This is a genomic window from Ostreiculturibacter nitratireducens, assembly GCF_032670585.1.
GTDB classification, from domain to species: domain Bacteria; phylum Pseudomonadota; class Alphaproteobacteria; order Rhodobacterales; family Rhodobacteraceae; genus Ostreiculturibacter; species Ostreiculturibacter nitratireducens.
Genome location: NZ_JAVQHL010000001.1, coordinates 1,070,297 through 1,181,128 on the forward strand (window position 1 = coordinate 1,070,297; position 110,832 = coordinate 1,181,128).

A 110,832-nucleotide genomic window follows, 5' to 3' on the forward strand; every position below is an offset into this window, starting at 1 on the left:
GTCTTCGAGGAGGCGCGCCAGCTCGGCTATCTCGAGGCCGACCCGAGCCTCGACGTGGACGGGATCGACGCGGGGCACAAGCTGTCGCTTCTCGCCTCCATCGCCTTCGGCACGAAGGTCAGCTTCGACGCGGTGGAGCTTGAGGGCATCGGCCACGTCTCGATCGAGGATATCCGGCGCGCGGCGGACATGGGCTACCGGATCAAGCTTCTGGGCGTCGCGCAGATGACGGGCCGGGGGCTCGAACAGCGCATGTCGCCCTGCCTCGTCCCGGCGGAAAGCCCGCTGGGCCAGTTGCAGGGCGGAACGAACATGGTCGTCCTGGAAGGCGACAGCGTGGGTCAGATCGTCATGCGCGGCCCCGGCGCGGGCCAGGGACCGACGGCGAGCGCCGTCATGTCGGACGTGATCGAGATCGCGCGCGGATCGCGGATCGCGACCTTCGGGCAGCCGGCCCTTTCTCTGGTCGACGCGATCCCGGCGAAGGCCGCGGCGCCGGCGCCCTACTATCTGCGGATGGAGCTTCTGGACAAACCCGGCGCTCTCGCCAAGGTGGCGGCGGTCCTGGGCGATGCCGGCATCTCGATCGACCGGATGCGCCAGTATGGGCACGCCGACATCTCGGCCCCGGTCCTGATCGTCACGCACAAGACCACGCGCGACGCGATCGACCTGGCGATCCGCGGCTTCGCCGCGACGGGCGTCGTCGAGGGCCAGACAGTGGCGATCCGAATCGAGGAAGTCTGACCGGCAGGCCTAAACCCAGGCTGGCGCGCCGCTTGCCATGCGGCCGGTTTCCGCGCACCTGGCGGCAGCGAGCTTCGCATCGGCTGTCGGGACCATCCGGCCGACTGATCCGCGCCTGTTAGCGCCGACGGGGTTGCCCCGGGCGAGGTGTCTTGGATAGATGCGAAGAACAGAGACCCCAAGGACAGCAGGACCGCACATGACGCACCAGACGCCCGAATTTCACGACCGCATGCTGTCCCTCGGGCTCGCGCGCGTCAGCGAAGCCGCCGCGCACGCTTCCGCCCGCCTGATCGGGCGCGGCGACGAGAAGGCCGCCGACCAGGCCGCCGTCAACGCCATGCGCGATCAGCTCAACATGCTGGAAATCCGCGGCGTCGTGGTCATCGGCGAAGGCGAGCGCGACGAGGCGCCGATGCTCTTCATCGGCGAGGAGGTCGGCACCGGCGAAGGTCCGGAAGTGGACATCGCGCTCGACCCGCTTGAAGGCACCACGCTGACCGCGAAGGACATGCCGAACGCGCTGACCGTGATCGCGATGGCGCCGCGCGGCACGCTCCTGCACGCGCCTGACGTCTACATGGACAAGCTGGCGATCGGCCCGGGCTATCCGAAGGACGTCGTGAGCCTCGACATGTCGCCCTCCGAACGCGTGAAGGCCCTGGCCCGCGCGCGGGACTGCAAGGACAGCGACATCACCGTCTGTATCCTCGAGCGCCCGCGCCACGAGGAGATGATCGAGGACGTGCGCAGCACCGGCGCGGCGATCCGCCTGATCACCGACGGCGACGTGGCTGGCGTGATCCACTGCGCCGAGGCCCACCTGACGGGCATCGACATGTACATGGGCGCAGGCGGCGCGCCGGAGGGCGTGCTCGCGGCCTCCGCCCTCAAGTGCATGGGCGGGCAGATGTGGGGCAGGCTGCTTTTCCGCAACGACGACGAACGCGGCCGCGCAGCGAAGGCCGGGATCACCGACCTGAACCGGGTCTATTCGCGCGACGAGATGGTGACCCGCGACGTGATCTTCGCCGCGACGGGGGTCACGAACGGTTCGATCCTTGACGGCGTCAAGCGCGAGCCCGGCTTCGTCACCACCGAAACCATCCTGATGCGGTCGAAGACCGGCTCCGTGCGCCGGATGATCTACCGCTCTCCGGCGAAGTGAGCGGGCCGGCCGCCTTTCCCGACCCCGCCTTCCTTGGCGTCGAAGCGTCGCTCACCGGGCGGCGCTGGACCGGGCCCTCGGCCGAGGCCGACCGCCTGGCCGAGGCGATGGTGCAGGAAACCCGCCTGCCCCTGCCTCTCGCCCGGATACTCGTCTCGCGCGGCGTCGCCCCGGAAGAGGCCGCGCGTTTCCTCGACCCCCAGCTTCGCGACCTCCTGCCCGACCCACGGAGGCTGAAGGACATGGATACCGCTGCGACGCGGTTCCTGAAGGCCGTGAAGGACCGTGAGCGGATCGCGGTCTTCGCGGACTACGACGTGGACGGCGGCGCCTCGGCCGCCCTTCTTCTCACCTGGCTCCGGGCCATGGGCCGGGACGCGACGCTCTACATCCCCGACCGGATCGACGAGGGTTACGGCCCGAACGTCCCGGCGATGGAAGGCCTCGCGCGGGACCATTCGCTCATCGTGTGCGTGGACTGCGGCACGCTTTCCCACGAACCGATCGCGGCGGCGAACGGTGCCGATGTCGTGGTACTCGATCATCACCTTGGCGGCGAGACTCTGCCCCCTGCCATCGCCGTCGTGAACCCGAACCGCCAGGACGAAGGCGGAGAGCTTGGCCATCTCTGCGCGGCCTCCGTGGTTTTCCTGATGCTCGTGGAGGCGAACCGGCTCCTGCGCGAGGACAACGTCAAGGGGCCGGACCTCATGGCGATGCTCGACCTCGTGGCGCTTGCGACGGTGGCCGACGTCGCGCCGCTGACGGGCGTCAACCGGGCGCTCGTCCGGCAGGGCCTCAGGATCATGGCGCGACGCGAACGCCCCGGGCTTGTCGCGCTGGCGGATGTCGCGCGGATGGACCAGGCGCCCAACACCTATCACCTCGGCTTTCTTCTTGGCCCTCGCGTCAACGCGGGCGGACGGATCGGCGCGGCGGACCTGGGCGCGCGGCTTCTGGCGACGGCCGACCCGCACGAGGCGCAGGCGCTGGCCGAAAGGCTCGACCAGCTGAATACCGAGCGGCGCGATATCGAGAACCGGGTGCGTGACGCGGCCCTGGCGCAGGCGGAGGAACGCGGGCTCGATGCGCCGCTCGTCTGGGCGGCGGGCGAAGGCTGGCACCCCGGAGTCGTCGGCATCGTGGCGGCCCGGCTGAAGGAGGCGACGAACCGCCCCGCCGTGGTGATCGGGATCGACGGGAACGAGGGCAAGGGCTCAGGCCGCTCCGTCGCCGGAATCGACCTCGGCGCCGCCGTGCACAGGGTGGCGTCCGAGGGGCTGTTGCTGAAAGGTGGCGGCCACCGGATGGCGGCGGGGCTCACCGTCGCCAGAGACCGCCTCGACTCGGCGATGGAGCGCCTCTCGGATCTCCTCGCGCGCCAGGGAGCAGGAGCAACCGGCCCGCGCGACCTGCGGCTCGACGGGCTGCTGATGCCCGGCGCGGCAACGCCGGAACTGATCGAAGAGATCGAGAAGGCCGGACCCTTCGGCCAGGGCGCACCCGCCCCCCGTTTCGCCTTCCCGACGATGGGAATCACACATGCCCGCCGGGTGGGCGAGTCGCACCTGCGTCTGACCTTTTCGGACGGCATGGCGGCGGGAATCGATGCGATCTCCTTTGGCGCCTTCGACGGCCCGATCGGCCCCGCGCTCGAGGCGCATGGAGGGAATCGTTTCCACCTCGCCGGACGGCTCGAAATCAACCGCTGGGGCGGCCGCTCTCGCGTTCAACTCAGGCTCGAAGACGCCGCGCGCGCGTGATTTCAAGCCGTCACGCGCCTTGAAGGAAGGCTTCCGACGCGTCGCGAAAAAAAGGTGAAAAAATCCTCTTGCGCACCACGCGCGGCTGGCCTAAACACCGCCCCACGCCAAGCGCGGCCCGTTCGTCTATCGGTTAGGACGTCAGGTTTTCAACCTGAAAAGAGGGGTTCGACTCCCCTACGGGCTGCCACTTCATCCAGCCAGAACAGCCCCTTCCGTGACGGTTTTGCGCCGGTCTTTCGCGCGCGCGGCGTTCACTTAATCTCTGTCAAAGCGCATCACTTATGGCGTGGCATGCTGGTGTCTCGGCAATGGGAGATGCGGCATGACCAGAAAGATCCTCGTGGCCTATGACGGGTCCGACAATTCACGGCGGGCGCTGGAGCTTGCTTCCGAACTCTCCGCGAAGCTGGAGATGGATCTGACCATCCTGCACGTGATGATGCACGGGAAGTCGGCAGAGGAAATCCTGCGTCTGGCAGAAGCAGAGCACATCGTCCGGGAACCGGCAGGCGACGCTGCGGAGAAACTGCGCATGACGGCCTTGAACATGCGGGAACATCTGGGACGAGATCCGGCGGACGCGGAACGCGTTCGTGCCGTCTCGGCGATCGGAGATCAGCTCGTCGCGGAGGCGCAGACGATGAGCGATGAACTCGGCGCCCGGAACGTCCGCACGATGGTCCGCTCCGGCGATTACGCGGAAGAAATACTGGAGGCGGCCAAGGAAACCGGCGCGGACATGGTCGTCGTCGGCAGCCGCGGCCTCGGGCTCATCAAAGGGGCGCTTCTGGGCAGCGTGTCGATGCGGGTCGCCGAACGTGCCTACCGCACCGTCGTCACTGTAAGGTAGCACACAACGGCCCTTCCCCGGTTTCCGGCCGTCGGTTCCGAGGAAGGCGCCGGTGTCCGGGGTCAGTCGAGCGCGAAGCTGATCTTCGCGTTGACGCGATACTTGACGATCTTGTCCCCATCGACCGTCGCGTTCATTTCCTTGATGTAGATCGACTTGATGTTGCGCACCGTCTTCGATGCATTGGCGACAGCCACTCGGGCCGCGTCCTCGAAGCTTTGGTCGGATTCGGCGAGAACCTCGATGACTTTCAGCATTGACATTGCTTCCCGTCCTTTCTGCATGTTCTTGCGTGCATGGCGTGAGGCTCTGCCTCCGCCACCGCATGCTTTTAGGCGAGTGCCGGCACGAGAGCATTAACAGGGGTCAAGGCGACCCGGCCCGCCGGCCTGCGCCCTTTTCCCCTCGCCCCTGCCGCGGCCGCAGGAAGGGAGCGAGCTTCAGGAAGATCTGGCCAATGGCAAGTGGCAGGAGGCTCATCCCGGCGGCCAGCGCGAGCCCCGCATTCCCCGGCGCGGGAAGCCGCAGGAGGTCCGCGAGTGCCGGCAGCCACAGCGCCAGCGCGACGAGCCCAAGGGACAGGGACAACGCAGCCCAGATGAACGGATTGCGCGTGACTTCGTTGCGCAGAAGCCCGGAATCCGGCGCACGGACGTTGAAGACGTTCCAGAGCTGCGCGAGCGCGAGGGTGAGGAAGGCCACCGTTACCGAGGCGCCCGCGTCGAGCCCAAGCCGGAAGCGCGCCAGTCCGAAGGCCGTCAGCGTCGCGAAGGTGATCACCCCGCCGAGAACCCCGATCTGGGTCCAGCGGGCCCCGTCCAGGATCGGTTCCGCGGGATCCCTGGGCGGCTGGCGCATCACGTTGTCATCCCCCGCCCCGAGGCCCAGCGCAAAGGCGGGGAAGACGTCCGTCACGAGGTTGAGGAAAAGTATCTGAAGCGGAAGCAGCGGCGTCGGCAGTCCCGCTCCGACCGCGAGTCCGACGACCAGCACCTCGCTGACGTTGCAGGACATCAGGTAGACGACGAATTTGCGGATGTTCCCGAAGATGACACGACCCTGCTGCATGGCCGCGATGATCGTCTCGAACGCGTCGTCCTTCAGCACCATGTCGGCCGCCTCGCGCGCGACCTCCGTTCCGCGTTGACCCATGGCGATGCCGATATCCGCCTTCTTGAGCGCGGGCGCGTCGTTCACCCCGTCACCGGTCATTGCCACGACCTGCCCGCTTTCCTGGTAGAGCGCGACGAGGGTCAGCTTCATCTCCGGCGCGACGCGGGCGAATACGTCGGCGGCGAGCAGCCTTTCGCGCCTCTCTCCATCCGCATTCCCGGCATCGAAATCGACAAGGTCGTACCCCTCGATCACGGCAAGAGGACCGTCGCCGAGGCCCGCGTCGCGCGCGATCTTGGCCGCCGTGTCGGCGTGGTCGCCCGTCAGCATCACGACGCGCACGCCCGCCCTGCGGCTCGCCCGGATCGCCGAGGGAACGTCCGCGCGCAGGGGATCGATCAGACAAACAAGCCCGACGAGCATGAGGGCTTCGTAGGGGGCCTCCTCCGCGGATTCTCGGTGCTTCATGGCGAGGGCGAGGAGCCGGAGCCCGTCCCGAGCCGCCGCGTCGCTGCGGCTGGCCCAGTCCGCGCGCTCGGCGACGTCAAGGTCGCGCGGGCCATCCTCAGCCAACACCCGATTGCAGCACGGGATCACCGATTCAGGCGCGCCCTTCACCGCGTAGAGATGGACGTCGCCGTCGGCATGAACGGTCGCCATCATCTTCCTGTCGGGATCGAAGGCATGCTCCTTCACCTCCGCGCGGGCCTCCAGCAGCGAGGGACGGCCAAGCCCCGCCCTTCGCGCGGCGACCAGCAGCGCAACCTCCATCGGGTCGCCGCTTCGCGTCGCCTCCGACCCGTCGCCCAGTTCCGCGTTGTTGCAGAGCGCTCCGACGCGAAGCGCCCACCGAAGCCTCTCGTCCTCGGCCCCGATCGCTTTCCGTGAGGTGAAATCCACGTCGCAGGCATCGAGGATATACCGCACCGCCGTCATTCGGTTCTCGGTCAGCGTGCCGGTCTTGTCGGTCAGGATCACGGTCGTCGCGCCCAGCGTCTCGACCGAAGACAGCTTCGTGATGATCGCGTTCCGAGCCGCCATCAGCCACATTCCACGCGCGAGACTGAGCGTTGCGACGACGGGCAGCCCCTCCGGCACCGCAGCGACGGCGAGCGCCACGCCGGTCTGGATCATGCCAGTGAGTTCGTACCCCCTCAGCACGCCGGCGAGGACCGTGAGCGCCGCGATACCGAGCGTAAGCCAGACCAGCCACTGACCAAGCCGGTCGAGCCGCTTTTCGAGAGGGGTCGCCTCTGCCTCGGCGCTTTGGGCAAGATCGCTGATGCGCCCGATCTCCGTGCGCATGCCTGTTGCGACGACGATCCCCTCGCCCGCGCCCTGGGTGATCGCCGTTCCCTTGAAGGCCATGTTGCCACGGTCCCCGACCAGCGCGTCGGGGGCGATCGGGGCGATGCCTTTCGCGACGGGTACCGATTCACCTGTCAGGACGGATTCATCGCATTGCAGGTTGGAGGCTTCGGCAAGGCGAAGATCCGCCGTGACGACGTCCCCGGCTTCAAGGACCACGAGGTCACCGGGAACCAGATCGCGCGCATTGACCTCGCGCACCTCGCCGCCGCGCCTGACCCGTGTGCGGACCTCTGCGACCCGCAGAAGCGCCTCCATCGACCGCGCGGCACGCAGTTCGGTAACGAAGCCGATCGTGCCATTGATGACGAGGACAACGACGATCGCCAGAGAATCCGCGATGTCGCCCAGGAAGAATGACACGCCCGACGCGACCGCGAGCAGCCATACGATTATGCTCTTGAACTGGTGGGCAAGGATCGCCAGGGCGCTTTTTGGTTTGTGCCGGCGCATTCGATTGGGGCCGTGGACCCGCCTGCGCCGCAAGACCTCCTCCGCGTCAAGGCCGCGCTTCGGCACTGTCCCGAGCGCCGCAGCCACCTCCTCGACCGGGAGCGCGAAGGGCGTCTCGGGAAGCGTTGGGGGCATCGTCCTTTCCTTCGGTACTCGGCCTTGGCGCGTCAGATTGCGGATCCGGCTTTTTGGGCGCAGGTCACGGAACCTGCACGCGAACCATCTCGCCAGCAGGGTCGAACGGCGCAATGACGCAGGTCAAGCGGCAGGCTCGGGCGCCTCCCGAAGTGAAAGGCCACCGCTGCGGCGGTGGCCCCTTCATCAGCGTTTTCGCGAACAGGTTGTCAGACCGGCGTGGCGTGCTTCGCCTTGCCCGAAAGACCGGCCTTCCTGGCCGTCTCTTCCACCGCCTCCTTGCCGGCCTCGAGTTCGCTCGCAGTCAGGTAGCCCGCGCAGCGCGAACACATGGTGACCCATTCCTGGACGTCCTCGGCGAGGCGTTCAAGCGAATGCGTCTGCCACTCCGCCAGAGCCGTCATGGCATGTGCCGGGTCGGATGCGCTGACCGAAGTCATGCGCTTTGCCGCTTCGAGCGCGGTCTGCGTCGCCTCGTGCCGACGCTCGAACCAGTGATGGGCGTACTGTTCGGCTTCGTTCAGGATATTCTCCTGGGCGTCCCAGAACTGGCGGACCTGCGGCCCGATCATGGGATTGGCGGCGAGGAACTCCTGGGCCTGCCGGACCATTTCCGCGACGGGGTTCGTATCGGATTCCGGTTTGGCCATCTGGCACCTCCGTATTGCTGCTGCAGAGAAATTCGCGGTGAACCATCGGTCAGCGCCGCTCAGGCCGCATTGACACAGGTCAATCCGGGCGTACCGCCGCCTGGGCCAGGAAATCGGCGCCATCCGAATGCCGACAGGAATTCGCCTCAACCGTCTGAAAACAAGGCGCTTCCGGAGAAGACCGCTGCCCACACGCGCATGACACAGGCATATCGGGCAAGACATGTTGATTTGAATCAACGCCCCCAATCCCCATCTTGCTACATGAATTCTCTTTCCGGCCGGGAATCACCCCGGGATTGTCACGGGCGCCGTTGCGCCCTTGGGCGTGTCGATCCGGCCATGCAGTGCACGGGGGGTGCTCTGATGGATTCCGTCGATCTTGCCGCCACCCGGCTTTCAGAAGTCCGGTCCAAGGGAACCCGCGCGTTGGACGCCGAGGCGTTTCGCTCCAACCTTGAAAAGAATTCGCGCTGCTACAGCGCCGGCCACCAGTTGGCATTCGAAGGCGACAACGGCGCTCCCGTCCTCTGGGTTCTCAAGGGATGGCTCGCGTTGTCGAAGTCGCTCTCTGACGGCCAGACCCAGATCATCGACTTCATCCTGCCCCGCGATATCGCGTTGCCGGGCGCGGCCGACGGGCTCACCGCCGCTTTCCAGGTCGAGGCTCTGACCGACGTGGAGGTCGCGAGCCTTTCCCAGCATGAATGGGACCGGATCAAGCAGGCCTGCCCGGACGTGCAGGGCCTCGCGGTCAACCTTGCCGCCGCCGCGCAGGCACGAATGTCGGAACGGATGCTGCGGCTCGGGAAAGGCAGCGCGCCGATGCGGATCGCCTATGCACTCCTGGAACTCAGCGTGCGCCTCAAGTCCATCGGCGAGATGGAAGGCGATTTCATCCACCTGCCGCTGACCCAGCAGCAGCTTGGCGATTTCACGGGACTTTCCTCCGTCCATGTCTGCCGGACGCTGCGCCGCCTCGTGCGCAACGGCGTCATAACGACGGTGGATCACCGCGACATCCGGATCCGGGACATCGCCGCCCTGTCCGAGATGGCAGGGATCGACGTGGGCCGGCTCGCGCACGAGATCTCGCCCGTAGCCGCGTGAACCGAGGGGCCGGTCAGCGGTCCTCCACCACTTCGCCCAGCGCTTCCCCAGCGAGGATTTCCGAGGCATCCTCGGCGATGTCACCCATCGACACGATTCCCACGAGCCGTCCGCTTCTGTCGAGGACCGGCATCCGGCGCACCTGGTGGTCGCCCATCAGGCCCGCGACTTCTTCGATCGTCTGATCCTCGAAGCAGTGCAGGACGCCGGGGGACATGACCTCCGCCGCCGCAACGCTCTCGGCCGATTTCGATTCCGAAACCATTCGCACGGTGATGTCCCGGTCCGAGACCATGCCGACGAGCCGGCCGGCCTCGACCACGGGGAGGATGCCGATGCCACAGTCGCGCATCTTCCGCGCGGCGACACGCACAGACATGCTCGCCTGCACGGTTACGACGGGTCTTGTCATGATATCGCGCACCCGCATCCTGAACTCGTCGCGGCCTGCCTTGCCTCGCGCGGCGCCTGCGCGCACGGGGCAGGACTTCTTCGGCTCCTTTTCGCTCAAGGGCGCGTGCAGGCGCATTAACCTTTGATAAGCGCACCCTCCCCTTGTCTCGGCTCTTTCCCGCCGAGATTCGCCCCCTCGGCAGGCACGGCAGCGCCGGCGGTCCAACGGCGGAGATGCGCGCGAGGCCGTTTCAAGTTACATTTACATTCGGATGGCATGGCTCAAGCGAGCCGATCCAGCCAGACGCGACAAGCTGCATGGCCCACGGTTCAGGGGCCGCATTCGGCCCCTTTGAAGACAGCAGGCGCGTCCGACCCAGGGGGAATATCGCGATGAGCAGACTTGAACGCTTCCTTGCGCAGCCCGTGCCAGGAAGCAGACTGCCGCGGCCGCATCATGGCCTCCGGGCAAAGCTCGGCCCCATGCCGGGCGCCTCGCTGCGCGCGATGGACGCATACGGCCTTTCCGACCGGGAGATCGCGCATTACTACGGCCTGACGCCCTCGACGGTCCGACGGCTGCGCCGCGCACTGATGGCTCATTGCGTCGCGCGACCGGCCTGACCTGCAGCCGCGACGAGACAGGCGAGCGCGGCAGAGGCGCGGCGTTCGCGGGGAGAATCGGCGCGGCTCGTCAGCGCGATCGGCACCCGCGCGCCCATAACCACGCCCGCAGCCTCGGCGCCGGCGAGGTAGTCCAGATCCTTCACCAGGATGTTGCCTGACACCAGATCCGGCACGATCAGGACATCCGCGACGCCTGCCACGGGGGACTGGATTCCCTTGATCTTCGCCGCCTGCTCGGACACCGCGTTGTCCAGCGCGAAAGGCCCGTCGACCTCGGCCCCGGTGATGATCCCGCGTTCCGCCATCTTGCAGATCGCAGCGGCCATCACGGTCGAGGGGATGCGCTCCGTCACGTCCTCCACTGCGGAAAGGAGCGCCACCTTCGGGACATCCGTGCCCAGCACATGCGCCAGGTCGATCGCGTTCTGGACGATGTCGCGCAACTCGTCGAGATCGGGCCGGATGTTGATTGCCGCGTCCGAAACCAGAAGAAGGCGCGCGTAGCTCGGCACATCGAGGACGAAGACATGACTGATGCGGCGCTGCCCGCGCAGGTCATGCCGCGCGATGACGGGCTCCAGAAGCGTGCTCGTGTGCAGGGAACCCTTCATCAGCACTCGGACCTCGCCCTCGGCGGCGAGGCGCGCCGCAGTCTCCGCCGCGATCTCGGGCGTGGGCGCAGGCACGATCCGCGCAGCGGACAGGTCGAGACCCGCCGCCTCCGCGACCTCCCTGATCCTGTCCTCCGGCCCGATCAGCACCGGCGCGATCAGTCCCGCAGCCGCGCTTTCCATCGCGCCGCGCAGCGAAGGTTTGTCGATCGGGTAGACGACGCCGGTCTCCACCGCGCCGAGGCTCAGCGCCATCTCCTCCAGCCGGTCGAAACGGTCTGGGGGCTCGGCCGCGCCGAAACCGGCAGGCTTGCCGAACCGGCGCGAGATCTCGCGCTCGGGCGCTATCACCTCGAGACGTCCCTTGCAGAGCACGCCCCCTGCTTCCTCCCCTTCTTCCTTGCGGCAGATGCAATCGATCGAAACCCGGCGCGCCGCCTCGTCCAGCGCGAGCACGGAGAACTCGACGTCGACCTTGTCGCCAATCACGGGCGCGCCCAGGAAATCGAGCGCCATCGAGCCTATGCGCGCGCCGAAACCGGGAAACTCCGTCGCGACCAGCGTCGTTATCAGGCTGACGCAGAACCCACCCTCGGCCATCGCAGCGCGGAATTCCGGGCTGGCCGCCATCTCGCCATCGACGCGGTCATGGTTCGTGTCGGCCGCGAATCCGACGAAGGTGCGGATATCACCCGGTGCGATGCGGCGTCTCAGCTTCGCGCGGTCGCCTACCCTGATCCGGTCGAATGGCCGGTTTTCTACTCTCATCACGAAAGTCACCCTCGTTCAGCGCTGAAAGACATATGTGCCGGGCGCATCGGCCTGCGCGGCATAGGGCCCGCGCGTCAGACCGAGACGCGGCGGCGCGTCCTCGCCAGAGGACTGCGCCGTCAGCCAGTCCGTGAGTTCCGGCCACCAGGACCCCTCGTGCCTTTCGGCCTCCGCCCGCCAGGCGTCCGGCGAACGGAAGCGCGCTCCACGCGTCGTCGTGCGGATCTGGTATTCGCGGCCGTCATGTCCCGGCTCGCTTATGATCCCGGCATTGTGACCGCCATTGGTGAGAACGAAGGTAATGTCCGTATCGGCAAGAAGGTGCAACTGGTAGACGGAATGCCAGGGTGCGACGTGGTCGCTGGTCGTCGAGACGCAGAAGACCGGCACCGATATGTCACTCAGCGCGACCGGCGCGGAGCCAACCTTGTAGTGGCCCTCCGCGAGTTCGTTGTTGAGGTAGATGTGGCGCAGGTATTCGCTGTGCATCCTGTAGGGCATCCGCGTCGCATCTGCGTTCCACGCCATCAGGTCGAACATCTCCTGCCGCCGGCCCAACAGGTATTCGTGGATATATTGCGACCAGATCAGGTCCTTCGAACGCAAGAGCTGGAACGCCCCGGCCATCTGCTTCGTGTCGAGATAGCCCTGGTCCCACATCATGTCCTCGAGGAATGACACCTCGCTTTCGCTGACGAAAAGCTGCAATTCGCCCGGACGCTCGAAATCGGTCTGCGTCGCCAAAAGCGTCAGCGTCTTCAGCCGGTCGTCGCCGTCCCGCGCCATCTGCGCAGCCTTGATGGTCAACAGCGTTCCGCCAAGGCAATAACCGACGCCGTGGACCTTTCTGTCCGGCACGATCGCCGTCACCGCATCGAGCGCGTCCTCGACCGCCTGAAGGTAGTCGTCCATGCCCAGATCCCGGTCCTCGGCCGTGGGGTTCCGCCAGGAGATCATGAAGACCGTGAAGCCCTGCCCGACCAGGTATTTCACCAGCGAGTTATGGGGGGACAGGTCGAGGATGTAGTATTTCATGATCCAGGCGGGCGTGATCAGGATCGGCTCCGCCTTCACCTTGTCGGTCTTCGGCGCGTACTGGATGAGTTCGATCAGGCGTGAACGGAAGACGACCTTGCCCTCGGCCACGGCCACATCCCGGCCTGGAACGTAGTCCTCGGCGCCGACGGGCAGCTTGCCCGAGATCGCGCGTTCCCAGTCCTCGACGAAGTTCTGGAAGCCGCGCACGAGGTTCCGACCGCCCTGCTCCGCCGTCAGCCGTGCGACTTCCGGGTTGGTCCAGGGGAAATTCGCCGGCGAGAGCATGTCGAGGATCTGGCGTGTGACGAAGGACACGACCCGCTCTTCCTGCTTCGACAGACCGTCGATGTCGTTCGTGGCGTTGTACCACCACTGCTGGGTCAGGAGGAAACTCTGGTAGATCATGTTGTAGGGCCAGTTGCGCCAGCCCGCGTCGTCGAAGCGGTGGTCGTGGGGCAACGGCTCGATGCAGGGCGCGCTGTCCGGCTCGCGCATCGTTTGCGCCGAGTGGATCATGAGACGCGCGATCTTGCGGGCCGCCTTTTCGACAAGCTGCGCCTGCTTGCCGGGCGAACCCATGAGATGCAGCCACCAGCTGTAATAGGTCGAGGCGAGGCCGAAGGGCGATATCCCAAGGGTGAAGCGCGCCAGATGCGCCTTCGTGGCGCGGTCCAGGCTTTCGGTGCTGTAGCTGTCGGGCGGTTCGATTGGCGAAGGATGGCCGAACTCGGGCGACTCGGGCCGCATCCCGGAACGTTCCTCGCGCTCCCGCCCGTTCTTCGCTCCGCGCGATCCTCCGGCCTTGGCGTCAGGCCGACCTCCGGTCGGGGCCGGATCGGCCGCGGGAGCCTCCTGGCCGGCACCGCCTTTCCCCTTGAGCTTCCTCGCCGTTGCCGCCGTGTCGTCCATGGTCATCCTCGTCTGTCTGGCGCGCGGAAAGGACCTTCGCACCAAGGCACCGGAAGCGCCTGACACGGCGCCGATCCGGGCTTTCCTGCGGGACCATAGGCCACCTCCGAGACCCTGGTCTTTGCCCTGAGTCAACCCGGAGCCGATTGGGCGACGGCCGACCGCCTCATGAAGACGGACCGCCAGGCCCCGCATTTTTCCGACATTTTCATGCGCCGGGCGTTGATCTACAAGAGGTCTGGGACGGCCCCGTCCCAAGCGGAGTGACTGGATGAAAACCTCGATCGCTACCGTCTCCATCTCCGGCGGCTTCCGCGAGAAGCTCGACGCCATCGCCGCAGCGGGTTTCGACGGGATCGAGATATTCGAACTCGACTTCCTCGCCTTCGAGGGCAGCCCCCGCGACGTTGGCAACATGGTGCGCGACCACGGTCTCGAGATCACGCTGTTCCAGCCCTTCCGCGATTTCGAGGGCCTCCCCGAACCCCTCCGCAGCCGCGCCTTCGCACGGGCAGAGCGCAAGTTCGAGTTGATGAACGAACTCGGCACCGACCTGATCCTCGTCTGCTCCTCCGTCCACCCCGAGGCGATGGGCGGCATCGACCGGATGGCCGCGGATTTCCGTGACCTCGGCGAACTCGCGGCCCGCTATGGGGTCCGCGTGGGCTTCGAAGCGCTGGCCTGGGGCCGGCATGTCAACGATCACCGCGACGCGTGGGAGGTGGTCCGCCGCGCCGATCATCCGAATGTGGGCCTGATCCTCGACAGCTTCCATTCGCTGGCGCGCAAAGTCGATTCCGAAAGCATCCGCCGCATTCCCGGCGACAAGATCTTCTTCGTGCAACTCGCCGACGCCCCGGCGATCGAGATGGACCTCCTCTACTGGTCGCGCCACTTCCGAAACATGCCGGGCGAAGGCGACCTCGACGTGACCGGCTTCATGCGCGCCGTGACCGCCACCGGGTACGGCGGCCCGCTCAGCCTCGAGATCTTCAACGACCAGTTCCGCGCGGGCCTCCCCCGGCTCGTCGCCAAGGACGGCCACCGCTCCCTCATCAACTTGATGGACCGCGTCCGCAGGGCTGAACCCGCGCTCTCCGTCGACCTGCCCGGGTTTCCCGGCCCCTCGGGCGTGGACAACGTGGAGTTCATCGAATTCGCCACGAGCCGGGAAGAGGCGCCCTCGCTCGAGACGATGCTCGAAGCCACGGGTTTCGTGCGGGCCGGGCGGCATGTGTCGAAATCCGTGGTGCTCTGGCGTCAGGGCGGTGTCAACGTGCTGGTGAACACCGAAACCAGCGGCTTCGCCCATGCCGCATACGTGACGCACGGCACGACAGTGTCTGAAATCGGCCTGACAGTTCCCGACGCCGGGGCGAGCTTCGCCCGCGCGCGCGCGCTCGGTGCCGAACGCTATGAACAGCCCATCCCCCAAGGCGAACTCCCGATACCGTCGATCCGCGGCGTGGGGGGCAGCATGCTCCGCTTCCTGGACCGCGGGCCGGAACTCGGCGGGATCTGGGATGTCGATTTCCGCGTCTCGGACAAGGAGCCGCGAGGCGCCGGGCTGGTGCGGATCGACCACCTCGGCCAGACGATGGCCTATGACGAGATGCTGAGCTGGGCGCTCTTCTACACCTCGATCTTCGAAGCGCGGAAGGCGCCCGTCGTGGACGTCGTGGACCCCGACGGGCTCGTCCGCTCCCAGGCGGTGGAAACGGGGGCCCTCCGCGTGACGCTGAACGGGTCGGCAGGGCGGAGGACGCTCGCCGGACGCTTCATCGAGGAAAGCTTCGGCTCGGCAGTCCAGCACATCGCGTTCACGACCGACGATATCTTCGCCACCGCGGCCACCCTGGCGGAGAAGGGCTTTCCCGTCCTCCAGATCGGCGCCAACTACTACGCCGATGTCGAGGCGCGCTTCGGCCTCGACCCGAACCTGAACGCGCGGCTCAGAGCGGCGAACATCATGTACGACGAGGACGCCGGCGGCCGCTTCTTCCATCTCTATTCGGCGTCACGCCCCGACGGCATGTTCTTCGAGATCGTGGAACGGCAGGGCAACTACGCCGGCTACGGCGCGCCAAACGCCCCGTTCCGCATCGCCGCCCAGAAACGCGCGGCACGCCCGGCTTCGATCCCGCGCATCTAGCCCCCGACTGGACACCCGCTGCGGGCTCGTGTCTGCTGTTCCCGGACGGCATCGGACGGAGGCGGGAATGGCGCGGGCGCTTCAGGACATCATCGACCAGGGGCGCGGTGTGGCGCCTGCCGACCTCGTCCTGCGCGGCGGCCGGGTCTTCGACCTCGTCAGCGGGGAATTCTTCGACGGCGACGTCGCGATCTGCGGCGACACGATCGTCGGCACGGGCGCGGCTTACGAGGGGCGCGAGGTGATCGAGGTGACCGGGCTCACGCTCGTTCCCGGCTTCATCGACACGCATCTGCACATCGAAAGCTCGCTCGTCACACCCTTCGAGTTCGACCGCTGCGTCTGCCCGCGCGGCATCACCACAGCGATCTGCGATCCGCACGAGATCGCCAACGTCGCGGGCCTCGAAGGCATCCACTACTTCCTTGACGCATCCGCCCGCACCGTCATGGACATCCGCGTCCAGCTGTCCTCCTGCGTTCCTTCGACCGAGATGGAGACCGCGGGCGCCCGGCTCGAAGCGGCCGACCTCGCCGCGCTGAGAGACCACCCGAGGGTGATCGGGCTGGCGGAATTCATGAATTACCCGGGCGTCCTCTTCAAGGACCCCGGCTGCCTCGCAAAACTCGGCGCCTTCCGCGGACGCCACATCGACGGCCACGCGCCGCTTCTGTCGGGGCGCGACCTCAACGCCTATGTCGCTGCGGGCATCCGAACCGAGCACGAGGCGACCTCCGCCGCCGAGGCATTGGAGAAACTCCGCAAGGGCATGCGCGTCCTTATCCGCGAGGGGTCGGTATCGAAGGATCTCCACGCCCTTGCCCCGATCATCACCGAACGGAACTCCCCCTATATCGCGTTCTGCACCGACGACCGGAACCCGCTCGACATCGCAGAACACGGCCATCTCGACTACATGATCCGCACCGCGATCGCGCTCGGCGCCGCGCCGCTCGCGGTCTACCGCGCAGCATCGCTGTCCGCGGCGGAGGCCTTCGGGCTCAAGGACCGCGGGCTCATCGCGCCCGGCAAGCGCGCGGACATCGTCGCTCTGGACAGCCTCGAAACCTGCCATGCGCAGCTTGTCCTGGCCGGCGGACGGCGCGTCGACGCGAGAGCCTTCGCCTCGCGCGAAACGATACCGCCGGTTGCGCGCAGATCGGTCCGGGCACCGAAGGTTTCGGCCGAAGCGTTCCGTGCTCCCGGAAACCGGGCGGAGACACCGGTTATCGGCATCCTGCCCGGCAAGATCATCACCGAACACCTGACGGAAGAGATCGCGCCCATGGACGGCGACAAGCGCCCGGACGTGGAGCGTGACCTGATCCGCATCGCCGTCGTCGAACGGCACGGCAAGAATGGCAACATCGCGACGGGCTTCGTGAAGGGCTTTGGGCTGAAGCGGGGCGCGATCGGCTCGACCGTCTGCCACGACCACCACAACATCGCCGTCGTGGGGGCCGACTACTCCGACATGGCGCTGGCCGCGAACCGGCTGGGCGAAATCGAAGGCGGTTTCGTCGTGGCCGAAGGGGGCCGCATCCTGGCCGAACTCGCCCTGCCCGTCGCGGGACTGATGAGCCCTGAGCCTTTCGAGAAGGTCGAAACCGACCTCGTCGCACTGCGCGCGGCGGCAAGGAGCCTGGGCGTCACGCTCGAGGAGCCGTTCCTCCAGCTCGCGTTCCTCGCGCTGCCCGTGATCCCGCACCTGAAGATCACCGATCGCGGCATGGTCGACGTGGATCGCTTCGAACTCATCGGCTAGGGAAAGCCACCTCCACGGCTGGCAGATTGGGCCTGCGCAGCGCCCGTGCCCCGGCGCAACTGACCCAACTTGACGCTACGACTGGATCACCCGGGGGCGCGCCTGTCTTCCGGAACCTCCATCCCAGGCGTGAAGACCGTGCAGCATGCCCTTCCCCGACGCTTCGACGCGTAGAGTGCGAGGTCCGCGTCCAAGAGCATCTGGTCCGGGTCCGGTGCGGCGTAGAGCGACGAGACCGTCACGCCGACACTGGCTGAGATCCGGCAGAACTGATCTTCGAACTGTATGGGCTCCTCCATGCGGTCGATGGCCCGGCGCGACAACGCCTGCACGCCGTCCGGATCGGTCGTCGAGCGCAGGATCAGCACGAATTCGTCGCCGCCAACGCGCGCCACGACATCCGACTTCCGCGTCTCCTCGCGCAGGATCTGCGAAACCCGCATGAGGACCTCGTCTCCGGCGGCGTGGCCAAGGCTGTCATTAACTGCCTTGAAGAAATCGAGGTCGATGTGGACGAGCGCGAACGGAGCTCCGCCATTGCCCGCACCCGCCGCAGCGCGGGCCAGCGCGGCATCCAGTTCCCGTCGGTTGGCGAGACCCGTCAGGGGATCGGTCCGTGCCTTCTCCTCCGCCGCGGTCCGCGCATGCGCAAGGCGAAGGTTCATTCCGTGAAGCTCCTCCATCACTGCGCTTTTCGCTTCCTGAAGATAGAGAAGTTCCACCGCGAGGTCGGTCGCGGCGAAATCGGCATCCGTCAGCTCGTGCTGGGACACGGCGGCGGCAAGGCCGATCCCGAGGGAGAGGTTGACGATCACGCCCTGCCCCGTCGCAAGCGGCACGGCAAGGCCGCGAAATGCCGTATCGGGCGCATCCCGAAGCCGCAGATGCAGCCGCCGCCCGGCAAGCATCTCCAGCTCGGTCACCGAAGCCACAGGGCGCGGGCGCGTGATCTCGAACACGTCGAGAAAGCCGCAACCGAGGAGCGGACGGCCCTCGCAGAGCTTCAGGAGGGTCGGCCCGGCTTCACGCACGTGACCGGTCACCGAGACCCAAAGGAACATCGGCATCAGTCGACCAAGCGCGGCAGGCGGAACAAGCGCCAGCGTTTCCGACTTCGATCCGTCCATCAGAGCGGCCCCGCTACCCGCGGCCGTGCAAGATCGAACCGCCGCCCCTCGGAGAAACTCGCCTCGAGCAGCTCGATCTCGACCGTCTCTCCGTCATCGTCCTCGCCCGCATGATCGATCAGCGCCAGCGCGCCATAATCGTCAGCGAGCGCCCGCAGGACGCCGGCGAAGACGTGGCCCATGCCGGGAAACCCGGGCCGGCAGAGCAACGTCAAGCGGCCATGGCCATGTGCTCGCACGTCGAGGGTCGGCAGGCCAAGATCCGGTACGGCCAGCATCGCCCGCCCCGGCAGCTCTTCCAGCGTATCAAGGAAATCGGTGTAGCTCACGCCGCCGAACCGAAGGAGACGGCGCAGGGGTTCAAGTCCGACGAGATAGATCCCCACGTCCTCCAGCAGCGCGTCGCGCGGCTTGCCAAGCCTTGCGGAGGCCGCTGCCAGGACAGCCTCGGTCACCTCGTCGGGATAGGTCAGCAAGGCCTCGAACCCCTCGGGCTCGACCCCCGCCGCCTGGGCCACGCCCATCCAGACCTCTTCACCATAGGCATCGCGCAGGAAGCATTGCACCGCGCGGTTCATTAGACCGTGCATTCAGATCACCCCAAGATTCCCGGGGGAAGTTAGCGCCAGCACCCTTAAGAAACGGCGAATGCGTTCATGGCAGCATCAGATATTCCGTGCTGCCGAAGGACAGGGCGTTGACCTGCGCCGGGCCGATCACGAAATCGCCGCTGTAAAGACGGTCGAAGAACTCCTCCGCCCCCAGCGCCGGGACGCCATTCGCCCGGTTCTCGCGAACGAACCGGACCGCATTCGCTTGCCGGACCGCCATTTCCGCCGTCCCTACCGAACGCCCCGCCGTGCGGAAGAACAGCATCGCCTCTTCCCCCGGTTGGCCAGGCAGAAAATCGGCGACGACCAGCACGCAGCCCGCACGGCCCTGCGCGTCCGTGCGTTGGCAGCCTGCGATCCACTCACGGAGTTGGTAGGGCTGGATCCCGTCAAACGTGCCTTCGGGCGGTTGGGCGCCCTCGGGCCGGACCGTCAGAAGCGACTGGAAGACCTCCAGCGTGATCCCCGGCTCTGTCACCGCGGGTTTGTCCCAGCGCCCCGTGGAGCCGGCGACCGCGGCCAGCTTCGCCTCCAGCGCGGCCTGTTCGGGATGGTCCTGAACCTCGCCAAGACGTTGGAGCGCCGCAGCCCCCGCCGAACCCCAGTCCCAGCGCATTTCCCAGGCGGGAAGCTCCTCGACCGTGCTCTCGCCGGCCTCGAAGCGCGCAAGCTGCGTCCGGGCGGATATCCCTTCGGCATCAACAGCGGGCGTGAGCCAGAGCGCGGCGAGGACCACGAGAGCCCCCGCCATCAGGACGTTCGCGCCCCGGATCCTCCCCGCCCATTCCGCGCCGGACAGGACTGCGCCCGCGTAAAGCAGCCCATAACCCGCGCTCACGACCACGCCCGCGGCGGCCCCGATCCGCGAGGGCGTCCAGCCGTAATCCGCGACCCGCACCCAGACCGCATAGGCGGCCAGGGCGGCCAGAACCGGAAGCGTCAACGCGAGAGCCCGAACCACCGTGCGCATGAAGGCGCCGCCCGCCATCTCGTCATCGCTCGCATCGACCCCGATGGAGATGAGCCCCACCGCCGCCAGGGCGATAGCCATGAGCGTCCCGGCCGCGGAGTAGTTTCCGAAAAGGTCCGAAAGCCCGCGGAATGGAATGGAGACGAGGAAGACAAGAACGACGATCAGGACGGCCGGCAGAAGCAGCCGCAGGAGCCGAAGCACGAGATAGGGCGAGACGTAGTCCTCAAGTTCGTCGACCACGGCCATGCCAAGGCCAACCGCCGCGCCAGATACTGCCCAGGCGACCGCCGGAATTTCGATCAGCCTTTCGATGATATCGAGCCCGACAAGACTCAGGAGCGTGTCCGACAGGTAGATGACGGCCCAGACGACGGCGGTGAATATCCAGACCGCCGCATAGCGCACGACGAGGTTCCAGGTGATGATGAAGAGCCGCGCATAGTCGCGCCAGTTACCCTCCTCCCGCGCCATGAGGAAGGGCACCGGCAGGGCGAGAAGGACGAAGCCTGCAAGCAGCGGATGTCCCGAGCCGAGAAAGTCGGAGACGGACGGGAAGCGCAGGCTCGACCAGGTCATCAGCACCGCCGGCGGCAGCGCGGCGGCAAGCGACAGGATGGCTGCCCGCGCGGCCCGCATGTGCATCGCCATCGCAAGCGCGGCCGCGAAGAAACCGCCCGCCAGCACCGTCAGGAACAGGACGAGGCGTGGTGCCCCGCTGTCCCAGTAGACGTCCAGAAGCAACCAGCCGCAGAGCCCGCCCAATGCGCCGAAGGCCGCGAGCCTCAGCCGGTCGATCTCCTGCCGCCGCGTGGTGTCGTTGCCGCCCATGCCTTGCCTCCCCTGCTCGCGCCGATCCTAGCGGGAGGTGCGGCACGGGACCAGATCAGAAGTCCTTGCGAAGAGGGCTCATTTCAGCGGCATGAATCCCCGTCGGGCAAGCGAGCCCTACACCCACTTGCCCGCCGCGATCCCAGGGCAGCGCCGTCAGAAATCCGTGGGCGCGCCCCCTTCGGCCTTCCGGCGCGCGACGAAGTCCTTCAGTTCCTCGTGGATGGCTTCGTCCATTGGAGGCGCCTCGAACTCGTCGAGGATCGCCTTGAAGACCCTGTGCGCCCGTTCCGGCGTGCGGACCGCGCCGTCCAGCTGCCAGGCCTCGAAGTTCCGCCAGTCCGAGACGATCGGTGAATAGAAGGCTGTCGTGTAACGCTCCTGCGTGTGCTGGCAGCCGAAATAATGGCCCTCGGAGCCGACCTCCGCGATCGTCTCGACCGCGATGTCCTCGGGCGTCGTGGCCCAGGTCGCAGGCTCCATGTAGCGCTGGATCATCTGGATCACTTCGCAGTCCATCACGAACTTCTCGGGGCTCGCGATCAGCCCGCCCTCAAGCCAGCCCGCCGCGTGATAGACCATGTGCGTGCCGGATTGCACCGCAGCCCAGAGCGAGTTCGATGTCTCCCACATCGCCTGCCCGTCCGGAACGTTCGCGGCGCAGACGCCGGAAGAGCGCAGGGGAAGCCCGTAGCGCCGCGCTAGCTGCCCGGTCATCTGGGTGGCGCGCATGTATTCGGGCGTTCCGAAGGCCGGCGCGCCCGACTTCATGTCGACGTTCGATGTGAAGGTGCCGATCATGCAGGGCGCACCCGGCGCCGCGTATTGCAGAAGCGCGACCGCCGACAGGGCCTCGGCCAGCGACAGCGCAACCGCGCCCGAAAGCGTCACCGGCGCCATGGCGCCGGCGAGCGTGAAGGGCGTGATGATCACGACCTGCCCCGCCCGGGCGCAGCGGAGCGCGCCGTCGATCATCGGGAAGTCGTGCTTCAGCGGCGAGACCGAGTTGATGTTGGTGTACATGTGCGGCCGCGCGCGGAACTGCTCGTGCGTCATGCCGCCAGCGATCCGCACCATTTCCAGCGCGTCTTCGACCCGCTCCTTGCCCAGCGAATAGGCGTGGATGACCTTGTCGGTCAGGACGAGCTTTTCGTAGATGCAGTCGAGGTGACGCACGGAAGGATGCACGTCGATCGGCTCGACCGGGTAGCCGCCGGCGAAATGGATGCAGTTGAAGTACTGCGTCAGCTTGATGAAGCGGCGGAAACCTTCCATGAAGCCTGAAACCTTGCCGGTCTCGAGGTCCCAGTAGTTCGGAGGCGAGGAAACGTTGCCGAAGAGGATCGAGCGGCCTCCGATCGGCAGGGCGCGCGCAGGGTTCCGGGGCGTGATCGTGAAGCTGGAGGGGCAGCGCCCGACCATCTCCATCACGAAATCCTCATCCATCCGGACGGTGTCGCCGTCGACGATGCAGCCCGCTTCGCGCAGGATGCCGACCGCCTCGTCGTTGAGGAAGCGGATGCCGATCTCCTTCAGGATGCGCATGGCGCCCTTGTGGATCGCCTCGACACCCTCCGGGGTCAGCGGCTCGGTCGGCTTGTCGAAGTTCTGCGGGATGCGCCAGGGCATCTGGTCGATGACATGCCCGCCGCCACGCTTTTCCTTGCCCGCGCGCCCGCCCGCCCGCTTGCGCCTTGCGTCATCCGCCATGATGTGCATGCCTCCTGATGTCCTGCCGTCAGGAAAGGGCAGAACAGGCGCGAATGTGCGTAGATTTGCGACAAAGGTTGTCGCATTCCCTCAAGAAGAAGGCGGATTCCGGGGCTCAGGCAGCGTCCAGCGGCGCCGGTGCCATCGTGTCGAGCCAATGCGGCAAGTGGCCGATATTGGGCAGGACCACTTCGGCGAGCGGCGCGAGATCCGCTTCGGAGGCGATGCCGGTCAGCACGGCGACCGTGCGCATTCCCGCCGCGCGGCCCGCGACGAGGTCATGCCGGCTGTCACCCACCATGACGACGTGCGCCGGCGGGATGGCGTGCTGCGCTGCGAAGGCAAGAAGCTGGCCCGGCGCCGGTTTGGCGCCGTGTCCTGAATCCGAACCGGCGATGAAGTCAAAGAGCGCCTCCACCCCGGCCGCCTTGAGCTGCGCCCGCGCCGGGGCCTCGGCGTCATTCGTGGCGACGCCAAGCCGCAGACCCTCCGCCTTGAGCCCGTTGAGGAACGGGGCAAGCGGCACGGAAGGCGCCATCGGCGCCGTCGCGGCGAGAGCGTTCATGCGCGACACAAGGGCCACGGGATTCGCGCCCGGCAGGTGTGGCAGCAGGACTTCTGCGATCTCGACGGGCGTGCCCGCGATCACCGGGCTATCGGGCTCGAACCTCGCCTCGACGAAGTCGTAGCCGATGACACGGCCCAGCCTTTCGGCCTGCGCCTGCGCACCGGCGGCAAGGTCAAGGAGCAAGGACTTCGCCCAGACGCTCCAAGTCGCCTGAAAATCGAACAATGTGCCGTCCTTGTCGAACAGCACGCCTTGGATTGCTGGCATGTATGGATCCTCCGCCCGGGGAATGTCGCCGATCCGGACATGCAATGCAACGAATCCTTTGCATGCCGGCGGCGCACCGCGCATTGGTTGACACTCCGGCAAGCTTGGTTGACGCTGCCAAATATGGACGCGCCCGGCCCGTATCGACTTCACAGTTCGCTCCTGTATCAGCTCACGCTCACTTCGCGCCTGCAAGAGCGGCGGCTGGACGAGGGTCTGAGGGCGCTTGGCCTCACGCGGATCAGCTGGTGCGCCCTTCTCGCGGTCGGGAACGAGGCGCTCACGCAGCCCTCGGCCATAGCCGAATTCATCGGGATCGACCGCACGGCGATGTCACGCACGCTGCGCCAGATGGAAGCGCAGGGACTGATAGAGCGGCGCGCGGGCGCCGGACGGGACCGCCGGCAGACCGAGGTCGCGCTGACGGAAACGGGGCAGGAACGACTTCTTCGCGCGACCCCCGTGGCCGAGGAAAACGCCCGTCACTTCCTGTCCAAGCTGCCCGAGGGCGGAGCGGAGCAACTGCGCAGCCTGATGGCCTGCCTGCGCGAAGGCGAACCGAGAAATCTCCTGAATTTCTGAGGCCAGGGCCGGACCGACCGCTTCAAGTCCAGTGCCATTCCCCACCGCCCGGAAGGGCGGCACGCGCGCGGCGCGGGTCCTCATAGCCGTATCCGGACGCATCACAGAACCCCACTATCCAGGCATCGTCCATGAGCAGGAAGTCCAGGACGGAGCCCAGGAAGGCCGGGTCGGACGCGCTTTTGGACAAGCTTTCATGCCGCGCGCCCGTCGCACCGAGGAAGACCGGGAAGAGCTCCTCGTTTCCGGCAAGCCAGGCAAGCGCCTTGAGCGCGAGCGTCTCTGCGGTTTCCAGCCCTGGATTCATGGTTGTCCTGCCCCTTTTTTGTTTCCGGATCGTCGCCGGAAACAAATTCTTAACCTTTGCGGCAAAACATGAACGTGGCGGAAATAATAGTAAAGCTTACGGAGCTGGCCTGTGTCGGGGAAGATCCTCATCGTAGACGATGTGGCGACGAACCGCATCGTGCTGAAGGTCAAGCTGGCGGCCGCGTGCTACGACACCGTGCACACGGCAGGCGGCGCCAACGCGCTGCGCCTCGCAAGGGAGCTGCAGCCGGACATCATTCTCCTGGAAGCCCAGCTTCGGGATCTGGACGGAGTCGAAATCTGCCGGCACCTCAAAGCCGATCCGGCGACATGCTCCATTCCGGTCGTGGTCGTCACCACCGCGGAGAATGCAGCCGCGCGGATGCCAGCTCTTCGCGCCGGTGCGGAGGATTTCCTGACGAAGCCACTGGATGAGGCCGTGCTCCTCGCGCGCCTCAGAAGCCTTCTCCGCGCCCGCGAGGCGGAGAATGAACTGCGGCTGCGTGATCTCGCCTGCCGCGATCTGGGTTTCGCGGAGACCTGCGCGCCATTCGAGCGAAAAGGCTGCGTCACCCTCGTCGCCGAGCCCCCGGAAACCGCGGCCCGCTGGAAAAGCGAACTCGCGCCGCATCTGACCGAGAAACTGGTGATCGCGCGCCCGGAGGAAACCCTGGGTGAGAACCTCTGCGGCTCCTGTCCGGATGTTTTCGTCGTCGCCGCAGACCTCCGTCCGGCCGGCGCGGGTCTCAGGCTCATGTCGGAACTGCGTTCGCGCCAGGCGACCCTGCACGCTGCGATCTGCATGGTCGTCGCCCCGGACGCAAGGGATACCGCCGCCGTGGCGCTTGACCTTGGCGCCAGCGACATCATCCCCGAAGGCGCCACGGTCGAGGAGATGGCCCTGCGCATCCGCAGACAAATCCAGCGCAAACGGACGCAGGATTCCCTTCGCGCCAGCGTCGCGAACGGTCTAAGGCTCGCCGTCACGGATCCGCTTACAGGGCTCTACAACCGGCGCTTCGCGCTTCCGCAACTCGCCGCCATTGCCGAGCGGGCCGACGTGACGGGCCAGACCTTCGCGGTCATGATCCTCGACATCGATCGTTTCAAGATCGTGAACGACACGTGGGGCCACGCCGCAGGCGATTCCGTACTCGTGGAGGTCGCGGCGCGCCTCAGGACGAATCTCCGGTCCGCGGATCTCATCGCCCGCATCGGTGGCGAGGAGTTTCTCATCGCGCTGCCCGACTGCACGCTCGAAAGCGCCCGCGCCACTGCCGAACGGATCCGCCGCGCGGTCGAGGAACAGCCCGTCCGGCTGCCGCACCTGGGGAGCGAGATCCCGGTGACGCTGTCAATCGGCCTCGCCCTCGGCGGAGGGAGCCGACGCGAGCCGCTGGCGATCGAGGAAGTCGTCGGAGAGGCGGACCGGGCACTTCTCGGCTCCAAGGCCGACGGCAGGAACCAGGTGAAGATCGGCCGTTCGGCCGCCTGAAAACCCCGGCTCAATCCCGAGGCGGCCGCCCACCGTGCGGCATGCGGCCGAGCGAGGACTCCAGGCGGTTGGCGAACCCGAGCCTCTCGGCGGCGCTCATCTCGCCGATCCGGTTGAGAAGAAGCCGGGTGCCCAGGTCCAGGCGTGCCGCGATGCGCCCCGTCAGCCGCGAAGTGACCGCGTCAACCGCTCCCGGATCGAAGGGCTCGGCCCGAAGTGCCTCGACGAGCCGCATCGTGTCTTCGCGCCAGGCGCGGCGTTCGTCCCGAAGTGCCGGGACCTCGGCAAGGAAGGCGCGTCGCAAGGCGGCACGATCCTCGGGGCTCAGTGCCTCCGACATCGGCCCGAACCCGAGCTCCCTTAGCTCGACCTGGTCGGGCCGCCGCGCCCTGTCGATCCCCGCCCCGGCGAACACGCCGATGAAAAGAAGGTTCAGCGCGAGAGAACCGATGAGAGCCACGCGCGTCCAACGCCCGGTTCCCCCCTTCGGCCTGCCGGTCTGGGTTTCGTCCACCATTCTCAGCCCTCCAGCCCGATGCCCAGCGCCGCGAAATCCGCCTCGCCCGGGATAAGGTCAACGGTCGCGGCGCTTTCCGCAGCGCCCCACAGTCCCGCGGCCGTCGAGCCCAGGGCGCCCATGCCGGTGAAACCGATCCAGACCCCGGCGAGCGTCGCCGCGGCGAGCCCGCCGACCGCTCCCCATCCGCCAAGCGCCGTGATCGCCGAGGCGAACAGCCCGGGCCGGCGCGAATTACGCCGTATCGTGGCCGCCCGCTGCGCGGTATCTGCTGCCTGCACCGCTTCCGCGTCCGCGAGGATACGCGCCATGAGGGCGGGCGAGGGTTCCGGCGCCTCGCGCCGCGCAGCCGCGAAGATATCCTCAAGCATCCGCTCTTCGTTTGCGTTCGTCTTAGTCATCGCCGTACCCCAGTTCCTCCCGCCGCCCGGCCAGTGCCGCCGCCAACGCTCGCTTGCCCCGTGCCGTCAGGCTTTCCACCGCCTCGACGCCCAGCCCCATGATCTCCGCGATCTCGGGGTTCGAAAGCCCTTCGAGATGGCGCAACACCACCGCCTGCCTCTGCCGATCCGGCAGCGCCATGAGCGCGGTCTCAAGCGCCGCTGCCCTGTCCGCCGCGATCAGTTCCTGGACGACGCCGGGCCTTTCGTCCTCGGGATCGCCCGCCGCGTCGAGCCCGACGCCACGACGCCGCCTCAGCCGGTCCGTTGCGAGGTTCGACGCCACCCGGTAGAGCCAGGTGGAAACCTTCGCCTCCCCGGCCCGCCAGCTTCCGGCCGCCTGCCAGAGCCGCAGCATCGCCTCCTGCGCGACGTCCTCGGCTTCCGCCTCGTCGCCCAGCATCCTCCGGGCGAGCCGGAACGCGAGGGGTGCAAGGCGCTCCGTCAGGACGCGCGCGGCTTCGCCGTCGCCCTGCGCATAGAGGACGAGGAGCGCCTCGTCCGTGGCGCCGGAAAGCATATCGGGGACCTTGTACATCCGCGAGAGCCCTAGCGCGAAACTCCGCGCCCCGCCAAGCCCCCGCGCCCGAGGCAACCCCGGGCGCGGGCATCGCTCAGTTGCCGCGGCGCCAGAAACCGCCGCGCCCGTCGTCGTCACCGCCGAAGCGATACCCTTCGCCGCGATGATGCCCGCCGCCCCGGCGATCCATCATCCCCCCCTGCATCCGATCACGGAACTGCGTCCGCGCGGCATCGAACTCCTCCTGGCTCACCGCCCCGTCATTGTCGGTATCGAGCCGGTCGAAAATCGCCATCGGTTGCGGCGGCACGACGAGCTCCGCCGCGCTCAGCGCGCCGTCGCCGTCAAGGTCCTGAGCCTCGATCCGGCGCTGCGCTGCCGCCTCGATCCGCTCCTGAACGCCGGCCATCATGTGGGCCGTCATCTCCTCGGCCGAGATGAGCCCGTTGCCGTCCGCATCCAGCCCCTCGATCCGGGACTGGCGGTAGGCCTTGATCTCTTCCTCAGTCACCTTGCCGTCGCCATCGGCGTCGAGCGCCGCGAAGTCGATCGCGCCACCGCCCCAGCCAGACATTCCCCCGAAGGACCCCTCACCGCGGCCTTCAAAGCCATAGCCCATCATTCCTTCGCCGCGCATCTCGCCGGCCCATTCGGGCATGCCTTGCCCCTGCCCTTCACCGCGCATCGGGCCTTTACCCATGCCTTGCGCACCGGCCACGATGGGCAGCGCGACGACGGCGGCACCGAGGACCGCGGCCAGACCAATTCCGAGTTTCTTGCGGGTCATGCGTGATCTCCATTCCTCTTCTTGGCGGCGCCTGTCGCCGCCTTGCATGACTTCTAACGCGCGGCCCCGCGGTTTCCGTCGCAGCCCGGACGAAGTTTGCGACATCTTTACGCAACAACTCCCTCAACGCTTCCATTGAAGGGCATTCCGCGCGATAAGGTCCGCCTGGAAAGGAACCGACACATGCGCGACACGAACCCTGACAGCCTCGACACGACTGAAGATCGTCCGATGGGCCGGGCGATGTTGAACGGCTGGCGACGCCGCTGCCCCTGCTGTGGCTCGGGTCCGATGCTTTCGGGCTATCTCACCGTGCGATCCAACTGCGCCGTCTGCGGCGAGGATCTGTCGCACCAGCGTGCCGATGACGGACCAGCCTACCTGACGATCCTCATCGTGGGCCACATCCTCGCGCCCTCGCTTCTCGCCGTCTACACTGCGTTCGAGCCCGATCCCCTGGTCCTCGCCTCCGTCTTCGGCGTGGCGACCGTGGCGCTTTCGCTGTTCCTGCTGCCCCGTCTCAAGGGCGTGATGGTGGCGATCCAATGGGCCAAGCGGATGCATGGCTTCGGCATCGAAAGCGCCTGACGCATGACCGGGGCCGAGGCCCAGCCGATCCGTGATGCCGCGACGGTAATCCTCTACCGGGACGGCGGGAACGGCCCCTCGGTTCTCATGGGCCAGCGCGGCGCGGGCGCGGCGTTCATGCCGATGAAGTTCGTCTTCCCCGGTGGCGCGGTCGATGCGGCCGACGCCGAGGTTCCGCTGATAAGTTCCCTTGATCCGGTTTCCGCCGCCCGGCTTGACGAGAACGCGCCACCCGGCATCGCGCACGCGCTGGCGGCTGCAGCCATCCGCGAACTCTGGGAAGAAGCCGGCCTGCCGCTCGGCGCCCCCTCGTCCTGGCCGGCGCCGCCGCCCGACTGGGAAGGCTTCGCCGCGACCGGCCTAGCGCCAGACGCGGGCGCGCTTCGCTACATCTTCCGCGCGATCACGCCTCCCGGCCGTCCGCGCCGCTTCGATGCGCGCTTCTTTCTTGCGCCCATCACGGCTGTCCCCGCCGACCCGGACGATTTCTCCCATGCCTCGGACGAACTTTCCTACCTCCGGTGGGTGCCGATCGCCGAGGCGCGGATGCTGAACCTCCCCTTCATCACCGAGGTCGTGCTGGCAGAGGCCGCGGCCTTCCTCCGCTCGGGGCGGGAGCATCCGGAAAGCGTGCCGTTCTTCGACAACTCGGGCGAAACGTCCCGCTTCCGCCGGATCGCCTGAGCCGTCAACCCAGCGCCAGCACGATCATCAGAAGGCTCGTCACCACCAGCGCGATCCCCGCGGCCTCTCGCAGATGCAGCCTTTCGCGGAAGACGAGCGCCGAGGCGACGAGCGTGAAGACGATCTCCACCTGCCCCACCGCCCTTACGAGCGCCGCGTTCTGAAGCGAGAAGGCCGTGAACCAGCCCAGGGACCCCAGCATGCCCGTCAGCCCAACCAGCGCCGTCTTGCGCCAGGTCCGCACGACGCGCCCCGCCTCGCCCGGCTGTCGGAGCCTAAGCCAGACCGCCATCATCACCGTCTGCGAGGCGGTGACGCAGGCGAGCGTCAGCACCGCGCGCAGAAAAAAGCCGAGCGGCATGAGTTCCAGCGTCGCCCCCCGGTAGCCGATCGCCGAAATCCCGAAGAACCCGCCCGCCAGCAACCCCAGCGCCGTCGCCTTTGGATCGAAGCGCAGCCCGCCCTCCGAAGCGCGCGACAGCAAAAGGACACCCGCGAACCCGACGCCGATCGCCGACCAGCCCCAGAGGCTCACCGCCTCGCCGAGGATCAGCGCTGAAAAGGCCGCGACCTGCACCGTCTCGGTCTTGGTGAAGGCTATGCCGACGGCAAAGTTCCGAAGCGAGAAGAGCGCGACCGTCGCCAGCGTCGCCACGATCTGTCCAACACCCCCGACCAGCGCAAAGGTCCAGAACCGTGCAGTGAGCGGCGGGAATGCCTCTCCGGAGACCGCGAGCGCCAGACTTGCCACGAGCGCCGCGAGCGGTGCGGCAAAGATGAAGCGCGCGAAGGTGGCGCCGCCGGTCGACAGACCCGCGCCCTTCAACTGCTTCTGCAGCATGAAGCGGACGGTCTGCATCGCCGCAGCCGCGAGCGTGACGAGAATCCAGAGGCTCATGCGCCCCTTCTCTCACGCCTTCGTAACCGGCGGAAGCTCAGTCCTGCCGCATCAACGGATGCGGCACCGGGTCCTTCGCGCGGAACAGGTGCTTGCGAAACACCTCCGAGTAGGAACCGTAGCGATAGCCTTCGTTCCGCGCGAGCACCTGCTCGCGCCGCTCCGCGTAGAGCGCGGGCAGGCGGTACCAGGCGACCCTGGGGTGGGCATGATGCACGGCATGGAAATTGTTGTTGAGGAACAGGAAGGCCAGAGGCCCGCGGTCCTCGATCACGACAGAGCGGCCGCGCGCCTTCTCGTGCGCCCGGTGCTCGAGGAAGGTGCGGATCTTCAGCATCCCGTAGGCGGCATAGGCCGCGAGGACATAGGCCCAGACCGGCATTGCGCCGAACGCCAAGAGCCAGGCCAGAACCATCGCGACGCCGATCGCATGCAGCACCCAGGCATCGCGCACCTTCCGGTCTCCGCCCCGGATCGCGCACCAGTCGCTCCGCACGAAGGCCACGGTGGAAATCGCCGGACCAAGTAGCATGCGCCCGGCCAGCGTGTTGTTCATGCGCAGAAGCCGCCGCATCGGACGCGACAGCCGCTCCCAGATCGCCGGGTCGAGGTAGTTGGATTCCGGGTCGTCGTAGGGATCGGTCAGGAACTCGTCACGATGATGCGCAAGATGCGTGTCGCGAAACCGCACATAGGGCACGACGAGCGTGAAGCCCGGGAACACCAGCGCCTCGTTCAGCGCGCGCGATCTGAACGGGTGACCGTGCAGAATCTCGTGCTGGAGCGAGGAGAAAAGCGCGATGGACAGGGTCGCGAGCACGAAGGCGAATGGCGCAAAGGCAGACCAGAGCGGCCCTACCGAAAGTGTCCAGACCATGTAGCAGGCGGCAATCAGCCCGAGCGTCGGCCATTCGATCCCGCCACGCCCGGCATTCGTGCTGCTCATCTTCGCTTTGCCCTTCCGGATTTTTCCTTTGAATTCCGTCTATTCCGGCAGGGGGCCGAGGCGAATTCTGGATTTGATTAACAAAATTCTACGAATGTGATAATTATCAACAAATGCCACACCGAGTCGACAAACGCGCACGCGCCGCCCAGTTCCGCGACCGCCTGTCCCAGGCGATGGCCGACAAGGGCATGACCCAGAGCGCGCTCTCCCGCGCCATCGCGGTGGACCGGTCCACCATCTCGCAGCTGCTTTCGGGCCAAGGCGCGCGGCTTCCGAACGCGCAGGTCGTGGCAGAATGCGCCTCGGCTCTCGACGTCTCCGCCGACTGGCTTCTCGGCCTGACCGAGCGGCCCGAACGCCTCGCTCAACTCCTCGCCGCATCGCTCACGATGACGGAGGCCCCGCGCGCCCTGATCGACGAGACGATCTTCGCCTGGCACCGAGAGGCCGCGGGCTACAAGATCCGTCACGTCCCGGCGACACTCCCGGACATGCTGAAGACCCACGCCGTGCTGCGCTGGGAATATGAACCGCACCTCGGCCGGACCGTCGACCAGGCGATCGGCGCTTCGGAGGACCGCCTCGCCTGGATGCGCAGCTCGGGCTCCGACTACGAGATCGCGATGCCGATCCACGAGATCGAGGCTTTCGCCCGCGCCGAGGGGTATTACCGCGGGATCGATGCTGCTATCCGCCGCCAGCAGCTCGACTGGCTCCTCACGGTCCACGACCAGCTTTACCCGAGCCTGCGTATCTTCCTTTTCGACGCCCGCCGCGTCTTTTCCGCGCCGATCACGATCTTCGGGCCCCTGCTCGCGGTGCTCTACCTCGGCCGGAACTACCTTGCCTTCCGCGACGTCGAGCGTGTCCGGAGTTTCACCCAGCATTTCGACTGGCTTGTGCGCGAAGCCGAGATCGCAACGCGCGACGTGCCGGAACTTCTTCGCTCGCTCCGGGATGGGATCGGCTGACACCACTTCGATTCAGCAAAGCGACGGAAACAGGCTCAGTATCCGTTCACGTAACAAACGCCCTGGAGGTTCCCGTGCTGCGCCTCGCCGTTGCCCTACTCGCCCTGCTCTGCGCGCCCGCCCTTGCCGAGACGCAGAAGGTGGAGCTTGGCGGGCGCAGCTACCTGGTCGACCTGCCGGCCCAGACCGAGGGCGCTCCGATGATCCTCGTCCTGCATGGCGGCGGCGGGAACCCGGCGCAGATCGCGCGCAACTCGGGCTTCAGCCGCCCGGCCAACGCTCAGGGCTACGCCGCGATCTACCCCGCGGGCTCCGGTTACACGCGGCTTCTCACCTGGAACGGGGGCTATTGCTGCGGCTACGCGGCCCGTGCAGGCATCGACGACATCGCCTTCCTAGACCGGGTGATCGCCGACGCGGCCCGACGCTTCGGGCTCGATCCCACCCATGTCTACATCACCGGAATGTCGAACGGGGCGCTCCTGGCCGAGGCTTACGCGGCCGCGCGCCCACGCGCCGTCCGCGCCGCCGCTGGCGTATCGGGCACGCTCGACCTCGCGTCGTTTCCGGTCCGCGGCTCCGTCCCCCTTCTTCACATCCACGGCACCGCCGACACGCACGTCCCCTTCGGCGGAGGACGCGGCAGCGAAAGCCTGACGGATACAAACTTCACCGCCGTGAACGACGTGATCGCCGCCTTTCGCCGCGCGAATGGGCCGGGACTTGTCGAGACCACGCGCGTGATCGACCCGGCCGAAGACGGGCTGCGCACGGTCGAAACGACGTGGTCGAAGGGAGGCCGCCCGCACGTGCGCCTCCTCGCAGTCGAAGGGGGCGGCCATGTCTGGCCAGGCGGACGGCGCGCCGCCCGCCAAGGCGGCGGCACGCGCGACATCGCGGCAAACGAAGAGATCCTGCGCTTCTTTTCCGAACACCGGTGACGGGAGACCCCCGTCTATCGGCGCTGCCCGACAGACCGTCCGGCGCCCTCGGGCAGCGCCAGCTTCGCATGAGCCGCGCCGATCTCGGCCATCCTGCGCGCCACTTCCGGGCCCGGAGCGCTGGCCCGCCGGGTCTCGAGGCTGACGTGGATCATGATGTGTTCGCCCGTGGCCTTCAGGTCATCCCCGACGCGCATTTCGTGGAAGAGGTGCATCTTCTTGCCCTCGCCTGAAAGAAGCTGCGTCCGGATCTCCAGCCGCTCGCCAGCATGGACCTCGCCCAGGTGCCGGATATGCGTCTCGGCGGTGAAATAGCTGCCGCCAGCCGCAATGTAGTCCGCGTCGCAGCCGACGATCTCCATGAACCGGTCACTGGCGTCGCAGAACGCCTGCAGATACCGCGCCTCGTTCATGTGGCCATTGTAGTCGGTCCAGTCGAGCGGGACCGCGCGGGCGACAGTCAGGATCGGGCCGGAGATGTCGGGTCGCTCCTCGCCGCGCAGCCTCTGGTCCTGCTCGCGCAGCAGCGCGCCAGCCCCCCATCCCGCGCTCTGCGCGCCGCCGTTGCCCTTGAGGGACCGCATGATGCCCACGAGGTTCGCATCCCGGATGCGTTCCAGTTCGCGGATCGAAAAGCGCCCCGACTGCGCGTCGGACTGATCGGCCACGGCGTCAATGAGCTCGTCGGTCAGCTCCGGCACATCCATGAGCTTCGTCCAAGGCCATTCCAGGCAGGGTCCGAACTGCGCGATGAAGTGGCGCATCCCAGCCTCGCCACCCGCGATGCGGTAAGTCTCGAACAGACCCATCTGCGCCCAACGCAGGCCGAATCCGTAGCGGATCGCGTTGTCGATCTCCTCCGTCGTGGCGATCCCGTCATTGATGAGCCACAGCGCCTCGCGCCAGACTGCTTCGAGGAACCGATCAGCGATATGCGCGTCGATCTCGGCCTTGATGTGTAGGGGATACATGCCGATCCCGGTCAGGACCTCCTTCGCGCGCTCCACCACCTCTGCCGGGTTCGCCGGCGAGGGCACGAGTTCCGCGAGCGGCAGGAGATAGACCGGGTTGAAGGGATGCGTGACGACGATCATTCCCGGCGCCGCCGCGCCTTCCTGAAGCTCCGACGGCTTGAAACCAGAGGTCGAGGAACCGATGACCGCGCCCGGCGCCGCCGCCTGGATGTCACGATAGACGCGGTGCTTGATGTCGAGCCGCTCCGGAACGCTTTCGGTCACCCACTCCGCGCCCGAAACCGCATCCGCGAGCGAGGAATGGAACGAAAGCTTACCTTCGGACGGCAGCACCACTTCGTGAAGCCCGGGCAGCGAGCGGCGCGCGTTGGCCAGAACCTCGCCGATCTTGCGCTCCGCTTCCGGGTCCGGGTCGAAGACCCTGACATCCCAGCCCATCAGAAGGAACCGTGCCGCCCATCCGCCGCCGATCACGCCACCGCCAACTATCGCCGCCGTTCTGGTCATCATTCGTCCTCTTCAAGGGCAGCGGGTGAAGCGGATGGGTTCGCCACCGCCGAACCAGCGCCAAAGCGTGCTCTCGTCTTCCAGCATGAGAACGGTTCCGTCCTCGTATTCCTCGCCCTCCGCCGCGCAGGAGAGATCGAGCGCCCACCAGTTCCACCCCTCGCGCCCGGTGCGGGAGGTGATCTTGCAGAAATTCTCGAGTCCGTGAATTTCGGTCCCGGTGATTTCGATCGGCGCGGGGTCGTGGCTGCCAATCTGGTCGGCGTAGCGGCACCAGTCGGGCGCGGCGGTCCAAATACCCTCGAAGGGCAGAGGCTGGTCCGCCGCCCCGGGCGCAGCGGAGAAGGCGGCCACCAAGGCAACCGCAGACGCGCGGGCGGCAGCACCAAAGGTCGCTTGCATCATAGTCCGGCCAGCCCCGTCAGATCATATCCGTTGAAGTCCATCGCCTCGCGCGCAGCGGCCAGCAGGTCCGCACGCGGCGTCGGCGAGCGCGCCACGATCCGCCCTACATCGCCCGACGGCGAGCCGAGAGCCGCCACGCGGTAGTCGCCATCGATCCATAGGATCCAGACCTCCCGCCGACCGAAGGATCCCTCCATCGTGAAGCGGCCCGGGCCTGTCAGGCGCGCGTCGGCCACGAAGGCCCGCGACCCGTTCGGCCCGCAGGAGGTGCCCGTAACCCGGAACCGGCCGGGAGCGACCGGCGCCCACGTCTCGGCCAGCGGGCCGCAGCCGGATTCCGCGCCGTAGGCCTCGACCACATGCCAGACATCGACGAAGCGCGAGGGGTCGAAAAGGGCGGAGGACGCGATCATGGTTCCCGCGTCCCGGTTGCCGGCGACCGGAGCGGCGCATCCGGCCAGCAGGGCCAGCGCGAGGATCGTCATTCGAGGCATTCGGTCACCAACCCGCCGAGTTCGTTCAGAACGTCCTTGCACCCGTAGATCGGCGTGATCGGCGCGCAGGTCCGCGACCGCGCGAGGCATCCCCCGATGCAGTCGCTCGCCTTGCTGCAACGTTTCCCTGCATCGCGCGGGGTCGTGTAGCACATCATCATGGCGGTATCGCCCCAGGACGAATAATTGCCGCCCTTCCTTTCGCAGGCGATCTGCGCCTGCGACTTGACCACGACTGGCACAGGCTCTTCCTCGGGCGCGGCTTCGGCGTCCTCGGCCCCTGCTTCGGCCGCATCCTCCGTCGCATCGGCAGTGGGCTCGGCCTCCGCCGGCTCGTCAGCTGAATGCTCGGCAGCAGCCTGATCCTCCACCTCTTCAGGCTCCCCCAGCCGCGTCGGCCTCGGCGGCGGCGCATTGTCCGGCGCCGCTTCCCAGCCTTCCGGCGAGCCGATTTCGGCAGGCGCCTGCACCCCCTCCTGCGCAACGCAGGCAGCCAGCGCGAGGGTCAGAATGAGTGCGAGAGTCGCCCGGAGTCTCATGCCACGACCGGGGCCCGCTTGACGAGGCCGAGCTTGGCACGAACCTCCTCGGGGCCGATCACGCGCGCCCCCAGGTTCTCGATGATCGAAGCCGCCCTTTCGACGAGTTGCGCGTTCGTCGCGAGTTGCCCCTTGCCGAGCCAGAGATTGTCCTCGAGCCCCACGCGCACGTTTCCGCCCGCGAGAACCGCCGCAGCGACGAAGGGCATCTGGTGCCGCCCCAGGGCAAAGGCCGAGAAGTGCCAGTTTTTCGGCACGTTGTTCACCATAGCCATGAAGGTGTTCAGGTCGTCGGGCCCCCCCCACGGCACGCCCATGCACAGCTGGACGAGCGCGGGTTCCTTCAGCACGCCGATCCGCACGAGCTCCTTCGCGTACCACAGGTGCCCGGTGTCGAACGCCTCGATCTCGGGCTTCACGCCAAGGGCCTCCATCATGGTCCCCATCGCGTGCAGCATGCCGGGCGTGTTCACCATGACGTAGTCGGCTTCCGCGAAGTTCATCGTGCCGCAGTCGAGGGTGCAGATCTCCGGCAGGCACTGGCGGACATGTTCCATCCGCTCCGAAGCCCCCGCCATGTCGGTGCCCCCGACCGATGGCAGCGGCTGTTCCGGCCCGCCGAGCACGAGGTCGCCCCCCATCCCTGCGGTGAGGTTCAGCACCACGTCGACGTCGGCGTCGCGAATCCGGTCCGTCACCTCTCGGTAATATTCGAGCTTCCTCGACGGTTTCCCGGTATCGGGCTCCCGGACGTGGCAATGCACGATCGCCGCGCCCGCCTTCGCCGCGGCGATCGCGCTTTCGGCGATTTCCCTGGGGCTGCGCGGCACATGCGGGGAACGGTCCTGCGTGCCCCCCGATCCGGTCACGGCACAGGTGATGAAAACCTCGCGGTTCATTTCCAACGGCATCTGCTCCCTCCCCTCAGGCGCGGCCCCAACAGATGCGATTCATCCGGCCAGAGCAAGGCCCGGTGGCGACACGCACTGCGCGAATGCGGCACATTGTGCAACCGACCGGAGAACATCAGTACGGCATCGGGTGCGCACGGTGCGCCGCCGAAATCTCGGCGATCACCTCGTCGCTCAATTCGACGTCTTCCGCGCCCAGCGCATTCTCCAGCTGTTCCGTTGTCGTGGCGCCGAAGATCGGAACGACCGGGAAAGGCCGCGTCAGCGTCCAGGCGATCGCCATCTGCGCCGGGTCGAGGCCGTGCCGCGACGCGATTCCGAGATAGGCAGACACCGCCTCCCACACGCGTGGCGTCACCCGCCCGCCCAGTTCCGGCACGATCGACCGGCGCGAGCCTTCGGGGATCACGTCACCCGCGTATTTCCCCGTGAGGAGCCCCGCCGCGAGCGGCGAGAACGCGAGAAGCGTGACATCCTCGTTGTATCCAAGTTCGGCAAGGTCGCCATCGTAGATCCGGCAGAGGAGCGAATATTCGTTCTGGATCGACATTGGACGCGGCCCATGACCGGCCTCGGCGAGCCTCAGCCACCCCGCCATACCCCAGGCGCTTTCGTTCGACAGGCCGAAATGCCCGATCTTCCCCTCGGCCTTCAGCGCCGCGAGCGTCTCGAGCGCCTCGACCATGTGCGCCTCCGTCACCGCGCGGTCCTGGTTCCTCGGGTCGTAGTTCCAGATCTTCCGGAAGTGATAGCTCCCGCGGTTCGGCCAGTGGAACTGGTAGAGGTCGATATGATCGGTCTTGAGCCGCCTCAGCGACGCCTCGACCGCGCGCCGGATGGAATCCGCGCTGATCAGTTCGCCGTTCCGCGCCCTGCCGCCTTCGCCCGCGATCTTTGTCGCGACCACCCATTCGCCGCGTCGTCCGGTCTTCTCGAACCAGTTCCCGATGATCTCTTCGGTCCGGCCGATCGTTTCGACCGACACGGGGTTCACCGGATACATCTCGGCCGTGTCCATGAAGTTCACGCCGCGATCCCGCGCCATCTCGATCTGGACATGCGCGTCCGCCTCCGGCGTCTGTGTGCCCCAGGTCATCGTGCCGAGGCAGAGGCGGGAAACTTCCGGGCCGTCGCGGCCAAGCGTGACTGTCTTCATCTTGCCCTCTCGAATGATTGGCCCCGAACCCTAGCGGGATCGGGGCCGAGGGCAAGTGTGCAGGCTGGCCTCAGGGCCGGACGTAGGCATAGCCTTGCTGCTGCAGCTCGATCAGCCGCACGACGCCGGAGGGCACGACAGTCGCCTCGCTCATCAGCGCGATGTCGTGGCCGGCCTTCTTCTGCATCCCCTCGAGCGTGTTGGCGCAGGCGGCGAACGAGATATCCTCGAGTTCGAGCGCCATAGCCTTCACGCGGTCCTCGACGGGGCTCTGTCCCGGAATGAGCATGTTCAGCCCCGGCCCGTAGGCCACCATCTCGATCACCACCTTGTCGCCCTGCGCTGTGTAGTAGTTGCTGACGTTCTGCGCGTTGTTCAGCGCCATGTTCAATACCGCGGGATCGTTTTGGTTGACATGGATGGCCACGTGATGGGTCTGGCCTTCGGCAAAGGCCGCCGTCGCGCTCAACGCCAGGGCCGCGCAGGTTGCTGCAAGCTTCTTCATAGGTTTCCTCCCTTGATCTTGTTGTCCGGAACTCCCTTTCCGGAGCTTTGAATGGTATTCGAATTTCTCGATCTGTCTTCCCCTTTTTTCCCTCGCTGGTTGCGCCTCACGGGGGAGCTATTGAGAACAAAGGCGGAACATTATATTCTTTAGACGTGACGACTCATGCCCTGCCCCCGACGATCTCGCGAAATCGCGCGCGGCCGCGCGCGCCGTTGCCCTTCCTCGCTGACGGGGCCGCGGATGGCGGGGCGGGCCTTGGGCTTGCGCGGGGACGGGTGCATGAATTCTGTGGCCCCGCACGGCGGACGCTCGCGCTTCTCGCCGCGCGGGGGGCGGAGGGGCCGGTCCTGTGGATCGCGGCCGCATGGCAACCGGAGCGGCTCAACCCCGATGGGATCCGTCCGCTGATCGAACCGGGCCGGCTTATCTTTGCCTCGCCGCGTCGGGCCGAGGATCTGCTGTGGTGTCTTGAAGAGGCGCTGCGGGCGGGCGCGGTGCCCATCGTCGTGGGCGACCTGCCGGAGCCCCCCGGCCTGACCCCGGTGCGCCGGTTGCAACTCGCCGCCGAACAGGGTGCCGCCGAAGGGCGGGTCGCGCCTCTCGGCCTGATCCTGACCCCTGGCGAAGGTGGCGCACAGGGCGCCGAAAGCCGCTGGCACCTCGCCCCCCGGCATGGCCCCGGCCAGGCTGGAGTGCCGGGTGCGGGCGCGGAGGCGGACGCCTCGCGCTGGCGGCTAGAACGCCGCCGCGCCCGCACGGATCCCCCGGCCGCCTGGGCCCTTACGGCCCGCACCGGCAAGGACGGGCGGGAGGAGATCCGGACCTCCCGCGTGGCCCCGGCGGCCACCCCGAGCCAACACTGACGCCCCACGCCGACGCGGCGTCACGAAACGATCGCGCCAAGTCACCGTCGGTTTTAGGCTGGTAAAGCGGCAGCGTGCGCGACATGGTGCTGCCGAACAAATCTCGACCGGCACCGAATGCGCCTCATCATCTCCCTCGCCGCACTCTTCCTGTCGGTCGTCCTGCTGCAGCTCGGCGCCGGCGGCCTGGCGCCCATGGACGCGCTTTCGGGCGTGCAACTCGGCTTTTCGAAGTCCGAGATCGGGACACTCGGCTCGGCGCATTTCCTCGGCTTCTTCATCGGCTGCTGGTGGGCGCCCAGACTGATGGGCGATGTCGGCCATTCCCGCGCCTTCGCGGCCTTCTGCGCCGCTGGCACGATCGGCATCCTCGCGCACATGATGGTCGTCTCCCCCCTGGCCTGGGCGGGGTTGCGGCTGCTCGCGGGGCTCTGTGTCGCGGGCTGCTACACGGTCATCGAGGCATGGCTCCAGGACAAGGTCACGAACGAAACGCGCGGCCGCACGATGGGGATCTATCGCGTGGTCGACGTCTTCGGCAGTCTGGGCGCGCAGCTTGTCATCGGTGTGCTCGATCCGGCGACCTACTTTTCCTACAACCTCCTCGCGCTCCTCTGCTGCGCCGCCCTGCTGCCGGTGATCATGACGAAGACCGAGCAGCCGCAAACGCCCGCCGCCCCGAGGCTCCGCCCCTGGCTCACGTTCGAACTTTCGCCCCTCGCCGGGTTCGGCGTCATCGTCGCCGGCGTCTCAGGCGCAGCGTTCCGCATGGTCGGCCCCCTTTACGGGATCGAGGTCGGCCTTTCCGCCGACGCCATCGCGCTTTTCCTGGCGGCATTCGTCCTTGGCGGGGCGATCGCCCAGTTCCCTATGGGCTGGCTCGCCGACAAGTATGAACGCCGGCAAGTGCTTGTTGGCCTTTCGATCGCGGCGACCTTCTCCTGCGCGATAACCATCGCGGCATCGGACGCCGGCACCACCGCCGTCTACCTCGCCGCCGCCTTCTTCGGCTTTGCCACGCTGCCGATCTACTCGGTCGCCGCCGCCCATGCGCACGACTTCGCCACCTCCGCGGAGCGCGTGGAGCTGTCGGCTTCGCTCATGTTCCTCTATGCGCTCGGTGCCATCGCCTCACCGGTAATCGCCTCTGCGCTGGTCGAGGTCTTCGGCGCCTCCGCCATGTTCGTCTTCATCTCCCTCGCCCATCTCGGGCTCCTGGCCTTCAGTCTCGTCCGGATGCGCGCCCGCCCCGCGCCCGAGGAACGCACGCCCTACGTCTACACGCCGCGCACCAGCTTCCTCGTCGGCCGCCTCTTCTCCCGGATGCGCGACCGCCAATAGCCGCGGCAATGCCTCTGGCCCTCGGCGCCCAAGGGCTGTAAATCGGCGCCCGAGACAGGCGAAAAGGCACGGCGCATGGCACGGATTCTGATCACCTCGGCGATCCCCTACATCAACGGGATCAAGCACCTCGGGAACCTCGTGGGTTCCCAGCTTCCGGCCGACCTCTATGCCCGCTTCATGCGCGCCCGCGGCAACGAGGTGATGTTCATCTGCGCCACCGACGAACACGGCACCCCGGCCGAGCTCGCCGCCGCCAAGACCGGCGAACCGGTCGAGGTCTACTGCGCGCGCATGCATGGCGTGCAGGCCGAGCTCGCCAAGGGCTTCCGCCTGTCGTTCGACCATTTCGGCCGCTCCTCCTCGGCTCGGAACCACAAGCTCACCCAGCACTTCGCCGGCAAGCTCGCCGAGAACGGTTTCATCGCCGAAGTGACGGAAAAGCAGTTCTACTCCGTCGCCGACGGCCGCTTCCTTCCTGACCGCTACATCGAGGGCACCTGCCCGAACTGCGGATACGAAAAGGCGCGCGGCGACCAGTGCGAACACTGCACGAAGCAGCTCGACCCCACCGACCTGATCGAACCCCGCTCCGCGATCTCGGGTTCCACCGATCTCGAGTTGCGCGAGACGAAGCACCTTTACCTGCGCCAGTCGGCGCTGAAGGGCGAACTCGAGGCCTGGATCGATTCCAAGACCGACTGGCCGATCCTGACCACCTCCATCGCCAAGAAATGGCTTCACGAGGGCGAGGGCCTTCAGGATCGCGGGATCACCCGCGACCTGAAATGGGGCGTGCCGGTCAGGAAGGGCGAAGAAGACTGGCCCGGAATGGAGGGCAAGGTCTTCTACGTCTGGTTCGATGCGCCGATCGAATACATCGCCGCGACCGCAGAATGGGCGGATGCACACGGACATTCGGATTCTGAATGGGAACGCTGGTGGCGGACCGACAAGGGCGCCGAAGATGTTCGATATGTGCAATTCATGGGCAAGGACAACGTGCCGTTCCACACGCTTTCCTTCCCCGCTACGATCATGGGATCGCGCGAGCCGTGGAAGCTTGTCGACTACATCAAGTCGTTCAACTACCTCAACTACGATGGCGGCCAGTTCTCCACTTCGCAGGGGCGCGGCGTCTTCATGGACCAAGCGCTGTCGATCCTGCCGTCGGATTACTGGCGCTGGTGGCTCCTTTCCCACGCGCCGGAAAATTCGGACAGCGAGTTCACCTGGGAGAATTTCCAGGCCGCGGTGAACAAGGACCTCGCCGACGTGCTGGGGAACTTCGTCTCCCGCGTGACGAAGTTCTGCCGCTCCAAGTTCGGCGAGATGGTGCCCGAGGGCGACCAGCTCGGCGAGCGCGAGGCGTTGCTCATGGAAGAGCTGCGGACGCGCATCCGCGCCTATGAAGACCACATGGCCGCGATGGAGATCCGCAAGGCGGCGGGCGAACTCCGCGCGATCTGGGTGGCGGGCAACGAATACCTGCAAGCAGCGGCACCCTGGACCGTCGTGAAGGAGAACCCGGCGGCCGCGGCGGCCATCGTCCGGCTTTCGCTGAACCTCATCCGCCTCTACGCGGTCCTGTCCGAGCCCTTCATCCCGGACGCGTCGGCGGCAATGCTCGCCGCCCTCGGCACCGAGGAGCGCAGCTGGCCCGAGGAAATCCAGGTGGCGCTCAACGTCCTGCCGCCAGGCCATGCCTTCACCACGCCGGACGTCCTCTTCCGCAAGATCGCGGACGAGGAGCGGGAGGAGTGGCAGAAGAAATTCGCAGGCGTACGGACTTGATCTGACGCATCACGACGACGCGAAGACACAGGCACTGACATCGAAACAAGGCTTGGCCCGCCCCGGGATTTCCGGGGGCGGTGCTGGCCCATGTTTCCTGTTGATACAGGTCAATGTGTCTTTTTCGAACGGAGATATCTTTCTCTATATCGGCGTCAGTTGGGGATTGCGGCGCCAAGGGATAGTCGACGAATTCCGCAAGCACCAAAGACGCCGGTACGCCTCGGGTCCGGCGCGGTGTCGCATCCGAGTGGCATTCAGCGGGAGGTCGCAATGCCGCAAATCTCTCACATGTTCTTCAAGGCCTCGGCAATCTTCCTTGTCATCGGTGTCCTGATCGGACTGCAGATGTCGATCACGAACGAGCACGATGCCGCCGGCGCGCATGCTCATCTCAGCCTGTTGGGCTGGGTGTCCTGCGCACTTTTCGGCGGTTACTACGCGTTCAACCCGGAAAAGGCCGCGACGAGAATTGCCGTTCTGCATTTCTGGACCATCGTCGTCGCCACGGCGCTGATGACCGGCGCGCTTTACCTGCTGCTTCTGGGTAACGGCGCGATGGTTCCGCTGGTCGCAGCGGGCTCGTTCCTGTTCTTCGCAGGAAGCCTTCTGTTCCTGTGGATAGTGTTCACGCGCGTGAACGAGACCTTGCCGCGCGCAGACAGGCCAATGGCCGGCTAGTTATTGCCGCCTGGTCGGTCACACAAAACGAAACGGGCGGGGTTTGAACCCCGCCCGCCAACTCAATTTCGCTCTGAAATTCAGGCGAGTTCAAGGTTCGACGCGGATTCGCGGCCGTCGCGGCCGGCCTCGATGTCGAAGTTGACCTTCTGACCGTCCTTGAGTTCGCGGATCCCGGCGCGCTCGACGGCCGAGATGTGGACGAACACGTCTTTCTTGCCACCCTCGGGCGCAATGAAGCCGTAGCCCTTGGTGGTGTTGAACCATTTCACGGTGCCGGTGGCCATCGTGATGTCTCCTTCATGTCATGCCGCCCGCGGAAGTGCGGCGGCCCGGCGCAGTCAGTGCAAGATCGAGGGACTGCGGCCAGTTACGGAGACAGTGGTCGATAGAGATAACGTCGCTGCGTCCCATATGCGCTCAGAAAGGCAAAAAATCAAGGAGATTGCGCCTCAAACCATTGGTACCCGCGGCCGGACTCGAACCGGCACGGCCGAAGCCTAGGGATTTTAAGTCCCCTGTGTCTACCATTCCACCACGCGGGCAAGCGGCGCGATCCTAACCTATGCGCCGGCGGCGTAAAGGCTAGTCGGACAAGGAACTAGAGCCCGGTTTCCTTGACGGCCTCCATCGCCACGTAGGTCGAGGTCGATGCGACGTGGGGCATCGTGGAAATCCGCTCGGCCATGACACGGCGGTAGTCGGCGATGTCCCGTGTGCGGACCTTGAGAAGATAGTCGAACCCACCGGCGATCATGTGACACTCCTCCACCTCCGGCGCGGCCCGGGCAGCGCGGTTGAAGGCCTGGAGTGCGGACTCCCGCGTGTCCGAAAGCCTCACCTCGACGAAAGCGACGTGGGCAAGGCCCATACGGATCGGCGAAAGGACCGCGCGGTAGCCCTGGATCACGCCCGCATTTTCCAGCCGCTTCACGCGCGCCTGAACCGGCGTCTTCGTCAGGCCCACACGTTGGGCGAGGTCCGTCATGGATATGCGGCCGTTTTCCGACAGGGCGGCAAGAATCGCGGTGTCGATCCGGTCGAGCTCCGGTAGATCATTTGACATGATATTTGACCTCTATTTGGTCGTTTCGTCTATCCATTAGCATCCTTTGGCCGGAACGTCTTCCCTTTGAACGATATCATGGGTCGTTCTCATGGAGACCCAAATGCAGATGCCTTCCCAAGACCCCTGGATGACGATCGAAGCCGGCAGCCTTGCCCCCGAAGGCCCGCTTCTGCGCCGCCTCATCGACGCGGCCGCTCTGGACGAGATCGCAAGGATCCGGATCGCGAAGCGCGGCGCGGCGCTGGTCAAACGCATCCGGGCAGACCAGCGGCCGGGCCTGATGGAGGTATTCCTAGCGGAATACGGGCTGTCCACCGAGGAAGGGATCGCGCTGATGTGTCTCGCGGAGGCCCTCCTGCGGGTTCCCGACGCAGACACGATGGACGCGCTGATCGAGGACAAGATCGCGCCGTCCGACTGGTCGCGCCACCTGGGCCAGTCGACCTCGCCGCTCGTGAACGCCTCGACATGGGCGCTGATGCTGACGGGCAAGGTGCTCGAGGACCGGGAGCCGGGCGTCGTGGGCCATCTGCGCTCCGCGGTGAAGCGGCTCGGCGAACCGGTCATCCGCGCCGCCGTCGGACGCGCGATGAAGGAAATGGGGCGCCAGTTCGTTCTTGGCGAGACGATCGGCTCGGCAATGGAGCGCGCCTCGCGTCAGGAGGCCGTAGGATACAGCTATTCCTACGACATGCTGGGCGAGGCCGCCCGCACCATGGGCGACGCGCGGCGCTATGCCAAGGCCTACGCGACCGCCATCGCCGAGATCGCGTCGGCCTGCAAGTCAGATGACATCCGGGCCAATCCGGGCATCTCCGTGAAGCTCTCCGCGCTCCACCCCCGGTACGAGGTCGCGCAGGAAGCCCGCGTGATGGAGGAACTCGTTCCCGTCGTCCGCGACCTTGCCCGCAAGGCCAAGGCAGCGCGGATGGGGCTCAACATCGACGCGGAGGAGGCTGACCGGCTCGCCTTGTCGCTCAAGGTGATCGAAGCGGTCCTCGCCGATGAGGAACTGGCCGGCTGGGACGGCTTCGGCATCGTCGTTCAGGCCTATGGCCGCCGCGCGGGCGCGGTGATCGACTGGCTCTACGGGCTCGCGAGCCGCCTTGACCGGAAGATCATGGTGCGCCTCGTGAAGGGCGCCTACTGGGATGCCGAGGTGAAGCGGGCCCAGGTCATGGGGCTCGAGGATTTCCCGGTCTTCACCCGCAAGGAAGCGACGGACGTCAGCTACATAGCCAACGCGCGGAAGCTTCTCGGGATGACCGACCGGATCTATCCGCAATTCGCCACTCACAACGCCCACACCGTCGCAGCCATCCTCGACATGGCCGGGAACCGGCCCTTCGAATTCCAGCGCCTGCACGGGATGGGTGAGCGCCTGCACGACATGATCCTGAAGGAAGAAGGCACGCGCTGCCGGATCTACGCACCCGTCGGCGCGCATCGCGACCTTCTCGCCTACCTCGTCCGCCGGCTTCTCGAGAATGGGGCGAACTCGTCTTTCGTGCACCAGATCGTGGACGAGGATGTGGCCCCCGAGGTGGTTGCCTCCTGCCCGCTCGACGCGGTCGAGGCGCTTCTGCCCGACCCCCGCAACACGGCGATCCGCCGCGGCCCGGACCTGTTCGAGCCCCAGCGCGGAAACTCGGCAGGCTTCGACCTCAGCGAGAGCGGCGTGCTTGCGGCCATCGAGGCCGCGCGCGCGCCCGCTGCTGCGGCAAAAGCCGCCGCCGCGCCGCTGATCGCCGGAGCAGTCGCAGCCACGACGGCGAAGCCCGTCGTGAATCCGGCTACGGGCGAACAGGTTGGTGAAGTCACCGAGGCTACGGCGGAAGACGTCGAAACTGCCCTGGCGGCCGCCGCGCCGTGGCAAGCGAAAGCCGCCGATCGCGCCGCAGTCCTGAAGCGCGCGGCGGAGCTTTACGAGGCCGATTTCGGCCCGATCTTCGCGCTTCTCGCACGCGAGGCCGGCAAGAGCCTTCCCGACGCCGTATCGGAACTCCGCGAAGCCGCGGATTTCCTGCGCTATTACGCCGCGCAGGCGGAGGGCCTCGACCGCCCGGCGCGCGGTGTCTTCACCTGCGTCAGCCCCTGGAATTTCCCGCTGGCGATCTTCACCGGCCAGGTCGCTGCAGCGCTCGCCGCGGGCAACGCGGTCCTCGCCAAGCCGGCGGAGCAGACGCCGCTGATCGCCGCGCATGCGGTGCGCCTTCTGCACGAGGCCGGCGTGCCGGCGACCGCGCTCCAACTCCTGCCGGGCGACGGCCCGACCGTCGGCCGGGCGCTGACCTCCGATCCGCGCGTCTCTGGCGTCGCCTTCACCGGATCGACGGAGACGGCCCAGGCGATCGCCCGCGCGATGGCCGCGAACCTCGCACCCGGCTCGCCGCTCATCGCCGAGACGGGAGGTCTCAACGCGATGATCGTCGACTCGACGGCGCTCCCCGAGCAGGCGGTGCGCGACATCGTCGCTTCGGCCTTCCAGTCGGCGGGCCAGCGCTGCTCGGCGCTGCGTTGCCTCTACCTGCAGGACGACATCGCCGAGACGGTCCTCGAGATGCTCTTCGGCGCGATGGACGAGCTTGCGGTCGGCGACCCCTGGGCGCTGTCGACCGACGTCGGCCCGGTGATCGACGCCGAGGCGCTCGCCACGATCCGCGCGCATGTCGACAGGGCCCGCAGTGAGGGCCGTGTACTCAAGGAACTCGCCACGCCTCTCACCGGCACCTTCGCCGCCCCGACGGTGCTACGCGTGAAAGGCATCAAGGACCTCGAGCGCGAGATCTTCGGTCCGGTGCTGCATGTCGCGACGTTCCGCGCCGCGCACATGGAACGCGTCATCGCGAACATCAACGCCACCGGATACGGGCTGACCTTCGGGCTCCACAGCCGGATCGACAACCGGGTGCAGGAGGTGACCGAAGCGGTGCGCGCGGGCAACCTCTACGTCAACCGGAACCAGATCGGCGCCGTCGTAGGCTCGCAGCCCTTCGGGGGCGAGGGGCTGTCGGGCACGGGACCGAAAGCTGGCGGGCCGCACTACCTGACTCGCTTCACGGCGGCGGCGCAGGCGCCCCTGTGGGAAGACGCGCCCGGCTCGGCGGAAGGCGAAGCCGCGCTGGCGAAACGCATCGCGTCGGCAAAGGTCCCCGCCACGCCGATCGCGAGCGAAGACATGCCGGGCCCCACGGGCGAATCCAACCGTCTGACGCTTCACACCCGTGCGCCGGTTCTCTGCCTCGGCCCGGGGGCGGAATCCACGCGTGAGCAGGCGAAGGCTGTGAACGAACTCGGCGGCATCGCCATCGAGGCGCCGGGCGTGCTTCCCGCGGGCGCTCTCACCCGGCTGTCGGGCTTTTCGGCGGCGATCTTCTGGGGCCCCGAAGCCGAAGCGCGTCGGCTTGCCACCGAACTCGCAGCCCGACCCGGGCCGATCCTGCCTCTCATCACCGGCATGCCGGATCGCGGTCACGTGACGCTCGAGCGCCACACCTGCGTGGACACCACCGCGGCGGGGGGCAACGCGGCGCTTCTTGCCGAGGCGGCATCCGCCTGACGGTTCCGCCCGGCACTGCCGGGCGGCACCCGCTTGACGGGCGGACGAGGACAGGCGAGCCTCGACCCATGTTTCCGATCCGCGATCACAACCCTTCCGACCGAACGCCAGTCGTCACCCTGGGGCTGATCGCGGTGAACATCCTCGTGTTCCTCGTCTCGCTCCCGTATTTCTCAAGCGAGCGCGCGCTTTACGCGTTCTTCGGGGATTGGGCGATGATCCCGGCCGCCATATCCTCGGGGCAGAACCTGCACGGCCTCTTCACCTCGATGTTCCTGCATGCCGGGTTCATGCATCTTGCCGGCAACATGCTCTTCCTCTGGATCTTCGGGGACAATCTCGAAGACCAGATGGGGCATGTGGGCTTCCTCGCCTTCTACGTCATCTGCGGTCTCGCCGCCGCCGGGGCGCATCTGGCCGCCGATCCGATGAGCCGCGTGCCCACCGTCGGCGCCTCCGGCGCGATCGGGGGCGTGATGGGGGGGTACCTCCTCCTCTTCCCCAAGGCGCGAGTCGATGTCCTCCTGGTCTTCGTGATCTTCTTCCGGGTCGTGGTGCTTCCGGCATGGATGATGCTCGGGCTTTGGTTCCTCATGCAGTTGCTGAGTGGCGTTGCCGTCGACGCCTCGATGGGAGGGATCGCCTATTGGGCGCATGCGGGCGGTTTCCTCACCGGGCTCGCGCTTACCGTGCCGGTCTGGCTCCGACGCGGCGCGCGCAGCTACTGGGACCGGACGGCGGGACGCCCGCCCCACCCCGAGAGCCGCTACTCGCGTTCATCGGTTCCGCTGATCCGGCGCAAGAAATGACAATGCCGCGCGCGGGCTCCCGGCAACCGCCGGCTCCGTCTGACGATGTCCCGGTGTTCAGAGGGCCGACAGCCCTCTGTCAGGCGCGCTCGCGCAGGATCTTGCAGAGCGGCTCGAACAGTTCGGCGTTGCCGGCGATGACGCCACCCGAGCCGAAGATGTCGTAGCCCTCGCGCAGCGGGCCGGTGAAGCCGCCCGCCTCACGCACGATGACCAGCCCTGCGGCCATGTCCCAGGCATTGAGCCCGCGTTCCCAGAAGCCGTCGTAGCGGCCCGCGGCCACATAGGCGAAATCGAGCGCCGCGGCGCCCCAGCGGCGCACGCCGGCGCAGACGGGCATGAGGCGCGCAAGGTCCTGAAGCGTCGCGGGCAGGGTCGAACGGCCACCGAAGGGAACGCCGGTGGCGAAAATCGCCTCGATCATGTTCTTGCGTCCAGAAACGCGGAGCCGCGTTTCATTGAGGAAGGCGCCGCCGCCCTTCTCGGCCCAGAAAAGTTCATCCTTCGCCGGGTCGAAGATCACCCCGGCCACGACTTCGCCCTTGTGCTCAAGAGCGATCGAAACGGCCCAGTGCGGCAGGCCGTGCAGGAAGTTCGTCGTCCCATCCAGCGGATCGACGATCCAGCGGCGGGTCGGGTCCTGACCCTCGGCCTCGCCCGTTTCCTCGCCAAGCCAGCCGTAGCTCGGCCGCGCGCCCATCAGTTCTTCCTTGATGATCCGCTCAGCCTCGCGATCTGCGCGGCTAACGAAGTCGCCGGCGCCCTTCATCGAAACCTGCAGGTTCTCGACCTCGCGGAAATCCTTCACGAGGCTCCGGCCGGCCTTTCTCGCCGCCTTGATCATCAGGTTGAGATTGGCGCTGCCTTGCATCGGGGGGGCTCCTTGTCGTCAAGCCGCCGCTATACGCGCGCAGAACCGCAATGTGAAGCCGCCGATCCCCGGCAAGCGCGTGATTTTCGCGGAAATACTCCGCCGATCACGCCCTTTGCAGCTTCATCGGCTCGGTCCGGCCTAGGCGGAGCACATGCGCCATGTATGGCTTCACCGCGTCTTCCTCCCGCACCGCGGCGTAAAGGCGCTTCGTCAGCCCCTTCTCCGTGACCGGGCGGGTGACGTAGTCCGGCTGGTATCTCACCTCGCGCAGGACCCAGTCCGGCAGCACGGCGACCCCTCTGTTCGCCGCGACGAGCATGAGGATCACGGCTGTCAGTTCGACCTGCCGCACGGCCCGGGGTTCGACCTTGGCGGGCGTCAGGACCTCCGTGAAAACGTCAAGCCGGGTGCGCTCCACCGGATAGGTGATCAGCATCTGGTCGCGGAAGTCGTCCGCCGTGACGAAGGGCTTCTCCGCTAGCGGGTTCTGCGCCGAGGCGACGAACAGCGGCGCGTAGTCGAAGAGTGGCACGAAGGTAATGCCCGGGATTTCCTCGGGGTCGGAAGAAATGACGAGGTCCACCTCCTCCCTCAGAAGCGCGGGCATCGCGCCGAAGGCGAGGCCGGGGCGAATATCCACGTCGACGTCGGGCCAGGCGCGGCGGAAGCGGTCCAGCACGGGAAACAGCCAGTCGAAACAGGCGTGGCATTCGATGGCGATGTGCAGGCGTCCCGACTTTCCCGACCGAAGGCCACGGAATTCCTCCTCGAGCGCCTCGACCTCGGGCAGCACCCGTTCGGCCAGACGCAGAAGTTTCATGCCGGCAGCCGAGAGTTTCAGGGGCTTCGACCGGCGCACGAACAGTTCGACCCCGGCCTGCTGCTCGATCCCCTTCACCTGGTGTGACAGTGCGGACTGTGTGATGTTCAACTGATCCGCAGCACGGGCGAGCCCGCCGGCCGTATGGATCGCGCGGATCGTCCTGAGGTGTCGGAATTCCAGATGCATGAACGGCCTTTATGCAGAATGACTCATGTTCATGTTGAATATTATGAATTGGCTTCAATTTTCAAGGCGTGCCAAAAGGGGGGCAACGAAAGGACGCCAAAACCATGACCACGCCCCGTGTTTCATTCGAATTCTTCCCGCCGCAGACGCTCGATGCCTCTTTCCGGCTTTGGGAAACCGTTCAGGCCCTGGCCCCGCTGAACCCCTCCTTCGTCTCGGTGACCTATGGCGCTGGCGGGACGACGCGGCAGCTCACGCATGAGGCGGTGACGACGATCGGGGCGAATTACGGCCTGAACGTCGCCGCGCACCTGACCTGCGTCGACGCGGCGAAAACCGACACCCTCGCCATCGCGGACAGCTACGCCGCCGCCGGTGTGACCGAAATCGTGGCGCTTCGCGGCGACGCGCCCAAGGGCACGCAGAGGTTCCGGCCGCATCCTGAGGGTTTCGCCTCCTCCGTCGAACTGATCGAGGCGCTGGCGGATACCGGCGATTTCAACATCCGCGTTGGGGCCTACCCCGAACCGCACCCGGACGCCGCCGACACCGCCGCCGACGTCGCCTGGCTGAAACGCAAGATCGACGCCGGCGCCACTTCGGCGATCACCCAGTTCTTCTTCGAGGCAGAAACCTTCTTCCGGTTCCGCGACGCCTGCGAAAAGGCGGGGATCGACGCCCCGATCATCCCCGGCATCCTGCCGATCCAGTCCTGGGCCGGCGCGAAGCGGTTCGCGGCGCGCTGCGGCACGAACGTGCCCCAGTGGGTGGAAGAAGCGTTTGCCGCCGCCGAACGGGACGGGCGCGAGCAGCTTCTCGCCACGGCGATCGCGACGGAACTCTGCGACGACCTGATCCGCGGCGGGGTGGACGATCTGCACTTCTACACGCTGAACCGCCCGGCTCTGACGCGCGACATCTGCCACGCGCTCGGCGTGGTGCCCGAAGTCAGCCTTCAGCGGGTCGCGTGACACCCCTTGCACCGGTTGCTGCAGAGGATAGCCTGACCCCGGCCCCGATTTCCGGGCGCCGGGGAGGTGCATCTTGACCGAGCCGTTCATCGCCACGAAACACGAGGACGTCGCCACGCGCGAAGTCCTCCTGTCTCAGTCGGGCTACGACTTCATGCGGGGGATGCTCGAGGGCCGCATCGCCCATCCAGCGATCGCGGGCACGCTCGGATACCACCTGCACCTCGTCGAGGAGGGTCGGGTGATCTTTCGTGGAGCGCCTGCCTTCGCGCACACGAACCCCGTCGGCGCCGTGCACGGCGGCTGGTACGGCACGCTGCTGGACAGCTGCATGGCCTGCGCCGTGATGACGATGGTGCCGAAGGGTCAGTTCTACACGACGCTGGAATACCGCGTGAACATCACCCGCGCCCTGCCCCCGGGCACCGAGATCGACGCGGAAGGGATCATTCAGCACATCGGCCGCACGACCGGCGTGGCGAGGGGCGAAATCCGGGGCGTCGCGGACGGGAAACTCTACGCCACCGGCTCCACCACATGCCTCATCATGGATGGCCGCTGACCGGCTCCCCCAGCGTTTCGATCGGGCGCACGATGAAGGCGCGGGGTTTCTTGCGATGGCCCAGCGCCGTGGGGTGCAGGCGTTCCGACGGATCGTTCCCCGCCACGCGCGGCGCGCGGAACAGGAAGACTTTTCCCCATCCGGACCAAGTTCCGATCGACGGCGCCTCCGGATCCGTCAGGAAACGCCCCCGCCAGTCCGGCGGGAGCGTGAGCCCCGCAGCCTCGGCCCGCTCGAGCATCCAGGCGAGCGGAATGTTCGACAGCGGCCGCGCCGCCTCTTCACCGCCCAGCTGACCACCGATGTCGCCATGCGTGCCCCGGAACCAGACCTGCTCCACATGCCCTCGAAACTCCGGAGGACATTCCCACAGAACCGGCTCGTAGACCGACCGCGTTTCATCGAGCGCGAGGGCATGAAACCCGTTGAGGATCGTGGGACCAAGGTTCTGGTTGTGGAAGCGGTGCTGAGGCTCGGTAAGGACCCACAGCAGGGGAAGGCGCAGCCCGAGTGCCTTGACTGTGTCGAAGACGCCGAGCATCTGGATATCGACGCCAGTGTGGCAGAAGCGCCGGACGAATTCCTTTTCGGCGGGCCGCTCGGTTTCCGCCTGATAGTATCGATAGGCGAGCGTGATGTTCCGCTCCGTCGCGGCGTCCGCGCGCAACAGCCCCACCTGGTCGATCATCCCTGCGAGAGAGCGGACCGCGAAGGCGCCGCGGGAATAGCCGAAGAGGAAGATGCGGTCGCCCGGCCGATAGTGGCTCGCCAGCCAGCCATAGGTGCGCCGGATCTGCCGGTTGATCCCGCGACCCATGGCGACGTCCGTCGTGTTGCGCCATTGCCGCCACTGCACGCCTGCCTCGTAGTAGAGGACCTGCTGGGTCCTGATCGGCATCGACAGGAGCAGCTTGTAGATCAGCCCGATGTTGGTTTCCTCACCGTCTTCAAGCGAGGACATCGTTCCGTCCAGGAGTATCACGTGATCGCAGGGCTCCCGCCCTCGCATCGGCGCATGGGTTTCGACCCGGCGCGCGACACGGAGGAGCCTGAGGATGCGATCAGTGAACTGGCGCAACACTCTCCTCCCTGGCCTCCTTCAGCCACGTCCAGACACGCAGCGGCGTGAGCGGCATCTGCACTTCGCGCACGCCTTCATCCCAGAGAGCGTCAAGAACCGCGTTCGTTATGGCGGCAAGAGCCCCGACGGTTCCAGCCTCCCCGCAGCCCTTCATTCCCAAGGGGTTGCCGGTGGCGGGAACAGGTTCGGTCGTGAAACGGATCATGGGAATATCTTCCGCCCGTGGCATCGCGTAGTCCATGAAAGTTGCCGTGAGCAGCTGGCCCGACGCATCATGGACGGCGTTTTCGCAGACCGCTTGGCCGAGGCCCTGGGCAACGCCCCCGTGGATCTGCCCCTCGACCAGTTGCGGGTGCATGAGATTGCCGAAATCGTCGGTGACGGTGTAGGCGAGAAGCTGTATCTGCCCGGTTTCCGGGTCCACCTCCACCTCCGCGATATGGGCGCCGTTCGGGTAGGACCGGTGGTCGAGCTCGATCTCCCGCTTGTGCCGCAGAAGGTCGTTCCGCCCCGAAGCGCGCGCCTGCTCCGCAGCTTCGAGCAGCGTCATGACCCGGTTGGACCCCAGCGCGCGGAAGGCGCCCTCGTCGAAGTCGACATCGGCCTCCGGAACGTCGAGCGCATCGGCGACGAAGGGCGTGAAGGCCTCGATCGCGGCCTCGACGGTGGCGAGCGTCGCCGTCGACTGCACCGTGACCGATCGCGATCCCCCCGTGCCGCCACCCTTCGCGATCAGGTCGCTGTCGCCCTGGACGATGCGGATCTTGTCCAGCGGGATGCCCGAGGTGTCGGACAGGAACTGCGCGAAGACCGTCTCGTGTCCCTGCCCGTTCGACTGGGTCCCGACGAAGAGCGACACGGTGCCGTCCTCGTTGAAGGCGATTTCCGCGGTTTCATTGGCGTCACCCAGGATCGCCTCGATGTAGTAACAGGTTCCAAGCCCTCGGAGCTTGCCGGCCTTGGCCGATGCTGCCCGGCGGGCGGCGAAGCCCTCCAAATCCGCCTCCGTCCGCGCTCGCGCCGCGGCGCGTGGAAAATCGCCCACGTCGAAGACCTCCCCCGCGACTGTATCGTAGGGGAAATTCCGGATGTAGTTCTTGTCGCGCAACTCCCAGGGATCGACGCCGAGGACGCGGGCGGACTTGTCGATCAGCCGTTCCAGCGTCGTGATGGACTCCGGGCGCCCCGCACCGCGGTAGGCGTCGGTCTGCGTGGTGTTGGTGTAGATGCCCTTCGCCGAAACGAAAGCCGTCTTGATGTCGTAGACCCCGGTCATCACCTTCGACGCGACCTCCGACTGTATAAGCTGGCCGAAGTTCGAATTATAGGCACCAAGATTTGACAGAATGTTGACGCGGTAACCGACGATGCGATGGTCCGCGTCGAAGGCGAGCTCCGCGTCGGAGATGAGGTCGCGCCCGGCATTGTCCGAAAGCATCGATTCCGTCCGGTCCCCCGTCCAGCGCACAGGGCGGCCGAGCGCCCGCGCGGCATGTGAGATAACGAGGTATTCCGGATAGTTGAACGACTTCATGCCAAAGCCGCCACCGACGTCCGGCGTCGTGACGCGGACGGCCTCTTTCGGCAGGCCGAGGCTCTCGGCAAGCTCGTCCTTCTGGTTCCAGACGCCCTGCCCGTTGAAACAGAAATGCAGCCGCGAGCTGTCCCATTCAGCGAAGGCGACGCGAGGCTCCATGGAGTTCACGATTATCCGGTTGTGCACGGTGCGCAGCGACACCCGATGCGCGGCGCCGGCGAAGGCGGCCTCGGTCGCCGCCTCGTCGCCGATCGCCCAGTCGAAGGCCAGGTTGCCGGGCGCCTCGGGGTGGATCGCCTCGCCCCCGACGGAGATATCCAGATGGACGGGAAGCTCCGCGAAATCGAATGCGATTGCCTCGGCCGCGTCCTTGGCCTGCGCCAGCGTTTCCGCCACCACGCAGGCGATCGGCTCGCCGACGAAGCGCACCCGCCCCTTGGCGAGGACCGGCCGTTCCGGCCTCGCGCCCCTCGATCCGTCGCGATTCCCGATTGGGACGCTTCTCATCCCCAGCTTGACGCCCGCCTCCTCCAGATCGGCCGAGGTCAGAACGGCCACGACACCCGGCATTCCGGCGGCATCCGAAGTATCGAGCGCCGTGATCTCGGCATGGGCGACCGGAGAACGCAGGAAAAAGGCGACAAGCGCATCCTGCGGCGCGATGTCATCCACAAAGCGGCCGTGCCCGGTCAGAAGCCTGATATCCTCAAGCCGCTTGACGCTCTGGCTCTTGCCGAATTTCGACATCTGCTCCTCCCGCACAGCCCTCTAGACCAAAGCCTAGCGGCTGCACGGGAAGGTGCCAATGCTCCTCAGCCGCGCAGGCTCATCGTGGTGGCGATCGTCATGTCGCCAAACCCGTTGAAACGGGTGTTGGTGGCCGACGAATAGGCGCCCATCCCGTGGAAGACCACGTAGTCTTCCTCCGACATGTCGACCGGCAGGCCAAGCTCACCCGGCAGCTTGTCGACGCTGTCGCAGGTCGGTCCGAAGACGGTGCGCAGACGCGGCTCGCCCTCGCGGCGGGCGCCATCGGGCGAGATGACTTCGGCGCGGTCGATCAGGCCCGCGAGCGGAAGTTCGGCGAGGCCACCGTATACGCCGTCGTTCAGGAAGACATGGTTGTCGTCCCGGATAGCCTTGACACGGGTGGCGAGGCTGAAGGCTTCCGCCACGAGGCCCCGGCCCGGCTCGCAGACGAGCGCGGGACGGTCGTCGCCGAAGGCTTCGGTGGCGACGCGGTCGATCAGCGCGAAGATCGCTTCGAGTTGCGGCAGCTGTCCGCCCACGCGGTGCGAAGGGAAGCCGCCGCCGACGTTCAGCCGGCGCGCCTTGACGCCCGCGTTGCGGCAGATTCCCGCAGCGGTACGGATATAGGCGTCCCAGGCCATCGGATCGGTGCACTGGGTGCCCGGGTGGAAGGTCAGCGAGGGCACGAAGCCCAGCCGCGCGACTTCGGCCAGAAGCTCGGAGGCGAGTTCCGTCGTCGCGCCGAATTTCGCGCCGAAGTTATAGGCCGCGCCGTTCACCGGCAACTTGAAGCGCACGGAGATCTCGGTGCCCTCCGCCGGAACCATTTCCGCGAGCTTTGCCAGCTCGCTCCGGCTGTCGACGGAATAGGACTTCACGCCCTGCTCGACGGCGAAGGCGATCTCGGCGCGCGACCGGACGGGGTTGTTGTAGTGCAGCGCCGCACCCGGGGCGAGGCGGCGGATCATCGCGATCTCGTTGGGCGAAGCGACGTCGAAGCCCTTGATCCCCGCAGCGACGAGGTTCTGGACCACCATCTCGTCGGGGTTCGACTTGACCGCGTAGGTGACGAGCCCGGGGAAGCCCGAGAGGAAACGGCGCGCGGTCGCTTGCAGGACCATCGGCGCGAAGAACAGGACCGGGTTGTCCGGCTGCTGAGTGCGGAGGAGTTCGGACGGTTGCGCCCAGATTGTTTTCGAGAGTCCCATCGGCGTTGCCTTTGCCAAAGAGACGCAGCCACCTCTTGCCCCGGCTCGACGGGTCGGGAGACGCTTACGCGTTTCAACCAACCAGGCCAGGTGCGTATGAGCCGCCCTTTTCCTGAAAACGAAGTGCGGGGGATATGGGGCACATTTCTACCGATCGAAAGAGTAGATTTGCCGCACAGGATCGTTAAATTGACGAAATCGGACGTCAGATTGTTGGTGTTGATCAATGGACGAACTGGACCGGAACATTCTGGGGCTTCTGGCCGCCGATGCCCGCATCTCGGTGGCGACTCTGGCCCGCCGACTGAAGGTTGCACGCTCCACGGTGCAGGCGCGGCTGGAGCGGCTCGAGACCACCGGGGTGATCGCCGGATACACGGTCAAGCTTGGCGAAGCGGCGCAGCAGGCCCGGATCCGCGCCACGGTCCTGTTGTCGATCGAACCTCGCGCACAGGCCGCGATCCTCACCCGGCTGAGGGCGATTCCCGAGGTCGAGCGGGTCCACACCACCTCCGGACGGGTTGACCTCCTGCTGCAAGTCGCGGCCCCCTCCACCGCGGTTCTTGACGGAGTACTCGACGCCATAGGCGCCCTGACCGGCGTGAAAAGCTCCGAAAGCCTCATCCACCTGTCGACGAAACTCGACCGCGCGCTGTGATCGCGCCCAATGGGCTTGGCCTTCCCGTCCGCATTGGCTAGATGCAGGGCGAGCGAATGACCAGCAGGGACATCCATACAGATGCCGATGGAAAAGACCTTTGACGCAGGCGCTGCCGAAGCGCGTATCTACGGCCTCTGGGAAGAGGCCAACGCCTTCGCGGCCGGGGCCAATGCCTCGCGGGACGAAACCTTCTGCATCATGATCCCGCCGCCGAACGTCACGGGCTCTCTTCACATGGGCCACGCGTTCAACAACACGCTTCAGGACATCCTGACGCGCTGGCACCGGATGCGCGGCTTCGACACGCTCTGGCAGCCGGGCCAGGACCACGCGGGCATCGCGACCCAGATGGTCGTCGAGCGTGAACTGGCCAAGGACAAGTCCAACCAGACCCGGCGCGAGATGGGCCGCGAGAAGTTCCTGGAGAAGGTCTGGGAATGGAAGGGCAAATCCGGCGGCACGATCATCAACCAGCTGAAGCGCCTCGGCGCCTCCTGCGACTGGTCCCGAAACGCCTTCACCATGTCCGGCGCGCCCGGCGCCCCGGCGAGCGACGAAGGCAACTTCCACGACGCGGTCATCAAGGTCTTCGTCGACCTCTACAACAAGGGCTTCATCTACCGCGGCAAGCGGCTGGTGAACTGGGACCCGCATTTCGAGACCGCGATCTCCGACCTCGAAGTCGAACAGGTCGAGGTTCAGGGCAGCCTCTGGCGGCTGCGCTACAAGCTGGCCGACGGGCTGACCACGCGCCACGAGGTGGCGTGGGACGAGGACGGCAACCCCACCGAGTGGGAGGAGCGCGACTACCTCGTCGTCGCGACGACCCGGCCCGAGACAATGCTCGGCGACACCGGCGTCGCCGTGCACCCGGAGGACCCGCGCTATCAGCACCTGATCGGCAAGGAGGTCATCCTTCCGCTTTGCGGCCGCCGCATCCCGATCGTCGCGGACGAATACGCCGACCCGACCAAGGGCACCGGCGCCGTCAAGATCACGCCCGCCCATGACTTCAACGACTGGGGCGTCGGCCAGCGCCAGGGCCTGCGCGCGATCAACGTCATGGACACCCGCGCCGCGATGGCGATCAGGGACAACGCGGACTTCGCCGAGGGCTGCGACGCGGACCTTATCGCCAAGTGCATCGAGATGTTCCACGGCCGCGACCGCTACGAGGCCCGCGACGCGATCGTCACCGAGGCGCGCGACAACGGCTGGCTGGACGGTATCGACGCCGACAAGCACATGGTTCCGCATGGCGACCGTTCGAAGGTTGCGATCGAGCCGTTCCTCACCGACCAGTGGTTCGTCGACACCGCGAAGATCGTCGGACCCGCGATCGACGCCGTTCGGCAGGGCAAGACCAAAATCCTGCCCGAGCAGCACGAGAAGGTCTATTTCCACTGGCTCGAGAACATCGAGCCCTGGTGCATCTCGCGCCAGCTCTGGTGGGGGCACCAGATCCCGGTGTGGTATGACGACGAGGGCAACGCCTATTGCGCGGCGACCGAGGAAGAGGCGCGTGCGCAGGCGGGCGGCAAGGCGCTTACTCGCGACCCCGACGTTCTCGACACGTGGTTCTCCTCGGGCCTCTGGCCGATCGGCACGCTGGGCTGGCCGGAGGAGACGCCGGAACTTCAGAAATACTTCCCCACCGACGTCCTCATCACCGGCTTCGACATCATCTTCTTCTGGGTCGCCCGGATGATGATGATGCAGCTCGCCGTCGTGAACCAGATCCCGTTCCACACCGTCTATGTCCACGCCCTCGTCCGCGACGAGAAGGGCAAGAAGATGTCGAAGTCGCTCGGCAACGTCCTCGACCCGCTTGACCTCATCGACGAATTCGGCGCGGACGCGGTGCGCTTCACGCTGACCTCGATGGCGGCGATGGGGCGCGACCTGAAGCTGTCGACCTCGCGGATCGCGGGCTACCGGAACTTCGGCACGAAGATCTGGAACGCCACCCGCTTCGCGGAGATGAACCACGTCTTCAACGGCAAGGCCGAACCCGGCATCCCGGCGGCCACGCACACTGTCAACCGCTGGATCATCGGCGAAACCGCCCGCGTGCGCGAAGCGGTCGATGCCGCGCTTGCCGACTACCGCTTCAACGACGCCGCGAATGCGCTATACGGCTTCGTCTGGGGCAAGGTCTGTGACTGGTATGTGGAATTCTCGAAGCCCCTGATGGACGGCGAACTGGCGCATGAAACCCGCGCCACGATGCGCTGGGTTCTCGACCAGTGCTACATCCTCCTGCACCCGTTCATGCCCTTCATCACCGAAGAGCTCTGGGGCCTGACGGACGACCGCGCGAAGCTTCTGGTCCACGCTGACTGGCCCGCCTACACGGTGCGCGAGCTTCTCGACCCCGACGCCGACCGCGAGATGAACTGGGTCATCGGCCTCATCGAGGAAATCCGCTCGGCCCGGGCGCAGGTCCATGTGCCGGTCGGGCTCAAGCTCCCGATCATCGAGGTTTCGCTCGATGCCCGCGGCAAGGATGCCTGGTCGCGCAACGCGGCGTTGATCGAGCGCCTCGCCCGGATCGAGGGCAAGACCGAAGGCGCGGCGCCCAAGGGCGCGATCAGCATCGCGGTCGAGGGCGGCCTCTTCGCGATCCCGCTCGAAGGCGTGATCGACGTGGCGGAAGAGAAGGCCCGCCTCGCCAAGACGCTCGAAAAACTCGACAAGGATCTGAACGGCCTTCGTGGTCGCCTCGCGAACCCGAAGTTCGTCGAGAGCGCGCCCGAGGAAGTCGTCGATGAAACCCGCGAGAAGCTGGACCTCGGCGAGGAGGAGGCGGGCAAGATCCGCGCCGCCCTCGCCCGTCTCGCGGAAGTGGGATGACATTCCAAGTCCGGTCTTTCCGCACTATGTTCGTTACGGAGGGACCCGATGTCCGACTGGCTGAACAAGATAGCTGAACGGCGGATGCTCAAGGCGCGCGCCGAGGGCAAGCTCGCCGGGTTGTCCGGCGAGGGGAAACCCCTGCCGGAACGCCTGGGCGACGCCTTCGTCGATACCGGAGAGGCGGTGGGCTTCCGGATCATGGCCGAGGCCGGGGCCCTGCCCGACGAGATCCGCCTTCAGAAGGTGGTCGACGCCGCCCGAGCACGTCTTTCCACGCTGACCGACGAGGCAGAGCGCAAGGCCGCCATGGCCGATCTCGCCGAAGCGGAGATGCGCCTCGCCATCGCCAAGGAAGCGCGCCGGAAATTCCTCAAGGGTTGACGCGCCCGAAGTCCGAATCCTTGCGCGCGGCACGGGTTTCAGGCCAACTCCCCCCATGACCGGACCGCGCTACACACGCCTCGTCGAAAGCCTCCCCGCCACGGTGCCCTTCGTCGGCCCCGAGACACAGGAACGCGTGCGCGGCCGCCCCTTCAAGGCGCGCCTCGGTGCGAACGAAAGCGTCTTCGGCCCCTCGCCCAAGGCCATCGAGGCGATGGCACGCGCGGCGCGCGAGGTCTGGATGTACGGCGACCCGGAAAACCATGACCTCCGCCACGCGCTCGCCGCCCATCATGGCGTCGGCCCTCAGAACATCGTCGTGGGCGAAGGGATCGACGGCCTCCTCGGATACCTCGTCCGCATGCTCGTCGACCCGGGCGATCCGGTCGTGACTTCGGATGGCGCCTACCCGACCTTCAACTTCCATGTCGCGGGCTTCGGAGGCGTGCTCCACAAGGTTCCCTATCGGGGTGACCACGAGGATCCCGAAGCGCTTGCCGCCAAGGCCGCCGAGACCGGGGCGAAGCTTGTCTATCTCGCCAATCCGGACAACCCGATGGGGTCCTGGCACGGCGCCGAGGCCATCGCCGCCATGATAGAGGCCATGCCGGACGGCACCCTCCTCGCCCTCGACGAGGCCTATATCGACCTCGCACCCGAAGGCACCGCCCCCCGGATCGACCCGGAGGATCCGCGCGTCATCCGGTTCCGGACCTTCTCCAAGGGCTACGGAATGGCAGGCGCCCGCGTCGGCTATGCGATCTGTGCCGCCCCGCTCGCCACCGCGTTCAACAAGATCCGCAACCACTTCGGCATGTCCCGCGTCTCGCAGGCGGGCGCGCTTGCCGCGCTTGCCGACAAGGACTGGCTGGAACAAGTCAAGGCGCGCGTCGAAGCGGCCCGCAATCGCCTCGGCGTCATTGCGCGTGAAAACGGCCTCGCGCCGCTCCCCTCCGCCACCAACTTCGTTACCATGGACTGTGGCGCGGACGGGACTTTCGCGCGAAGGGTTCTCGCCGAACTCATCGCCCGCGACATCTTCGTGCGAATGCCCTTCGTCGCACCGCACGACCGATGCATCCGCATAAGCTGCGGCCGCGATGAGGACCTTGCCGCCTTCGCCGCCGCGCTCCCGGAGGCGCTTGCGGTGGCACGGGGATAGTCGGCCCGCTGTCACCCATTCGTGATTTGCCGGACTGGCGGAAACCTCTGCAATTGCTGCATGAATTCCGCCTGATGGAGCCCACGATGAACCGCCGCCACCTGATCCTCGCCGGTCTCACCCTTCCCGGACTGGCACATGCGCAGACAACCGACCACAGCGGCCACGGCGCTGCCGTTCCGGACAACCCTGCCGCCCGCGCCTTCGCCGAGGCCAACACCCGGATGCACGAGGCCATGGCAATCGAGTTCACGGGCGATGCCGACCTGGACTTCGTGCGGGGCATGATCCCGCATCACGAAGGCGCGGTGGAGATGGCGAGGATCGTGCTGGAACACGGGCAGGATCCCGAGGTTCGCCAGCTGGCCCAAGCTGTAATCAGCGCGCAGGAAACGGAAATCGCCTGGATGCGCGACTGGCTCGCCAAGAGGGGCGCCTGAGCTTCACCTGGCCCGGCATTTCCCGAGAGCGGTGGAGGGCCGCTGCCACGCCGCTCTCAGCACGACCCCGCGGATGCGATTGCCGCGGCGGCGGCCGCAGCGCCGCCTTCGCCATGCGGAATGCCCAGCGCACGCATTCCCGCCTCCATCGTGGTGAGCGCCCCGAGCACCATGTGAGCGTTCACGTGACCCATGTGCGCCACCCGGAGATAGTCCCCAAAGGCCGCCTCTGAAGGCAGCGCCATGCCCAGGCCGATACCCAGCGTCAGGCCGGCCTCCTCCTCGCACCAGGTGCGCAGGCGCTCCGCACCGCCCGATCCGATCCGGGCCGCCGTCACCGCATGGCTGCGCTGCGCCGATTGCGCGACGTTCAGCGCAATCCCGTCTTCACCCGCGCTCCATGCCCCGAAGGCTTCCCAGACAGCGCGGGCAAGCGTCGCGTGCCGCGCCCAGGCGTGTTCCAGCCCCTCTTCGTCCAGCAGCATCGTCAGCGCCTCGCGCAGGCCGTAGAGGTGGTGCGTAGGGGCCGTGCCACAGAAATTCTGCCAGTATTCCTCGGCGAAGGCGCGGGGCTGCCAGTCCCAGTAGGGTGTCCTGAGGTCCGCGCGGCGGCTCGCCTCCAGCGCCTTGTCCGAGAACCAGACGAACCCGAGGCCCGGCGGTGTCATGAGCCCCTTCTGGCTCGCCGCGATCATGACATCGACACCCCAGTCGTCCATCCGGAACTCGTCGCAGCCCAGGGAGGCTATGCAGTCGACCGCAAGAAGCGCGGGATGGCCGGTGGCATCCATCGCGGCGCGGATCGCCGGGATGTCGCTCCTGACCGAAGTCGCGGTGTCGACGTGGCTGACCAGGACCGCGCGGATGTCGTGCCCCTTGTCCGCCTCGAGAGCGGCGGCGATCCGGGAGGGATCCGCCGCAGTGTTCAGTCCGAAATCGAGGACCTCCGCTTCGACGCCCATCCTGTGCGCACTGTCGGCCCAGCCGATCCCGAAACGCCCGGTCGCGGCGACGAGCGCCTTGTCGCCGCGGGCGAACATGTTCGCGTTCGCGGCCTCCCACGCGCCGTGACCGTTACAGATGTAGATCGCGACATGGCCGGTGGTTCGGGCGACGCGGCGGAGATCGGGAAAGAGGCTCTCCGTCATGTCGCGCAGCGCGCCGCCGTAGATGTTCGGCGCGGCGCGGTGCATCGCGGCGAGAACCCTGTCGGGCATCACCGACGGCCCCGGAATGGCAAGATACTGGCGGCCGTGGGCAAGGCTCATGCAGGCGTCCTCCGCTGTCCGCACATGCGTAGGACGGGGCCCGTTGAAGGTCAACGGGCCGCAAGGTTCGGGCAGATTTCCCCTGCTTCCTTGCCTCCAGGGTCGTAAGTGGTTAGATCGCGCCGGTGGCCCACCCGGAGTAACGATGCTGGCGGCAATCCATTCCCGACTGAAGAACCTCGAGAAGCGCCTTGGGGAACGCTTCGGCAAGGACATCTCGACGCCTGAAGCCCGCCGAGCTGCCTGGTGGCATTTCCAGCTGATGGATCATGCCTTCCTCCGCGTCTGGTGGACGAACTTCGCGATGGTGGCCCCGGGCGTATTCCGTTCGAACCAGCCGTCCCCCGCCCGCCTGCGCCGCTACCGCGACATGGGCATCCGCACGATCGTGAGCCTTCGGGGCGAATACGGTGGCAGCCCGATGCTGTTCGAAACCGAAGCCTGCGACGAACTCGGGCTCAAGCTCGTCTCGATCCGCGGCTTCTGGGCCCGCAAGCCGCCGACCCGTGAGGCGATCACCGAGTTCGAGAAGGTCATGCGGGAAGCGGAGAAGCCCGTGCTCCTGCACTGCAAATCAGGTTCGGACCGAGCCGGGGTCGCCTCGGCGATCTACCTTATGCTGTTCGAGGGCAGACCCGTCGAGGAGGCCGCGAGGCAGCTCTCCTGGCGTTTCATACACCTCAAGCGGACCAGGACGGGCGTCCTCGACCACATGCTGCGCGTCTTCGCACGGGACCAGAAGCAGACGGGTATGGGTTTCCGTGACTGGATCGAGACCCGCTACGATCGCGAGGCGATTTCCGCGTCCTTCCAGGACTGGCTCAATGGCCGGTGGAGAGACGTCCCATGACCAAGGCGGGGAGCGAGGGCGCTGACACCGACACGGGTGGCGCGACGCTGCCCTGGTTATGGCGCAACTATCTGCGCCCCCGCCGCGCCCTGATCCTTGCCGCGTTCCTCCTAATGGCGGCCGAAGGGGCGACGATGGGGGCGCTGTCCTACCTCGTGAAGCCGATGTTCGACCGGGTCTTCGTCGGCGGCAATGCCGATGCGCTGATCTGGGTCGCCCTCGCCATCGGGGGTGTCTTTGCCCTCCGCGCAAGCACCAGCTTCGGCCATAGGGTCCTCATGGCACGGGTCGGCGAAGGCATGATCGCGGGCCTTCAGGCGAACCTCCTGTCGCATCTCATGCGGCTCGACCCTTCCTTCTACCAGGAACATCCGCCCGGAAGCCTGATCGAAAGGGTCCGCGGCGATACGCAGACGCTGCGGAACCTCGCCACGTCCATCCTCGCGGCGGTCGGGCGCGATGCCGTCGCGCTGGTCGGGCTCCTCGCCGTCGCCATCTCGGTGGACTGGGTCTGGACCCTCGTGGCCCTGTCCGGCGCGCCGCTTCTGATGATCCCCGTCGTGGCGCTTCAGCGCCTCGTCCGCCGGATGAGCCGGAACGCGCGGACGGCAGCGGCGGAGCTTTCGACACGCCTCGACGAGATATTCCACGGCCAGTCGACGATCCGGCTGACCGGGACGGAAGCGCGCGAGGCCCGTCGCTTCGGCGATAGCCAGAAGGGTTATGTCCGCGCGCAGATCCGCTCGGAAGCGGGTTCGGCCGGCATCCCCGCGCTCATCGACCTGGTGGCCGGCCTCGGCTTCGCGCTGGTCCTCAGCTATGGCGGCATGCAGATCATCGCCGGGGAAAAGACCATCGGTGACTTCATGTCCTTCTTCACCGCGATGGCCCTGATCTTCGAACCCCTGCGCCGTCTCGGCGGGGTCAGCGGCTCCTGGGCGGTGATGGAAGCAAGCATCGAGCGGATCCGCGAGCTGTTCAACCTTCGCCCGACGATCCTGTCCCCCGCCCGTCCAGTCGCACCGCCCACCGGCCCCGGCGAGGCCGAGATCCGCTTTGAAGACGTCCGCTTTTCCTACGGGCGCCAGCCGGTGCTCGACGGAGTAAGCTTCACGGCGCTTCCCGGGCGGACGACCGCCATCGTCGGGCCTTCCGGCGCGGGCAAGAGTACGCTTTTCGCCCTTCTCACCCGCCTCGCCGACCCGCAGGCGGGCCGCGTGACGCTCGGCGGCATCGACACGCGCGACTTCTCGCTTCCCGCACTCCGAACGCAATTCTCGCTCGTCGCGCAGGATACCGCGCTCTTCGATGAAACGATCCGCGAGAACATCCTCATGGGCCTCGAGGGCGTCAGCGAGTCGAGGCTCGCCGAAGCGATAGAGGCCGCGAACCTCACCGACTTCGTCGCCGGCCTGCCCAACGGCCTCGACACCGCGGCCGGCCCCCGGGGCTCTGGCTTGTCCGGCGGCCAGCGCCAGCGGGTCGCGATCGCGCGGGCGCTGCTGCGGGACGCGCCGGTCCTCCTTCTGGACGAAGCGACCTCCGCCCTCGACGCGGCGTCCGAGCGCGCTGTGCAGGAGGCTCTCGGGCGGCTCTCCGTTGGCCGCACGACGCTGGTGATCGCACACCGGCTTTCCACCGTGCGCGGCGCGGACAAGATCCTCGTCATGGACAAGGGGCGCGTCGTCGAGGAAGGCACCCACGACGAGCTCTACGCCAAGGGCGGGCTCTATGCCGGGCTCTGCCGTCTGCAGTTCGCGGAATAGACGCGTCAACGCCGACGGGAATAGCTCTGCGCAAGGCGTTCAGGATCGGCTCCCATGAGATAGCGGACGAGCGTCACGAGGTTGCGCCCCCCACGCCGGAACCAGCCCTCGGCCAGGTAGCGCTCAGCCCCCGTGACCGCGACCGCGTCGAGCGGCGAGAGCCGGCCCCTGAGCCGCCGCGCCAGCGCCACGTCCTCCATCAGCGGGATATCGGGGAAGCCTCCAGCCTCGTGATAGAGGGCGACCGGGACAAGAAGGCCCTGATCGCCATAGGGAAGGCCGAACACCCGCGCGCGCAGGTTGGCCCAGCCCGCCACGATCCGCGGCGCCATTCCTGTCGCGCGGAACCGAAGCCGGAACCACCCGGCGCGGTTGGGCGTGTTCGCCATGTGGGACAAGACCGCCGTCGCCCATCCCGGCTGAAGCTCGGTATCGGCGTGAAGGAACAGCAGCCATTCACCCGATGACACCGCAGCGCCACGCCCAAGCTGCCCACCCCTCCCCCGCGGCCCCATGACCAGCAACGCGCCCGCCGCGTCCGCAATGGCCGCAGTTCCGTCCGATGATCCGCCGTCGGAGATCACGAGTTCCCGGATCAACCCTTCCGTCAGACCCTCGCCCAGCGCCGAAAGGCAGCGCGGCAGATCCGCTTCCGCATCGAGTGTCGGGATGATGATCGATAGGGGGGCCCGCATCGTTACGCCTGTTGTCCTGCGCCATCCCTCCTATATGAGTGGGACGGAAAAGGGGAGCGCGCGATGAAGGGCGAGAGAGCTGAGGACCGAAAGGTCTTCGAAATCACCGGCAAGGACCGGGAGCACTTCCTCCAAGGCCTTGTCACGGGCGACGTGAAGAAGCTGGCACAGGGCATCGTCTATGCCGCTATGCTGACCCCGCAGGGCAAGTACATTGCGGATTTCTTCCTTGTCCGGCATGGCGAGGCGATCCTCCTCGACGTGAAGGACACGCTGGCCGACGCCTTGGTCCGCCGCCTGTCCATGTACAAGCTGCGCGCCGAGGTGCAGATCGCGCCGTCCTCCCTCCTCGTCTCGCGCGGACTGGGCGAGCCGCCGGAGGGCGCCTTCGCCGACCCGCGCCACCCCGCACTCGGCTGGCGCCGGTATTCCGAAGCGCCGGCGGACGCCCCCTCGATCGACTGGGACGCCATCCGGGTCGCGCATTGCATCCCGGAAACCGGGATAGAACTGGTTCCGGATGACAGCTACATCCTCGAAGCGGGCTTCGAGAGGCTCCACGGCGTCGATTTCCGAAAGGGCTGCTACGTGGGCCAGGAGGTCACCGCGCGCATGAAGCACAAGACGGAACTGCGGAAGGGCCTCGCGACGGTCGAGGTCGAGGGCAAGGCCCCTGCAGGCACGGAGATCACGGCTGACGGCAAGCCCGCCGGCACCTTGTTCACCCAATCGGGCGGACGGGGCATCGCCTATCTGCGCTTCGACCGGGCGGCAGGCCCAATGCAGGCGGGCGACGCGCGGATCACCTGGAACGGCGCTGCGGCCTCCTGACGGGAGGCCGCCCGTGACACCGCGGCAGGAACCACAGCCCGGGAAGGACGGCGCGAACGCCGTCGTCAGGCGCGTTCCGAATAGGCGAAGAGTTCCGTGTTGACGATGATGTCCTCGTCGGTCCCGATGAAGGGCGGAACCATGATCCGGATCCCGTTGTCCAGCACGGCCGGCTTGAAGCTTTTCGCCGCCGTCTGCCCGTTCAGGACCGGCTCGGTCTCCACCACCTTGCAGGTGACCTTCTGAGGCAGCGCCACGGAAAGCGCCTCTTCGCCGTAGTACTGAACGGTAGCCATCATGCCGTCCTGCAGGAACGGACGCCGGTCGCCGAGAAGGTCGGCATCAAGCTCGGTCTGCTCGTAGGTTTCGCTGTCCATGAAGACGAGCTTGCCGTCGGTCTCGTAGAGGAACTGTTGATCCTTCCGATCGAGGCGCACTTCCTCCACCTTGTCTTCGGAGCGGAAGCGCTCATTGAGCTTGCGCCCGTCGCGGAGGTTCTTCAGCTCCACCTGGGCGAATGCCCCTCCCTTGCCGGGCTTGACGTGGTTGACCTTGACCGCCGCCCAGAGGCCGCCGTCATGTTCGATGACGAGTCCGGGCTTGATTTCGTTGCCGTTGATCTTGGGCATTGCAGGAACCTTGCAGAAAACTTGAAGGGAATTTCGCGGTTCCTATATATTCCGGGCTGGCTACCGGCAAGCTGACTAGATGATGTGAGCGTTTTGGGGTAGCTATGCATCGCGTGCATGGCTGTCATTCGAAACGGGAAATACCGAATCGGGTCGAGAAGACATATTCAGCGCAACGCCGGGAAACGCAAGAGCAATAACAAGAGGACGTATCTATGCGCGACTTTGTTGACGGGACCGCATTCAACTACGAGCAGGGCCAGCGGTCGCGCAAACTCTTCGCGGCCGTGGTGCTCGCCGCACTGGACGATGCGATCGCAGATGACAAGAAATACGGCAATGGACCGGAACAGATCGCCCGCTGGGCGCGTTCGCGCGACGGGCGCGAAGTTCTGTCCTGCGCCGGGATCGACCCGAATGAGCGGGTCGTGAAGGGCCTGATGGAATTCGTGTCCAAGGGCGTGCGCACCTCCGTTGCGCTGTCGCGCGAAGAGAGCGAGCGCCGCCATGCTGCCGAGGAAGCCGAAGCGGCCTGAACCGCTGCACTGGCCCCTGCCGAAAACGAAAACGCGCCCCACGGGGCGCGTTCTTCGTTTCTGGCATTGCTGATTACTCTGCGTCCCGCTCGCTCAGCGCCCTGAAGATCTCGCGGCGCACGAGCTTCCTCACGTTCCTGGTGATCCGCTCGCCCAGCGGGCCCTGGAGCTCTTGCCTGAGGATTTCGGCCACCAGACGCCGCAGGACTTCTTCGTCCACGTCGCCCGGGATCTCTTGGGCGGGCGCAGTTGCGTCCTCCGGAGCCGCGGGTTCAACGGAGGTTGGCGGCACCGCCGTTTCCTCCCAGATGTGCCCCGCCCCGGCAACGCCCGCAACGGACGCGCTGGCACCATTCATCCAATCCGCGCCCGCAATTTCCGTCTCCAGAGCATCTCCGTCGGTCGCAGGCTCCTCCGCCTGAGGCGCCGATGAAGGCTCGGCGCGCGGCACTTCGCGAACAGAGGAAAACCGCGCTGGCTCCGCAGAGGGCGCGGGCTCGGCGTCCTCCGGCTCCTCGACCATGACGAAGGGCGCATCCGCGACCAATGGCACCTCCGGGACGGTCGCCACCTCGGAAACCTCTGCTTCGACCGGGTCGGATTCCAGCGCATCATCGGCAGCTTCGGCCATTTCCAGGGCTTCATCCGCCGCCGCGTTGACGGCTGCCCCCTCCTCGACGACCTCCTGTTCCGCGTCGACGGGTTCCTCGCCGATGTCCGTGTTCACGACCTCCGGCTCAGCGACCTCGGGGTTCGCGCTCTCGAGCACCAAGGGCGTGGAACTCGCGCCCTCGGCCTTGGCGGCCACCGGTTCTGTCGGCTCATCCGTCTCGGGCTCGGAGATCCGCTGCGCGGGCGTCAGGATCAGCCGGTCAATGTGGGCTGGCTCAGGGCGGTCTTCCGTCTCGGGCTTGGTGGAAGAGCGCGCATCCTCCGAGACCAAGCGCCGGATCGAGGAAAGCACGTCCTCGATCTCCGGGTTCGTGATCGGATCGGACTTCGAGTCAGACATTACAATCCCCGCGACCAGTTGGCCATCGAGTGGACTGTATCGCCCGGTTATTTGCAAGACAACCGGGCGTCATGTCTTAGTCCTTCCCGATCGCCTTCAGGATGCGGTCGAGCCGCTGACCCTGAACGCTTGTCGCAGGCGCGCCACGGACCGCGTTGTAGTAGATCGACGGATCGTAGGTCGGAATGCCGAGGTTCAGGTGATCGACCGTCAGAAGCCCCATCGACGCCAGAAGCGAATAAATCGCGATCTGCTGGCTCGCTTCGGCGTCGATCCGGTCGGCCTGGGCATCCAGGAGGTCCTGCTCCGCATCCAGAACGTCGAGCGTAGTGCGCGCACCAAGCTTCGCCTCTTCGCGGACACCTTCATACGCGACCGTCGCTGCGCGGATCTGCCGGTCCGTCGCCTCGATCCGGGCGCGCGACACGCCGATCTGCGCCCAGGCATTGCCGACTTGCTCCGAAATCGTCACGCCGGTTTGCAGAAGGGCCGAACGGGACGCGTCACGGAACGCAATGGCCCTGCGATGCGCCGCAGACTTCGCGCCGCCGGTATAGAGCGTCTGCGTCAGCTGAAGCCCGACCGCATAGTCGTCGTCGCCGTTGTCATCGAGCGTGGCACGCGCGTTCGCTGTCAGCGTCGGGCCGAAATTGGCCTCGGCGGCGGCGACGCCCAATTCAGCGACGGTCACCTCACGCTGCGCCTGACGCACGGCGGGATGGCTGCGTTGAGCGATAGCGCGCGCCTCTTCGACGCTCTTCGGAAGAGCCGGCGGCTTCGGCGCCGCGGCCAGCGTTCCCGGATAGTTTCCGGTCGCCGCCTTGTACGCTTCCCGCGCCGCGGCGAGATCGCCTTCGGCCGCTGCCAGCGTTGCCCGCGCCGCGGCGAGCCGCGCCTGCGCAAGCGCCACGTCCGTGCGCGTCACCTCACCCACCGCGAAGCGATCCTCGGCGGCCTTCAGTTCCTCGCCGATCACGCGGACCGAGTTCTGGTTGATCGTTACGCTCTGCGAGGCGCTCTTCACGTTCATGAAGGACACGACGGCGCCCAGGAGCACCTCCTGCTCGACGCCGACCAGAGCCTCGCGCGTCGACAGCACGGTTTCCTTAGCGATGTCGATCCCGATCTGCGAGCGGCCGAAATCCCAAAGCGTGACCTCCGCGGCCAGCGAGACTGTGGCGCTGAGGCTGTCGCCAAATGCCGGGGCGGGCGAGACCCTGGTCACGCCGGCGATGAAACTCACCACCGGCCGCAGCGTCGCAACGGCGCTCGCCACATCCTCGTCCGCGGCGCGCAGAACCGCGCGGTTCTGCTCGAGAAGGTTCGAGTTCCGATATGCGGAAACGAGCGCATCGGCGAGCGTCTCCGCACCTGCGGCAACCGCAGTAAATGAGGTGAATGCCAAGGCCGCCGCCATGGTGATTGCCCGCGACCTGATACCACTAGAAATCCGCATACTCGTCATCCGCACTCTCCTGCATTCCGTGCCGGCACAATCCGGCTCTGGTATTGCGGGCCCGGCGCCGCGGCGACGCCCGGACCAAGAACTAGAGCGTAAAGCCGCGCTCCGCCGTAAATCCCGGGAGAACCGGCGCGGACGCGTTGAAGGCGAAGCGCCAGGTCACCTGACCGTCCCGCTTCATCCCCACGCGAGCCACGCCAAGGGCCCCCTCCATGAACAGGGCGCCGATCCGGCCGCCCTCCTTCAACTGGTCGATGATTGCCTGCGGCACCGTTTCCACGGCACCTTCGATCATTATGACGTCATAGGGACCGTGCTTCGCCGCGCCCGCCTCAAGCGGCGTTTCGATCACGGCGGCATTGTCCGCACCCTCTCCCGAAAGCGTCTTCTGCGCCTCACGCGCAAGATCGGGATCTTCCTCGATGGCGACGACCGCTTCGGCCAGGCGCGCGATGACGGCCGCCGAATAGCCGAGACCGCAACCGACATCGAGCACCATCTCGTCGGGCTGGATGTCGAGCGCGTCAAGCATCTTGGCAAGCGTCCGCGCCTCGAGCACCACGCGCCCCGGCGCTATCTCGATGTTCTCACCGACGTAGGCTGCTTCCCGCTTCGGTCCCGGCACGAAGGCCTCGCGCGGAACGGAAAGCATCGCCTCGATGATCGGGAACTTCGTCACATCGTTGGGGCGGACTTGCGTATCGACCATCATCGTGCGACGGGCGGCGAAATCGATCATCGACTATACTCTTCGGTCTGGATTCCGGTGACTCCCCTCTTGCCATGAAACCCCGGCGCTGGCAACGCCCCGGCTGGCGGGAAGGGGGATTGCATCCGGAGCCCGTGGATCCGTAGAAAAGTGAGCGGCGCCAATGGTTAGCGCCACGCCGTCGAGCGCGGCGCGCGGGGCCGCAAAGCGGAGCCGCGACACTTCTGTTCTGGTTAAGCGTTTGTTTTTCCCACGTATCGACTCACCCCCGGGAGGAATGGTGCAGGGCAGCGGCATGACGCTGCCGCTCCGGCGCGAAATGCGGGTCCGGCACCGATGCAGCCCATCCACAGGCCCGAATCCGGCCGGAATACGGAAACACAGTGTTGCCATTTCCCCAACGAACGCCCACCTTTACAATCGCGCCGGAAGCCCAGGCACCCTGGGACGGCAGCGACTCCAGCGACTCTGCCGGGCAGCTTGATCTGGCGCCCAAGATTCTCTGACGACGGGTCTTGCGCCCAACCACCCGTTCGTTTAGCAAAACCTATCTCCGAGGCGGGTTGGCGGAGAGGTTACGCAGCGGATTGCAAATCCGTGTAGACCGGTTCGATTCCGGTACCCGCCTCCACTACTTAGCCCAAATCCCCCAGCACGGTTTACGGCCTGGTTTACACACCGGTCGTGATTTGCGGTTTCGAATGACAATCTCGACGCGCGAAAGTAGCCTGGCGCCATTGGCGCGCAGGACTGGTCAGAAGACGAGAACGACGCGATCGTCGCGGACTATTTCGCGATGCTGATCGATGACATTGCAGGCCGCCCATACAACAAAGCGGAGCACAATCGCGCGCTCCAGGAACTGATTGGCCGCAGCCGCGGATCGATCGAGTTCAAGCACTGCAACATATCTGCTGCTATGAAAGGCTTTGGCCTGCCGCTTCTAAGCGGCTATCTGCCTCGTTTCAATTTCCAGATGTCTCTCGCCGAAGCCATCGCGAGATGGCTCGCCAAGCGCCCGGATTGGTTGGACGCGCAGCACCCGGCGCAGATGGTCTTCGCCGAGGCGGCGCCACTCTTCGTCGGCATCGCTCCGACGCTCCGGAACGCACCGCCTCCGGAGGAGACGCAACAATTGCAGGCTGTGGCGCAGCGCTTCGATGCCGCTGGTCGTGACGAGAGAAACCGCGCCTTGGGCAAAGCTGGCGAGGAGCGGGCATTCCACCATGAACGCGTCAGCCTTCGACAGGCGGGACGAGACGATCTGGCCCGACGAGTGCGGTGGGTTTCTGCGGAGGACGGGGATGGCGCGGGCTACGACATTCACAGCTTCACGCCGGAGGGCAAAGTCCGGCTGATCGAGGTCAAGACGACGAACGGGTGGGAACGGACGCCGTTCCACATCTCGCGAAACGAGCTGCAGGTTGCGGACGAGAACCGAGACACATGGCACCTGTTTCGCATTTACAACTTCGTTCGTGAGCCGAGGGCATTTGAGCTTCGCCCCCCGCTCGACGCGCATGTGACGCTCACGCCCACCAGTTTTCAGGCCAGCTTTCACTGACGGGCGCTGACGTCTCAGTCGAAGCTAATCGGTTTCAGGCTGGCTGCAGTGAGCTTCGCGAGAACCTCATCGGCAACTTCGGGCACGACGGCGGCGCATTTCTCGATGATGTTGGCAGCATGCCGCAACTCCCACACACGCCTGGGTTGGTGGATTGAGGCGACATCCTTCATGAGCACTCTCGGTCGGATGCCGAAGACGATGCAAGCGTCGCGGACGACTTCGCGAAGCAGACGAACGACATCTCCGTCGGTGCCTCAACGGCAAGGCCCAGCACAACCGGGACCTTCGGGACATACCGGCCGCGGCCGGGTCAGATGAAGCTCACGCACCGCTGCGTGTCGGCCGCGATGAAGGGCTTCGACCTGCCGACCCTGAGCGGCCATCCGCCCCGATTTCCGCAGGTGTCGCGCCAAGGCGCCGCACTCCCGCCCGATGAAACCGGGAAGTGCGCGCCGTTGCGCAAGGATCCGATGTCGAAAGCCGAGAGCCGCGAGGACGCTGACTGACACGAGCGGTTTCACGCCGCCGCCAGAACGTCACCGAAGTTGGGCGCGCCGCCCAGCTGGCGAGGGGCGGCGAGCGCCCGGCTTGACGGATCGTGCAGGTTGAGCGGTCAGGCTTTCTGCCTTGCGTTCGTGGGATCCCAGGCCGCTTCGTCGAGACAGGAGAACGCCCGGCGTTCGCCGAGGATGACGACCTCAAGTCCCTCGCGAAGGCCCGGCTCGACATAGGCGAAGGTGAGGCTCTTGCCCGTCGCATGGCCGTAACCACCCGAGGTGCAGACGCCGACGACCCGGTCGCCCTGCATCACTGCCTCGCCGCCGTGGATGTCGCAATCGTTGGCCGCGACCTCTCCATAGGCCAATTGCGTGACGATGCCTCTCTCGCGAACCGCCTCGGTCGAGTCACGGCCGCGGAAATCGCCCTTGTCAGGAGCGTAGAAGCGGGCGCAGCCGGCCTCGATCAGCGTGATCTCGTTGGTGAGTTCCGAACCGAACCCGCGATAGCCTTTTTCCATGCGCAGGCTGTTCACCGCGTGGACTCCGAAATCGGCTATGCCGTGGGCTTCGCCGGAAGCCCATATCGCGTCGTAGAGCCTGGCAAGCGCGGCCATCGGCGCGTGCAGTTCCCAGCCCAGCTCTCCCACATAGTTCACCCGCAGAGCGCGCACGGGCACGCCGGCGATGGTGATCTCCTGCCCCGAGAGCCAGCGGAAGGCCGCATTGGACAGGTCCGCGTCGGTCAGCGGCGCGAGAACCTCGCGCGCCTTCGGACCGGCCACGACGAGCATGCCGTAGTCATCGGTCAGATTGGCGATGGTCACGTCATCGCCGGCGGCAAGGCGCAGATGATCGAGCGCCTGCCGCTCCGCCCCGGCGCCCGACAGGACATAGAAGCGATCGTCGGCCAGCCTCGTGATGGTCCATTCGCCCTCGATCCGCCCCCCATCGGACAAGACATGGGTCAGGCAGATGCCGCCCGGCTTCTTCGGCAGCCTGTTGGCGGTCAGCCGGTCGAGGAGCGCCTCGGCGCCCGGGCCGGAAACGTCGAACTTGGCGAAGCTCGACAGGTCCATGATACCCACCCGCTCGCGCACTGCGCGGCATTCGGCGGCGACCAGATCGAAGGTGTTGTTGCGCCGGTATTGCAGCTTTTCGACGAAGCCCGCGGGGGCGAAATACTTGGGCCGCTCCCAGCCGTACACCTCGGTGTAGACCGCGCCTTTCTCCTTCAGCCTTTCGTAGAGCGGCGTCACGCGGCTCGGGCGGCCCGCATGGATTTCGCGCCCCGGCAGCGGGGTTTCGAACATGTTGTGATAGTCGTCGAAACTCTTGGCGCGGGTGTAATCGGCGTCCGCATAGCCTCCGAAGCGGCGCGGATCGACCGAAGCCATGTTGATCTCGGCATCGCCATGCACCATCCATTGCGCGAGGTACTTGCCGCAGCCCGCGCCTTGCGCGATGCCGATGGAGGAGCCGCAGCATTGCCAGAAGTTGCGGACCCCATGGGCGGGGCCAACGAGAGGGTTGCCGTCCGGCGTATGGGGGATGGCGCCATTGATGATGCGCTTGATGCCCGCCTCGGCGAAGATCGGCATCCGTTCCAGCGCCTTTTCGAGCCAAGGCGCGATGCGGTCCAAGTCGCCTTCGAAAAGCTCGTTCTCGCTTTCCCATTCCGGCCAGCCGCCGCGGGCCGCCCAGGCCTCCTTGGCGCCGTGATGCTCGTAGATGCCGACAAGCCCGGCCTTCTGTTCCTGTCGGTAATAGCCGGCGGTGGCCGGATCGCGCATGACCGGCAGTTCGACATCCGTGCCCTTGAACTCTTCAAGAGGCTCGGTCACCAGATACTGGTGCTCCATATTGGTGATGGGCGTGTCGACGCCGAGCCAGGCACCCACTTCGCGCGCATAGCAGCCGCCGGCGTTGACGACATGTTCGCAAATGACATTGCCCTGCTCGGTCACCACCTCGAACTCGCCCGAAGGCAGCCGGTTTATGCCGGTCACCCGGTTGCGTCGGACGATCGTCGCGCCCAGTTGCCGCGCCCCGGCGGCCATGGCGTTGCAGGCGCTTGCCGGGTCCACATGGCCGTCCATCGTCGTATGCGCGCCGGCGAGTATCCCGTCGGTATCCAGCCAGGGGTTCAGTTCCCTGATCCGGTCAGGTCCGATGATCTCCATCTGAAAGCCGACGTTGGCGGCGAAACCGGCGACATGGCGGAACCAGTCCACCTCTTCCGGGGTCGTGGCCAGCCGGATGCCGCCGCAACCGTGCCAGCCCGTCGGATGGCCGGTCAGTTCCTCCAGACGCGGATAGAGCGTGTTGGAGTAGTGGTGGATCTTGGCCATGCTGTAGTTGCCGATGAACGACGGGCACTGTCCCGCCGCATGCCAGGTGGAGCCGCTCGTCAGTTCGCCCTTCTCGATCAGCAGCACATCCGTCCACCCCTCTTCGGCAAGGTGATAGGAGAGGCCCACGCCCATCATGCCGCCGCCGACGATCACTACCTTCGCATGTGACTGCATGATGAACTCCTTCTACCTTGGGGATTTACCAGACGCCGTTCCCGGCGCGCATGCGGGCTTTCGGCAGGATGATGTTGTAGGTCTCGCGCAGACGGGCATCGATGCTGTCGCTGATGTGGCGGGGATAGTGGTCGGCGAGGATCCGGCGAACCCTGTCGCGCGCCACCGCGCGCGCGTCCCGCGCGCCGGCATCCTCCCACTCGCCGATGCTGCGCCGGTCGGCGATTTCGGGGTAGAGATAGTCGGTCTTCATCCGCGAGAAGGTCTGCTGATGGCCAAGGAAGTGCCCCGCCCCCATGACAACATCGCGGACCACGTCGTAGCTCAACGTATCCTCGCTGACCTCGATCCCTCTGACGGTGCGCAGGACCGCACCCAGAAGGTCGTTGTCCAGCACGTAGCTTTCGAATGCGGTGCCCATCAGGCTGCCCTGCATCCCCGCGCATTCGTGGATCATCGTGGCCCCGGCATGCGCGGCGAGCGAGATCGTGTAGCCCTTCTCCCCGCCGGATTGCGCATCGGGCAGCTTGCTGTCGGTCATGCCCGCGGGCACGGAGTTCGGAAGGTCGTAGAACCCCGCCATCTGCGCGCAGGCCGCCGACAGGAGCGCCTGTTCGCCCGAGCCGCCCGACATCGCGCCGGTGCGCAGGTCCGACACGAAAGGCCAGGCGGCGAAGATGCCACGGCAGTTCGGGTCGATGATGTTGCACAGGATCAGCCCCGCGAGCACCTCGGCACAGGCCTGCGCCACCGCCCCGGCCAGCGCCGCCGGCGCCGTCGCCCCGGCCTGACCGGCCGACACGAGGAGGATCGGCATGCCGGCCAGAACCGCAGCCTCCAGCGCGTCGCAGCTTTCGGTGGCAAAGCGCATCGGCGGCACGACATGGCAGCAGACGGCGGTGCAGAAGGGCCGCTCGCGGAACTTGCCTTCGCCGCCCGCGACCATGTCCAGCATCGGCTGCACGGCGCGCACGCTGTTACCGTCCGTGTAGCTGACGGCGATCGACTTCGTGGTGCCCGAGAGGCAGGCATAGGTCGTGTTGATGTCTAGATCGAGGATCGTTTCGGTGTCGCGTGCCACGACCGAGCGGTGATACCAGTGGATGTTGTCCATCCGGTCGACCAGCCGGGCGATGTCATAGAGATCGGCCACCGTGCTTTCGCGGTATCTGCCGGTCTCGAAATCCATGATGGTCGGGGCTGCCCCGCCGGTGCCCGTGTGCACACGGCGGCCGCCGATCTCCAGATCGTGGATTGGGTCGATGCCATGCAGGGTGAACTTTCGCCGCGTGCGGGCGATCACGTCCTCGACGAGCGCGCGGGGAAACCGCAATCGGCCGCTCCCGTCGACCCAGCACCCGGCCTCGACCGCGCGGCGCTCCAGGCTGGGCGTGACCTGCGACAGGCCCAGGTCCTCCAGAAGGCGCAAGACCAACTGGTGGATCCGCTCCATCTCGCATCGGGTCAGCGGCTGGAAGCGTCCTCCGACCATGCCCGGCGCGATCACGGGAAGTGCGGGCGCCATTTCTGCGGCGCCGCGATTGCGGCGGCCCGACCGGCGAGGGGAGTGTTCGAACATGGCGGGATCCCGAGGGGTTTCACGCGATCCAATAGGCAGGTTATCGGGCCGTCGTTCAAACGATCAATTCGAATGCGTTGCATTCCCACTGATCATGTGAAACCGGAACCCCCGGTGACCTCGTCCCTTATCCATTGAAGGAAATGGGCGATAGCGGGAACGCTCGTCGACCCTTCCAATGCGCCTACGTAATAGCCGTCGCGCGTTTCCAGACTCCTGTCGACAGGGCAGACCAGCCGCCCCTCCGCCAGCATCGGGTCGGTGATGTAGCTCCAGCCAAGCGCCACGCCGCGCCCGGCCTCGGCCGCCTGAACGATCATCGGATAACTGTTCAGCCGCACGCCGCGCCGGACCGGCTGCCCCGTCACGCCCTGGGTGACCAGCCAGACGCGCCAATCGACGCCGCCCCAGATATTGCCGCCGCCGTCGAGATGCAGAAGCGTCTGATCGAGCATGTCCGAGGGTTCACGAAGCTCGGGGTGGTTGCGCAGATAGGCGGGACTGCAGACCGGATAGACCCGCTCGCCGAAGAGAAGATGCGCCTCGACGCCCTCCCATCGCCCGGCGCCATACAATATTGCCACATCCACGCCTTCCTGACGCAGGTCCACCTTCTGGTCCGTGGCGAGAACCCTGAGGTCGATCTCGGGATGCCGGGCGCTGAACCGCTCAAGCCGCGGCATCAGCCAGAAATAGGAGAATGCAACCGAGGCTGAAACGGTGATCTGCGGGTTTTCGGCTGCGGCCTGAAGCCCGGCGACACAGGTCTCGATTTCCTGCAGCCCGCGCGTCACGGACTCGAACAGCCGCCGCCCTTCGGCGGTCGGCTCGATCGCGCGGTGAAGGCGCCGGAACAGCAGCACGCCAAGCTGGTCTTCCAGCGCCTTGATCTGCCGGCTGACGGCGCTTTGGGTGATGCACAGCTCATCCGCCGCAAGCGTGAAGCTCCTCCGCCGGGCAGCCACCTCGAAGGTGTGAAACAACGACAGCGAAGGCATGTTGAATTTTCTCAAACGGCCCTCCCGCCGCACGATACGCGCCTGCTCCGCCAGCAGCGAACTCCTCGCCTGATGGAGCGCATGGAATTCCAGGGGCGGTATACGCGTGTGCGGGTCACCTTTGAACCATTTCCGCGTGCCGGCAGAGTGATTTGATCGTCGAGTTGGGGCACAGCTTGCGAACGTCCCGCCTGGGAGACCGGCCTTCGACACGCCGAGGCTGCGAAGGTTCGCCAGTTGGCCGAAGACCTCGTGCGAGGGGGGGCAGTTGGCACATCCTCCGCCTCGGAGAGTTCGGCGGCCCCGCTCTCGCGCGGGACGAGGGTCGCCGATTTCGCAGGCCCCCAGAACCTGGGACCTGCACAAGCAAGGATCCCTACCTGAAAGAAAAGCGTCAGCTCTGGCGATATCAGGGGTCTCCTGTTGCCTGCGGAAAGGGACCGCTCCTGCGCAACGCAGCCATGCGCGGTGTTGTGCAAGAACGAAGCACCGGACAAGCCGGACCTTGACCGAATTTGCGGAAAGTTCCACTTAGGCCGCAGAATACTCCTTCAAAATCAGCGCCCTATCCGGATTGCAGTTCCGCGCAGAGCGGCTCTCTTCCGGTGCGCGCCTCAAGACACAGACTTTCCTCTGTCTTCGCTGGAATGGCCAGATGGGTAACCGACCTTGCAGCCGACTTGCGTGGAAGGTCTAATGGCCCGGTCGCAAGAACTGGCCCGGTCTGCCCGCCCGTGATCCTCTATCGAATCCTCATCTCGCTGGCAGCGCCAGTCATCATCTTGCGGCTCATCTGGCGCAGACTGAGAGGCGCGGGTTCCGCCGTGAGCCTCCGGGAACGGCTGGGCTCCGGCGCGCGCCGGACGACTCACAAGGTCATCTGGGTCCACGGCGCCTCGAACGGTGAACTCGCCTCGGCGCGGCGGCTGATCGAAACGGCGCTCGCGCGGGATCCGGAACTGTCGATCGTCGTGACCTGCAATACGGAAACCGGGAAAGCGCTTGCCGAAAGCTGGCGCCTTGCGCGGCTGTCGGCCCGCCTCGCCCCGCTCGACCTTCGCTTGGTGCTTTGGCGTTTCCTGCACGGCTGGAAGCCCCGCGCGCTGATCGTGCTGGAAAGCGAGCTTTGGCCGAACCGTTTTGCGGCCTGCGGCCGGCGTGACATTCCCGTGATCCTGATCGCCGCGCGGATGTCCGAATCCGCGGCGAAGCGCTGGCGCCGGATGGACCGGATCACGCGACCGATGCTCGGGCATGTGAACTGGCTGTCGGCGCAGGATGACGCCTCGGCGGAAAGATTCCGGGATCTGGGCCTTCCCACGGACCGGATCGGCCCGGTCGTCAACCTGAAGTCCACTGCCGCGCAGACCGGACCGTCGCCCGAGCAAGCGGCGAGTCTCCCCGCGCCCGGACCGCGCGCGTCGACCTTCCTTGCCGCCTCGACCCATGAGGGCGAGGATGAGCCCGTCATAGCAGCTTTCGTGGCGGCGCATCGGCAGAACCCGGCACTTCGGATGATCCTTGCCCCGCGCCACCCCGCCCGCGCCCCGCGGATCCGGAAGCTCCTGGACGAAACGGGCCTGCCCTACGCGGTCCGTTCTGAGGGCGCGGAGCCCGGCCCAGATGAAGTAATTTATCTCGCCGACACGATGGGAGAGATGCCGCTCTGGTATCACCTGTCAGGTGTCACCTTCGTGGGCGGCTCGCTCGTGGAAAAGGGCGGTCACACCCCGTTCGAACCCGCAGCGGCGGGGTCGGCGATCCTGCACGGGCCGCATGTCGCAAATTTCCGGGCCGCCTATGCCGCGCTGGACCTCGCGGGCGGCGCCCGAGTCGTCCCGGATGCCAGAACGCTGGCGGAAACGCTTGCGGAATTGGCCCACCCGGAGGCACAGGCCCGCATGGCAGCGGCCGCCTCGGCGGCGCTGGCCGAAACGGCCGGGCCCGATGGCGTCGACGCGCTCCTGTCCCGGATCGCGAAGCTCACCGGCATCGCCTCTCTCGAGGCTTGACGCTGCCAAGCCCTCGGGCGAGCGTCGCGTAACCTGTTGGCAGGCAAGGGACGGAGGCACGGATGCAATTCACCCAGGCGGAACTCGAGGCGGCGGCCGCGCTCGTCCACAGTCAGATGTCACCCACGCCGCAATATGCCTGGCCGCAGCTGTCCGAACGCGCCGGCTGCGAAGTCTGGGTCAAGCATGAAAACCACGGCCCGACCGGCGCCTTCAAGATCCGCGGGGGTATCGCATTCATAGACTGGCTGCGCCGGACGCAGCCCGACTGCCCCGGCATCATCACCGCCACGCGTGGCAACCACGGCCAATCCCAGGCGCGCGCCGCCACGGCGGCCGGGCTTCGCGCCGTGATCTACGTTCCTCGCGGAAACTCGGTCGAGAAGAACGCCGCCATGCGCGCTTTCGGGGCGGAACTGCGGGAACATGGCGACGATTTCGATGCCGCGCGGGAAGAGGCGATGCGCGCAAGCGAGGCCGAGGGCCTTTTCCCCGTCCCGCCCTTTCACACCGAACTCGTGCGCGGGGTGGCGACCTACGGGCTCGAATTCCTGCGGGCTGTCCCCGACCTCGATGCGGTCTACGTGCCGATCGGCTGCGGCTCGGGCATCTGCGGCACGATCGCCGCGCGCGACGCGCTGGGGCTCAGGACGGAGGTGATCGGCGTCGTGTCGGACGGTGCGCAGACCGCCAAGCTCTCGGTCGACGCAGGACGCCTCATTCCCACCGACACGGCCCGCACCTTCGCCGACGGCATGGCGGTGCGGGTTCCCGTGCAGGCGGCATTCGACATCTACTCCACGAAAGCATCCCGCATTGTCTCGGTGTCCGACGCCGAGGTCGCCGAGGCGATCCGCATCTATTTCCGCGACACCCACAACATCGCTGAGGGAGCAGGTGCCGCTGCTCTGGCCGCGCTTCTTCAGGAACGGGAAAGAATGGCGGGCCGGAAGGTCGGCGTGATCCTTTCCGGCGGGAACATCGACACCGACTGGGCCGTCACCGTGCTCTCGGGTGGCGTGCCCCGAGTTTGATCGCAAAACTGGAAATGCGCGGCTCGAGATGCTACCTATAATTCAAATAGATCCTGCTAAACTGCAGGAATGAACGAAGACGAGGCAGGCAACGCCCCGAAGGGGCGAGAGTTGGACATGAAGAAGGCGGATCTGATCGAAGCCTCCGGCGAGGTTGTCGGCATGCAGAATGCCGCGCTCTGTTACCGCCGGGACAAACGTGGGAAGACGGAAGTACTCCTGATCACCAGCCGGGACACCGGACGCTGGGTGCTGCCCAAGGGCTGGCCGATCAAGGGCCTGACCCCGCCCGAGGCAGCCGCGCGCGAGGCTTTCGAGGAAGCCGGCGTCGAAGGTCGCGTCGGAACGGAACCGCTGGGCGTCTTCCCCTACGACAAGGACGCGCATTCCACGGAAGGGGTTCCGGTTCTCGTCACCGTCTTCCCGCTCGCCGTGCGGCGCCTTGTCAAGGATTTCCCGGAAAAAGGCCAGCGGCGCCTTGAATGGTTCAGCCCGAAGAAGGCATCGAAGAAGGTCGACGAGCCGGAGCTGTCGGCGATCCTGGAAAGCTTCACCGCGCCTTCCGACCCTTGATTTCGACGGGAAAACGGATACTTCTCGTAGGCCCCGCACCGTTTGGCGGGGCTTGCGATCCGACCAGAAGATGATCCGCTACTCGCTCACCTGCGCCAACGACCACGGTTTCGAAAGCTGGTTCCAGTCCGCCGAGGCCTATGACCGGCTGCGCGCCGCCGGCCACGTCGCCTGCACCGTCTGCGGCTCGACCGAGGTCGCGAAATCCCTGATGGCGCCTGCGGTGCGCCCTTCCCGCGACACCGCGGGCGAACAGGAAAAGGCCGCCCCCCTGTCGAAACCCGCCTCCCCTGCGGAGGAAGCGCTCGCGGCCCTGCGCAGGAAGATCGAGGAAAACTCCGACTACGTCGGCATGAACTTCGCCGCCGAGGCGCGCGCGATCCATGAAGGCGAGGCCCCTGAAAGGTCGATCTACGGCGAGGCGAAGCCCGACGAGGCGCGCCGCCTGATCGAGGATGGCATCCCGGTCGCACCCCTGCCCTTCCTGCCCGCACGGAAGGCTAACTGAGGCCGGGCGAGTGGTTTCACCCCCCCTTCTTCGGGTGTTGTCGAATCCACGCGGAATGGCACTTCGGCAGAGAAACCCAGTGGGCGAGGAATGACGACCATCATCACCGGCGCGAACCGCGGCATCGGGCGCGCGCTCTGGGCGGCTTGCCGGGCGCGTGGCGACGACGTGATCGGCACGACTCGCGGCATCGAAGCCGGGCCGGGCTGGACAAGGCTAGACGTGACGGACCCCGACGATCACCGCCGCCTGGCAGACGGGTTGTCCGGCCGTCCGGTCGAGCTTCTCATCTGCAACGCCGGCATCTTCCCTGACAGGGGCGAGAGGCTTGAAGACGGCTATCCGCCCGAAATGTGGGCCGAGGGCTTCGCGACCAACGTGACCGGCGTCTTCCTCACGGTTCAGGCGCTCCTCCCGAACCTGCGCGCGTCGCGTGGCAAGATAGCGATCATTTCCTCGCAGATGGGATCGGACACGCGCGCGACGGGCGGCAGCTACATCTACCGCGCCTCGAAGGCCGCCGCGCTGAACCTCGGCCGGAATCTCGCCACCGATCTCGCGCGCGAAGGCATCGCCGTCGGCATCTACCACCCCGGCTGGGTCAGGACCGGGATGGGTGGGCCTGGCGCAGCGATCAGCCCCGAGGAAGCCGCGCGCGGCCTGCTCGCCCGCTTCGACGCGCTTTCCCCCGCGACGACCGGATGTTTCGAAACCTGGGACGGCCGCCCGCACCCGTTCTGAGCCGCTTCACCCTTGCGAAACGGCCTCTTGATGGCCGGTGACGGAAAACCCCGTGGCCCCATTCCGAACATGCCGACGCCCCTTGCCCTCGCGCCCCCCTGCGCATAAGAAGCGCGCGGGTTTTTTCTCGGGGGCAAAGGGACGGTCGATGGCCCTACTCGTCATGAAATTCGGCGGCACGTCAGTGGCCGATCTCGACCGCATCCGGAACGCGGCCGCAAAAGTGAAGGCCGAGGTCGACAGGGGCTATGACGTGATCGTCATCGTCTCGGCGATGTCGGGAAAGACGAACGAGCTCGTGGGCTGGGTCGAAGCGACCTCGCCGCTCTTCGACGCGCGCGAATACGACGCGGTCGTGTCCTCGGGCGAGAACGTCACCGCGGGCCTCATGTCGTTGACCCTGCAGGAAATGGGCGTGCCCGCCCGCAGCTGGCAGGGCTGGCAGGTTCCGATACAGACGACGTCCGCCCATTCCGCTGCCCGTTTCGTCGACATTCCGCGCGCGAACATCGACCAGAAGTTCGAGGAAGGCATGAAGGTCGCCGTGGTCGCGGGCTTCCAGGGCGTGAGCCCGGAGGGCCGGATCACGACGCTCGGCCGCGGCGGATCGGACACGACGGCCGTGGCCTTCGCCGCCGCCTTCGGCGCGGAACGCTGCGACATCTACACCGACGTGGACGGCGTCTACACGACCGACCCGCGGATCACGTCCAAAGCCCGCAAGCTTGACAGGATCGCCTTCGAGGAAATGCTGGAACTCGCCTCTCTGGGCGCCAAGGTCCTGCAGACGCGGTCTGTCGAGCTCGCGATGCGTTACAAGGTCAAACTGCGCGTTCTGTCGAGCTTCGAGGACGCCACCGAAACATCCGGCACTCTTGTCTGTGACGAGGAGGATATCATGGAATCGAAAGCCGTTTCCGGCGTCGCCTATTCGCGCGATGAGGCGAAGATGACGCTCGTCACCGTCGAGGACCGCCCCGGCATCGCCGCCGCGATCTTCGGGCCGCTCGCCGAAGCTGGCGTCAACGTGGACATGATCGTCCAGAACATCTCGGAGAAGAACTACGAGGGTCACACCGGCGCCGTGACCGACATGACCTTCTCCTGCCCGACGAACCAGGTCGCCCGCGCCCGCAAGGCGCTGGAGGAGGCCAAGGCCGCCGGCGAGATCGCCTATGACGACCTCATCATGGACGACGACGTGGCCAAGGTTTCGGTCGTCGGCATCGGGATGCGCAGCCATGCCGGCGTCGCCGCGAAGATGTTCGCGGCACTTGCCGCCGAGAATGTGAACATCAAGGTCATTACAACCTCCGAGATCAAGATTTCGGTGCTGATCGACCGGAAATATATGGAACTCGCCGTGCAGGCACTCCATGATGCGTTCGAACTGGACAAGGCGGCGTAAGACCGCCGGTCCGCGAGCGTGCCAGACAGGGGGCCATGCCCGAACGCAGCGAAAGCGAAAGTCGCAAGCTTCTCAGGCGCTTGCGTGACAGCCTAGCCGAGGCCGGCGCTGGTCAGGAGCGGCTGGACAAGATCACTCATATCATCGCGGATTCGATGCAGACCGAAGTCTGCTCGATCTACCTCTTCCGCGACGAGGACACGCTGGAACTCTGCGCGACCGAGGGCCTGAAGAAGGAATCGGTCCACGTCACCCGCATGCGCATGGGCGAGGGCCTCGTCGGCCGCGTCGCCAAGACGGCCCTGCCGATCAACACCGGAAACGCGCCCGCCGAGAAAGGTTTCCGCTACATGCCGGAGACGGGGGAGGAGATATATTCCTCTTTCCTGGGCGTGCCGATCCAGCGCGTCGGCGAACGGCTTGGCGTCCTCGTCGTGCAGTCGAAGGAGGCACGCCAGTTCTCTGACGACGAGGTCTATGCGCTGGAGGTCGTCGCGATGGTGGTCGCCGAAATGACCGAGCTTGGCGCCTTCGTCGGCGAGGGCGCGGCGCTTTCGGCGCTGCACCAGCAGCCGGTGATGGTGCGCGGCACGACGGGTCAGGAAGGCGCGGCCGAGGGGCGCGTCTGGTTGCACGAGCCGCGCGTCGTCGTGACGAACCCTGTCGGCGACGATCCGGCCAAGGAACTCGAACGGCTGCACGCTGCGGTGGACGAACTGCGGCTTTCTGTCGACGCGATGGTGACCACGGTCGACAACAACGACGCCGAGCAGGTCCAGGTTCTGGAAGCCTACCGAATGTTCGCAAATTCCCGCGGCTGGATCCGCCGCATGGAAGAGGACATCGAGCTCGGGCTGTCCGCCGAGGCCGCGGTAGAAAAGGAACAGTCCGCCGCCCGCGCGCGGCTGGAAACCGTGCCCGATCCCTACCTGCGGGACCGCCTTCACGACCTCGACGATCTTTCGAACCGGCTCCTTCGCATCCTCACGGGCCAGGGCCGGGATACCGGGGCGGAAATGCCCGACGACCCGATCCTCGTCGCCCGCAACATCGGCCCCGCCGAGCTCCTGGACTACGGCCGGAAGCTGCGCGGCATCGTGCTCGAGGAAGGCTCCGTCGGGTCTCACGCCGCGATCGTCGCCCGCGCCCTCGCCATCCCGCTGGTGATCCACGCCGACCGGATCACGACCGAGGCGCTGAACGGCGACCCGATCCTCGTGGACGGCGACCAGGGCGTCGTGCACCTGCGTCCCGAGGATCCGGTGGCCACTGCGTTCCGCGACAAGATGGCCATGCAGGCCGAGGCGCAGAAGCGCTACGCGGGCCTGCGCGAACTTCCGGCGACCGGGACCTGCGGCACGACGGTCAGCCTCTACATGAATGCCGGCCTCATGGCCGACCTCCCCTCGCTCGCCGGATCCGGCGCCGAAGGCGTGGGACTCTTCCGCACGGAGCTGCAGTTCCTCGTCCGCAACCGCGTTCCGAAGCGCGGGGAACTTGCCGCGACCTACGCGCGCGTCATGGATGCCGCCAATGGCAAGCGTGTGGTTTTCCGCACGCTCGACATCGGCTCCGACAAGGTCCTGCCCTACATGAAGCGGCTCGACGAGCCAAACCCGGCGATGGGCTGGCGCGCGATCCGTGTCGGTCTCGACAAGCCGGGCGTCATGCGGATGCAGCTCCAGGCACTCATCCGCGCGGCTGCGGGCCGCCCGCTTTCCGTCATGTTCCCCTTCGTCGCGCAGGTCGAGGAATATAGCCAGGCACGCGAGATGCTTCTGGACGAGATCGAGCGCGAGCGCGCCATGGGGCACATCCTGCCCGCAGACGTCGAAATCGGTGCGATGCTGGAAACGCCCTCGCTTGCCTTCGCGCCGCGCCGCTTCTTCGAGATGTGCGATTTCGTCTCGATCGGCGGCAACGACCTTAAGCAGTTCTTCTTCGCCGCCGACCGCGAGAACGAACGCGTCCGGCGGCGCTACGACACGCTCAACGCGTCTTTCCTGTCGTTCATCGAAATGATCGTGGAGCGTTGTGCGGAGACCAAGACACCGGTTTCCTTCTGCGGCGAAGATGCCGGACGGCCGATCGAGGCGCTCTGCCTCGCCGCGATGGGGGTGAGCTGCCTGTCGATGCGCCCGGCCTCCATCGGCCCGGTGAAGCACCTGATCCGCCGCGTGAGTCTCAAGGAACTGCGCGACGTGATCGACAACGCCCGCGCCGAGGGCGTGCAGAGTGTCAGGCCCGACGTCAACGACTGGCTGGCGCGGCAGGATATCTGACCGCGCCTCGGTTCACCGGTTCTTTCCGTGCGCGGCAAGCAGCCCACGAAGCGCCGAGGCGAGTTCCTCGCGTTCGGTGCCGGTATCCTCGGCAAGACGCGCCAGCCCGAACTGGACCCGCGCCATTTCCTGGTAGTAGCGCGTGAAGACGTAGTTGACGCCCGCACCGGCCACGGCCCCGAGCACCGGCGCGGCCTGCGCGGCAAGCTTCTGCCCAAGGACGGCCGCCAGGCGCGGGGCCACCCGTGCGATCAGGGCCTGAAGGCTCTGACCCGTGATCGTCACGCGCGCCGCGAGAAACCCGACCTCGGCGGCGTCGTCGGCCTCAAGGGGCCCCGCCGAGGCGAAGACCCTCACACAGTCGGCCCGGACCTGGGGATGCGATGGGTCGAACCCGTGCTCTGCCGCGATCCCCTGGATCGCACGCAGAAGAACCGTCACCGTCACCGGCAGCTCCGCAAGCGCCGTCGGCAGTCCGCCGAAGCCTCCGGCCGCCCCCATCGCCGCGGTAACCATGCTGTTCACCCGGTCGTCATGGTCCCGGACCGTCCGGCGTGAGGCGAGGCCAGCGTCGAACGCTCGCTCCAGCGCCGCGCGGGTCGCCGTTTCGAGACCGTCCTTCACCCTGTCGGGCAGCCGTTCAAGAAGGTTCTCCGCGCTCCCGCCGACCACGCTCAGGACCTGCATCCCAAGCCCGTTCGCCGCGCGATGCCGCGCCGCCAGCGCCTGAAGCGCAGCCAATGTGGCCGCATCGGCCAACGGTTCGTGCCGCTGCACGGGCAAGGGGGGCGAAATCTCCTCCATCGCGTCCTCCGAAGACGTTTTCAGATAGATGGGGTCTCGGACGCCACCCTGCCAGTGCCGCGCGAGGCGAACCATCTTGCGCCCGGCTTCATTCCCGCACTGAACGCGGTCAGGCTTCGGTGAATTTCGTGACCTTGCCCCTGACGCCCTCCCAGGCGCCCGGAATGAGTTCAAGACCCAGCACCCGGTCCGGGTTCGTGGGCGGAGGCATCTCCACCCCTTCGAGTTTCTCGAAGCCGAACCGCCCGTAATAGGGCGCGTCGCCCACGAGCATCACGCGTTCCCATCCGAGCCTGCGCGCTTCCGCGAGGCTTTCGTGGATCAGCAGGCCGCCCAGGCCCTCACCCTGGCGCGTCGGGTGAACCGCGACCGGGCCGAGCAGGAGCACACGTTGGCCGCCGACGAGCACGGGCCAGTAGCGGATCACGGCCGCCATGACCCCCTGCCCGTCGCGCAGCGTCAGGCAGAGTTCGCGCACCGGGTCCACCCCGTCACGCAGGCGGTAGGAGGACAGAGCCGTTCGCCCCGGCGCAAAGCAGAGGTCATAAAGCGCCTCGACCTCCCACCAGTCCGCCGCGGTCTCTTCCTCAAGCTGATACATCCGCCAGGACAATCCCCCGAATCCACTGGAAACGCGGGTAGCACGGGGCTAGGTCAGGGGCAAACGGTTGCACGGAGTGACAATGTTCTACCGCCCCGAGGACGGCCACGGCCTGCCGCACAACCCCTTCAACGCGATCGTCAGCCCCCGCCCGATCGGCTGGATATCGACGCGGGGCAGCGAAGGGGACAACCTCGCGCCCTACTCATTCTTCAACGCGGTCGCCTATGTGCCCCCGCAGGTGATGTTCGCCTCCACGGGCCGCAAGGACTCGCTGGGAAATATCGAGGAAACAGGCGTCTTCGCCGTCAACATCGTCGAATACGCTGCGCGCGAAGTGATGAACGCGACCTCGACGGCTGCGAAACGGGGCACGGACGAATTCGCCCTCGCCGGGGTCGCGAAAGCGGAATGCACGACGATCGCCTGCCCCCGTGTCGAGGGCGCTCCTGCCACGCTCGAATGCCGTATGACGGAGATCCTGACGCTCAGGGGCAAGGACAACTTCCTGATCGTGGGCGAGGTCACCGGCGTACATATCCGCGACGACTGCCTGAACGAAGGCCGCTTCGACGTGACCCGGTTCCACCCGGTCTCCCGGCTCGGCTACCGCGACTTCGCCGTCGTCCGCGAGGTCTTCACCATGAAGCGGCCCGACGACGCCTGACGTCCGGCCTTGCGGCCGGACCCGGCCCACCGCAATATCCGGCCGTTTCTGCAGGGAAGGGAAACCATGAAAGCGCGCGTCAAATGGGCCGAGGGCCGGACCTTCGTCGGAGAGGCCGGAACCGGCCACAAGATCGCCTTCGGCACCGCACACGGCGAGAACGGCCAGAAGCCCGGCCCGAGCCCGATGGAACTGGTGCTCATCGGCACGGGCGGCTGTTCGGCCTATGACGTCGTCCATATCCTCGAACGTGGCCGCGAGAAGATCGAGGACTGCATCGTGGAACTTGACGCCGACCGCGCCGAAACGGACCCGAAGGTCTTCACCCGCATACACATGCATTTCATCGTGAAGGGCCGCGCCCTCGACCCGAAGAAGGTGGAGCGCGCGATCAACCTCTCGGTCGAGAAATACTGCTCCGCCTCCGCGATGATGGCGAAGACGGCCGAGGTGAGCCACGATTTCGAGGTGATCGACACTTCCGAAGGCTGAGGCAGTCCGTTTGGTTCAGGCGTTTCCGCGCCGCAACCCTGCGGGCGAACGGAACGCCAGGCGCTTCCTTTTCGCCGATCCCGCTTCTAGGCTCTCGGCGGCAACTTCCGGCCCTGTATGGAGAAGGCGATGGAAACTGTGATCGGCGTGATCGGTGGCTCGGGAGTCTACGACATCGAGGGCCTCGAGGACGCGCGCTGGCAGGCCGTGGAAGGCCCCTGGGGCAAGCCATCGGACGAGATCCTGACGGGACGGCTCGACGGCGTCCGCATGGCGTTCCTGCCGCGTCACGGGCGCGGTCATGTCCACTCGCCTTCATCCGTCCCCTATCGGGCCAACATCGACGCGCTGAAGCGCCTCGGCGTGACGGACGTCGTCTCCGTCTCCGCCTGCGGCAGCTTCCGCGAGGAACTCGCGCCCGGCGATTTCGTCGTCGTCGACCAGTTCATCGACCGCACCTTCGCTCGGGAGAAGAGCTTTTTCGGAACGGGCTGCGTGGGCCATGTCTCGCTCGCGTTCCCGACCTGCCCGCGCCTGTCTGCCGCCTGCGCCGAGGCGGGCGAGGCGGAGGGCATCCGCATCCACCGTGGCGGCACCTACCTTGCGATGGAGGGTCCGCAGTTCTCCACGCTCGCTGAATCGAAGCTCTACCGGGAAAACTGGGGCTGCGACGTCATCGGCATGACCAACATGCCGGAGGCCAAACTCGCCCGCGAGGCGGAGCTCTGCTACGCATCGGTCGCGATGATCACCGATTACGACAGCTGGCACCCGCATCACGGCGAGGTGGATATCGCCGCGATCATCGCCACGCTCAAGTGCAACGCCGACAAGGCGCGCGCCCTCGTGGGGCGCCTGCCCGCTCTCCTCGGGGCAAGCCGCGGACCCTGCCCGCATGGCTGCGACCGCGCGCTCGACTACGCGATCCTCACCGCGCCCGACAAGCGCGATCCCGCTCTCGTGGCGAAGCTCGACGCAGTGGCGGGCCGGGTGCTCTGATGCGCAGGCTGGCGCTCGCCCTCGCGCTTGCGATCTCGACGGGGCCGGCTGCCGCCCTGGATTGGGTCTCGGCCAACGGCCCGCTCACCGACCGGGATTTCTACCGCCTGGTCAGTTGCGGGGCGAAGCCCGGCGGGCCGTGCCGTGAAGCACTGGTGAAATGGCCCGCGAAGAAGGTCGGCGACCTCACCATCTCCATCTACCGCGTCGCGGAAGGCTATCCTCGCCGCCTGAGCCGCAGCGCCAGCGCCGCCCTCGACGCAACCGTTGCGGAGATCAACCGGGCGGGCTCCGCGGTTCGCCTGCGCCGCCTCAGGGACGGAGAATTCGCCGACATCCGCGTGTTCCTCCTCGATCTCCGAGAGGGCGACACGATCACGGGGACCGGTCTCCGGCCGCTGGACGGCGAAACCATCGAGGCCGCCCGGGTCCAGGTCTGGTGGAACGGCCGCAGGCAGATCGTCGACGCCGCAGTCGTCTTCGCCAGCGACGTGAACCGCGCCGACATACGTTCGATCATGCTCGAGGAAACGACGCAGGCACTCGGCTTTCTGACCGATATCCGCGACCCCTGGTACAATTCCCGCTCGGTCTTTTCCGAGGATTCGAACTCCGTTACCTCACTCGGGGAGCAGGACATGATGGTCCTGCGTCGTCACTATCCCCCTGGAAACTGACCCCGCGCCAAAAGGACGAGGCCATGAAGAAGACCGTCAAGGACTACATCCGCACCATCGCCGACTTCCCGCACGAAGGGATCCTCTTCCGTGACGTGACCACGCTTTTTGCCGATGCGCGCGGTTTCCGCATGGCGATCGACCAGTTGCTGCACCCTTATGCCGGCGAACAGATCGACAAGGTCGTGGGCCTCGAGGCGCGGGGCTTCATCCTCGGGGGGGCCATTGCGCACCAGCTTTCCGTCGGCTTCGTGCCGATCCGCAAGAAGGGAAAACTGCCCGGGCCCACGATCGCGCAGGAATATCAGCTCGAATACGGCGAGGCGATCATGGAAATCCATGACGATGCGCTCGATGCGGGAGAGAAGGTGCTGATCGTCGACGACCTCCTCGCCACCGGCGGCACGTGCGAGGCAGGAATCCGGCTTTGCGAAAGGCTCGGCGCCGAGATCATCGGCTGCGCCTTCATCGTCGACCTTCCCGACCTCGGCGGCCGTGCCCGGCTCGAAACGATGGGAATGGACGTGCACGTCCTCTGCGAATTCGAAGGGGCGTGAGGTTCCTTAACCATTCGTCAAGAAAGACGTCCTAGGACTGATGCCATCCGACGCTTCGGATGTTGCTTGCACATGTGAGTCTCTCACACGGCCGCCCCGCCCCTCCATGGCGGGGCGTTTCGCGTTCCCGGAGAACTATCCCGCGAGCACCGCCCCCGGATTCATGATGCCGAAGGGATCAAGGGCCGCCTTGATCGCCCGCATCGCGGCGATCTTCGCAGGGTCGCCGTATTTCTCCAGGTCCTCGACCTTCAGTCGCCCGATCCCGTGCTCCGCGCTGACCGAACCGCCGTATTCATGCACCAAGTCGTGCACGCAGGTCTTCACCTCCGCGATCCTGGTCTTGAACTCGTCCCGATGCCGACCCTTCGGTGGGAAAACGTTGTAATGCAGGTTCCCGTCCCCAAGATGCCCGAAACAGTTGATCCGCACGTCGGCGATCCGCGCGAGCGCCGACGGGGCGCGATCCAGGAACTCCGGAACGGCACTCAGCGGCAGCGAAATGTCGTGCGAAGAGATCGCGCCGATCCGGCGGTTCGCCTCAGGCAGCGATTCCCGCAGACGGCGGAAATCCTCCCGGTCCGAAAGGCTCTGCGCGATCACTCCGTCACTGACCCAGCCCTGCGCCTCGGCCTTGGCGAAGAGGCCCATGAGCGTTTCCTCGGGATTGAGCCCTTCGGGGAGGCCAAGCTCGATCAGCACCATCCATTCGGGGCTTTCGGCGAACGGCCTGCGGGTTGCGGGGCCAACCTCGTCGAGGAAATCGAGCCCCTGCCGGCTGATGAGTTCGAAGACCGAAACGCAGCCCCCTGTCCGCTCCTGGGCCAGTGCCAGAAGCAACAGCGCCGCCGCGGGACGCGCGACCGCGAAATAGGCGGAACCCTCGGCCGCCGGAATAGGGTGCAGCCTGAGCGTCGCCGCGGTGATCACGCCAAGCGTGCCCTCCGCCCCGATCAGGAGGTTGCGCAGGTCATAGCCCGTGTTGTCCTTCCGAAGCCGCTTCAGCCCGCCCATGATCGAACCGTCTGGCAACACCGCCTCGATCCCCAGGCACAGGTCGCGCGTATTGCCGTAGCGCAGGACGTTCACGCCGCCCGCGTTCGTGGACAGGTTGCCGCCGATCCGCGCTGTGCCTTCAGAGGCGATGGACAGTGGAAAGAGCTTCCCGGCCTCCCGCGCCGCAGCCTGCACCTCGGCAAGCGTCGCGCCCGCCTCGGCGATCATCACGTTTTCCTCGGGCCACACGCCGCGTACCGCCGCCATCCGTTCCAGCGAGAGGATCACGGGGACCGGGCCTTCGGGCATGACCTGCCCGCAGACCAACCCGGTTCCGCCGCCTCGGGGCACGATCCCGACGCGTGCCTCGGCGCAGGCCCGGACGATCTCTGCCACTTCGGCGGTAGATCGCGGCAGCGCGAGAAGCCCAGCCTCGCCCCGGAAACGTCCGCGCGGCTCTTCCAGGTAGCCGGGCTCGGCCGGGCGCAGACGCCCCTGCGGCAGGCGGGCGGCCAGTCGTTCGGAAAAGGCGTCATCGGCGGGGTTCAGCATCGGCGGTCCTCCACGCCCCCCGTGAAGCATGGGAACCGTAATTGCACAAGTCAGAGCCCGCGCGCGATCGCCGAGATCTCGGCTACGCTGCGGGCATTCCGTCCGGTCATGGGCAGCTTGAGGCGCGTCGCTGCCCTCGCGAGGGCAGAGCGGCCGAAGCCTTCGGGCGTGTGGAGATAGAGAACGTTACCTTCAAGCCGTGCGCTCTCGCCCTGTCCCGCCACTGCGTTCAACGCCTCGACAGTGCCGGGCGGAAGCGCATCTGCGAGGAAGAGGAAATGCACCTTCCGCCCGTCCGCTTCCGCCTCTGCCATGAAAGGATTCCTGGCGAGCGCGGAATGGAGCGCATCGGCGCGGAGCACGAAGACATGTGGGCGGAAGCCGAAGCGCGCCGCGATGGCTTCGCCGATCGCGTCCCCTATCGCCTCGGCCGCGCCGCCCGAGCGGAAGACCGCGTTACCGCTCTGGATGTATGTGGCGACATCCTCGAAGCCGAGTTCCGCCAGGACCCGGCGCAACTTGGCCATGGGAAGCTTGTGGTGCCCGCCGATATTCACACCGCGCAGAAGCGCGACCCAGGCCGTCACTGCAGCCGCCCGGGCCGAAGAACGACGACGGTCGGGCGGCTTGGCAGCGTCCTCAGCGAGACTTCAAGCGAATTCTCCCCGCGCCGCTCAACGGCGAACTCCTCCTCCATCCCGTCGAGGAAGGCCTGCAACGTCCCGTCCCCGAACCAGTGCATCGGGATCACGATCGAGGCACGAAGACGCTTCAGCACGCGGATCATGGTCGCAAGGTCCAGTGTGTATCCGCCATCGACCGGCGCCATTACCACGTCGAGCCGCCCCAGCATCGCGTATTGCTCGGGGCTCGGCTCCTGATGCAGGTGCCCGAGATGACCGATGCAGAGCCCCGCCACCTCGAAGACGAAGATCGAGTTGCCCTTCTCCTCCACCCCGCCGAACGACCGGATATCCGTGGAAACGTTCCGGATCAGCATCTCTCCGAGGTCGAGGTAATGTTCCACCCCTGCCCCGAACGGCCCCCAGCCTTCCAGAACGTGCGGGATGCGGGCGTCGGGCTCCGACGTCCAATGCGTCTCATGCGCGTGGTTCATCGTCACCACGTCCGGCACCAGGTTCCCGAGCGCGAAAGACCCGGTGTAGTCCGTCGCCACGGTCAGCCCGCCCGCCGTCTCGAGAACGAAGGTCGCGTGCGCGACATAGCTAAGCCTCACGGCATCTTCGGCCAGGGCGTCACCGAACCCCGCCTTGTAGAGAACCTCGACCGCGGGAGCGTTTTCCGCCAATGCGATGCAGTGGCTCGGAATCCGCTCCTGCGCCACGACAGGCAGGGCAAGACAGGACAGAAGCGCGGCAATCCGGAACATCTCGAACACCTCCCGCCGAAGGAGCATAGCGCATTCGCCGCGAACGTCACGCGAGGGACCGCATCTTCCCCTGGCTGGAAATATCGTGTGGCGCCCAAGGAGGCCCCCGCCCTGCCGCGCCGCTCAGCGCGCGTCGGTCCGCCCGCGCCGGTCGTTTCTCAGGTTCGCGTAGAGCACGTGGTTGCGCCATCTCCCGTTGATCTGGAGATAGCTTTGCGCGACGCCCTCGTACTTGAAGCCGCTCTTTTCCAGCACGCCGCGCGAGGCCGCGTTCTCGGGCAGGCAGGCCGCCTCGATGCGCGAGAGGTCGAGCGTGGTGAAGGCGTAATGGACGACTGCCGAGATCGCCTCGCGCATGTAGCCCTGCCGGGAATAGCTCTCTCCGATCCAGTAGCCGAGCGTCCCGGCCTGCGCCGGGCCCCGGCGGATGTTGTCGAGCGTGATTGCCCCCAGAAGCGCCTCGTCGGAGCGCCGGATCAGGAACAGGGGCAGCGCCGTTCCCCCGGAGACAGCCCGGCCCGCCCAGTAGACGCGGTTCGTGAAGGAGCGCCGCGTCAGGTGGTCGGCGGCCCAGGTCGGCTCCCACGGGATCAGGAAGTCCCGGCTTTCCTTGCGTAGCCAGGACCAGGGGCGGTAGTCGCCATGTGCCGGCAGCCGCAAGGTCATCCGTTCCGTCTCGATCCGGACCTTGCGAGGGCGTGCGAACATCAGGCGGCGAGCCTTTCGCGCAGTTCCTCCAGCGTCGGCGCTGCGGAAACCGGCCCGTAGAGCGCGAGCGCAGCGCCCGCCCTGTCCGCCATCCGCTCGCCGAAGGCACGTGCGTCGGCAAGCGTCACCGCCTCGTATTTGGCGGTCGTCTCCTCGATCGTTGGCACGCGGCCCCAGATCGCCAGCATCCGCGCCATGCGCTCTGCGCGCGCCGACGGGCTTTCCAGCCCCATCAGGAGCCCCGCCTTGAGCTGAGCCCGGGCACGCGCGACTTCGGCCTCGCTCATATCCCCGGCCGCGCGCTTGAGCTCGTCCACGGTCAGACCGCAGAGATCCCCGATCTCCTCGGCGGAGGTGCCGGCGTAGATCGTGACCATGCCGGTGTCGTCATAGCTCCCGGCCTGGGCGTAGATCGAATAGCAGAGGCCCCGCTCCTCCCGGATCTTCTGGAAGAGCCGCGAGGACATGCCGCCGCCAAGCGCGGTGGTGAAGACCTGCGCCGCGTGGAACTCGGGATCGCGGTAGGCCGGCCCCTCGAAGGCCAGCGCGAAATGGACCTGCTCGAGATCCTTCACCTCCCGCCGTTCCGCACCCTGCCATCGCGCGCGTTCGGGCGTGAAGGCCCCCGAGGGCTTGAGGGCGCCGAAGATTTCCTCGGCCAAATGCACGAGCGCGTCGTGATCGACCGCGCCGGCGGCCGACAGGATCATCTGGTCCGGTCCGTAATGCTCGCGCACGAAGCCCTGAAGGTCCCCGCGCCCGAAGGCCGATACGCGCTCGGCGGGGCCAAGGATCGTCCGCCCGATCGGCTGGTCGGGATAGGCCGCTTCCTGCAGCCAATCGAAGATGATGTCGTCCGGCGTGTCCAGCGCCTGGCCGATCTCCTGCAGGATCACGTGGCGCTCGACTTCGATCTCCTTCGGATCGAAGACCGGGTTCAACACGATGTCCGAAATCACGTCGAGCGCCAGCGGCACGTCCGCCGCCAGCACCCGCGCGTAGTAGGCCGTCGCCTCGCGCGAGGTGTAGGCGTTGATGTAGCCGCCCACATCCTCGATGGCCTCGGCGATCTGCAGGGCCGAACGCCGCTTCGTTCCCTTGAACGCCATGTGTTCGAGGAAATGAGCGATCCCGTTCTGCTCGAACCGCTCGTGCCGGCCGCCCGCATTGATCCAAAGGCCAAGCGTGGCGGACCCCAGCCCCGGCATCGCCTCGGTGGCGATCCGGAAGCCGTTCGGAAGCGTCGTCAGCCGTACCGTCACCGCGCCCGCCTTTCGTGGATGAGGGCTTCGAGCGCCGCGAGGTCGTTCGGGACCTCGGTCACACGCTCCTTCGCCGTCATGATACCCTGCATGTGGGCGGGCAGTCCCGGCCGCACGCCCGTGGCGGCCTCGACCGCGTCGGGGAACTTCGCCGGATGCGCAGTGGAGAGCGTAACCATGGGCACGGCGCCAAGATGCTCCTCCGCGACCTTTACGCCGACCGCCGTGTGCGGGCAGAGAACCTCGCCCGTCCGCGCGTGGAAATCGCGGATCGCGGCCTTCGTCTCCTCCTCCGATGCGCGGCCCGAGGAAAAGGTCGCGCGCAGCGCCTCGAGCGCGCCCTGGCTCACCGTGAAGCCGCCATCGGCCTTCAATTCCGCCATGAGCTGCGCCACCGCGTTGCCGTCGCCGTCGTAGGCGTCGAACAGCGCGCGCTCGAAGTTCGAGGATACCTGGATATCCATCGAGGGGCTGATCGACGGCTTCACGCCGTCGACTTCGTAGCGCCCCGTGGTCAGGCATCGGTGAAGGATATCGTTCTGGTTCGTCGCGACGAACAGCGTCTCGACCGGGAGTCCCATCCGCTTGGCGATCGAGCCTGCGTAGATGTCGCCGAAGTTCCCGGTGGGCACCGAGAAGCTCACCTTGCGGTGCGGTGCGCCAAGCGAAACCGCCGCCGTGAAGTAGTAGACGACCTGCGCCAGCACCCGCGCCCAGTTGATCGAGTTGACGCCCGCGAGTCCCACGCCATCGCGGAACTCGAAATGGTTGAACATGTCCTTCAGGCGCGCCTGGCAGTCGTCGAAGTCACCATGCAGAGCCAGCGCGTGGACGTTCGATTCCGACGGCGTCGTCATCTGCCGCCGCTGGATTTCCGACACCCGGCCATGCGGGTAGAGGATGAAGACGTCGACGTTGTCGAGCCCGCGGAAAGCCTCGATCGCGGCCGAACCCGTGTCGCCCGACGTCGCGCCGACGATCGTAACCCGCCGCCCCTCGCGCGCCAGCGCGGCCTGGAACAGCTGGCCGATCAACTGCATGGCGAAGTCCTTGAACGCGAGCGTCGGACCGTGGAACAGTTCCAGCAGGAAGTGGTTCGGGCCAAGTTGCACCAGGGGCGCGCGGGCGTCGTGACGGAAGCCCTCGTAGGCGCGCCCGATGATCGCCCGGAACTCCTCGTCGGAGAAGCTGTCGCCCACGAAGGGGCGCATCACCCGGAAGGCCGCCTCCTCGTAGGACAGCCCTGCCAGCGCGGCGATGTCCTCGGGCGCCATGACCGGCACCTCCGCAGGCACGTAAAGACCGCCATCCCGGGCAAGGCCCGTCATCATCGCTTCGGAGAAAGTCAGCTCGGGGGCGGCCCCGCGCGTCGAGATATACCGCATATTGCCTGCCTCAGATTGTTCTCGCCCTGATACGCCAGAGGAGGAACGCTGTCATCCCCGCCCAGACAAGGGCGAGCGAAAACCAGGTCATCGCATAGCCGAAATGGTCGTTCGGGATGCCCGAGGTGTCGACCGGCACGGGTTCGACCCCCTGCAGGTCGCCCTCGGCCTCGCGCAGGACGACCAGGACCGGCTCCGTGTCCAGCGTCTCGGACATCGTCGCTACGTCGCGGGCGAACCACATCCGCTGGCCCATGTCCGGCGGCGGGGTGAAGCTGTCCGCATCGTCCGGCCACAGTAGGTTCCCCTTCACGTCCAGCGCCACGGGCGGACGTTCCGCCCGCCGCGCATCCTCCGGCACGAAGCCGCGGTCGAGCATGACGCGCCGCCCTTCTGCCGTTTCGAATGCCGATATCACGCGGTAGCCGGCACCGACGCCTTTCTTCCCGGAAAGAACGAGGATCTCTTCCCCGGTCGAGCGGCCCGACAGGTCGACGGCCTGGTAATCCATCGCTTCGGGGTCCGGCGCCTCGAGGTCTGCAAGTGCGATCGGTTCCGCCGAGAGCCGCGCGTTGATGCCGGCCAGAACGCCCGCCTTCCACTCCATCCGCTGCAACTGCCAGACGCCCAGCCCGATCAGCACGGCGATTCCGCCGAGGCCGAGGATCAGGGGAAAGAGGATGCGGCGCATGGGTGAAGGGTCTCCCTGGATGGAAAAGGCGCGGAGCCCTGAAGCCCCGCGCCCTCGTGTCTCAGTCGGTTGGGGGCGCTCAACCGCCCCAGATGTAGATCGCCGCGAAGAGGAACAGCCAGACGACGTCGACGAAGTGCCAGTACCAGGCCGCCGCCTCGAAGCCTACGTGCTGCTCCGGCGTGAAGTCGCCCTTCATCGCACGCAGCATGCAGACGAACAGGAAGATCGTCCCGATGATCACGTGCGCACCGTGAAAGCCCGTCGCCATGAAGAAGGACGCGCCGTAGATGTTGCCGGCGAAGCCGAAGCCGGCGTGGCTGTATTCGTAAGCCTGGAAGAAGGTGAAGATAGCGCCCAGCACGACGGCCAGCGCGAGGCCGTTCACGACGTCCTTGCGGTTGTTCTCATGCACAAGCGCGTGGTGCGCCCAGGTCACCGCAGCGCCCGAGCAGAGCAGGATCAGCGTGTTGATCAGCGGCAGGTGCCAGGGATCGAAGGTCTGGATCCCTTCCGGCGGCCAGACGCCGTCCTGCAGCGGCGACATCGGCCCCATCGGGTAGAGCGCGTGCTTGAAGAAGGTCCAGAACCACGCCGAGAAGAACATCACCTCGGACATGATGAACAGGATGAAGCCATAGCGCAGGCCGATCCGCACGACCGGGGTGTGGTCGCCGACGCGCGCCTCGTGCACGACATCGGTCCACCAGCCGTACATGACATAGAGAACGAGCGCGAGGCCGATCAGGAAGATGAAAGGCGGGTCCGCCTTCATCCAAAGGACCGCCCCGAAGAGCATTACGAAGCCGCCGACAGCGCCGAGGAATGGCCAGATCGAGGGCGGCAGGATGTGATAATCGTGGTTCTTCGCGTGCGCCATTTCCGTGTCCCTGATTGCGCTTCAGTTGTATGCTGCCTTCGAGGAGGGCGAAAGTCCCGCCTGCTCCTCCGGCAGTTCGGTTTCGTGGAAGGTATAAGAAAGCGTGATGTTCCGGATATATCCAGCGTCCGGATCTTCGACGAGTTCCGGATCGACAAAGAAACTCACCGGCATCTCGATCCGCTCTCCCGGTTGCAGAACCTGCTCGGTGAAACAGAAGCATTCGATCTTCGAGAAGTAGTAGCCGGCCAGATCGGGCGAGACGTTGTAGGACGCCGTTCCCGCGACGGGCCTGTCGGTCGGATTGTACGCCTCGTAGAACGCAAGCCCCGTCTCGCCGATCTTGAGCCGCATCTCGTGCTGCTTCGGGCGGAATTCCCAAGGCATGCCGCGTTCGACGTTCGCGTCGAAGCGGACAGTCACGTACTCGTCCAGGATGACGTCCGACCCGGCCTCGGCCACGTTGGTCGTGCCGGCATAGCCAGTGACCCGGCAGAACCAGTCGTAGAACGGCACCGCCGCCCAGGCTGCCGCGCCCATGAACACCACGACCCCGATGAGCTTCAGGGCGGTCCGCCCATTCTTGTTCGGCCCCGGCGCGTTCATTGCGATGCCTCCGTCTTGGGCAGAAGCGCCGCACTCGGCTGATGGTCGTAGCCCTGCATCGGGTCGCCGTTCGAAACCTTCACGATCGTCAGACCGAAGACCAGCGCAACGAAGGCGCCGAGCACCACGCCAAGCCCGAGGTTCCGCCCGAACCGGCGCTGGTGGATTTCATGTTCCTTGCCGAATGCCATCACCAGATCTCCATCCCGATACCGCGCAGCGCGGCGTCAGCCAGAAGCGCGGTGAAGTGGAGGAATAGATAGGCGAGGGAGAAGCGGAAAAAAGCCTTCTCTGCCTTGTAGCCATCGGCTTCGGCCTGCGTTTCGTCGCGCCGCCAGATCCGCCAGGCGCCGATCACGAAGCGCGCGTTGAGAACGAGCGACGCCGCCAGGTAGACCGGTCCGCCGATGCTCGTCGCCGCAAGGCCGAGTGCGATGGGCGCGAGGAGGATCGTGTAGACGAGGATATGCGCCCGCGTTGCGCGGCGGCCGTGCGTCACGGTCAGCATCGGCACGCCCGCACGGTGGTAGTCTTCCTTCATGAACAGAGCCAGCGCCCAGAAATGGGGCGGCGTCCACATGAAGATCAGCGCGAACATCAGAACGCTCTCGACAGAGATGCCTCCCGTCGCGCAAGCCCAGCCGATCATCGGAGGGAAGGCGCCGGCCGCGCCGCCGATCACGATGTTCTGCGGCGTCACACGCTTCAGCCACATCGTGTAGACGACCGCGTAGAAGAAGATCGTGAAGGCCAGGAACAGACCTGCGAACCAGTTCGCCGCGAGTCCCAGCATGACGACCGAGATGCCGGACAGCGCGAGCCCGAGGCCCAGAGCCTCGCCTTCGGCGACGCGGCCCGCCGGGATCGGACGGCCGGCGGTCCGGCGCATCACGCGGTCGATGTCCGCGTCGTACCACATGTTCAGCGCACCCGAGGCGCCGCCGCCGAGCGCGATGAACAGGATCGAGGCAAAGGCGACCAGCGGGTGGACGTGCACCGGGGCCACGGCGAGCCCGACGAAGGCGGTGAACACCACCAGCGACATGACGCGCGGCTTCAGGAGCGCGACGTAATCGCCGAACCCCGCCTCTCGCGTTCCGTCATAAGCGCTGAGATCGCTCATCCCCGTCCTTCCAAATCGGCGGGCGCGCGAACGCCCGCCAAGTGCTCATCAGTCGGCCGAAGCCACCTTCACCGGAGCCGGCGTCGAGAGGGACGCCTGCTTCGTGCGCTGCAGCCAGGCGTCGTATTCCTGCTGGCTCACGACCTTCACGGTAATCGGCATGTAGGAGTGATCCTTGCCGCAGAGTTCCGAGCACTGACCGAAGAAGACGCCTTCGCGGTCGGCCTTGAACCACAGCTGCGCGATCCGGCCAGGGACGCCGTCCTGCTTCACTGCAAAGGCGGGGATCGTCCAGGAATGAATCACGTCCGAAGCAGTGACCTGCACCACGACAGTCGTGTCGACCGGCACCACGACAGCGGTGTCCGTGGCGAGAAGGTAGAGGTCGTCCGTGTAGCCGTGGTCCGCCAGTTCCTCTTTCGCCAGCATGAAGCTGTCGAACGCGACTTCCTCGTCCGGATACTCGTAGCTCCAGTACCACTGGTTGCCCGTCGCCTTGATGACGATGTCGCCTTCCGGGATGCGCTGCTGCTTGAACAGCGTCGGCAGCGAGAAGGAGCCGATCGCCACGAGAATGACGACCGGGACCAGCGTCCAGGTGATCTCGAGCGGCGTGTTGTGCGAGAAGCGCGCGGGCTTCGGGTTGGCGCGGCTGTTGTAGCGCAGTATCACGATGACGAGCAGCGTCAGCACCAGCACGACGACACCCGCCATGATGTTGTGCATGAACCCGTCGAGCCACTGCTGGTCGACTGCAAGCTCGGTCGACGCCGGCTGGAAGCCCTTGCCGCCCGGCGTCGGGTGGCCGACGACATCGAGCCCGGTAATCCCATCCTGCGCGAGAGCCGCGCCGGCCGAGACTGTTGCGGTGATTGCGGCCGAGAGGCCATTTCGAATGGTCGCAAAACGCATCTTGTTTTCCCGTTCCTGACGCAGCCTTTTCGGCCGCCCCGGGGCCCACCTCGTTCGGCGGCCCGCCCCCGTTGTCTGCGGCATCCCTAAAACCATATTAGAAAGGACCCGACAAGCGAAACTGTAGCGACACAGCGCCGCCCTGCATCAAAGAAGCAACGCCAAAGGCCCCAAAATGACCCAATCCCGCTTCGTTCCCTTCGACACACATCTCGACGAGGAACGCGCGCTCGCGGTTCTTCGCGAGGCGACCGCGGGGGCCGATGATGGCGAATTGTTTCTCGAACGCCGCCGCTCCGAGGCACTCGTCTTCGATGACGGCCGCATCAAGACCGCGAGCTACGATGCATCCGAAGGTTTCGGCCTGCGCGCCGTGCGCGGAGAAGTCGCCGGCTACGCCCATTCGACCGAGATCAGCGAGGCCGCGCTGAAGCGCGCCGCGGAAACCGCCCGGCTCGCCGTTGGCGAAGGCGGCGGGGTCATTGCGCCCCCTCCCGCCGGCACCAACCGCCGCCTCTACGGTGACGAGGATCCGATGGCCGGCGCGCCTTTCGGCGTGAAGATAGAAACGCTCCGCGAGATTGACGCCTTCGCCCGCGCCCTCGATCCCCGCGTGATCCAGGTGTCGGCCACGCTTGCCGCCTCGCTGCAGGAGGTCTTCATCCTGCGCCCCGAAGGGGGTCTCGTCTCCGACATCCGCCCGATGACGCGCCTGAACGTCTCGGTGATCGTGGAGGAGAACGGCCGCCGCGAATCGGGCGGCTACGGCGGAGGCGGACGCACGGGCCTGACGGGCCTGATCGACCGCGAACATTGGGAAGGCGTGACGCGCGAGGCATTGCGCATCGCGCTCGTCAACCTGCGGGCAGTTCCCGCGCCCGCAGGCGTGATGGACGTGGCACTGGGCGCCGGGTGGCCCGGCATTCTCCTCCACGAAGCGGTGGGCCATGGGCTGGAAGGCGACTTCAACCGCAAGAAGACCTCCGCTTTCGCCGGTCTGATGGGCCAGCAGGTCGCGGCGAAGGGCGTGACCGTCCTCGACGACGGGACGATCCCGGACCGCCGCGGCTCGATCACCGTGGACGACGAAGGAACGCCTTCGGCCAAGAACGTCCTGATCGAGGACGGTGTGCTCGTCGGCTACATGCAGGACAGGCAGAACGCCCGCCTCATGGGCGTCTCCCCCACGGGCAACGGGCGGCGGGAAAGCTACGCCCATATCCCGATGCCGCGGATGACGAACACCTACATGCTTGGCGGTGATGCGCGCCCCGAGGATATCGTCGCCGAGGTGAAGGACGGCATCTACGCCGTGGGCTTCGGCGGCGGTCAGGTCGACATCACCAACGGAAAGTTCGTCTTCTCCTGCACCGAGGCCTACCGCGTCCAGAACGGCAAGATCGGGGCGCCCGTGAAGGGCGCGACGCTGATCGGCGACGGCGCGACCGCGCTTCAGAAGATCCGGGCGATCGGCAACGACATGAAGCTTGACCCCGGAATCGGCAATTGCGGCAAGGCCGGGCAGTGGGTGCCAGTGGGCGTCGGCCAGCCGACCCTGCTGATAGGCGGCCTGACGGTGGGCGGATCGGCCGCGTGATCCGCGCGGCCTGGGGCTCTGGCCTCGGCTCGGACAACTGCCCCCTTTCGGCGCCCGCCCCGCACTGACGCACCTAAGGCCCGATATTGAAAGTAGGGCCACCTGATGGTTTTCGTCCGCCCAGCAGACAGCGTGGCCGATCGCCCCGAACCTCCGCGGATTCCCACAGGCGCGGCGATTCCGGCCGTGACATCGGATTGCGAGCCCGGGCCATCAAAGGGCAACAACGGCTGGGGCAACGCGATCCGGGCAGTTCCGGCGATCACAACAAGGCAGAGAACGACGCGGCCGGCGGGTCTCATGACAAGCATGGTCCGGCCAACCCCAACTGAGGGCTGCCTACAAGGACCTTGCCGTCAATAAGACCAAGCGTGGGGTGAGGAATTTGGCCGGGTTTGGTAATTGAACGGCAATCTGAACGGGCTGAACGGGGGCGCATGCATATGCATGCGCCCCTTTGCATTCTTCGGCCGAACATGCATGCGTCCCCACCACGCTCAAGAAGGGCCAACGCGGTTTTGCATCGTGCCCAGAAAAAGAATCTCGAAACCGGTCGGTTCCGGTAACCGGCCGTTAACCTTGCGTACGCATTCTCGGTCCTGCGAATGAGGCGGAGGCCAGGATGGAGAAGGGTTTGTTTTCTTTCACCACCCCCATCACCCCACCCACCACGGAAGAAGATGAACTGTCCTGGCTCCGCCTCATTCGCTCCCGCCGCGTCGGCGCGACGACGTTCTGGCGACTTCTCCAGGAACACGGCTCGGCGCAGGACGCTCTCAATGCGTTGCCAGGCATCGCCAGTGCGGCAGGGATCGAGGATTACGCCCCCTGCCCCGAAGGCGTCGCGCTCGCGGAACTCCGCGCGGGCCGCAAGTTCGGCGCGCGCCTGATCGCGGCAGGGCAACCGAATTATCCTGCCGCACTCCGCGAGATCTTCGATGCGCCGCCGCTCCTCTGGACCCTCGGCGACCTGACGCTCCTGTCCCGCCCGATGGTCGCTCTTGTTGGCGCGCGCGGCGCGTCCTCCCTCGGCCTGCGCATGGCCCGGAAACTCGCCGGGGACCTCGCCGCGGCGGGCTGCACCATTGTCTCCGGACTTGCCCGCGGCATCGATGCGGCCGCTCACACCGCCTCCCTCCCCGCGACCGTGGCCGTGCAGGCCGGCGGCGTGGACGTGATCTACCCGGCGGAGAACGCCGCCCTTGCCGAAGAAATCGGGAGGAAGGCTCTGCGCCTGTCTGAACAGCCCATCGGCCTCGACCCGATGGCGCGTCACTTCCCCCTGCGCAACCGCATCATCTCCGGCCTGGCACGTGCCGTGGTCGTGGTGGAAGCGGCACCCAAGTCCGGCAGCCTCATCACCGCGAAGAACGCCCTCGACCAGGGGCGGGACGTGATGGCCGTGCCGGGCCACCCGTTCGACGGCCGCGCCGGCGGATGCAACGCGCTGATCCGTGAAGGGGCGACGCTCGTGCGCGGCGCCGAAGACGTTATCGCCACGTTGGGCGCCGCGCCTGCACCCGGTCTTCGGCCGCAGCGGCCTGCCTCACCGGCAGCCGCAACTGCCGGGACGCAATCGGAGGCCGCGCCTCTCCACCGCCAGATCCTCGACCGACTCGGACCCTCGCCGCTCGCCGAAGACCAGCTGATCCGAGACCTCGCGCGCCCTGCGGCCGAGGTGACGGAAGGGCTGGTCACGCTCGAACTGGAAGGCCTCATCGCCCGTCAGGCCGGAGGCCTGCTGGCCCGCGTCACCTGATCGCGTACTGCCCTTCCGGCGACCCGTCATTGACATTCCCCAGCCTTGCCCCACATGTTCCGCCGCCAAAGCGGACACCCCCTGTTCGCAGGTTGTCGAAGAGGAAGTCATGGCCGTCGTCGTCGTAGAATCTCCAGCCAAGGCCAAGACAATCAACAAATATCTCGGGCCGGACTACACCGTGCTCGCCTCGTTCGGCCACGTCCGCGACCTGCCGGCAAAGGACGGATCGGTGGACCCGGACGAGGGATTCGCCATGACCTGGGAGGTGGCATCCGACAGCAAGAAGCACGTCCGCGCCATCGCCGAAGCGCTCAAGTCCGACAACCGGCTGATCCTCGCCACCGACCCCGACCGCGAGGGTGAAGCGATCTCCTGGCACCTGAAGGAGGCGCTGGCCTCGTCGCTGAAGAAGGGCAAGGAGGTCTCCCGCGTCACCTTCAACGCGATCACCAAGTCCGCCGTATCCGAGGCGATGGCCCATCCCCGCGACATCGACATGGAACTGGTGGAGGCCTACCTCGCCCGCCGAGCCCTCGACTACCTCGTCGGCTTCAACCTTTCGCCGGTGCTCTGGCGCAAGCTTCCCGGAGCCCGCTCGGCGGGCCGGGTGCAGTCCGTCTGCCTTCGCCTAATCGTCGAGCGCGAGATGGAGATCGAGGCGTTCCGTGCCCGCGAATACTGGACCGTCACGGCCACGCTCGCGACCCCGCGCGGCCAGGAATTCCAGGCGCGGCTGACCGTCCTCGGCGGCAAGAAACTGGACAAGTTCGACATCGCGACGGCCGAAGCGGCGGAGCTTGCCGTCCAGGCTATCACTTCTCGAACATTGTCCATCGCCGGGGTCGAATCCAAACCGGCCAGCCGCAATCCCGCGCCGCCGTTCATGACCTCGACCCTCCAGCAGGAGGCCAGCCGCAAGTTCGGCATGGGCGCCAAGGCCTGCATGTCCGCCGCCCAGCGCCTCTACGAAGCCGGACACATCACCTACATGCGGACCGACGGCATCGACATGGCGCCCGAGGCCGTCATGGCCGCGCGGGACGAGATCGGCCGCCGCTTCGGCGCGGACTACGTTCCGAAATCCCCGCGGATGTACAAGAACAAGGCCAAGAACGCGCAGGAAGCGCACGAGTGCATCCGGCCCACGGACATGTCCGCCGCGCCGGACAAGCTCCGCCTGGAGGCTGACCAGAAGAAGCTCTACGATCTGATCTGGAAGCGCACGATCGCGAGCCAGATGGAGGCCGCGCGCCTCGAACGCACGACGGTCGACATATCGAGCCCCGACGGACAGGTGGGCCTGCGCGCCACCGGCCAGGTCGTGCTCTTCGACGGGTTCCTCAAGATCTACGAGGAAGGCCGCGACGACGAGGACGGCGAGGACGGCGCACGCCTGCCGCAGATGATCCAGGGCGAACCCGCCGAGAAACGGCAGATCACGCCCGAGCAGCACTTCACCCAGCCGCCGCCGCGCTACACCGAGGCGACCCTCGTGAAGCGCATGGAGGAACTCGGGATCGGCCGCCCCTCCACCTACGCCTCGATCGTCACCACGATCCAGGACCGCGAATATGTCCGCAAGGAAAAGGGCCGCCTCATCGCCGAGGACAAGGGCCGCCTCGTCACCGCGTTCCTGACGAACTTCTTCCCGCGCTACGTCCAGTACGACTTCACCGCCGATCTGGAGGAAGAACTCGACGACATCTCCGCCGGCAAGCGAGACTACAAGGAAGTGCTGGCCCGCTTCTGGCGCGACTTCACTGCGGCGCTCAAGGAATCCGCCGATCTCCGGATCAGCGAGGTCATTGAGAAAATTGACGAATTTCTCGCACCTCACCTCTACCCGCCACGGCCCGACGGTAACGACCCGCGCGCCTGCCCGGTTTGCGGCTCGGGCCGGCTGAACCTCAAGACGGCGCGCTCCGGCGGTGCCTTCATCGGCTGCTCGAACTATCCCGAATGCCGCTACACCCGTCCCCTTTCCGCCCCGGGCGGAGATGAGGGCGCGGCGCTGACTGCCGACGGCAAGCTTCTGGGCCATGACGAGAATGGCCAGCCGATCACCCTTCGCACCGGCCGCTTCGGCCCCTACGTGCAGCGCGGAGAAGCGACCGAGGCCGAACCGAAGCCGCCCCGCGCAAGCCTCCCCAAAGGCTGGTCCCCCGACTCGATCGACCTCGAGCGCGCGCTGATGCTTCTGAACCTTCCCCGGCAGATCGGCCCCCATCCCTCGGACGGCGAACCGGTCGAAGCCGGGATCGGCCGATACGGTCCCTACGTGAAGCATGGCCGCATCTACGCGAACCTCCCAGAGGTCGAGGAGGTCTTCACGATCGGCATGAACCGCGCGGTCGAGGTTCTCGCCCAGAAGGCCGGGCGCGGCGCGGGCAACGCGCAGACCCCGCTGAAGGAGCTTGGCGAACACCCCTCCGAAGGCGGCCCTCTCGCGGTCATGTCCGGGCGCTATGGCCCTTACGTCAAATGGGGCAAGGTCAACGCGACGCTGCCCAAGGGGATGGAACCGGAGGCCGTGACCCTCGAGGAGGCGCTGAAACTCATCGAGGAAAAGGCGACCAAGGGAGGCAAGGGCAGGACCCGGACGGCCAAGGCGAAGGCCACAGCGAAATCCAAGACCACCGCGAAGGCCAAGACGGCTTCAAAGGCCACGACCGGGAAATCCGCGAAAACCGCCGGGAAATAGACCGGCGCCGCGCAAGCTGCGCCGCAGCAATTGACAGCGCCCCCCCTCTTCGCCACAACCTTCTGGACGGCGAAAAGGGAGCTAGTGATGAAGAAAGTCTACACCTCGGCGGCCGCGGCCCTTGAGGGTCTCCTGCATGACGGCATGTTCATTGCCGCCGGCGGTTTCGGCCTATGCGGCATCCCCGAAAACCTGATCGCGGCGATCCGCGATGCCGGTGTGAAGAACCTGACCATCGCCTCAAACAACGCCGGCGTGGATGATTTCGGCCTCGGAGTTCTTCTCCAGACCCGCCAGGTGAAGAAGATGATCTCCTCTTACGTGGGCGAAAACGCGGAGTTCATGCGCCAGTATCTTTCCGGGGAACTCGAACTCGAATTCAACCCGCAGGGAACGCTCGCCGAACGGATGCGCGCGGGCGGCGCGGGGATCCCCGGCTTCTACACCAAGACCGGCGTCGGAACCGTGATCGCCGATGGCAAGGAGCATAAGGAGTTCGACGGCGAGACCTACATCCTCGAACGTGGAATCGTCGCCGACCTGTCGATCGTCAAGGCCTGGAAGGCCGATCCCTCGGGCAACCTCGTCTTCCGCAAGACCGCGCGGAACTTCAACGTTCCGGCGGCGACTTGCGGCAAGATCTGCGTGGCCGAGGTGGAGGAAATCGTCCCGATGGGCAGCCTCGACGGCGACCAGATCCACCTGCCGGGCATCTACGTGCACCGGCTGATCGAGGGCCAGCACGAGAAACGGGTCGAACAGCGCACCGTGCGCGCCGCGTAGGAGGGCCGGAGGATGGACTACGAAGAAATCGAGGCCGACCGCCAGGCGAACGAGAAGCGTCGCCAGCAGGTTCCCGTCGACATGTCCGAATGGATCACTGCGGCCGAGCGGGTCGTTCACAAGCACTTCACCCTGACCGACCAGACGGCGCGCAACGCGCTCGTCGTGCAGCTCGCCACCGCCATGATGCTCGAATACCGGCTTGGCGAGGTCGATGCCTCGCTGGACCATATCCGCCGGTCGATCGAAAACCCGAACTGGAGATAACAGATGCCCTGGGACCGCAATCAGATGGCCGCCCGCGCGGCGCAGGAGCTCGAGGACGGGATGTACGTCAACCTCGGGATCGGCATCCCGACGCTCGTGTCCAATTACATTCCCGAGGGCATCGAGGTGACGCTGCAGTCGGAAAACGGCATGCTCGGCATGGGCCCTTTCCCGACTGAGGACAAGGTCGACCCGGATCTCATCAACGCCGGCAAGCAGACGATCACGGAACTGCCGCAGACCGCCTATTTCGACAGCGCCCAGAGCTTCGCGATGATCCGCGGCGGCAAGATCGCCATGGCGATCCTCGGCGCGATGGAGGTTTCGGAAAAGGGCGACCTCGCCAACTGGATGATCCCCGGCAAGCTCGTGAAGGGCATGGGCGGCGCGATGGACCTCGTCGCGGGGGTGAAGCGCGTGGTCGTGGTGATGGACCACACGT

Annotated in this window: 107 protein-coding genes and 3 tRNA genes (2 of these 110 only partly in view); 53 read left to right on the plus strand and 57 right to left on the minus strand. The window is 66.5% G+C overall.

Translation table 11 applies throughout. The annotated features are described in order from the left end of the window. The 5 genes from ABCN56_RS05130 to ABCN56_RS05150 form a co-directional block, all read left to right on the plus strand. A protein-coding gene (locus ABCN56_RS05130) for a homoserine dehydrogenase (protein ID WP_343079683.1) crosses the window boundary here: on the plus strand, window positions 1-747 show its 3' portion. Its footprint begins 540 nt before the window's first position; 747 of the gene's 1,287 nt are visible here — the last part of the coding sequence; its start codon lies off the left edge, out of view; its stop codon occupies window positions 745-747. Window positions 748-946: 199 nt separating this feature from the next. Then, window positions 947-1,915 carry a class II fructose-bisphosphatase gene (gene glpX, locus ABCN56_RS05135; protein ID WP_343079684.1) on the plus strand — a complete coding sequence of 323 codons (969 nt, stop codon included), beginning with the start codon at window positions 947-949 and terminating at the stop codon, window positions 1,913-1,915. Further along, window positions 1,912-3,678, plus strand: a complete 1,767-nt coding sequence (gene recJ / locus ABCN56_RS05140) for a single-stranded-DNA-specific exonuclease RecJ (protein ID WP_343079685.1) — start codon at window positions 1,912-1,914, stop codon at window positions 3,676-3,678. The genes glpX and recJ overlap by 4 nt, the downstream gene beginning before the upstream one ends. 115 nt (window positions 3,679-3,793) lie before the next feature. Beyond that, window positions 3,794-3,868 (plus strand) — tRNA-Glu (locus ABCN56_RS05145). Window positions 3,869-4,003: 135 nt separating this feature from the next. Then, the gene (locus ABCN56_RS05150) at window positions 4,004-4,531 is read left to right on the plus strand and encodes a universal stress protein (protein ID WP_343079686.1); all 528 of its coding nucleotides are present in this window, start codon (window positions 4,004-4,006) and stop codon (window positions 4,529-4,531) included. A gap of 62 nt (window positions 4,532-4,593) precedes the next feature. On the opposite strand, the gene ABCN56_RS05155 is transcribed toward ABCN56_RS05150, so the two are convergent. The 3 genes from ABCN56_RS05155 to ABCN56_RS05165 all read right to left on the minus strand — a co-directional run bounded on the left by ABCN56_RS05155 (window position 4,594) and on the right by ABCN56_RS05165 (window position 8,250). Further along, complete coding sequence (locus ABCN56_RS05155) at window positions 4,594-4,794, minus strand: dodecin family protein (protein WP_343079687.1); 201 nt, start codon at window positions 4,792-4,794, stop codon at window positions 4,594-4,596. Between the two features lie 103 nt (window positions 4,795-4,897). After that, window positions 4,898-7,600: a cation-translocating P-type ATPase gene (locus ABCN56_RS05160; protein ID WP_343079688.1), complete on the minus strand. Its 2,703-nt coding sequence runs from the start codon at window positions 7,598-7,600 to the stop codon at window positions 4,898-4,900. 209 nt (window positions 7,601-7,809) lie between these two features. Then, window positions 7,810-8,250: a hypothetical protein gene (locus tag ABCN56_RS05165; protein WP_343079689.1), complete on the minus strand. Its 441-nt coding sequence runs from the start codon at window positions 8,248-8,250 to the stop codon at window positions 7,810-7,812. A 366-nt stretch (window positions 8,251-8,616) separates the two neighbouring features. Here ABCN56_RS05165 and ABCN56_RS05170 point away from each other — a divergent pair, with 366 nt between their 5' ends. Further along, window positions 8,617-9,360 carry a Crp/Fnr family transcriptional regulator gene (locus ABCN56_RS05170; RefSeq protein WP_343079690.1) on the plus strand — a complete coding sequence of 248 codons (744 nt, stop codon included), beginning with the start codon at window positions 8,617-8,619 and terminating at the stop codon, window positions 9,358-9,360. Between the two features lie 13 nt (window positions 9,361-9,373). On the opposite strand, the gene ABCN56_RS05175 is transcribed toward ABCN56_RS05170, so the two are convergent. Further along, entirely contained in the window at window positions 9,374-9,871 is a 498-nt protein-coding gene (locus tag ABCN56_RS05175; RefSeq protein ID WP_343079691.1) for a CBS domain-containing protein, read from the minus strand. A gap of 275 nt (window positions 9,872-10,146) precedes the next feature. Between ABCN56_RS05175 and ABCN56_RS05180 the strand changes: the two genes are divergently transcribed. Further along, a complete protein-coding gene (locus ABCN56_RS05180; RefSeq protein ID WP_343079692.1) occupies window positions 10,147-10,377 on the plus strand; it encodes a hypothetical protein in 231 nt (76 codons plus the stop codon). On the opposite strand, the gene ABCN56_RS05185 is transcribed toward ABCN56_RS05180, so the two are convergent. Together ABCN56_RS05185 and ABCN56_RS05190 are read right to left on the minus strand one after the other, a co-directional pair. Beyond that, entirely contained in the window at window positions 10,353-11,759 is a 1,407-nt protein-coding gene (locus tag ABCN56_RS05185; RefSeq protein WP_343079693.1) for a bifunctional enoyl-CoA hydratase/phosphate acetyltransferase, read from the minus strand. The two genes, ABCN56_RS05180 and ABCN56_RS05185, sit on opposite strands and share 25 nt — an antisense overlap. A gap of 18 nt (window positions 11,760-11,777) precedes the next feature. Then, window positions 11,778-13,715: a PHA/PHB synthase family protein gene (locus ABCN56_RS05190; protein ID WP_343079694.1), complete on the minus strand. Its 1,938-nt coding sequence runs from the start codon at window positions 13,713-13,715 to the stop codon at window positions 11,778-11,780. Between the two features lie 265 nt (window positions 13,716-13,980). On the opposite strand from ABCN56_RS05190, the gene ABCN56_RS05195 reads away from it, so the two are divergent. Both ABCN56_RS05195 and ade read left to right on the plus strand, forming a co-directional pair. Further along, window positions 13,981-15,861, plus strand: coding sequence for a bifunctional sugar phosphate isomerase/epimerase/4-hydroxyphenylpyruvate dioxygenase family protein (locus ABCN56_RS05195; RefSeq protein ID WP_343079695.1), 1,881 nt, complete (start codon window positions 13,981-13,983; stop codon window positions 15,859-15,861). Window positions 15,862-15,928: 67 nt separating this feature from the next. Beyond that, on the plus strand, window positions 15,929-17,626 hold the full coding sequence (gene ade, locus ABCN56_RS05200; RefSeq protein ID WP_343079696.1) for an adenine deaminase: 1,698 nt from the start codon (window positions 15,929-15,931) through the stop codon (window positions 17,624-17,626). Between the two features lie 86 nt (window positions 17,627-17,712). Here the strand turns inward: ade and ABCN56_RS05205 are convergent, their stop codons facing one another. From ABCN56_RS05205 to ABCN56_RS05225, 5 genes are all read right to left on the minus strand, one after another. Beyond that, window positions 17,713-18,753 carry a diguanylate cyclase gene (locus tag ABCN56_RS05205; protein WP_343079697.1) on the minus strand — a complete coding sequence of 347 codons (1,041 nt, stop codon included), beginning with the start codon at window positions 18,751-18,753 and terminating at the stop codon, window positions 17,713-17,715. Further along, window positions 18,753-19,343: a heme NO-binding domain-containing protein gene (locus ABCN56_RS05210; RefSeq protein ID WP_343079698.1), complete on the minus strand. Its 591-nt coding sequence runs from the start codon at window positions 19,341-19,343 to the stop codon at window positions 18,753-18,755. Before ABCN56_RS05210 ends, ABCN56_RS05205 begins: the two co-directional genes overlap by 1 nt. Window positions 19,344-19,407: 64 nt before the next feature. Beyond that, a complete protein-coding gene (locus ABCN56_RS05215; protein WP_343079699.1) occupies window positions 19,408-21,165 on the minus strand; it encodes a DUF4153 domain-containing protein in 1,758 nt (585 codons plus the stop codon). Between the two features lie 156 nt (window positions 21,166-21,321). After that, entirely contained in the window at window positions 21,322-22,875 is a 1,554-nt protein-coding gene (locus ABCN56_RS05220; protein WP_343079700.1) for a trimethylamine methyltransferase family protein, read from the minus strand. A 115-nt stretch (window positions 22,876-22,990) separates the two neighbouring features. Next, a complete protein-coding gene (locus ABCN56_RS05225; protein ID WP_343079701.1) occupies window positions 22,991-23,710 on the minus strand; it encodes an HAD family hydrolase in 720 nt (239 codons plus the stop codon). Window positions 23,711-23,833: 123 nt separating this feature from the next. Between ABCN56_RS05225 and ABCN56_RS05230 the strand changes: the two genes are divergently transcribed. After that, window positions 23,834-24,292 carry a MarR family winged helix-turn-helix transcriptional regulator gene (locus ABCN56_RS05230; protein ID WP_343079702.1) on the plus strand — a complete coding sequence of 153 codons (459 nt, stop codon included), beginning with the start codon at window positions 23,834-23,836 and terminating at the stop codon, window positions 24,290-24,292. 22 nt (window positions 24,293-24,314) lie between these two features. Here the strand turns inward: ABCN56_RS05230 and ABCN56_RS05235 are convergent, their stop codons facing one another. Next, window positions 24,315-24,599: a DUF3572 domain-containing protein gene (locus ABCN56_RS05235; protein WP_343079703.1), complete on the minus strand. Its 285-nt coding sequence runs from the start codon at window positions 24,597-24,599 to the stop codon at window positions 24,315-24,317. A gap of 111 nt (window positions 24,600-24,710) precedes the next feature. On the opposite strand from ABCN56_RS05235, the gene ABCN56_RS05240 reads away from it, so the two are divergent. Next, window positions 24,711-26,096 (plus strand): diguanylate cyclase domain-containing protein, encoded by a 1,386-nt coding sequence (locus ABCN56_RS05240; RefSeq protein WP_343079704.1) that lies wholly within the window; start codon window positions 24,711-24,713, stop codon window positions 26,094-26,096. Window positions 26,097-26,106: 10 nt separating this feature from the next. Here ABCN56_RS05240 and ABCN56_RS05245 read toward each other — a convergent pair whose 3' ends face one another. From ABCN56_RS05245 to ABCN56_RS05260, 4 genes are all read right to left on the minus strand, one after another. After that, window positions 26,107-26,613 (minus strand): periplasmic heavy metal sensor, encoded by a 507-nt coding sequence (locus ABCN56_RS05245; RefSeq protein ID WP_343079705.1) that lies wholly within the window; start codon window positions 26,611-26,613, stop codon window positions 26,107-26,109. A 2-nt stretch (window positions 26,614-26,615) separates the two neighbouring features. After that, the gene (locus tag ABCN56_RS05250) at window positions 26,616-27,014 is read right to left on the minus strand and encodes a dihydroorotate dehydrogenase (RefSeq protein WP_343079706.1); all 399 of its coding nucleotides are present in this window, start codon (window positions 27,012-27,014) and stop codon (window positions 26,616-26,618) included. After that, window positions 27,007-27,591, minus strand: coding sequence for an RNA polymerase sigma factor (locus tag ABCN56_RS05255; protein WP_343079707.1), 585 nt, complete (start codon window positions 27,589-27,591; stop codon window positions 27,007-27,009). Before ABCN56_RS05255 ends, ABCN56_RS05250 begins: the two co-directional genes overlap by 8 nt. Before the next feature lie 76 nt (window positions 27,592-27,667). Beyond that, complete coding sequence (locus ABCN56_RS05260) at window positions 27,668-28,360, minus strand: EF-hand domain-containing protein (RefSeq protein ID WP_343079708.1); 693 nt, start codon at window positions 28,358-28,360, stop codon at window positions 27,668-27,670. A gap of 183 nt (window positions 28,361-28,543) precedes the next feature. Here ABCN56_RS05260 and ABCN56_RS05265 point away from each other — a divergent pair, with 183 nt between their 5' ends. Further along, a complete protein-coding gene (locus ABCN56_RS05265; protein ID WP_343079709.1) occupies window positions 28,544-28,948 on the plus strand; it encodes a DUF983 domain-containing protein in 405 nt (134 codons plus the stop codon). Window positions 28,949-28,951: 3 nt separating this feature from the next. Continuing rightward, complete coding sequence (locus tag ABCN56_RS05270; RefSeq protein WP_343079710.1) at window positions 28,952-29,632, plus strand: NUDIX hydrolase; 681 nt, start codon at window positions 28,952-28,954, stop codon at window positions 29,630-29,632. 4 nt (window positions 29,633-29,636) lie between these two features. Here ABCN56_RS05270 and ABCN56_RS05275 read toward each other — a convergent pair whose 3' ends face one another. Together ABCN56_RS05275 and ABCN56_RS05280 are read right to left on the minus strand one after the other, a co-directional pair. Next, complete coding sequence (locus tag ABCN56_RS05275; RefSeq protein WP_343079711.1) at window positions 29,637-30,530, minus strand: EamA family transporter; 894 nt, start codon at window positions 30,528-30,530, stop codon at window positions 29,637-29,639. Window positions 30,531-30,567: 37 nt separating this feature from the next. Continuing rightward, window positions 30,568-31,476, minus strand: coding sequence for a fatty acid desaturase (locus tag ABCN56_RS05280; protein WP_343079712.1), 909 nt, complete (start codon window positions 31,474-31,476; stop codon window positions 30,568-30,570). Between the two features lie 113 nt (window positions 31,477-31,589). Here ABCN56_RS05280 and ABCN56_RS05285 point away from each other — a divergent pair, with 113 nt between their 5' ends. Then, window positions 31,590-32,450 (plus strand): helix-turn-helix domain-containing protein, encoded by an 861-nt coding sequence (locus ABCN56_RS05285; RefSeq protein ID WP_343079713.1) that lies wholly within the window; start codon window positions 31,590-31,592, stop codon window positions 32,448-32,450. Window positions 32,451-32,524: 74 nt separating this feature from the next. Continuing rightward, complete coding sequence (locus tag ABCN56_RS05290) at window positions 32,525-33,391, plus strand: CE1 family esterase (protein ID WP_343079714.1); 867 nt, start codon at window positions 32,525-32,527, stop codon at window positions 33,389-33,391. Between the two features lie 14 nt (window positions 33,392-33,405). Here ABCN56_RS05290 and ABCN56_RS05295 read toward each other — a convergent pair whose 3' ends face one another. The 7 genes from ABCN56_RS05295 to ABCN56_RS05325 all read right to left on the minus strand — a co-directional run bounded on the left by ABCN56_RS05295 (window position 33,406) and on the right by ABCN56_RS05325 (window position 38,882). Next, window positions 33,406-34,872 (minus strand): carnitine 3-dehydrogenase, encoded by a 1,467-nt coding sequence (locus ABCN56_RS05295; protein WP_343079715.1) that lies wholly within the window; start codon window positions 34,870-34,872, stop codon window positions 33,406-33,408. 12 nt (window positions 34,873-34,884) lie between these two features. Beyond that, entirely contained in the window at window positions 34,885-35,226 is a 342-nt protein-coding gene (locus tag ABCN56_RS05300) for a hypothetical protein (RefSeq protein ID WP_343079716.1), read from the minus strand. A gap of 47 nt (window positions 35,227-35,273) precedes the next feature. Beyond that, window positions 35,274-35,762, minus strand: coding sequence for a lipocalin family protein (locus ABCN56_RS05305; RefSeq protein WP_343079717.1), 489 nt, complete (start codon window positions 35,760-35,762; stop codon window positions 35,274-35,276). Continuing rightward, window positions 35,759-36,310, minus strand: coding sequence for a hypothetical protein (locus ABCN56_RS05310; RefSeq protein ID WP_343079718.1), 552 nt, complete (start codon window positions 36,308-36,310; stop codon window positions 35,759-35,761). The genes ABCN56_RS05305 and ABCN56_RS05310 overlap by 4 nt, the downstream gene beginning before the upstream one ends. Next, window positions 36,307-37,221: a 3-dehydrocarnitine:acetyl-CoA trimethylamine transferase BcoG gene (gene bcoG / locus ABCN56_RS05315; protein WP_343079719.1), complete on the minus strand. Its 915-nt coding sequence runs from the start codon at window positions 37,219-37,221 to the stop codon at window positions 36,307-36,309. The genes ABCN56_RS05310 and bcoG overlap by 4 nt, the downstream gene beginning before the upstream one ends. A gap of 115 nt (window positions 37,222-37,336) precedes the next feature. Continuing rightward, entirely contained in the window at window positions 37,337-38,377 is a 1,041-nt protein-coding gene (locus ABCN56_RS05320; RefSeq protein WP_343079720.1) for an aldo/keto reductase, read from the minus strand. 70 nt (window positions 38,378-38,447) lie between these two features. Continuing rightward, entirely contained in the window at window positions 38,448-38,882 is a 435-nt protein-coding gene (locus tag ABCN56_RS05325; protein WP_343079721.1) for a DsrE family protein, read from the minus strand. Window positions 38,883-39,097: 215 nt separating this feature from the next. Between ABCN56_RS05325 and ABCN56_RS05330 the strand changes: the two genes are divergently transcribed. The 4 genes from ABCN56_RS05330 to ABCN56_RS05345 all read left to right on the plus strand — a co-directional run bounded on the left by ABCN56_RS05330 (window position 39,098) and on the right by ABCN56_RS05345 (window position 43,564). Further along, complete coding sequence (locus tag ABCN56_RS05330; protein WP_343080122.1) at window positions 39,098-39,748, plus strand: ImuA family protein; 651 nt, start codon at window positions 39,098-39,100, stop codon at window positions 39,746-39,748. 117 nt (window positions 39,749-39,865) lie between these two features. Then, window positions 39,866-41,089 carry an MFS transporter gene (locus ABCN56_RS05335; RefSeq protein ID WP_343079722.1) on the plus strand — a complete coding sequence of 408 codons (1,224 nt, stop codon included), beginning with the start codon at window positions 39,866-39,868 and terminating at the stop codon, window positions 41,087-41,089. Between the two features lie 75 nt (window positions 41,090-41,164). Further along, window positions 41,165-42,883: a methionine--tRNA ligase gene (metG, locus tag ABCN56_RS05340; protein WP_343079723.1), complete on the plus strand. Its 1,719-nt coding sequence runs from the start codon at window positions 41,165-41,167 to the stop codon at window positions 42,881-42,883. A gap of 273 nt (window positions 42,884-43,156) precedes the next feature. Next, window positions 43,157-43,564: a hypothetical protein gene (locus ABCN56_RS05345; protein ID WP_343079724.1), complete on the plus strand. Its 408-nt coding sequence runs from the start codon at window positions 43,157-43,159 to the stop codon at window positions 43,562-43,564. A gap of 80 nt (window positions 43,565-43,644) precedes the next feature. Here the strand turns inward: ABCN56_RS05345 and ABCN56_RS05350 are convergent, their stop codons facing one another. From ABCN56_RS05350 to ABCN56_RS05360, 3 genes are all read right to left on the minus strand, one after another. Then, complete coding sequence (locus ABCN56_RS05350; protein ID WP_343079725.1) at window positions 43,645-43,851, minus strand: cold-shock protein; 207 nt, start codon at window positions 43,849-43,851, stop codon at window positions 43,645-43,647. Window positions 43,852-44,025: 174 nt separating this feature from the next. Then, window positions 44,026-44,109: transfer RNA gene (locus ABCN56_RS05355), tRNA-Leu, on the minus strand. Window positions 44,110-44,165: 56 nt separating this feature from the next. Next, entirely contained in the window at window positions 44,166-44,630 is a 465-nt protein-coding gene (locus tag ABCN56_RS05360) for an Lrp/AsnC family transcriptional regulator (RefSeq protein WP_343079726.1), read from the minus strand. A gap of 109 nt (window positions 44,631-44,739) precedes the next feature. Between ABCN56_RS05360 and putA the strand changes: the two genes are divergently transcribed. Together putA and ABCN56_RS05370 are read left to right on the plus strand one after the other, a co-directional pair. Then, entirely contained in the window at window positions 44,740-48,192 is a 3,453-nt protein-coding gene (gene putA, locus ABCN56_RS05365; protein ID WP_425466082.1) for a bifunctional proline dehydrogenase/L-glutamate gamma-semialdehyde dehydrogenase PutA, read from the plus strand. Between the two features lie 68 nt (window positions 48,193-48,260). Beyond that, on the plus strand, window positions 48,261-49,001 hold the full coding sequence (locus ABCN56_RS05370) for a rhomboid family intramembrane serine protease (RefSeq protein ID WP_343079728.1): 741 nt from the start codon (window positions 48,261-48,263) through the stop codon (window positions 48,999-49,001). 79 nt (window positions 49,002-49,080) lie between these two features. Here ABCN56_RS05370 and ABCN56_RS05375 read toward each other — a convergent pair whose 3' ends face one another. Continuing rightward, window positions 49,081-49,872 (minus strand): inositol monophosphatase family protein, encoded by a 792-nt coding sequence (locus ABCN56_RS05375; protein WP_343079729.1) that lies wholly within the window; start codon window positions 49,870-49,872, stop codon window positions 49,081-49,083. A 106-nt stretch (window positions 49,873-49,978) separates the two neighbouring features. Continuing rightward, complete coding sequence (locus ABCN56_RS05380; protein ID WP_343079730.1) at window positions 49,979-50,884, minus strand: LysR family transcriptional regulator; 906 nt, start codon at window positions 50,882-50,884, stop codon at window positions 49,979-49,981. Between the two features lie 104 nt (window positions 50,885-50,988). Here ABCN56_RS05380 and metF point away from each other — a divergent pair, with 104 nt between their 5' ends. Both metF and ABCN56_RS05390 read left to right on the plus strand, forming a co-directional pair. Next, entirely contained in the window at window positions 50,989-51,855 is an 867-nt protein-coding gene (gene metF / locus ABCN56_RS05385; protein WP_343079731.1) for a methylenetetrahydrofolate reductase [NAD(P)H], read from the plus strand. Window positions 51,856-51,928: 73 nt separating this feature from the next. Then, on the plus strand, window positions 51,929-52,417 hold the full coding sequence (locus ABCN56_RS05390) for a PaaI family thioesterase (RefSeq protein WP_343079732.1): 489 nt from the start codon (window positions 51,929-51,931) through the stop codon (window positions 52,415-52,417). Here the strand turns inward: ABCN56_RS05390 and ABCN56_RS05395 are convergent. The 3 genes from ABCN56_RS05395 to ABCN56_RS05405 form a co-directional block, all read right to left on the minus strand. Continuing rightward, the gene (locus ABCN56_RS05395) at window positions 52,401-53,498 is read right to left on the minus strand and encodes a DUF2235 domain-containing protein (protein WP_425466072.1); all 1,098 of its coding nucleotides are present in this window, start codon (window positions 53,496-53,498) and stop codon (window positions 52,401-52,403) included. The genes ABCN56_RS05390 and ABCN56_RS05395 overlap by 17 nt on opposite strands. Continuing rightward, complete coding sequence (locus ABCN56_RS05400; RefSeq protein ID WP_343079733.1) at window positions 53,479-55,782, minus strand: xanthine dehydrogenase family protein molybdopterin-binding subunit; 2,304 nt, start codon at window positions 55,780-55,782, stop codon at window positions 53,479-53,481. The genes ABCN56_RS05395 and ABCN56_RS05400 overlap by 20 nt, the downstream gene beginning before the upstream one ends. Window positions 55,783-55,847: 65 nt before the next feature. Next, a complete protein-coding gene (locus tag ABCN56_RS05405; RefSeq protein WP_343079734.1) occupies window positions 55,848-56,993 on the minus strand; it encodes a type III PLP-dependent enzyme in 1,146 nt (381 codons plus the stop codon). A 226-nt stretch (window positions 56,994-57,219) separates the two neighbouring features. Here ABCN56_RS05405 and ABCN56_RS05410 point away from each other — a divergent pair, with 226 nt between their 5' ends. From ABCN56_RS05410 to copM, 5 genes are all read left to right on the plus strand, one after another. After that, window positions 57,220-57,651, plus strand: a complete 432-nt coding sequence (locus ABCN56_RS05410; protein ID WP_343079735.1) for an Lrp/AsnC family transcriptional regulator — start codon at window positions 57,220-57,222, stop codon at window positions 57,649-57,651. A gap of 81 nt (window positions 57,652-57,732) precedes the next feature. Then, window positions 57,733-60,507, plus strand: a complete 2,775-nt coding sequence (locus ABCN56_RS05415) for a valine--tRNA ligase (RefSeq protein WP_343079736.1) — start codon at window positions 57,733-57,735, stop codon at window positions 60,505-60,507. A gap of 48 nt (window positions 60,508-60,555) precedes the next feature. After that, a complete protein-coding gene (locus tag ABCN56_RS05420) occupies window positions 60,556-60,891 on the plus strand; it encodes a DnaJ family domain-containing protein (RefSeq protein ID WP_343079737.1) in 336 nt (111 codons plus the stop codon). Between the two features lie 55 nt (window positions 60,892-60,946). Further along, window positions 60,947-62,053, plus strand: coding sequence for a pyridoxal phosphate-dependent aminotransferase (locus ABCN56_RS05425; RefSeq protein ID WP_343079738.1), 1,107 nt, complete (start codon window positions 60,947-60,949; stop codon window positions 62,051-62,053). Window positions 62,054-62,139: 86 nt separating this feature from the next. Then, a complete protein-coding gene (gene copM, locus ABCN56_RS05430) occupies window positions 62,140-62,493 on the plus strand; it encodes a CopM family metallochaperone (RefSeq protein WP_425466083.1) in 354 nt (117 codons plus the stop codon). Between the two features lie 56 nt (window positions 62,494-62,549). On the opposite strand, the gene ABCN56_RS05435 is transcribed toward copM, so the two are convergent. Then, window positions 62,550-63,761 carry a pyridoxal-phosphate-dependent aminotransferase family protein gene (locus ABCN56_RS05435; protein WP_343079740.1) on the minus strand — a complete coding sequence of 404 codons (1,212 nt, stop codon included), beginning with the start codon at window positions 63,759-63,761 and terminating at the stop codon, window positions 62,550-62,552. Window positions 63,762-63,906: 145 nt separating this feature from the next. Here ABCN56_RS05435 and ABCN56_RS05440 point away from each other — a divergent pair, with 145 nt between their 5' ends. After that, on the plus strand, window positions 63,907-64,611 hold the full coding sequence (locus ABCN56_RS05440; protein WP_343079741.1) for a fused DSP-PTPase phosphatase/NAD kinase-like protein: 705 nt from the start codon (window positions 63,907-63,909) through the stop codon (window positions 64,609-64,611). Beyond that, window positions 64,608-66,377, plus strand: coding sequence for an ABC transporter ATP-binding protein (locus tag ABCN56_RS05445; RefSeq protein WP_343079742.1), 1,770 nt, complete (start codon window positions 64,608-64,610; stop codon window positions 66,375-66,377). The genes ABCN56_RS05440 and ABCN56_RS05445 overlap by 4 nt, the downstream gene beginning before the upstream one ends. A 5-nt stretch (window positions 66,378-66,382) precedes the next feature. Here the strand turns inward: ABCN56_RS05445 and ABCN56_RS05450 are convergent, their stop codons facing one another. Next, window positions 66,383-67,072 carry a TIGR04283 family arsenosugar biosynthesis glycosyltransferase gene (locus ABCN56_RS05450; protein WP_343079743.1) on the minus strand — a complete coding sequence of 230 codons (690 nt, stop codon included), beginning with the start codon at window positions 67,070-67,072 and terminating at the stop codon, window positions 66,383-66,385. 63 nt (window positions 67,073-67,135) lie between these two features. Here ABCN56_RS05450 and ygfZ point away from each other — a divergent pair, with 63 nt between their 5' ends. After that, on the plus strand, window positions 67,136-67,903 hold the full coding sequence (gene ygfZ, locus ABCN56_RS05455) for a CAF17-like 4Fe-4S cluster assembly/insertion protein YgfZ (protein WP_343079744.1): 768 nt from the start codon (window positions 67,136-67,138) through the stop codon (window positions 67,901-67,903). Between the two features lie 65 nt (window positions 67,904-67,968). Here ygfZ and efp read toward each other — a convergent pair whose 3' ends face one another. Beyond that, entirely contained in the window at window positions 67,969-68,532 is a 564-nt protein-coding gene (gene efp, locus ABCN56_RS05460; RefSeq protein WP_343079745.1) for an elongation factor P, read from the minus strand. Between the two features lie 215 nt (window positions 68,533-68,747). Between efp and ABCN56_RS05465 the strand changes: the two genes are divergently transcribed. Further along, on the plus strand, window positions 68,748-69,068 hold the full coding sequence (locus ABCN56_RS05465; protein WP_105513766.1) for a DUF6280 family protein: 321 nt from the start codon (window positions 68,748-68,750) through the stop codon (window positions 69,066-69,068). Window positions 69,069-69,141: 73 nt separating this feature from the next. Here the strand turns inward: ABCN56_RS05465 and ABCN56_RS05470 are convergent, their stop codons facing one another. The 3 genes from ABCN56_RS05470 to ABCN56_RS05480 form a co-directional block, all read right to left on the minus strand. Next, window positions 69,142-70,080: a hypothetical protein gene (locus tag ABCN56_RS05470; protein WP_343079746.1), complete on the minus strand. Its 939-nt coding sequence runs from the start codon at window positions 70,078-70,080 to the stop codon at window positions 69,142-69,144. 76 nt (window positions 70,081-70,156) lie between these two features. Further along, window positions 70,157-71,545: a TolC family outer membrane protein gene (locus tag ABCN56_RS05475; RefSeq protein WP_425466073.1), complete on the minus strand. Its 1,389-nt coding sequence runs from the start codon at window positions 71,543-71,545 to the stop codon at window positions 70,157-70,159. Window positions 71,546-71,627: 82 nt separating this feature from the next. Then, a complete protein-coding gene (locus ABCN56_RS05480; RefSeq protein ID WP_343079747.1) occupies window positions 71,628-72,281 on the minus strand; it encodes a protein-L-isoaspartate O-methyltransferase family protein in 654 nt (217 codons plus the stop codon). A gap of 527 nt (window positions 72,282-72,808) precedes the next feature. Between ABCN56_RS05480 and ABCN56_RS05485 the strand changes: the two genes are divergently transcribed. Further along, window positions 72,809-72,882: transfer RNA gene (locus ABCN56_RS05485), tRNA-Cys, on the plus strand. 105 nt (window positions 72,883-72,987) lie between these two features. Continuing rightward, window positions 72,988-73,815, plus strand: coding sequence for a protein NO VEIN domain-containing protein (locus ABCN56_RS05490; RefSeq protein ID WP_425466084.1), 828 nt, complete (start codon window positions 72,988-72,990; stop codon window positions 73,813-73,815). 14 nt (window positions 73,816-73,829) lie between these two features. Here ABCN56_RS05490 and ABCN56_RS05495 read toward each other — a convergent pair whose 3' ends face one another. After that, on the minus strand, window positions 73,830-73,988 hold the full coding sequence (locus ABCN56_RS05495; RefSeq protein WP_343079749.1) for a hypothetical protein: 159 nt from the start codon (window positions 73,986-73,988) through the stop codon (window positions 73,830-73,832). Window positions 73,989-74,132: 144 nt separating this feature from the next. On the opposite strand from ABCN56_RS05495, the gene ABCN56_RS05500 reads away from it, so the two are divergent. Continuing rightward, window positions 74,133-74,324, plus strand: coding sequence for a hypothetical protein (locus ABCN56_RS05500; protein WP_343079750.1), 192 nt, complete (start codon window positions 74,133-74,135; stop codon window positions 74,322-74,324). A gap of 107 nt (window positions 74,325-74,431) precedes the next feature. On the opposite strand, the gene ABCN56_RS05505 is transcribed toward ABCN56_RS05500, so the two are convergent. From ABCN56_RS05505 to ABCN56_RS05515, 3 genes are all read right to left on the minus strand, one after another. Further along, entirely contained in the window at window positions 74,432-76,843 is a 2,412-nt protein-coding gene (locus tag ABCN56_RS05505; RefSeq protein WP_343079751.1) for an FAD-dependent oxidoreductase, read from the minus strand. A 25-nt stretch (window positions 76,844-76,868) separates the two neighbouring features. Then, window positions 76,869-78,422, minus strand: a complete 1,554-nt coding sequence (locus ABCN56_RS05510; RefSeq protein ID WP_343079752.1) for a trimethylamine methyltransferase family protein — start codon at window positions 78,420-78,422, stop codon at window positions 76,869-76,871. Window positions 78,423-78,514: 92 nt separating this feature from the next. After that, entirely contained in the window at window positions 78,515-79,435 is a 921-nt protein-coding gene (locus ABCN56_RS05515) for a LysR substrate-binding domain-containing protein (RefSeq protein WP_343079753.1), read from the minus strand. A 719-nt stretch (window positions 79,436-80,154) separates the two neighbouring features. Here ABCN56_RS05515 and ABCN56_RS05520 point away from each other — a divergent pair. The 7 genes from ABCN56_RS05520 to ptsP all read left to right on the plus strand — a co-directional run bounded on the left by ABCN56_RS05520 (window position 80,155) and on the right by ptsP (window position 87,978). Then, the gene (locus ABCN56_RS05520; RefSeq protein WP_343079754.1) at window positions 80,155-81,432 is read left to right on the plus strand and encodes a 3-deoxy-D-manno-octulosonic acid transferase; all 1,278 of its coding nucleotides are present in this window, start codon (window positions 80,155-80,157) and stop codon (window positions 81,430-81,432) included. Between the two features lie 62 nt (window positions 81,433-81,494). Next, window positions 81,495-82,466, plus strand: coding sequence for a threonine dehydratase (locus tag ABCN56_RS05525; RefSeq protein ID WP_343079755.1), 972 nt, complete (start codon window positions 81,495-81,497; stop codon window positions 82,464-82,466). A 69-nt stretch (window positions 82,467-82,535) separates the two neighbouring features. Further along, entirely contained in the window at window positions 82,536-83,039 is a 504-nt protein-coding gene (locus tag ABCN56_RS05530) for an NUDIX hydrolase (RefSeq protein ID WP_343079756.1), read from the plus strand. 70 nt (window positions 83,040-83,109) lie between these two features. Further along, the gene (locus ABCN56_RS05535; protein ID WP_343079757.1) at window positions 83,110-83,547 is read left to right on the plus strand and encodes a DUF1178 family protein; all 438 of its coding nucleotides are present in this window, start codon (window positions 83,110-83,112) and stop codon (window positions 83,545-83,547) included. A gap of 90 nt (window positions 83,548-83,637) precedes the next feature. Next, complete coding sequence (locus ABCN56_RS05540) at window positions 83,638-84,288, plus strand: SDR family NAD(P)-dependent oxidoreductase (RefSeq protein ID WP_343079758.1); 651 nt, start codon at window positions 83,638-83,640, stop codon at window positions 84,286-84,288. A 148-nt stretch (window positions 84,289-84,436) separates the two neighbouring features. Then, window positions 84,437-85,696: an aspartate kinase gene (locus ABCN56_RS05545; RefSeq protein ID WP_343079759.1), complete on the plus strand. Its 1,260-nt coding sequence runs from the start codon at window positions 84,437-84,439 to the stop codon at window positions 85,694-85,696. Between the two features lie 35 nt (window positions 85,697-85,731). Continuing rightward, window positions 85,732-87,978, plus strand: a complete 2,247-nt coding sequence (gene ptsP, locus ABCN56_RS05550; protein WP_343079760.1) for a phosphoenolpyruvate--protein phosphotransferase — start codon at window positions 85,732-85,734, stop codon at window positions 87,976-87,978. 12 nt (window positions 87,979-87,990) lie between these two features. Here the strand turns inward: ptsP and ABCN56_RS05555 are convergent, their stop codons facing one another. Both ABCN56_RS05555 and ABCN56_RS05560 read right to left on the minus strand, forming a co-directional pair. Beyond that, window positions 87,991-88,782, minus strand: a complete 792-nt coding sequence (locus ABCN56_RS05555) for an EcsC family protein (protein WP_343079761.1) — start codon at window positions 88,780-88,782, stop codon at window positions 87,991-87,993. Between the two features lie 109 nt (window positions 88,783-88,891). Continuing rightward, window positions 88,892-89,383 carry a GNAT family N-acetyltransferase gene (locus tag ABCN56_RS05560; RefSeq protein WP_343079762.1) on the minus strand — a complete coding sequence of 164 codons (492 nt, stop codon included), beginning with the start codon at window positions 89,381-89,383 and terminating at the stop codon, window positions 88,892-88,894. Between the two features lie 82 nt (window positions 89,384-89,465). Between ABCN56_RS05560 and ABCN56_RS05565 the strand changes: the two genes are divergently transcribed. From ABCN56_RS05565 to ABCN56_RS05585, 5 genes are all read left to right on the plus strand, one after another. Next, on the plus strand, window positions 89,466-90,050 hold the full coding sequence (locus ABCN56_RS05565; RefSeq protein ID WP_343079763.1) for a flavin reductase family protein: 585 nt from the start codon (window positions 89,466-89,468) through the stop codon (window positions 90,048-90,050). 66 nt (window positions 90,051-90,116) lie between these two features. After that, window positions 90,117-90,542 (plus strand): OsmC family protein, encoded by a 426-nt coding sequence (locus ABCN56_RS05570; RefSeq protein ID WP_343079764.1) that lies wholly within the window; start codon window positions 90,117-90,119, stop codon window positions 90,540-90,542. Window positions 90,543-90,671: 129 nt separating this feature from the next. Continuing rightward, the gene (locus ABCN56_RS05575; RefSeq protein WP_343079765.1) at window positions 90,672-91,541 is read left to right on the plus strand and encodes an S-methyl-5'-thioadenosine phosphorylase; all 870 of its coding nucleotides are present in this window, start codon (window positions 90,672-90,674) and stop codon (window positions 91,539-91,541) included. After that, a complete protein-coding gene (locus ABCN56_RS05580) occupies window positions 91,541-92,218 on the plus strand; it encodes a DUF2927 domain-containing protein (protein ID WP_343079766.1) in 678 nt (225 codons plus the stop codon). The genes ABCN56_RS05575 and ABCN56_RS05580 overlap by 1 nt, the downstream gene beginning before the upstream one ends. Window positions 92,219-92,241: 23 nt before the next feature. Then, on the plus strand, window positions 92,242-92,775 hold the full coding sequence (locus ABCN56_RS05585) for an adenine phosphoribosyltransferase (protein WP_343079767.1): 534 nt from the start codon (window positions 92,242-92,244) through the stop codon (window positions 92,773-92,775). A 135-nt stretch (window positions 92,776-92,910) separates the two neighbouring features. Here ABCN56_RS05585 and ABCN56_RS05590 read toward each other — a convergent pair whose 3' ends face one another. From ABCN56_RS05590 to coxB, 12 genes are all read right to left on the minus strand, one after another. Continuing rightward, the gene (locus ABCN56_RS05590) at window positions 92,911-94,323 is read right to left on the minus strand and encodes an FAD-binding oxidoreductase (RefSeq protein WP_343079768.1); all 1,413 of its coding nucleotides are present in this window, start codon (window positions 94,321-94,323) and stop codon (window positions 92,911-92,913) included. A 50-nt stretch (window positions 94,324-94,373) separates the two neighbouring features. Next, on the minus strand, window positions 94,374-94,910 hold the full coding sequence (locus ABCN56_RS05595) for a DUF1697 domain-containing protein (protein WP_343079769.1): 537 nt from the start codon (window positions 94,908-94,910) through the stop codon (window positions 94,374-94,376). Then, on the minus strand, window positions 94,907-95,713 hold the full coding sequence (locus tag ABCN56_RS05600; protein ID WP_343079770.1) for an MBL fold metallo-hydrolase: 807 nt from the start codon (window positions 95,711-95,713) through the stop codon (window positions 94,907-94,909). The genes ABCN56_RS05595 and ABCN56_RS05600 overlap by 4 nt, the downstream gene beginning before the upstream one ends. Before the next feature lie 123 nt (window positions 95,714-95,836). Further along, on the minus strand, window positions 95,837-96,421 hold the full coding sequence (locus tag ABCN56_RS05605) for a GNAT family N-acetyltransferase (RefSeq protein ID WP_343079771.1): 585 nt from the start codon (window positions 96,419-96,421) through the stop codon (window positions 95,837-95,839). Beyond that, window positions 96,421-97,683 carry a M16 family metallopeptidase gene (locus ABCN56_RS05610; protein WP_343079772.1) on the minus strand — a complete coding sequence of 421 codons (1,263 nt, stop codon included), beginning with the start codon at window positions 97,681-97,683 and terminating at the stop codon, window positions 96,421-96,423. Before ABCN56_RS05610 ends, ABCN56_RS05605 begins: the two co-directional genes overlap by 1 nt. Continuing rightward, window positions 97,680-99,068 carry a threonine synthase gene (thrC, locus tag ABCN56_RS05615; protein ID WP_343079773.1) on the minus strand — a complete coding sequence of 463 codons (1,389 nt, stop codon included), beginning with the start codon at window positions 99,066-99,068 and terminating at the stop codon, window positions 97,680-97,682. Before thrC ends, ABCN56_RS05610 begins: the two co-directional genes overlap by 4 nt. A 10-nt stretch (window positions 99,069-99,078) precedes the next feature. Beyond that, window positions 99,079-99,759, minus strand: coding sequence for an SURF1 family protein (locus ABCN56_RS05620; protein WP_343079774.1), 681 nt, complete (start codon window positions 99,757-99,759; stop codon window positions 99,079-99,081). A 79-nt stretch (window positions 99,760-99,838) separates the two neighbouring features. Further along, window positions 99,839-100,639, minus strand: coding sequence for a cytochrome c oxidase subunit 3 (locus tag ABCN56_RS05625; RefSeq protein ID WP_343079775.1), 801 nt, complete (start codon window positions 100,637-100,639; stop codon window positions 99,839-99,841). 21 nt (window positions 100,640-100,660) lie between these two features. Beyond that, window positions 100,661-101,245 (minus strand): cytochrome c oxidase assembly protein, encoded by a 585-nt coding sequence (locus ABCN56_RS05630; RefSeq protein ID WP_343079776.1) that lies wholly within the window; start codon window positions 101,243-101,245, stop codon window positions 100,661-100,663. Next, window positions 101,242-101,436 (minus strand): hypothetical protein, encoded by a 195-nt coding sequence (locus ABCN56_RS05635; RefSeq protein ID WP_343079777.1) that lies wholly within the window; start codon window positions 101,434-101,436, stop codon window positions 101,242-101,244. The genes ABCN56_RS05630 and ABCN56_RS05635 overlap by 4 nt, the downstream gene beginning before the upstream one ends. Continuing rightward, on the minus strand, window positions 101,436-102,368 hold the full coding sequence (cyoE, locus tag ABCN56_RS05640) for a heme o synthase (RefSeq protein ID WP_343079778.1): 933 nt from the start codon (window positions 102,366-102,368) through the stop codon (window positions 101,436-101,438). The genes ABCN56_RS05635 and cyoE overlap by 1 nt, the downstream gene beginning before the upstream one ends. Before the next feature lie 48 nt (window positions 102,369-102,416). After that, entirely contained in the window at window positions 102,417-103,280 is an 864-nt protein-coding gene (coxB, locus tag ABCN56_RS05645) for a cytochrome c oxidase subunit II (protein ID WP_343079779.1), read from the minus strand. A 175-nt stretch (window positions 103,281-103,455) separates the two neighbouring features. Between coxB and tldD the strand changes: the two genes are divergently transcribed. The 6 genes from tldD to ABCN56_RS05675 all read left to right on the plus strand — a co-directional run. Beyond that, window positions 103,456-104,877 (plus strand): metalloprotease TldD, encoded by a 1,422-nt coding sequence (gene tldD / locus ABCN56_RS05650; RefSeq protein WP_343079780.1) that lies wholly within the window; start codon window positions 103,456-103,458, stop codon window positions 104,875-104,877. 622 nt (window positions 104,878-105,499) lie between these two features. Continuing rightward, the gene (gene dprA / locus ABCN56_RS05655; RefSeq protein ID WP_343079781.1) at window positions 105,500-106,636 is read left to right on the plus strand and encodes a DNA-processing protein DprA; all 1,137 of its coding nucleotides are present in this window, start codon (window positions 105,500-105,502) and stop codon (window positions 106,634-106,636) included. Window positions 106,637-106,745: 109 nt separating this feature from the next. Beyond that, complete coding sequence (topA, locus tag ABCN56_RS05660; protein ID WP_343079782.1) at window positions 106,746-109,340, plus strand: type I DNA topoisomerase; 2,595 nt, start codon at window positions 106,746-106,748, stop codon at window positions 109,338-109,340. Between the two features lie 87 nt (window positions 109,341-109,427). Continuing rightward, on the plus strand, window positions 109,428-110,123 hold the full coding sequence (locus ABCN56_RS05665; RefSeq protein ID WP_343079783.1) for a CoA transferase subunit A: 696 nt from the start codon (window positions 109,428-109,430) through the stop codon (window positions 110,121-110,123). Between the two features lie 12 nt (window positions 110,124-110,135). Continuing rightward, window positions 110,136-110,390 (plus strand): hypothetical protein, encoded by a 255-nt coding sequence (locus ABCN56_RS05670; protein WP_343079784.1) that lies wholly within the window; start codon window positions 110,136-110,138, stop codon window positions 110,388-110,390. Window positions 110,391-110,393: 3 nt separating this feature from the next. Continuing rightward, window positions 110,394-110,832, plus strand: partial view of a 3-oxoacid CoA-transferase subunit B gene (locus ABCN56_RS05675; RefSeq protein ID WP_343079785.1) — the 5' portion only. 188 nt of this gene lie beyond the right edge of the window; the window shows 439 of its 627 coding nt (coding positions 1-439); it begins with the start codon at window positions 110,394-110,396; the stop codon falls past the right edge of the window.

What these genes read in the sequence shown, in the direction of transcription:
- glpX (WP_343079684.1), top strand. Translation starts at nt 947, where the DNA reads ATGACGCACCAGACGCCCGAATTTCACGACCGCATGCTGTCCCTCGGG.
- ABCN56_RS05150 (WP_343079686.1), top strand. Translation starts at nt 4,004, where the DNA reads ATGACCAGAAAGATCCTCGTGGCCTATGACGGGTCCGACAATTCACGG.
- ABCN56_RS05155 (WP_343079687.1), bottom strand. Translation starts at nt 4,794, where the DNA reads ATGTCAATGCTGAAAGTCATCGAGGTTCTCGCCGAATCCGACCAAAGC.
- ABCN56_RS05160 (WP_343079688.1), bottom strand. Translation starts at nt 7,600, where the DNA reads ATGCCCCCAACGCTTCCCGAGACGCCCTTCGCGCTCCCGGTCGAGGAG.
- ABCN56_RS05165 (WP_343079689.1), bottom strand. Translation starts at nt 8,250, where the DNA reads ATGGCCAAACCGGAATCCGATACGAACCCCGTCGCGGAAATGGTCCGG.
- ABCN56_RS05170 (WP_343079690.1), top strand. Translation starts at nt 8,617, where the DNA reads ATGGATTCCGTCGATCTTGCCGCCACCCGGCTTTCAGAAGTCCGGTCC.
- ABCN56_RS05180 (WP_343079692.1), top strand. Translation starts at nt 10,147, where the DNA reads ATGAGCAGACTTGAACGCTTCCTTGCGCAGCCCGTGCCAGGAAGCAGA.
- ABCN56_RS05185 (WP_343079693.1), bottom strand. Translation starts at nt 11,759, where the DNA reads ATGAGAGTAGAAAACCGGCCATTCGACCGGATCAGGGTAGGCGACCGC.
- ABCN56_RS05190 (WP_343079694.1), bottom strand. Translation starts at nt 13,715, where the DNA reads ATGACCATGGACGACACGGCGGCAACGGCGAGGAAGCTCAAGGGGAAA.
- ABCN56_RS05195 (WP_343079695.1), top strand. Translation starts at nt 13,981, where the DNA reads ATGAAAACCTCGATCGCTACCGTCTCCATCTCCGGCGGCTTCCGCGAG.
- ade (WP_343079696.1), top strand. Translation starts at nt 15,929, where the DNA reads ATGGCGCGGGCGCTTCAGGACATCATCGACCAGGGGCGCGGTGTGGCG.
- ABCN56_RS05205 (WP_343079697.1), bottom strand. Translation starts at nt 18,753, where the DNA reads ATGGACGGATCGAAGTCGGAAACGCTGGCGCTTGTTCCGCCTGCCGCG.
- ABCN56_RS05210 (WP_343079698.1), bottom strand. Translation starts at nt 19,343, where the DNA reads ATGCACGGTCTAATGAACCGCGCGGTGCAATGCTTCCTGCGCGATGCC.
- ABCN56_RS05215 (WP_343079699.1), bottom strand. Translation starts at nt 21,165, where the DNA reads ATGGGCGGCAACGACACCACGCGGCGGCAGGAGATCGACCGGCTGAGG.
- ABCN56_RS05220 (WP_343079700.1), bottom strand. Translation starts at nt 22,875, where the DNA reads ATGGCGGATGACGCAAGGCGCAAGCGGGCGGGCGGGCGCGCGGGCAAG.
- ABCN56_RS05225 (WP_343079701.1), bottom strand. Translation starts at nt 23,710, where the DNA reads ATGCCAGCAATCCAAGGCGTGCTGTTCGACAAGGACGGCACATTGTTC.
- ABCN56_RS05230 (WP_343079702.1), top strand. Translation starts at nt 23,834, where the DNA reads ATGGACGCGCCCGGCCCGTATCGACTTCACAGTTCGCTCCTGTATCAG.
- ABCN56_RS05235 (WP_343079703.1), bottom strand. Translation starts at nt 24,599, where the DNA reads ATGAATCCAGGGCTGGAAACCGCAGAGACGCTCGCGCTCAAGGCGCTT.
- ABCN56_RS05245 (WP_343079705.1), bottom strand. Translation starts at nt 26,613, where the DNA reads ATGGTGGACGAAACCCAGACCGGCAGGCCGAAGGGGGGAACCGGGCGT.
- ABCN56_RS05250 (WP_343079706.1), bottom strand. Translation starts at nt 27,014, where the DNA reads ATGACTAAGACGAACGCAAACGAAGAGCGGATGCTTGAGGATATCTTC.
- ABCN56_RS05255 (WP_343079707.1), bottom strand. Translation starts at nt 27,591, where the DNA reads ATGTACAAGGTCCCCGATATGCTTTCCGGCGCCACGGACGAGGCGCTC.
- ABCN56_RS05260 (WP_343079708.1), bottom strand. Translation starts at nt 28,360, where the DNA reads ATGACCCGCAAGAAACTCGGAATTGGTCTGGCCGCGGTCCTCGGTGCC.
- ABCN56_RS05265 (WP_343079709.1), top strand. Translation starts at nt 28,544, where the DNA reads ATGCGCGACACGAACCCTGACAGCCTCGACACGACTGAAGATCGTCCG.
- ABCN56_RS05270 (WP_343079710.1), top strand. Translation starts at nt 28,952, where the DNA reads ATGACCGGGGCCGAGGCCCAGCCGATCCGTGATGCCGCGACGGTAATC.
- ABCN56_RS05275 (WP_343079711.1), bottom strand. Translation starts at nt 30,530, where the DNA reads ATGAGCCTCTGGATTCTCGTCACGCTCGCGGCTGCGGCGATGCAGACC.
- ABCN56_RS05280 (WP_343079712.1), bottom strand. Translation starts at nt 31,476, where the DNA reads ATGAGCAGCACGAATGCCGGGCGTGGCGGGATCGAATGGCCGACGCTC.
- ABCN56_RS05285 (WP_343079713.1), top strand. Translation starts at nt 31,590, where the DNA reads ATGCCACACCGAGTCGACAAACGCGCACGCGCCGCCCAGTTCCGCGAC.
- ABCN56_RS05295 (WP_343079715.1), bottom strand. Translation starts at nt 34,872, where the DNA reads ATGACCAGAACGGCGGCGATAGTTGGCGGTGGCGTGATCGGCGGCGGA.
- ABCN56_RS05305 (WP_343079717.1), bottom strand. Translation starts at nt 35,762, where the DNA reads ATGACGATCCTCGCGCTGGCCCTGCTGGCCGGATGCGCCGCTCCGGTC.
- ABCN56_RS05310 (WP_343079718.1), bottom strand. Translation starts at nt 36,310, where the DNA reads ATGAGACTCCGGGCGACTCTCGCACTCATTCTGACCCTCGCGCTGGCT.
- bcoG (WP_343079719.1), bottom strand. Translation starts at nt 37,221, where the DNA reads ATGCCGTTGGAAATGAACCGCGAGGTTTTCATCACCTGTGCCGTGACC.
- ABCN56_RS05320 (WP_343079720.1), bottom strand. Translation starts at nt 38,377, where the DNA reads ATGAAGACAGTCACGCTTGGCCGCGACGGCCCGGAAGTTTCCCGCCTC.
- ABCN56_RS05325 (WP_343079721.1), bottom strand. Translation starts at nt 38,882, where the DNA reads ATGAAGAAGCTTGCAGCAACCTGCGCGGCCCTGGCGTTGAGCGCGACG.
- ABCN56_RS05335 (WP_343079722.1), top strand. Translation starts at nt 39,866, where the DNA reads ATGCGCCTCATCATCTCCCTCGCCGCACTCTTCCTGTCGGTCGTCCTG.
- metG (WP_343079723.1), top strand. Translation starts at nt 41,165, where the DNA reads ATGGCACGGATTCTGATCACCTCGGCGATCCCCTACATCAACGGGATC.
- ABCN56_RS05345 (WP_343079724.1), top strand. Translation starts at nt 43,157, where the DNA reads ATGCCGCAAATCTCTCACATGTTCTTCAAGGCCTCGGCAATCTTCCTT.
- ABCN56_RS05350 (WP_343079725.1), bottom strand. Translation starts at nt 43,851, where the DNA reads ATGGCCACCGGCACCGTGAAATGGTTCAACACCACCAAGGGCTACGGC.
- ABCN56_RS05360 (WP_343079726.1), bottom strand. Translation starts at nt 44,630, where the DNA reads ATGTCAAATGATCTACCGGAGCTCGACCGGATCGACACCGCGATTCTT.
- putA (WP_425466082.1), top strand. Translation starts at nt 44,740, where the DNA reads ATGCCTTCCCAAGACCCCTGGATGACGATCGAAGCCGGCAGCCTTGCC.
- ABCN56_RS05370 (WP_343079728.1), top strand. Translation starts at nt 48,261, where the DNA reads ATGTTTCCGATCCGCGATCACAACCCTTCCGACCGAACGCCAGTCGTC.
- ABCN56_RS05375 (WP_343079729.1), bottom strand. Translation starts at nt 49,872, where the DNA reads ATGCAAGGCAGCGCCAATCTCAACCTGATGATCAAGGCGGCGAGAAAG.
- ABCN56_RS05380 (WP_343079730.1), bottom strand. Translation starts at nt 50,884, where the DNA reads ATGCATCTGGAATTCCGACACCTCAGGACGATCCGCGCGATCCATACG.
- metF (WP_343079731.1), top strand. Translation starts at nt 50,989, where the DNA reads ATGACCACGCCCCGTGTTTCATTCGAATTCTTCCCGCCGCAGACGCTC.
- ABCN56_RS05400 (WP_343079733.1), bottom strand. Translation starts at nt 55,782, where the DNA reads ATGTCGAAATTCGGCAAGAGCCAGAGCGTCAAGCGGCTTGAGGATATC.
- ABCN56_RS05405 (WP_343079734.1), bottom strand. Translation starts at nt 56,993, where the DNA reads ATGGGACTCTCGAAAACAATCTGGGCGCAACCGTCCGAACTCCTCCGC.
- ABCN56_RS05410 (WP_343079735.1), top strand. Translation starts at nt 57,220, where the DNA reads ATGGACGAACTGGACCGGAACATTCTGGGGCTTCTGGCCGCCGATGCC.
- ABCN56_RS05415 (WP_343079736.1), top strand. Translation starts at nt 57,733, where the DNA reads ATGCCGATGGAAAAGACCTTTGACGCAGGCGCTGCCGAAGCGCGTATC.
- ABCN56_RS05420 (WP_343079737.1), top strand. Translation starts at nt 60,556, where the DNA reads ATGTCCGACTGGCTGAACAAGATAGCTGAACGGCGGATGCTCAAGGCG.
- ABCN56_RS05425 (WP_343079738.1), top strand. Translation starts at nt 60,947, where the DNA reads ATGACCGGACCGCGCTACACACGCCTCGTCGAAAGCCTCCCCGCCACG.
- copM (WP_425466083.1), top strand. Translation starts at nt 62,140, where the DNA reads ATGAACCGCCGCCACCTGATCCTCGCCGGTCTCACCCTTCCCGGACTG.
- ABCN56_RS05435 (WP_343079740.1), bottom strand. Translation starts at nt 63,761, where the DNA reads ATGAGCCTTGCCCACGGCCGCCAGTATCTTGCCATTCCGGGGCCGTCG.
- ABCN56_RS05440 (WP_343079741.1), top strand. Translation starts at nt 63,907, where the DNA reads ATGCTGGCGGCAATCCATTCCCGACTGAAGAACCTCGAGAAGCGCCTT.
- ABCN56_RS05445 (WP_343079742.1), top strand. Translation starts at nt 64,608, where the DNA reads ATGACCAAGGCGGGGAGCGAGGGCGCTGACACCGACACGGGTGGCGCG.
- ABCN56_RS05450 (WP_343079743.1), bottom strand. Translation starts at nt 67,072, where the DNA reads ATGCGGGCCCCCCTATCGATCATCATCCCGACACTCGATGCGGAAGCG.
- ygfZ (WP_343079744.1), top strand. Translation starts at nt 67,136, where the DNA reads ATGAAGGGCGAGAGAGCTGAGGACCGAAAGGTCTTCGAAATCACCGGC.
- efp (WP_343079745.1), bottom strand. Translation starts at nt 68,532, where the DNA reads ATGCCCAAGATCAACGGCAACGAAATCAAGCCCGGACTCGTCATCGAA.
- ABCN56_RS05465 (WP_105513766.1), top strand. Translation starts at nt 68,748, where the DNA reads ATGCGCGACTTTGTTGACGGGACCGCATTCAACTACGAGCAGGGCCAG.
- ABCN56_RS05470 (WP_343079746.1), bottom strand. Translation starts at nt 70,080, where the DNA reads ATGTCTGACTCGAAGTCCGATCCGATCACGAACCCGGAGATCGAGGAC.
- ABCN56_RS05475 (WP_425466073.1), bottom strand. Translation starts at nt 71,545, where the DNA reads ATGACGAGTATGCGGATTTCTAGTGGTATCAGGTCGCGGGCAATCACC.
- ABCN56_RS05480 (WP_343079747.1), bottom strand. Translation starts at nt 72,281, where the DNA reads ATGATCGATTTCGCCGCCCGTCGCACGATGATGGTCGATACGCAAGTC.
- ABCN56_RS05495 (WP_343079749.1), bottom strand. Translation starts at nt 73,988, where the DNA reads ATGAAGGATGTCGCCTCAATCCACCAACCCAGGCGTGTGTGGGAGTTG.
- ABCN56_RS05500 (WP_343079750.1), top strand. Translation starts at nt 74,133, where the DNA reads ATGAAGCTCACGCACCGCTGCGTGTCGGCCGCGATGAAGGGCTTCGAC.
- ABCN56_RS05505 (WP_343079751.1), bottom strand. Translation starts at nt 76,843, where the DNA reads ATGCAGTCACATGCGAAGGTAGTGATCGTCGGCGGCGGCATGATGGGC.
- ABCN56_RS05510 (WP_343079752.1), bottom strand. Translation starts at nt 78,422, where the DNA reads ATGTTCGAACACTCCCCTCGCCGGTCGGGCCGCCGCAATCGCGGCGCC.
- ABCN56_RS05525 (WP_343079755.1), top strand. Translation starts at nt 81,495, where the DNA reads ATGCAATTCACCCAGGCGGAACTCGAGGCGGCGGCCGCGCTCGTCCAC.
- ABCN56_RS05530 (WP_343079756.1), top strand. Translation starts at nt 82,536, where the DNA reads ATGAACGAAGACGAGGCAGGCAACGCCCCGAAGGGGCGAGAGTTGGAC.
- ABCN56_RS05535 (WP_343079757.1), top strand. Translation starts at nt 83,110, where the DNA reads ATGATCCGCTACTCGCTCACCTGCGCCAACGACCACGGTTTCGAAAGC.
- ABCN56_RS05540 (WP_343079758.1), top strand. Translation starts at nt 83,638, where the DNA reads ATGACGACCATCATCACCGGCGCGAACCGCGGCATCGGGCGCGCGCTC.
- ABCN56_RS05545 (WP_343079759.1), top strand. Translation starts at nt 84,437, where the DNA reads ATGGCCCTACTCGTCATGAAATTCGGCGGCACGTCAGTGGCCGATCTC.
- ptsP (WP_343079760.1), top strand. Translation starts at nt 85,732, where the DNA reads ATGCCCGAACGCAGCGAAAGCGAAAGTCGCAAGCTTCTCAGGCGCTTG.
- ABCN56_RS05555 (WP_343079761.1), bottom strand. Translation starts at nt 88,782, where the DNA reads ATGGAGGAGATTTCGCCCCCCTTGCCCGTGCAGCGGCACGAACCGTTG.
- ABCN56_RS05560 (WP_343079762.1), bottom strand. Translation starts at nt 89,383, where the DNA reads ATGTATCAGCTTGAGGAAGAGACCGCGGCGGACTGGTGGGAGGTCGAG.
- ABCN56_RS05565 (WP_343079763.1), top strand. Translation starts at nt 89,466, where the DNA reads ATGTTCTACCGCCCCGAGGACGGCCACGGCCTGCCGCACAACCCCTTC.
- ABCN56_RS05570 (WP_343079764.1), top strand. Translation starts at nt 90,117, where the DNA reads ATGAAAGCGCGCGTCAAATGGGCCGAGGGCCGGACCTTCGTCGGAGAG.
- ABCN56_RS05575 (WP_343079765.1), top strand. Translation starts at nt 90,672, where the DNA reads ATGGAAACTGTGATCGGCGTGATCGGTGGCTCGGGAGTCTACGACATC.
- ABCN56_RS05580 (WP_343079766.1), top strand. Translation starts at nt 91,541, where the DNA reads ATGCGCAGGCTGGCGCTCGCCCTCGCGCTTGCGATCTCGACGGGGCCG.
- ABCN56_RS05585 (WP_343079767.1), top strand. Translation starts at nt 92,242, where the DNA reads ATGAAGAAGACCGTCAAGGACTACATCCGCACCATCGCCGACTTCCCG.
- ABCN56_RS05590 (WP_343079768.1), bottom strand. Translation starts at nt 94,323, where the DNA reads ATGCTGAACCCCGCCGATGACGCCTTTTCCGAACGACTGGCCGCCCGC.
- ABCN56_RS05600 (WP_343079770.1), bottom strand. Translation starts at nt 95,713, where the DNA reads ATGTTCCGGATTGCCGCGCTTCTGTCCTGTCTTGCCCTGCCTGTCGTG.
- ABCN56_RS05605 (WP_343079771.1), bottom strand. Translation starts at nt 96,421, where the DNA reads ATGTTCGCACGCCCTCGCAAGGTCCGGATCGAGACGGAACGGATGACC.
- thrC (WP_343079773.1), bottom strand. Translation starts at nt 99,068, where the DNA reads ATGCGGTATATCTCGACGCGCGGGGCCGCCCCCGAGCTGACTTTCTCC.
- ABCN56_RS05620 (WP_343079774.1), bottom strand. Translation starts at nt 99,759, where the DNA reads ATGCGCCGCATCCTCTTTCCCCTGATCCTCGGCCTCGGCGGAATCGCC.
- ABCN56_RS05625 (WP_343079775.1), bottom strand. Translation starts at nt 100,639, where the DNA reads ATGGCGCACGCGAAGAACCACGATTATCACATCCTGCCGCCCTCGATC.
- ABCN56_RS05630 (WP_343079776.1), bottom strand. Translation starts at nt 101,245, where the DNA reads ATGAACGCGCCGGGGCCGAACAAGAATGGGCGGACCGCCCTGAAGCTC.
- ABCN56_RS05635 (WP_343079777.1), bottom strand. Translation starts at nt 101,436, where the DNA reads ATGGCATTCGGCAAGGAACATGAAATCCACCAGCGCCGGTTCGGGCGG.
- cyoE (WP_343079778.1), bottom strand. Translation starts at nt 102,368, where the DNA reads ATGAGCGATCTCAGCGCTTATGACGGAACGCGAGAGGCGGGGTTCGGC.
- coxB (WP_343079779.1), bottom strand. Translation starts at nt 103,280, where the DNA reads ATGCGTTTTGCGACCATTCGAAATGGCCTCTCGGCCGCAATCACCGCA.
- tldD (WP_343079780.1), top strand. Translation starts at nt 103,456, where the DNA reads ATGACCCAATCCCGCTTCGTTCCCTTCGACACACATCTCGACGAGGAA.
- dprA (WP_343079781.1), top strand. Translation starts at nt 105,500, where the DNA reads ATGGAGAAGGGTTTGTTTTCTTTCACCACCCCCATCACCCCACCCACC.
- topA (WP_343079782.1), top strand. Translation starts at nt 106,746, where the DNA reads ATGGCCGTCGTCGTCGTAGAATCTCCAGCCAAGGCCAAGACAATCAAC.
- ABCN56_RS05665 (WP_343079783.1), top strand. Translation starts at nt 109,428, where the DNA reads ATGAAGAAAGTCTACACCTCGGCGGCCGCGGCCCTTGAGGGTCTCCTG.
- ABCN56_RS05670 (WP_343079784.1), top strand. Translation starts at nt 110,136, where the DNA reads ATGGACTACGAAGAAATCGAGGCCGACCGCCAGGCGAACGAGAAGCGT.